Consider the following 108,953-nt stretch of genomic DNA (forward strand, 5'->3'; position numbering starts at 1 on the left):
TCGCGCCGATCGCCATGGAGGAGAAGCTGCGCTTCGCCATCCGTGAGGGCGGCCGCACCGTCGGCGCCGGCGTCGTCGCCAGCGTGATGGACTAATTTTAAGAGGATCAAAGGAGCGGGCCGGTCCGAGGGCCGGTCTTCTCCCTTGCTGAGGTCAACCCATGAACGGTCAGAATATCCGCATTCGCCTTAAGGCGTTCGACCACCGGATCCTCGACGCGTCGACACGTGAGATCGTGTCGACCGCGAAGCGGACCGGCGCACAGGTTCGCGGGCCCATCCCGCTGCCGACGCGCATCGAGCGCTTTACGGTTCTTCGCTCGCCTCACATCGACAAGAAGTCGCGTGAGCAGTTCGAGATGCGCACTCACAAGCGCGTTCTCGATATCGTGGACCCCACCCCCCAGACCGTGGACGCGCTGATGAAGCTCGATCTCGCGGCGGGCGTGGACGTGGAGATCAAGCTCTAAGCCGTTTCGGCTTGGAGCTTACGGTAGACACGTCGAGAGGATACGCACATGCGCTCAGGCGTCATTGCACAGAAATTGGGGATGACCCGCATCTTCACGGATGCCGGGGAGCACGTCCCGGTCACGGTTCTGAAGGTCGACAACTGCCAGGTCGTCGCCCACATGACCAAGGAAAAGAACGGCTACACCGCGCTGCAGGTCGGCGTCGGCAAGGCCAAGGTCAAGAACGTCTCGAAGGCTGAGCGCGGTCGTTTCGCCGTCGCCCAGGTCGAGCCGAAGCGGAAACTCGCCGAGTTCCGCGTCTCCGAGGATGCTGTCATCCCAGTGGGCGCCGAGATCACGGCGGACCACTTCATTGCCGGTCAGTTCGTCGATGTCACTGGCATCACGACCGGTAAGGGCTTCGCCGGCGGCATGAAGCGCTGGAACTTCGGCGGTCTGCGCGCCACGCACGGCGTGTCGATCTCCCACCGCTCGATCGGTTCGACCGGTGGCCGCCAGGATCCGGGCAAGACGTTCAAGAACAAGAAGATGCCGGGTCACCTCGGTGTCGAGCGCGTCACGACGCAGAACCTGCGCGTGGTGTCGACCGACGTCGAGCGCGGTCTGATCCTCGTCGAAGGCGCCGTTCCTGGCGTTGCCGGCGGTTGGATCTTCGTCCGCGACGCGGTGAAGCGGAAGCTGCCGAAGGACGTGCCGATGCCCGGCTCCTTCCGTTCGGCCGCCAACGACGCTGCACCCGCCGCTCCGGCTGCTGAAGCCCAAGAGGAGAATGCGTGATGAAGCTCGATGTCACCACGCTCGAGGGCGCTAAGGCCGGTTCCGTCGATCTGAACGAGGCGATCTTCGGCCTCGATCCGCGCGCCGACCTTCTCGCCCGCTGCGTCCGCTGGCAGCTCGCCAAGCGCCAGGCCGGCACGCATGCCGTGAAGAACCGCTCGGATATCGATCGGACGACCAAGAAGGTCTACAAGCAGAAGGGCACCGGCAGCGCCCGTCACGGCGCCGCGAGCGCTCCCCAGTTCCGGGGCGGCGGTCGTGCCTTCGGCCCGCAGGTCCGCAGCCATGCTCACGACCTGCCCAAGAAGGTCCGCGCTCTTGCTCTGAAGCATGCGCTCTCGTCTAAGGCCAAGGACGCTTCGCTCATCGTTGTCGATGACGTGCAGCTTTCCGAGGCCAAGACGAAGGCACTCGTGGAGCGTTTCGGCAAGCTCGGTCTGGCCAACGCCCTGATCATCGGCGGTGCTGAGATCGAGGCGAACTTCCAGCGCGCTGCTCGCAACATCCCGAACATCGACGTCCTGCCGGTGCAGGGCATCAACGTCTATGACATTCTCCGTCGCGAGAAGCTCGTTCTCACGAAGGCGGCTGTCGATGCGCTGGAGGCGCGCTTCAAATGAGCCTGGACCCGCGCCACTACGATGTGATCGTGAGCCCGGTGATCACCGAGAAGGCCACGGCCCTGTCCGATCAGAACAAGGTCGTCTTCAAGGTGAAGCCGGATGCGACGAAGCCGCAGATCAAGGAAGCGGTTGAGAAGCTGTTCGATGTCAAGGTGAAGAGCGTCAACACGCTCGTCACCAAGGGCAAGGTGAAGATGTTCCGCGGCACCCGCGGCCAGCGGTCGGACGTGAAGAAGGCGGTTGTGACCCTCGAAGAGGGCCAGACCATCGATGTCACGACGGGCCTCTGATCGGACGAGAGAGTGATCCGATGGCTTTGAAGACTTTCAAACCAATCACCCCCGGCCTGCGCCAGCTGGTGATCGTCGACCGCAGCGAGCTCTACAAGGGCAAGCCGGTCAAGGCTCTGACGGAGGGCAAGAGCTCCTCCGGCGGCCGCAACAACCTGGGTCGCGTGACCGTCCGCTTCCGTGGCGGTGGTCACAAGCGCACCCTGCGCAACGTCGACTTCAAGCGCCGCTCGCGTCTTGGCGATGTCGCGACCGTGGAGCGGATCGAGTACGATCCGAACCGCAGCGCCTTCATCGCGCTCATCCGCTATGCGGACGGCGAGCTGTCCTACATCCTGGCCCCGCAGCGTCTTGCGGTGGGCGATCAGGTGTCGGCCGGCGAGCAGGTCGACATCAAGCCCGGCAACGCGATGCCGATCGGCAACATGCCCGTGGGCACGATCATCCACAACGTGGAGCTCAAGATCGGCCGCGGCGGCGCCGTCGCCCGCTCGGCCGGCACCTACGCCCAGATCGTGGGTCGTGACCAGGGCTACGTCACGGTGCGCCTGAACTCCGGCGAGCAGCGTCTGGTCCATGGCCAGTGCTTCGCCACCGTCGGCGCCGTGTCGAACCCCGACCACATGAACACCTCGGTCGGTAAGGCGGGTCGCAACCGCTGGCTCGGCAAGCGTCCGCACAACCGCGGCGTGGCCATGAACCCGATCGACCACCCGCACGGTGGTGGTGAGGGCCGCACCTCCGGTGGTCGCCATCCGGTGACGCCGTGGGGCATTCCGACCAAAGGCAAGAAAACCCGTTCGAACAAGCGGACCGACAAGTTCATCGTGTCGAGCCGCCACGCACGGAAGAAGTAAGGACAGAGGCACGTCATGGCACGTTCGCTTTGGAAGGGTCCGTTCGTCGACGGTTACCTCCTCAAGAAGGCCGAGGCTGCCCGTGGTGCGGGCCGCTCCGAGGTCATCAAGATCTGGAGCCGTCGCTCCACGATCCTCCCGCAGTTCGTGGGCCTCACTTTCGGGGTCTACAACGGTCAGAAGCACATCCCCGTCTACGTGAGCGAGGAGATGGTGGGTCACAAGTTCGGCGAGTTCTCGCCGACCCGGACCTTCCACGGTCACGCAGCGGACAAGAAGGCGAAGAGGAAGTAAGATGGGTAAGGCCGCGACTCCTCGCGCACTGAGCGATCAAGAGGCTCAAGCCGTCGCTCGCATGCTGCGCGTCAGCCCTCAGAAGCTCAATCTTGTTGCGGCCCTCATCCGCGGCAAGAAGGTTTCCACGGCACTTGCCGATCTCGAGTTCTCCCGCAAGCGGATTGCTCGTGACGTCAAGAAGTGCCTCGAGAGCGCCATCGCCAATGCCGAGAACAACCACAACCTCGATGTGGACGATCTCGTCGTCAGCCAGGCTTTTGTCGGCAAGGCGCTCGTCATGAAGCGCTTTCACGCCCGGGCTCGTGGCCGGGGTGCTCGTATCATGAAGCCGTTCTCGAACCTCACGATCGTGGTTCGGGAAGTCGCCGAACAGGCGTAAAGGAGAACCAGATGGGTCAGAAAGTTAACCCGATTGGTCTTCGGCTCGGCATCAACCGGACCTGGGACTCGCGCTGGTTCGCCGGCAAGGGCGAGTACGCCAAGCTGATGCATGAGGACATGGCGATCCGCGATGCTCTCATGAAGCAGCTCAAGCAGGCCGCCGTTTCGAAGATCGTGATCGAGCGTCCGCACAAGAAGTGCCGCGTCACCATCCACTCGGGCCGTCCGGGCGTGGTGATCGGCAAGAAGGGCGCCGACATCGAGAAGCTCCGCAAGCTCGTCAACAAGATGACCAATGCGGATGTTTCGATCAACATCGTCGAAGTCCGCAAGCCGGAAGTCGATGCCACCCTGGTGGCTGATTCGATCGCCCAGCAGCTGGAGCGCCGCGTCGCGTTCCGCCGCGCCATGAAGCGCGCCGTTCAGTCGGCGATGCGTCTGGGCGCCGAGGGCATCCGGATCAACTGCTCGGGACGTCTCGGCGGCGCCGAGATCGCCCGTCAGGAGTGGTACCGCGAGGGCCGGGTTCCGCTGCACACGCTGCGTGCGGATGTGGATTACGGCACGTCGACCGCGTTCACCACCTACGGCACCTGCGGCATCAAGGTCTGGATCTTCAAGGGCGAAATCCTTGAGCACGACCCGATGGCTCAGGACAAGCGGATGAACGAAGAGGGTGGCCGTTCCGGTGGTCGCCGCGAGCAGGCGGCGTAACCGAGAGGGCAGGAGAGGTTTGCCATGTTGCAACCGAAGAAGACAAAGTTCCGTAAGCAGTTCAAGGGCCGGATCTCCGGCACCGCGAAGGGCGGCACGGACCTCAACTTCGGCCAGTTCGGCCTGAAGGCGATGGAACCCGAGCGTGTCAACGCTCGTCAGATCGAAGCGGCCCGCCGTGCGATCACCCGCGCCATGAAGCGCGCGGGTCGCGTCTGGATCCGCATCTTCCCGGACGTGCCGGTGTCGACCAAGCCTACCGAAGTGCGTATGGGTAAGGGCAAGGGCGCTCCCGAGTATTGGGCGGCCAAGGTCAAGCCCGGCCGCATCATGTTCGAGATCGACGGCGTGCCGGAGGATATCGCCCGCGAGGCGCTCCGTCTCGGCGCTGCCAAGCTCCCGATCAGGACGCGCTTCATCCAGCGCATTGCGGAGTAAGGAGGTTATCATGAAGTCCACACAGAGAGCCTCTGACCTGAACGCGATGTCGACCGATCAGCTGTCCGACGAGCTCGTGAACCTGAAGAAGGAGCAGTTCAACCTGCGCTTCCAGCGGGCGACGGGCCAGCTCGAGAACACCGGACGCGTCCGCCAGGTCCGCAGGGACATCGCCCGTGTCAAGACGTTGCAGCGCCAGAAGGCGGCTGCGGCGAAGGCTTAAGAGGAAATCAAGATGCCAAAGCGCGTTTTGCAGGGCGTCGTTGTCAGCGACAAGCAGGACAAGACGGTCGTCGTGAAGGTGGAGCGCCGTTTCACGCATCCGGTCATGAAAAAGACCGTGCGTAAGACGAAGAACTACCACGCTCATGACGAGAACAACACGGCCAAGGTCGGCGACACGGTCTTCATCGAGGAGTCCCGTCCGCTGTCCAAACTCAAGACCTGGGTGCTCGTCAACCAAGGCTAAGGCTTAAAAAACCTTGGGATTTGGGGTTGTCTGAAGAGGGCGGTTCGTGTATACGGCCGCCTTTCTCGACATTATGAAGGGCAGGGGACATCAGATCCCCGTCAGGCGTAGTCCGGGAAGGCAATCCTGCCTTGGCCCGGAAACCTGTCTGAAACAAAGGAAAGGATCAAAGCCATGATCCAGATGCAGACGAATCTTGACGTCGCCGACAATTCCGGCGCCCGTCGCGTGATGTGCATCAAGGTTCTCGGCGGTTCGAAGCGTAAGTACGCTTCTGTCGGCGATATCATCGTCGTCTCCGTAAAAGAGGCTATTCCGCGCGGTCGCGTGAAGAAGGGCGACGTCATGAAGGCGGTCGTCGTGCGCACCGCCAAGGACATCCGTCGCGCTGACGGCTCCGTCATCCGGTTCGACCGGAACGCCGCCGTTCTGATCAACAATCAGAAAGAGCCGGTCGGCACCCGTATCTTCGGCCCCGTTCCGCGTGAGCTGCGTGCCAAGAACCACATGAAGATCATTTCGCTTGCGCCGGAGGTGCTCTAATGGCCGCGAAGATCAAGAAGGGCGACAAGGTCGTCGTCCTGACCGGTCGCGACAAGGGCAAGACCGGTGAAGTCGTGCAGGTGCTCCCGAAGGAAGAGCGCGCGGTCGTCCGCGGCGTGAACCTCGTGAAGCGCCATCAGCGCCAGACGGCAGCGCAGGAGGGCGGCATCATCTCCAAGGAGGCGCCGATCCACCTGTCGAACCTGGCCTATGCGGACCCGAAGGACGGCAAGCCGACCCGGGTTGGTTTCAAAGTTCTGGACGACGGCCGCAAGGTTCGGTTCGCCAAGCGTTCGGGAGACCTGATCGATGGCTAAGGCTCAGTTGGACGGGTACACCCCGCGGCTCAAGAAGCACTACGAGGAAGTGGTGCGTCCGAAGCTGATCGAAGAGTTCGGCTACAAGAACCCCATGGAAGTTCCGGCGATCGACAAGATCGTGCTGAACATGGGCGTCGGCGAGTCCACCGCCGACTCGAAGAAGGCCTCCGTGGCCGCTGCCGATCTCGCTCTCATCGCCGGCCAGAAGCCGGTGATCACTAAGGCCCGCAAGGCGATCTCGCAGTTCAAGGTCCGCGAGGGCATGCCGATCGGTGCCAAGGTCACGCTGCGCAAGGCTCGCATGTACGAGTTTATGGATCGCCTCGTGACCGTCGCGCTCCCGCGCGTCCGTGACTTCCGGGGCCTGAACCCGAAGTCGTTCGACGGCCGCGGCAACTACGCCCTCGGCATCAAGGAGCACCTGGTGTTCCCTGAGATCAACTACGACAAGGCCGAGCAGGTTTGGGGCATGGACGTCATCATCGCCACCACGGCGAAGACGGACGAAGAGGCCCGTGCGCTCCTGCGTCACTTCAACTTCCCGTTCCGGCAGTGAGGATAGCTGTCCTCAGACGCGGACACTGGAGATAAACGAATGGCTAAGAAAAGCTCTATTGAGAAGAACAAGCTTCGTCGCAAGCTCGTGAAGCAGTATGCCGGCCGCCGCGAGCGTCTGCTGGCTGTTGCCAACGACGAGGCGAAGTCCATGGAGGAGCGCTTCGAGGCGCGCCTCAAGCTGGCCGAGCTGCCCCGCAACTCGAGCCCCACCCGCATCCGGAACCGCTGCGAGGTCACCGGCCGTCCGCGTGCGTACTACCGCAAGCTCGGCATGTCCCGCATCGCCCTGCGCGAGCTCGGTTCCAAGGGCCTGATCCCGGGCCTCGTGAAGTCCAGCTGGTAAGGGAGGGCATCTGATGGTCAATGATCCGTTGGGCGATATGCTCACCCGTATCCGCAACGCGCAGATGCGCCGTCGCGGTTCGGTTGTCACCCCCGGCTCGAAGCTTCGCGCCCGTGTGCTCGAGGTTCTCAAGAGCGAGGGCTACATCCGCGATTACTCGCAGACCGAGTTCGGCAACGGCCGGACGGAGTTTTCGATCGAGCTCAAGTACTACGACGGCCAGCCGGTGATCCGCTCCATCGAGCGAGTCTCCAAGCCGGGCCGCCGCGTGTACGCTTCCGTCGACACGATGCCGCGCGTCGCTGACGGCCTCGGAATCACGATCCTCTCCACGCCGCAGGGCGTGATGGCGGATCACGAGGCTCGCGAGAAGAACGTGGGCGGCGAAGTGCTCTGCAAGGTCTTCTAAGACCTCGCAGCATCAGCACAGAACCACGGAGATTCGAGAATGTCCCGCGTAGGCAAAAAGCCCGTTACGGTCCCGTCCGGTGTGACGGCCACCGTCGACGGTCAGATGGTGAAGATGAAGGGTGCGAAGGGCGAGCTGTCGTTCGTCGTTCCCGAGGAAGTGTCGGTTGCGTTCCAGGACGGGGCCGTGTCGGTGAACCCGCGCGACGAGTCCAAGACCGCCCGTGCGAAGTGGGGTATGGCCCGCGCTCAGGTCGCGAACCTGGTCGAGGGTGTGTCCAAGGGCTTCGAGAAGCGCCTCGAGATCAACGGCGTCGGCTACCGCGCCGCCGTTGCCGGCAAGGTGCTCAAGCTCTCGCTCGGCTACAGCCATGACATCGACTACGAGATCCCGGCTGGCGTGACGATCACGACGCCCAAGCCGACCGAAGTCGTTGTTGCCGGCATCGACAAGCAGAAGGTCGGTCAGACCGCCGCCGAGATCCGCGATTATCGCGGTCCGGAGCCCTACAAGGGCAAGGGCGTCAAGTATGCCGACGAGTTCATCTTCCGCAAGGAAGGCAAGAAGAAGTAAGGACGACGTATCATGGCTGAGAAGAAAGGCGCCGAAGATCGCCGCAAGGCTCGTGTGCGCCGTGCGATCAAGAAGGCTGCGAATGGCCGGCCGCGTTTGTCGGTTTTCCGTTCGTCCAAGCAGATCTATGCCCAGGTCATCGATGACGAGCGTGGTCATACCGTCGCTTCGGCATCGACCCTCGAAAAGGACCTGAAGGGCAAGCTCAAGACCGGCGCCACCGTAGAGGCGGCAAAGGAAGTTGGGCGGCTCGTTGCGGAACGCGCGGCTGCGGCCGGCGTGAAGCAGGTCATCTTCGACCGGTCCGGCTATCTCTTCCACGGTCGCGTGAAGGCTCTGGCCGACGCGGCCCGCGAAGGTGGTCTCGATTTCTAACGGCGGGTTTTTCGAAAACCCCTAGCGAGCGGGCCCGCCGCCCGCGCAAGTGAGAGGTCTCATGGCAAGAGAACCAAGAGAACGTGCTGATCGCGAAGAGCGCGACAGCGAATTCGTCGATCGGTTGGTGCACATCAACCGCGTCGCGAAGGTCGTGAAGGGCGGCCGTCGCTTCGGCTTCGCCGCTCTGGTGGTCGTCGGCGACCAGAAGGGTCGCGTCGGCTTCGGTCACGGCAAGGCCCGTGAGGTTCCGGAAGCGATCCGCAAGGCTACGGACGCCGCGAAGCGTTCGATGATCCGCGTGGCGCTCCGCGAGGGCCGCACGCTGCATCACGACGTGAACGGCCGTCATGGCGCCGGCAAGGTGGTGCTCCGCGCCGCCCCGCAGGGCACCGGCATCATCGCCGGCGGTCCGATGCGTGCCGTCTTCGAGACGCTGGGCATGCAGGACGTGGTCGCGAAGTCGCTCGGCTCCTCGAACCCGTACAACCTCGTGCGCGCCACGTTCGACGCGCTCAAGAACGAGGACAGCCCGCGTTCGGTCGCCGCTCGCCGCGGTCTGAAGGTCTCGACGCTCCAGGCTCGCCGCCGCGATGCCGGCGTCGAAGAAGCCGCTGAAGCGTAAGGGAGGCTCCATCCATGGCGAAGAAGCCTGCCGCTGATGCAGCAAAGACCATCACCGTTGAGCAGATCGGCTCCCCGATCCGCCGCGAAGCCAAGCAGCGCCAGACGCTGGTCGGCCTCAAGCTCAACAAGCTCCACCGTACTTCGACCTTGGAAGACACGCCTGCGGTTCGCGGCATGATCGAAAAGGTCAAGCACCTCGTGCGCGTTGTCGACGGGCAGTGAGGAGAGCGTCATGAAACTCAATGAAATTCGTGACAACGAAGGCGCCTCGAAGAACCGGATGCGTGTCGGCCGTGGTATCGGCTCCGGCAAGGGCAAGACCGGTGGCCGCGGCGTCAAGGGTCAGAAGTCCCGTACGGGCGTCTCGATCAAGGGCTTCGAAGGCGGTCAGATGCCTCTGCACCGTCGTCTGCCGAAGCGTGGCTTCAACAAGCCGAACGCGATCGAGCTGAATGAGGTCAACCTCGGCCGTATCCAGCAGGCTGTCGAGGCCGGCAAGCTCGACCAGGCCAACCCGGTCACCAACGAGGCACTCGTGGCCGCCGGCGTGATCTCCAAGCCGCGCGACGGCGTGAAGATCCTCGGCGTCGGCGAGCTCAAGGCCAAGCTGACGTTCCAGGTTGCGGGTGCGTCGAAGTCCGCCGTCGAGGCGATCGAGAAGGCGGGCGGCTCGGTGACCCTTCTGGGCGCCGTTGCACAGGCGTGAGCCAGCGCCCACATTGAATAACCAAGCGGCGGCCCGCGTCTGATCGCGAGGCCGCCGTTTGCGTGATCGGTATCACGTATCCACCTTTTTCGGGGACGGAACATGGCTTCAGCAGCCGAACAACTTGCGGCGAACATCAATTTTGGTTCGATCGCCAAAGCCGAAGAGTTGAAGAAGCGCATTTGGTTCACTCTCGGCGCACTCATCGTCTACCGTCTCGGCACCTACATTCCACTGCCCGGCATCGATCCTGAGGCTCTTCGCCAGAGCTTCCAGAGCGCCAGCGGCGGCGTGCTAGGACTCTTCAACATGTTCTCGGGCGGCGCCGTCGAGCGCATGGCCATCTTCGCCCTGAATATCATGCCGTACATCTCGGCCTCCATCATCATCCAGCTGCTCACGTCGGTCCTGCCGTCGCTCGAGGCGCTGAAGAAGGAAGGCGAGGCGGGTCGCAAGATCCTCAACCAGTACACCCGCTACCTGACGGTGCTGCTCGCCGTGTTCCAGTCCTGGGGCATTGCCGTGGGCCTCCAGAGTTCAGGCACGATCGTCCAGAATCCGGGTCTGTTCTTCCTGATCTCGACCGTGATCACGCTGACCGGCGGCACGATGTTCCTCATGTGGCTGGGTGAGCAGATCACCTCGCGCGGCATCGGCAACGGCACCTCGCTGATCATCTTCGCCGGCATCGTGGCCAACCTGCCGACGGCCATCGCCGGCACCCTCGAGCTCGGCCGCCAGGGCGCGATCTCCACGGGCCTGATCATCGGCGTCATCGTGATGGCCGTCGCTATCATCTACTTCGTGGTGTTCATGGAGCGCGCCCAGCGGCGTCTCCTGATCAACTACCCGAAGCGCCAGGTCGGCAACCGTCTCTACGAAGGCCAGACCTCGTTCCTGCCGCTCAAGCTCAATACGTCAGGCGTGATCCCGCCGATCTTCGCCTCGTCGCTGCTTCTCCTGCCGGCAACGATCGCCAGCTTCCAGACCAGCCAGGGCGGGACCGGCATCATCTCGATGCTGACGACCTACCTCGGACATGGCCGCCCAGCCTATATGTTCCTGTACGCAGCGCTGATCGTGTTCTTTGCCTTCTTCTACACCGCGATCGTCTTCAATCCGCAGGAGACGGCCGACAACCTGAAGAAGCAGGGCGGCTTCATTCCGGGCATTCGTCCGGGTGAGCGCACAGCTGAGTTCATCGATCAGGTGTTGACTCGAATCACGGTCCTCGGTGCAGCTTATCTCGTCATCATCTGCCTGATTCCCGAGCTTCTCGTCTCCTATGCGGCGCTGCCTTTCTACTTCGGCGGCACCTCGCTCCTGATCGTCGTGTCCGTCACCATGGACACGGTGGCCCAGGTCCACGGCCATCTGCTGGCTCACCAGTACGAGGGGCTTGTGAAGAAGGCCAAGCTCAAGGGCAGCCGGCGACGCTAAGATCTTGATCCCCGCCGCAGGGCGGGGATACTCGACGCTAGAGGGGGACGTCGATGAGAATCATTCTGCTGGGGCCGCCTGGGGCCGGAAAAGGAACCCAGGCCGTGCGGTTGGTCGAGCGGCTCGGGATTCCGCAGCTCTCGACCGGCGACATGCTCCGCGCAGCCGTGGCCGCCGGCACTCCGGTGGGCATGAAGGCCAAGGCCGTCATGGATTCCGGAGCGCTGGTGTCGGACGACATCGTCGTCGGCATCATCGCGGACCGGATCGAGGAGACCGACGCGAAGAACGGCTTCATCCTCGACGGCTTCCCGCGCACGGTGGCGCAGGCTGAGGCGTTCGACGCCATGCTGGCCGAGAAGGGCCTCAAGCTCGACGGCGTGATCGAGTTCAAGGTCAACGAGGCCGAGCTCGTCGACCGCATCGTCAAGCGCGCCAAGGAGACCGAGGCCCGCGGCGAGCCGGTCCGAAAGGACGATAATCCGGACGTGTTCAAGACCCGCCTCGAGGCGTACCGGACCCAGACGGCGCCGCTGTCGGCCTATTACCAGAGCAAAGGCACCCTGAAGACCGTCGACGGCATGAGGCCGATCGACGAGGTGACCGAGGCGATCCGGGGCATTCTCGGTCGCTAAGGTCAGGCGGCAGAAAGGCCTACTGCCGTAACGAAAGGGCTTGACCCCCGGCCTTAATTGCGCTAGGGGCAAGCCTCTTGCATAAGAACCTGCTTATCCGGAGGGTTTCGAGAGAAGCCGCTCCGGATTGTTGTGTTCTTCTTAACCCGCGCAGGGGCCGGCCTCCACCGGACGCGCGATAACACCACCGGAAGCCTTAAGGCTTCGCTACATGGAGACGGACGATGGCCCGTATTGCAGGCGTCAATATCCCGACCAACAAGCGCGTTGTGATCGCGCTCCAGTACATCCACGGCATCGGCCCGAAGAAGGCCCAGGAGATCGTCGAGAAGGTCAACATCCCGGCCGAGCGCCGCGTGAACCAGCTGACCGACGCCGAGGTGCTCCAGATCCGTGAGACCATCGACCGCGACTACATCGTGGAAGGCGACCTGCGCCGCGAAGTGTCCATGAACATCAAGCGCCTCATGGACCTCGGCGCCTATCGCGGCCTGCGTCACCGTCGCAGCCTGCCGGTCCGCGGCCAGCGCACGCACACGAACGCCCGCACCCGCAAGGGCAAGTCGAAGCCGATCGCCGGCAAGAAGAAGTAATTTTCCTGCGGCCGTCCCAACGGGCGGCCCTTGTCTCCCGAGCGCCTGGCATGACGGGCGCGTTTGAAGGATCGTTAGTAGAATGGCTAAAGAAGCGACCCGCGTCCGCCGCCGCGAACGCAAGAACATCGTCTCCGGCGTGGCGCATGTGAACGCCTCGTTCAACAACACCATGATCACCATCACCGACGCCCAGGGCAACACGATCTCGTGGTCCTCGGCCGGCGCGATGGGCTTCAAGGGCTCGCGCAAGTCGACCCCTTACGCCGCTCAGGTCGCGGCCGAAGACGCTGCCCGCAAGGCTTCCGAGCACGGCATGCGCACCCTCGAGGTCGAGGTCTCCGGTCCCGGCTCCGGCCGCGAGTCGGCCCTGCGCGCGCTCCAGTCGGCCGGCTTCACGGTCACCTCGATCCGTGACGTGACGCCGATCCCGCACAACGGCTGCCGTCCGCGCAAGCGTCGCCGCGTCTAAGATCATCCAGCGCCCGGACTCGCTCCGGGCGCGTTCCAGTTTTGAGGGTGGGCCGAAAAGCCTGCCCTCATTCCGTACCGCAAGAGGTGTGGTTGTGATCCAAAAGAACTGGCAAGAGCTGATTAAGCCCAACAAGCTCGAAGTCTCTCCCGGCGACGATCCGAAGCGCATCGCGACGGTCGTGGCCGAGCCTCTCGAGCGTGGCTTTGGCACGACGCTGGGCAACTCCCTGCGCCGCGTTCTGCTGTCGTCCCTCCAGGGCGCCGCCGTGACGTCGATCCACATCGACGGCGTGCTGCACGAGTTCTCCTCCATCCCGGGCGTCCGCGAGGATGTGACCGACATCGTCCTGAACGTGAAGACGATCGCCATCAAGATGCAGGGCGAGGGTCCGAAGCGCATGGCGCTCCGCAAGACCGGCCCGGGCACCGTCACGGCGGGCGACATCAACACGGTCGGCGACGTGCAGATCCTGAACCCGGAGCTCGTTCTCTGCACCCTCGACGAGGGCGCCGAGATCCGCATGGAGTTCACGGTCGACACCGGCAAGGGCTACGTCCCGGCCGAGCGCAACCGCGCCGAGGATGCTCCGATCGGCCTGATCCCGGTCGACTCGCTCTATAGCCCGGTCAAGAAGGTGTCGTACCGCATCGAGAACACCCGCGAGGGCCAGATTCTCGACTACGACAAGCTCATCATGACCGTCGAGACCAACGGTGCCGTGACTCCTGAGGATGCCGTCGCCTTCGCGGCCCGCATTCTCCAGGACCAGCTCCAGGTCTTCGTGAACTTCGAGGAGCCCCGCAAGGAGGAGGCCGCCGCCGCCGCGCCGCAGCTGCCCTTCAATCCGGCGCTGCTCAAGAAGGTCGACGAGCTCGAGCTGTCGGTCCGTTCGGCGAATTGCCTCAAGAACGACAACATCGTCTACATCGGCGACCTCATCCAGAAGTCCGAGGCGGAAATGCTCCGCACCCCGAACTTCGGCCGCAAGTCGCTCAACGAGATCAAGGAGGTTCTGGCTTCCATGGGCCTCCATCTCGGCATGGACGTGCCCGGCTGGCCGCCCGAGAACATCGAAGATCTCGCCAAGCGCTTCGAAGAGCACTACTAAGCCTGCCGGGGATGCCGAGCCCATCGGCGTCCCCGTTTTCGTCCCCGCCTGAAGGCGGATCAGAAGAGAGACGGTCGTCCCTTGGCACGGCGGCCGGAAGATCAAGGAGAAAGCCATGCGTCACGGATTCCGAGGTCGTCGGTTCAACCGCACGACCGAGCACCGCAAAGCAATGTTCGCCAACATGGCGGCTGCGCTGATCAAGCACGAGCAGATCGTCACGACCCTGCCGAAGGCCAAGGACCTGCGTCCCGTGGTCGAGAAGCTCATCACCCTCGGCAAGCGCGGCGACCTGCACGCCCGCCGTCTGGCGATGTCGCAGCTGCGCGACGAGGACATGGTGAAGAAGCTCTTCGGCGTTCTCGGCCCGCGCTACCAGGAGCGCCAGGGCGGCTACACCCGCGTCCTCAAGGCCGGCTTCCGCTACGGCGACAACGCCCCCATGGCCGTGATCGAGTTCGTCGACCGTGACGTCGACGCTCGCGGCCAGGATTCGGGCCCGACTCAGAAGGAAGAGGTCGTCGAGGCCGCGTAAGGCTTCAAACCTCGGCATTGTGAAAGGGCGGTCCTCGGGCCGCCCTTTTCGTTTCTTCGGCGCTCTGTCCGAACGTGGTGCTGGAATTTGGTTTTTCGCTCACCACGTCTTATCGAGAGCCACGATCTAATTTGAGGATTCGCGTCTGATGCGCTTCATCCCCCTCCGCATCGCGGCAGTGGCCGCCTCGTTGCTTCTCGGCTTCGTCGGGGCGCAGGCCCAGAGCCAGCGGGTCGTTCCCGAAAGCAAGGCGCAGGTGCAGCTCTCGTTTGCGCCCGTCGTCCGGCAAACGTCGAACGCCGTCGTCAACGTCTATGCCAGCCGATCCGAGCGCCGGCAGAACGCCGCCATGGAGGAGTTCTTCCGCCGCTTCTTCGGGGAGGGCGGGGGCCAGGGCGTCCCGCCGGGCCGCTCGCAGACGTCGCTCGGGTCGGGCGTCATCGTCGATCCGACGGGTCTGGTGATCACCAACAACCACGTCATCGAGAACATGAACGAGGTGAAGGTGGCGCTCGCCGATCGGCGCGAGTTCGAGGCGGACATCGTGCTGCGCGACCCGCGCACGGACCTTGCCGTGCTTCGGCTCAAGAATGCGTCGAACCTTCAGTATATCGACTTCGGGGATCCCGAATCCCTGCAGGTGGGAGACCTCGTGCTCGCGATCGGCAATCCGTTCGGCGTCGGCCAGACGGTAACCCAGGGCATCGTGTCGGCTCTGGCGCGCACCCAGGTCGGGGTCACCGATTACCAGTTCTTCATCCAGACCGACGCGGCCATCAACCCGGGCAATTCCGGTGGCGCGCTCATCGACATGAGCGGGCGGCTGGTGGGCATCAACACGGCGATCTATTCCCGCTCCGGCGGCAATATCGGCATCGGCTTCGCGATCCCGTCAAGCATGGCCCGGGTCGTCTTGGCCTCGGCGAAGGGCGGCTCCAGCCATGTGGTCCGGCCCTGGCTCGGCGCGAGGCTCCAGGCGGTGGACGGCGAGATCGCCACGAGCCTTGGCCTGGAGCGTCCGACAGGCGTCCTCATCACGTCGGTCTACGACAAGGGCCCCGCCGTCGAAGCCGGGCTGAAGCGGGGCGATGCCATCCTCGCGGTCGATGGGCAGCCGGTCGATAATCCCGATGCCTTCGGCTACCGCTTCACTCTGAAAGGAACGCAGGGCCAGGCGCCGCTGACCGTCCTGCGCGGCGGCAAGCAGACCACGATCCCGGTCAAGCTTTCGCCTCCGCCGGAAATTCCGCCGCGCGATCCGGTCCGGGTCCGCTCCCGCTCGCCGCTTGCGGGCGCCACTCTGGTGAACATGTCGCCGGCGGTGGCGGAGGAGATGCAGATCGACATCTCGGACGATGGCGTCGTCGTGGCGGATCTCGACGAGCAGAGCGTCGCATCGAGCGTGGGCTTCCAGAAGGGCGACCAGATCGTTGCCGTGAACGGCGAGCGGCTCGCCACCACGAAGGATGCCGACCGCATGCTCAATCGCACCGGGAGCTACTGGGAGATCACCATCAACCGCGGCGGGCGCGTCTTCACCACCGTTCTCGGTCGCTGAGGGGCAGGACGCCGGCGCGATGTTCGGCTATTGATGTCCGCACGTTCCTCAAGTCCGTAGACATTATGAGCGACCTCTTCTCATCCGCCGGCCTCGACCGGAACGCCCCACGGCCCCTGGCAGACCGGATGCGGCCCACCAAGCTCTCGGAGGTGGTGGGGCAGGACCATCTGGTCGGCGATGACGGCATCCTGACCCGGCTCATCGCGTCGAAATCCCTCGGCTCCCTGATCTTCTGGGGGCCGCCCGGGACCGGCAAGACCACGGTGGCGCGCCTTCTGGCCCATGAGACCGACCTCCACTTCGAGCAGATCTCTGCCATCTTTTCAGGCGTCGCGGACCTGAAGAAGGTCTTCGAGGCGGCCCGGCAGCGCCGGTCGATGGGGAAGGGGACGCTTCTCTTCGTCGATGAGATTCACCGCTTCAATCGCGCCCAGCTCGACGCCTTCCTGCCCGTGATGGAGGACGGCACGATCACCCTCGTCGGCGCGACGACCGAGAACCCGTCCTTCGAGCTCAATGCCGCTCTGCTCTCCCGCGCCAGGGTGCTGATCTTCAAGTCCCTCGACGAGGAGGCGATCCGGCAGATCCTGGAGCGCGCCGAGGAGATCACCGGCAAGAACCTTCCGCTCGACGAGGAAGCGCGGAATTCCCTCGTGCGTATGGCCGATGGCGACGGGCGCGCGGCCCTGACGCTGGCCGAGGAGGTCTGGCGCTCTGCCAAGCCCGGCGAGGTTTTCGATGCGGAACAGCTGCAGGAGATCATCCAGAGGCGCGCCCCCATCTACGACAAGGGACAGGAGGGGCACTACAACCTCATTTCTGCCCTGCACAAGACGATCCGTGGGTCCGACCCGGATGCGGCCCTCTACTACCTCGCCCGGATGCTCGATGCCGGGGAAGACCGCCTGTTCATCGCGCGCCGGCTGGTCCGGGCCGCAATCGAGGATATCGGCCTCGCCGATCCGCAGGCCCTCGTGGTCGCGAATGCCGCAAAGGACGCGTTCGATTTCCTCGGCTCGCCGGAGGGCGAACTCGCGCTGGCCCAAGCCGCGGTCTATCTCGCCACAGCGCCGAAATCGAATGCCCTCTACACCGCCTACAAGGGGGCGACCCGGGTCGCAAAGGAGCATGGCTCCCTCATGCCGCCGAAGACCATCCTCAACGCTCCGACCAAGCTGATGAAGAACATCGGCTATGGTGCCACCTACCGCTACGACCACGATGAACCGGACGCCTTCTCGGGCCAGGATTACTGGCCGGAAAAGCTCGACCGTCAGCATTTCTACGAGCCGGTCGACCGAGGCTTCGAGCGCGAGATCCGCCGGCGTCTCGACTGGTGGGAGAAACTGCGCCGGGAGCGTCGCGGCGAGAGCGAATAGGTTGCTGAAGAATCGGCAGCCAATCCAGGGGGCACCTGTGAAATCCTATCTTCTCGTTTTCCTCGGAGCCGGCATCGGCGGCTCGCTCCGGCATGCGGTCAATCTAGCCTGCGCCCGCACCTTCGGGACCGGATTTCCCTGGGGGACAGTGACGGTGAACATCGCAGGCTCCTTCGCCATGGGGGTTCTCGCGGCTTGGCTCGCGTTCAAGGCCGGGGAGGGGTGGAGCCAGCCTCTGCGCCTGTTCCTGACGACGGGGATTCTCGGCGGCTTCACGACCTTCTCGGCCTTTTCGCTTGAAGCAGCTCTTCTTTGGGAACGCGGGGATGTGCCGACGGCTCTTGCCTATGTGGCGGGCTCGGTCCTGCTGTCCATAGCCGGATTGGCCATGGGGTTGGCCCTCGTGCGGACGCTTGCCAGTTAGACCGCGATTGCCGCCTGCCCGGCGCTCTGATACCCACGTTTCATGAAGAAAAGCGGTTCAGGACAGAAGAACGGTGCCCGCGGCGGGCGTGCAGGATCTCGGCAGGGCTTTCGCTCGCGAGAGGACAAGCCCGCGCGCAAGAGCGCGCCGACAACGCAGCGCGCTCCGAAGGCGGTGACCAAGGCACGCCCGGCTCCCGTGGTGCGGGCGAAGCCTGCTCCGGTTGAAGCGGTCCCGCGGCCGACGAAGGCCCAGGCCCGGGCCGAGGCGCAGGAGACGCTGGCGACCGGCGTGCAGACCCTTGTGGTCGAACCCGACGAGGCCGACATGCGCGTCGACCGTTTCCTGGTCGCACGCTTCCCGCAGCTTGCCTTCACGCATATCCAGCGCATCGTCCGCAAGGGCGAGCTGCGCGTCGACGGCAAGCGCGCGCAACCGAACGACCGCCTGACGGCCGGCCAGAAGGTGCGGATCCCGCCGCTCAAGCTCGACCAGCCCCGGCCCGCCTCCCGCAGCGCCGCGAAGGATCAGAGCGAGCGCGATTTCCTGAAGTCGATCACGCTCTACGAGGACAAGGATGTCCTGATCATCAACAAGCCGATGGGCTTGGCCGTGCAGGGCGGCTCCGGCACCACGCGGCATGTGGACGGACTCCTTGAATCGATGCGCGACGCCGAGGGCCAGAAGCCGCGCCTCGTGCACCGGCTCGACAAGGACACGGCTGGCTGTCTCGTCATCGCGAAGACGCGGTTTGCTGCGTCTACGATGGCGAAATCGTTCCGCTCGCGCACCACCCGGAAGATCTATTGGGCGCTCGTCGCAGGCGTCCCGCGCGTGAAGCAGGGAAGGATCTCGACCTATCTCGCGAAGGAAGGCGAGGAGGGGGATTCCCGCATGAAGGTAGCGCGCCACGGGGACGAAGGCGCCAGCCATGCCTTGACCTACTATGCAGTGGTCGAAACGGCGGGCCAGAAGCTCGCCTGGGTGTCGCTGAAGCCGGTGACCGGCCGCACGCACCAGCTGCGCGCGCACACGGCCCATATCGGCCATCCCATCGTGGGCGACCCGAAATATTTCGACATCGAGAACTGGGAGCTGCCCGGCGGCATCCAGAACAAGCTGCACCTGCTCGCCCGCCGGATCGTCATCGCGCATCCGCGCACGGGCAAGCCGATCGACGTCACGGCGCCGCTGCCGCCGCACATCCAACAGAGCTTCAACCTCCTCGGCTTTGACACCGGCCGCTACGACCCGATCGTCGACGCGCCGGAGGAATAAAGCGGTCACCCGTTTTCCCCTCTCTCCTTGTCGCACTTTTGCCTCTCAATCGGGGTAGCCTCACATGCCTCGATCGGCCAGTCGGCCGCTCGGGCCATTGGCAAGGAGGAGATCGATGGAACATAAGCATCTTGATCAGCTCCGTAGCGTAGCCGACGTTCGTCCGCGGTCTCTGACCCGGCAGGAACGAGTAGAGCGTTGGATCGAACTTCTCGAGCGTAATCCTACGCGTCGCCTGAACTCCCTTGGTGAAATCGAGTACAAGCCGCCAGCAGAGCGGGCCCTGATCAGGGAAGACAACTCGCCCCTCACCGTCGCCTATGAAGATCCCGTCCTTCGGGCGGATGGCCTCGCCAGCGACAGGCTCGGCGACGTCATGAACTATTTCGAACTGTCCGACGGCCAGGCGCACTACGCGCTTTGCTCATGTCTGAGCGGCCGCTCCATGGATGCGGCATCCTTCGCCCAGCGCCTCCGCAACACGACAGGCACCGCCGGCTGGCGGTCGGCTGCCGGCGCATGGGCTCTGGCGGGGCTCGCCGTCACCCTGCCCGGGTTCATCTATCTGTTTAATTGAGCAGAGAAGAGGGCGATCCGGACAATCCGATCTACGGTCAGGAGGCCTGAGGCGCCCCCTGATCGCCGGTGCCTTAGGCCGTTGCGCTGCGCTCTCCGATAGGAGACAACACGGCAGACCGGAGGCACCCAATATGCTCACCATCGCGCCCGTAACCCTCTCGACGGACCGTCTGACCCTGCGCCCCCTCGCGCTCGACGACGCTGCTGCCCTGGCTGATGCTGCGAGCGACGGGGCGCTCTGGGAGAAGAAGACCACCACCGTCCCACGGCCGGACGGCTTTACGGCCTATATCGAAAAGGCGCTCGAGCTGCAGGCTGCCGGCCTCGCGCTTCCCTTCGCGACGGTCGTGAACGACGGCGACCGGGTCGTGGGATCGACCCGTTACATGAACATCGACGCTGCCAACCACCGGGTCGAGATCGGCACGACCTGGATCGCACGGTCGTGGCAGCGGAGCTTCGTCAACACCCACGCAAAATTCCTGATGCTGCGGCATGCTTTCGAGACCCTGGGCTGCAACGCGGTCGAGCTCAGGACGCACCACCTCAACGATCAGTCCCGCGCCGCCATCGAACGGCTGGGGGCCAAACTCGACGGCATCCTTCGCCGGCACATGATCATGCCGGACGGGCATGTGCGCGACACCGTGGTCTACAGCATCATCCGGGAGGAGTGGCCGGGCGTGAAGGCGGCGCTGGAAGCGCGGATGCAGGCCCTCGATACTCTGGACGCGTGAAGCGGATTTGACAGGAATTTGATCTCCCGCAAAGCTTGGCTGCCGCAACAGTGCTTTCTTCGATGAAGTCGAGTGCGCCTTGAGGCGTGCCTGTGCGGCTGACCGAAGGAGGGGCGACGATGCCTGACTTTTCCAATCTGATCGAGGACCTCAAGCGCACGCGGGACGAGATCAAGCTGAAGATCCATCTCGGCTCCAAGGACCTCCAGACCGAGTGGTCCGAGATCGAGAGGCGTTGGGACAGCTTCGAGCGCAAAGCGGAGCTCGACCGGAGCGCGAAGGACGTGGGCGACGCCCTGCAGATCCTCGGCTCGGAGCTCAGGGATGCGTTCCAGCGGGTCCGCAAGGCTCTCTAAGCCATGCCGGGCCGGGAGAACCTCCACCAGGAACTTCGCACCCTGCGCGACGAGCTGGGGCGCAGAGCGCAATCCGAAGCCGTGCCCCCCATGCGGGAGGCGGCGCCCGACCTTCCGAAATCTGCCGCTTCGGGGCAGTGGCAGGAGCTCGAGCAGGCTCTGTCCGAGATCGCGGACAATGCCGAGGAGGCGGTCGCGAAGCATCCGCTTGCGGCTGTGCTCGGCGCATTCGTCTTGGGAGCCGTGATCGGGCGGCTGACGGGGAGGGGTAAGGCGTGATGGAGAATATGGTTCGAAACCTGCGGGTCCTGTGGCGGGCCGAAACCATCATCGCGGACGTCCGTCTGCGGCAGATGATGATCCGTTCAGGGCTGAGGGGCGCGGCCGTCATTCTCGGTCTCTTCGCATTCCTGATGGCGAATCTCGCAGTCTTCTTCGCCCTTCACCAAGTCTGGGGGCCGATCTGGGCAGCCGCTGCGATCAGCGGGGGCAATGTGCTCCTGGCGGGCATTCTCCTCCTTGCGGCCGGGCGGACGGCACCCGGGCGCGAGATGGAACTGGCGCTCGAGGTTCGTAACTCCGCCCTCGGGAACCTCGAAGCCGACGCGCTCGTGGTCCAGGCGCAGCTCGTCGAATTGCGGGAGGAGATCCGCGGCGTGCGCCGCGCCATCACCGGGTTCGCGCACCATCCGCTCGACAACCTGCTGCCCAACCTGCTCGTCCCGCTTGCAGGGGCGATCGTCAAAGGGCTCAAGAAATCGGATGCGTCCAAGGATTGAGCGGGGCGTGTCCCGCCATTCCGGAACAAAGCTGGGCAGCGCGCATTCTGATAGCAAGTAATCGCTCTGTGGAAGTCTGCCGATGTCCGATTCGCGTCTCGATGAAGCCACCCGAATTCTGATGGAGCTCGGGATTCACCTTCCCAACGACGAAGCCTTGGCGAAGGGCCGTCAGAAGCTCGCGGAAGCCCTCGCGGCGGCAGAGAATCGCGGCCGCATGAGCGCTTCGCAGAAGGAACAGAGCGGCTGAGCCTGCTGAGACATTGGATGAACGCCAACGGGGCGAGGGGAAACCTTCGCCCTTTGCTTTTGAAGCAGGGCGGCCAGGCGTCTGCTTCCACAACGATACCGAATTCGTGTCTTCAGTTCCGTAACGTTCTCGGCTAGGTCGCTTAGTCATGCGCCGCGCCATGCATGTGTTGCAGAGGTGGCCATTGGGTTCCGGCAAGATCAAAGCGAGCCTAAGACTCTCTTTACTTGGCTTGGTGCATCGCCTGATGCCGTGACCATGGGGAATGAACGTCCCGAGACAGGAGAAGACAACTATGAAACGCCGCAACTTCCTTGCCGCAGCCGGCGCCGGACTGGCCGCCGGCGCCGTCGCCAAGCCGGCCATTGCCCAGTCGAATCCCGAGATTCGCTGGCGTCTGACTTCGGGGTTCCCGAAGTCCCTCGACACCATCTACGGCGCGGCCGACTTCCTCGCCAAATACGTCTCCGAGGCGACCGAGGGCAAGTTCGTCATCCAGCCCTTCGCGGCCGGTGAGATCGTCGGCACCTTCCAGGCGGCGGACGCCGTCTCGGGCGGCACGGTCGAAATGGCCCACACGGCCTCCTACTATTATGTCGGCAAGGATCCGACCTTTGCGGCCGCCGCGGCGGTTCCGTTCACGCTGAACGCCCGCCAGCTCAATGCCTGGCAGTATCACGGCGGCGGCATCGGCCTCGTGAACGAGTTCATGGCCAAGCACAATCTCTACGCCCTGCCGGGCGGCAACACCGGCACCCAGATGGGCGGTTGGTTCCGCAAGGAGATCAAGACCGTCCAGGACCTCCAGGGCCTGAAGATGCGCATCGCCGGTATCGCCGGTCAGGTCATGGCGAAGCTCGGCGTCATTCCGCAGCAGGTCGCGGGCGGCGACATCTATCCGTCGCTCGAGCGCGGCACCATCGACGCCGCCGAGTGGATCGGCCCCTACGACGACGAGAAGCTCGGCTTCCAGAAGGTCGCTCCGTACTACTACTATCCGGGCTTCTGGGAAGGCGGCCTGACGCTCCACTTCCTCTTCAACAAGGCGAAATGGGAATCGCTGCCGAAGAACTACCAGGCGATCCTGGAGACCGCCTGCATGGCCGCGAACCTCGACATGTTGGCCAAGTACGACACCAAGAACCCGGCCGCCCTGCGCAGCCTCGTGGGCGCCGGCGCGCAGCTTCGTCCGTTCTCCCAGGAGATCCTCGACGCGGCTTACAAGGCGACGAACGAGGTCTATGCGGAAATCTCCGCCCAGAACGCCGACTTCAAGAAGATGATCGATTCGATCCGCGCGTTCCGGAACGAGGAATACCTCTGGTTCCAAGTGGCCGAGTACGCCTTCGACACCTACATGATCCGCGCCCGCACCCGCGGATAAGTGTCAACCACTTTCGACAAAACAGACCTCCGCCTGTTCATGGGCGGAGGTTTGTCATGTTCCGTTCATCCAGACCGTGATATTTCCCCCTCCAAACATATGGGACAGCCGCGATGTTCGTCTGGAGCGCTCTCATTTCCTTCGTACTTTCGATCCTCGCCGTCGGCCCCCTGCGGGACGCGGTGCCGACCTGGCTCGAGTCCGGGGCGGAGGTTCTGGCGGTGGTCAGCCTCTTCGTGCTGGTCTGCCTGCTCGAGTCGGGCGGCAGCAACCCGGACCGCACCAATCCGGCCTCCTGACCGCCGTCGCGGATCAGCTTGATCCGACCCCGCCAGCCGCTATAGGTCGCTGAACGCCGATAATGCGGCGTCCCCGGCCATTCGCCCCTCACGAGGCCGGGCTGCTCCTGAAAAAGGCCAGGCCCTTGAAACTCGTTCTCTTCGACGTCGACGGCACGTTGATCGACAGCCAGAACATCATCGTCGCCGCGCAGCATGCCGCCTTCGCGGCCTTCGGCCTGGAGCCTCCGAGCCGAGAAGCCTCCCTTTCCATCGTCGGTCTGTCCCTGGCCGAGGCTTTCACGGTGCTCGTCGGCCCGAAAGCGCCGATCGACGGGCTGGTCCAGGCCTACAAGGACGCGTTCGGGACCCTGCGCCAGGACCCGGCCCATGCGGAGCCGCTCTTCCCTGGCGCCGAGGATTGCCTGGGATGGCTCAGCCGCCGCGAGGACGCGCTGCTCGGCATCGCGACGGGCAAGTCCCGGCGCGGCGTCGCGCATCTCCTCGACCGCCACGGCTGGCATGCGGTCTTCACCACCATCCAGACCGCCGACGATGCGCCGTCCAAGCCGCATCCGGCTATGATCCTCCAGGCCATGGAGGAGGTGGGGGCGGCGCCGCACGAGACGGTGATGATCGGCGATTCCAGCTACGACATGGAGATGGCCCGAGCGGCCGGCGTGCTGCCCATCGGGGTGTCCTGGGGGTTCCAGCCGGTGGCGGCGCTGAACGAGGCCGGCGCGAGCCGAATTGTCAACTCTTACGACGAGCTCGACCAGGTCCTGCGCAACTTCCTCGACCATCCCTCGCAACCTGCTGCCTGAGCGACTATCTCAAACCCATGACAGATTCCCGAGACTGGTTCCCCTCGGCGGATGAGCCGAACCCGATGCGGGCCGCACAGGCTGGCATGAAGCCCACCTTGCCCAAGCGCTTCTACAAGGAAGCCGGCGTTCAGGAGAGGGAGGGGCTGTTCTTCCTCGTGCTCGACGGGCGCACGGCCAAGACCCCGAACCGGCAGGACCTCGCGGTGCCGTCCCGCGGCCTCGCCGAGGCTCTTGCTGCGGAATGGGGTGCCCAGGGTGAGGAGATCGACCCCTCGACCATGCCGCTGACTCGCATCGTCAATTCCGCCATCGACGGCGTCGCCCCCCGCCAGGCGGAGGTGGTGGACGATCTCGTGCGCTATGCGGGCTCCGACCTGACCTACTACCGTGCGGGCGAGCCGGAGCGTCTGGCCAGGGCGCAGGACGAGGCGTGGAACCCGGTTCTCGACTGGGCGCGCGACACCCACGGGGCACGGTTCTCCCTGGCTGAGGGCGTGATGCATGTGACGCAGCCCGACGAGGCGGTGTCCGCCATTCGCGGGGTGGTCGAGGAATACGACTCGCCTTTCTCGCTGGCGGCGCTTCACGTGATGACGACCCTGACGGGGTCCGTCCTGATCGCCCTGGCGCACGCCTCCCGGGTCCTCGACGCCGATCAGGCCTGGGCGGCCGCCCATGTGGACGAGCATTACCAGGAAAGCCTCTGGGGCGAGGATTACGAGGCAATGGAGCGTCGCCGGAGGCGCGAGGCCGATTTCCGGGCCGCGTCCGAGGTCTTCCGCCTCTCGCGACAATAAAAAAGCCGCCGAAAATGGCGGCTTTTCTCGTGGGATCGGTCAGATCAGGCGCGCTGGAAGCTGATGCCGCACTTCTTCTGGATCGAGGCCTCCTCGATGGCCTGCATGTGGCCCTTGAGGCGGGCGAGTTCCGCCGTCTGGGCGTTGTTGCCGCCGACGAAGAAGGCGGCCGGCCAGAAGATGACGATGGCGGCGGTCGTGGCGACCGTGTCCTTCGTGCGCTGCGAATCCTGAACGCCGGCGGCGCTTGCTGCCGCGCTGGAGACCCGCTGCGCCTCCTGGCTCAGCTCCTTGCAGTTGTAGCTGCTGTAGGTCGCAGCCGACACATAGGACGCGGCGACTTCATCCGAACGGCTGGCGCAGCCCGCGGCCAGCAGGGAAACGGTCGCAGCGACGGCTGCGAGCCGGTGAGTGTTATTCATTGTTGCCCCCAAAATCAGTATAGGAATGTTATTCCCGCTCACTCTCTAGCTTCCGCCAGGGGATGTGTGAAGTGGCCCCCGAGACACACCATAGTGGGATGTCTGATCCGCTACGGCTGTGCTAAGCGGGAGGAAATTGCTCTCCCGGCCTGAGGGTTCACCCATGAAAGACATTCTCGAGCGACTTGAAGACAGGCGGGCCCAGGCCCGGCTCGGCGGCGGCACGAAGCGGATCGAGGCGCAGCATGCCCGCGGCAAGCTTACCGCCCGCGAGCGCATCGAGCTCCTGCTCGACAAGAACTCGTTCGAGGAGTTCGACATGTTCGTCGAGCACCGCTCGACCGATTTCGGCATGGAGAAGGTGAAGATCCCGGGCGACGGCGTCGTCACCGGCTGGGGCACGGTCAACGGCCGCACGGTCTTCGTCTTCGCCAAGGACTTCACGGTCTTCGGCGGCTCGCTCTCCGAGGCCCATGCCCAGAAGATCACCAAGATCCAGGACATGGCGCTCAAGATGCGCGCGCCCATCGTCGGCCTGTTCGATGCCGGCGGGGCCCGCATCCAGGAGGGCGTGGCGGCGCTCGGCGGCTACGGCGAGGTGTTCAAGCGCAACGTGATCGCCTCCGGCGTCATCCCGCAGATCTCGGTGATCATGGGCCCCTGCGCGGGCGGCGACGTCTACTCGCCCGCCATGACCGACTTCATCTTCATGGTGCGCGACCGCTCCTACATGTTCGTCACCGGTCCGGACGTGGTGAAGACCGTCACCAACGAGACCGTGACTTCGGAGGAACTGGGCGGCGCCAAGATCCACACCACCAAATCCTCGGTGGCGGACGGGGCCTACGACAACGACGTTGAGGCGCTGCTCCAGGTGCGCCGCCTCATCGATTTCCTGCCCGCCAACAACATGGACGGCGTGCCGGAGATCCCGAGCTTCGACGACCCGAACCGGGTCGACGAGAGCCTCGACACTCTGATCCCGGACAATCCGAACAAGCCCTACGACATGAAGGAGCTGATCCTGAAGGTCGTGGACGAGGGCGACTTCTTCGAGATCCAGGAAGCCTTCGCGCGGAACATGATCACCGGCTTCGGCCGCATCGAGGGCCGCACGGTCGGGTTCGTGGCGAACCAGCCGATGGTGCTGGCGGGCGTGCTCGACTCGGACGCCTCCCGCAAGGCCGCCCGCTTCGTGCGCTTCTGCGACGCCTTCAACATCCCGATCGTCACCTTCGAGGACGTGCCCGGCTTCCTGCCCGGCACGGCGCAGGAATACGGCGGCCTCATCAAGCACGGCGCCAAGCTGCTCTTCGCCTATTCGGAGGCCACCGTGCCGCTGGTGACCGTCATCACGCGCAAGGCCTTCGGCGGCGCCTATGACGTGATGGCGTCCAAGCACATCGGCGGCGACGTGAACTATGCCTGGCCCACGGCCCAGATCGCCGTGATGGGCGCCAAGGGCGCGGTCGAGATCATCTTCCGCCAGGACTTGGGCGATCAGGACAAGATCGCGGCCCGCACCAAGGAGTACGAGGACCGCTTCATGTCGCCCTTCGTGGCGGCCGAGCGTGGCTATATCGACGAGGTGATCATGCCGCATTCCACGCGGCGCCGCATCGCCCGGGCGCTCGCCATGCTCCGGCACAAGGAGACGGAGCAGCCCTGGAAGAAGCACGATAATATCCCATTGTAAGACAGGGTAGAGGTGCAGGGCGAAACGCCTTCCCAAGAGGCCGTGGATCCATGAGGCGGTTCAAGGTCATCGCATGTGTTGCTTCGATGCTGTCGGTTCTGCCATGGCAGCATCCGGGGTGTGCCGGAGCCGAGACGATCCAGATCGACGGGGAGAGCCATGACTTCGTGAGAATGTCTCACGAGGAAAGCATGGGACGGATCCCTTCCTTCGCGACCGGCATGAAGAGGGCGAACATTTCCGGTCGACTCGCGGTCTGCATCGCCGGCCTCGACCTGCCGGTCAGTACGGAACAAGGAGATCATCGATACGGTGCCTATTGCCTCCTGAGACGCGACGGCGCCTCGACGACCGTTCAGGTCTGCAGCCACGAGACGGCGGGACTTTTCCGCATTGAAGCGGTCGATCTCACGACCGCAAGTATTGCGAACCTCGCGGGCTTCGTTCGCCGTCACTGCTACGGGGACTAAGAGGCGGCTTTGCGCTCGACAGCCGGCCGAAGGCCAAAGTAACCCTTTCCTTCTAAGCCGGTGAGTGGCACGAAGCGCCGCATCGAGGACCGCAACAAGGCAGATCGCCATGACCATTCCCCGCGACCGCACCTGGGTCGCCCACGCGATCCAAATCATCGAGGCCGATTTCAACCGGTCGTCGGACACGCATCTGCTGCAGGTGCCGCTGCCCGGCGCGCCGGGGATCGCGCTCTACCTGAAGGATGAATCGACCCATCCGTCCGGGAGCCTCAAGCACCGGCTGGCGCGCTCGCTGTTTCTCTACGGGCTCTGCAACGGCTGGATCGGACCGGAGACGACGATCATCGAGGCGTCGAGCGGGTCGACGGCGGTGTCGGAGGCCTACTTCGCCCGCATGCTGGGCCTGCGCTTCATCGCCGTGATGCCGCGGTCCACCTCCGCGGAGAAGATCGCGCAGATCGCGTTCTATGGCGGCGAGAGCCATTTCGTTGATTCTCCGGCCGAGATGTACACGGAGAGCGCGCGCCTCGCGGAAGAGCTCGGCGGCCATTACATGGACCAGTTCACCTATGCCGAGCGCGCCACGGACTGGCGCGGCAACAACAACATCGCGGAATCGATCTTCAGCCAGATGGCGCACGAGGAGCATTCCGTCCCGGCTTGGGTCGTGGTCGGCGCCGGCACGGGCGGCACCTCGGCGACGCTGGGGCGCTACATCCGCTACCGCCGCCTGCCGACGAAGCTCTGTCTCGCGGATCCTGAGGCCTCGGTGTTCCACCGGCACCTCGCCGACCGGAGCATCTGCACCATCGCCTGCACGCCGTCCGTCATCGAAGGCATCGGCCGCCCGCGCTGCGAACCCTCCTTCATCCCAGACCTGATCGACACGGCCTATGCGGTGCCGGATGCCGCCAGCCTCGCGGCCGCCCGCGTCCTGTCGCGCCGCATCGGCCGCTCCTGCGGCGGCTCGACCGGCACCAATCTCTGGGCCGCGGCCCAGATCGTGAGCGACATGGTGCGGGCGGGCGAGCAGGGCTCGGTGGTGACGCTGCTGTGCGATTCCGGCGAGCGCTACCGCAGCACCCATCTCGACGATGTCTGGCTTCAGCAGCGCGGAATCGACATCCGCGCCGCCGAGACGGCGATGGAGCGCTTATTCGAGACGGGCGTGCTCGAGGTTTAAGCGGCTCGCGTCTCCTGCTTGAGGGACGCCATGTCGATCACGAAGCGGTACTTCACGTCGCTGCGCACCATCCGGTCCCAGGCCTCGTTGATCCGGTCGATCGGGATCAGCTCGATGTCGGACACGATGCCGTGCTGGCCGCAGAAATCGAGCATCTCCTGCGTCTCCGCGATGCCGCCGATGAGCGAGCCGGCGAGACGGCGGCGCTTCATGATCAGGTTGAACACGTTTGGCGAGGGGTGAGGCTCGCCCGGGGCTCCGACCAGCGTCATGGTTCCGTCGCGGCGCAGCAGGGCCAGGAACGGGTCGAGATTGTGCGGCGCCGCCACCGTGTTCAGGATGAAGTGGAAGGTGCCGTTGTGCTTCGCCATGGCGTCGGCGTCGCGGGACACCACCACCTCGTCGGCGCCGAGGCGCAGCCCGTCCTCGATCTTGTTGGGCGAGGTGGTGAAGAGCACCACATGCGCCCCCATGGCATGGGCGAGCTTCACGGCCATGTGGCCGAGGCCGCCGAGGCCGACCACGCCCACCTTCTGGCCCTTGCCGACGCCCCATTGCCGAAGGGGCGAATAGGTGGTGATGCCGGCGCAGAGCAGCGGCGCGGCTCCGGCCGGGTCGAGATTGTCCGGCATCCGCAGGACGAAATGGTCGTCCACCACGATGGTGTTCGAATAGCCGCCGTAGGTGACGCCGCCCGAGCGCTTGTCGACGCTGTTGTAGGTGCCGGTGAAGTCGTGGTCGCAATACTGCTCCAGCCCGTCGTCGCAGTTGATGCAGTGGCGGCAGGAATCGACCATGCAGCCGACGCCGGCGAGGTCGCCCTGCTTGAACTTGGTCACGTCGGAGCCGACCCGGGTCACGCGGCCGACGATCTCGTGGCCGGGCACCACCGGATAGACCGCGCCGCCCCATTCATCGCGCGCGGTGTGGACGTCCGAATGGCAGACGCCGCAGAAGAGGATATCGATCTCGACATCCCGCGGACCGGGCTCCCGGCGCTCGAACTGGAACGGGCCGAGCGGGCTGGTGGCGGACTTCGCGGCGTATCCGAAGGCTTTCATGGCTTTGAGCCCCTTGTGAGAGTTCGATTCCGGATAGACGGTCTCGCCTCCCATCGGTTCCACGGAACGAAAACAGGCCGGCGAAGTGCGGCAGGTTTCCCGGCTTCGCTGCGTAGGAAGCGGTTCCGCCCCGCGCCAATCCGAGGCTCGTCAGGACGTTTCCGACGTTAACCCGCACTCGTCGAGGTCAGGGCCAAGAGCGGCTTCAAGCCCGGAAATCCTTGTATTTTAAGAGAATGAACACCTTACCGCTTCCTGAAAGCGGGCTTGGGCGCCGCCTCGATGGGCTGATCCGACACAGGAGGCGACCTTGCGCAAATGGAGGCGGCGCAAGGCTTTGTGCGCGCGGGCGCTGACGCAGCAAGAATCTCGCAACCAAAGAGTCTCAACAACGCTTAACCTCAACGGTGATTCAGAATTGCACATTAACGGTTTGGCCCCTGTCCCCGTGCAAAAGTCATACCCGGACAAGAGATCAACCGGCACCCAACAAAAGCCGGAGGGAGTCAAACAGATGATCAAGAATAACCTTCGCGATTTCATCGAAACGGTCATCGACAACAAGTACATCTCGGCCGACGACGTCAAAATGCTTCAGCGCGAGATCCTGGAAGACGGCATCATGACGCGTATCGAGGCCGAGGCCCTGCTAGCGCTCGGCCGCACCCTCGACGCCCATGAGAGCTGGGGCCCGGCACTCGCCGCGCTCGTCGTGGACTTCATGGTCTGGTCCATGCGTCCGACCGGTGTGGTGACCAACGACGACGCCATGTGGCTGACGACGGCCCTGGACGTGGGCGGCCCGACCGAGACGGCCATGAACATCGCCTATGCGATCCTCGACGAGACCCAGCACGTGGACGCGGCTCTCCTCGACTTCATCATGCGCGGTCGCCAGCATGCCCGGATGCAGCGGATGGCCGCCTGATCCGTCAAAAGGCGGTCTTACGCTAAATGCTGACCCCAGCCCCGCTTCCCGAATGCACCGATGTGCAGTAACGGGAGTGGGGCTAACTATTTTTCGGCTTGCAGCGTTCGAGGGCTCATGTTCGACAAGATCCTGATTGCCAACCGGGGCGAGATCGCCTGTCGCGTCATCAAGACCGCCCGGCGGATGGGCATCAAGACGGTGGCCGTCTATTCCGACGCGGACCGCGACGCGCTCCACGTGGAGATGGCGGACGAGGCGGTGCATATCGGCCCGGCGGCCGCGGCCGAGTCCTACCTGGTCATCGACAAGATCGTGGAGGCCTGCAAGCAGACCGGCGCCCAGGCGGTGCATCCGGGCTACGGCTTCCTGTCCGAGCGCGAGGCCTTTCCGAAGGCCCTGGCCGAAGCCGGCATCGTGTTCATCGGCCCCAATCCCGGCGCGATCGCCGCCATGGGGGACAAGATCGAGTCGAAGAAGGCGGCTGCTGCCGCCAAGGTCTCGACAGTGCCGGGCTTCCTCGGGGTGATCGAAGGGCCGGAGCAGGCGGTCACCATCGCCAATGAGATCGGCTATCCAGTGATGATCAAGGCCTCCGCCGGCGGCGGCGGCAAGGGCATGCGCATCGCGTACTCGTCCGACGAGGTCGCGGAGGGCTTCGCCCGCGCCAAGTCGGAAGCGGCGTCCTCCTTCGGCGACGACCGCGTCTTCATCGAGAAGTTCATCACCGATCCTCGCCACATCGAGATCCAGGTGCTGGGCGACAAGCACGGCAACGTCATCTATCTCGGCGAGCGCGAATGCTCGATCCAGCGCCGCAACCAGAAGGTCATCGAGGAGGCGCCGTCGCCGCTCCTCGACGAGGCGACCCGCAGGCTCATGGGCGAGCAGGCCGTGGCGCTGGCCAAGGCGGTGGGCTACGACTCGGCCGGGACCGTGGAGTTCGTGGCCGGCCAGGACAAGTCCTTCTACTTCCTCGAAATGAACACTCGGCTCCAGGTGGAACATCCGGTGACCGAGATGATCACCGGCATCGACCTCGTGGAGGAGATGATCCGGGTCGCCGCAGGCGAGAAGCTTCGTCTGACCCAGGATGACGTGAAGCTCGACGGCTGGTCGGTGGAAAGCCGCATCTATGCGGAGGATCCGGTCCGCAACTTCCTGCCCTCGACGGGACGCCTCGTGACCTACCGGCCGCCGGAGGAGGGTGAGGAGAACGGCGTCACCGTGCGCAACGATACCGGCGTCTACGAGGGCGGCGAGATCTCGATTTACTACGACCCGATGATCGCCAAGCTCGTGACCCACGCGCCGACGCGCATCGAGGCGATCGAGGCCCAGGCGCGGGCGCTCGACTCCTTTGCCATCGAGGGCATCCGCCACAACATCCCGTTCCTGTCGGCGCTGATGCAGCATCCGCGCTGGCAGTCGGGCCACCTCTCCACCGGCTTCATCGCCGAGGAGTTCCCGCAAGGGTTCAAGGCTCCCGCGCCCGAGGGCATCGTGGCCCATCGCATGGCGGCGGTGGGGGCGGCCATCGACCACCTGCTCAACGAGCGCAAGCGCCAGATCTCCGGCCAGATGCGCCACGTCTCGGCCGTGAAGTTCGAGCGCGAGCGCGTGGTCGTGCTGGGCCGCGAGCATCATGACGCCTTGGTCGAGGACATCGACGGCGGCATTGCGGTCGTCATCGGCGGCGAGGCCTGGCCCGTCGTCTCGTCCTGGCGGCCGGGCGAGGCGGTCTGGACCGGAACGGTGGGCGGCGAGCCCCTCGCCGTGCAGGTAAAGCCGATCCTCAACGGGATGGTGCTGTCCCATGCGGGCGCCTCCGCCGAGGTGCGGGTCTATACCCGCCGGGAGGCGGAGCTCGCGGCGCTCATGCCCGAGAAGGCCGAGGCCGATACGGGCAAGCAGCTCCTGTGCCCGATGCCGGGGCTCGTCAAGGCGATCAGCGTCAAGGCCGGCCAGGAGGTGAAGGCGGGCGAGCCGCTCTGCATCGTCGAGGCGATGAAGATGGAGAACGTGCTGCGCGCCGAGCGCGACGGCACCATCTCCAAGATCCACGCCAAGGAAGGCGACAGCCTCGCGGTCGACGCGGTGATCATGGAATTCGCCTGATCACGGCCGTGGACGCACGCTCGTGGCGTCGCATGTCCGGCTTAGGCCGGAGAGCAATGGCTGAAGGTGGTCGCGGGCGTGCCGAAGGGCGCGAACGCGTCCCATCCGCCCTTACCGAGTACGGCAGCTGGTGGAATTGCTGACGCGGTAAGCAAGCCGAGGCTCGAGCCGAATATGGCCGCTATTCGGGCCCAGCTTGGCCGTTCACCTCCGGGCAAGCGGGGCGTTGGACACCGTCGGTGTAACCGGGTAACGGCCGCCGTCCGGCGTTTTCGCATCGACCGAATAAGGGTTCGGGCGCCTCCGATGCGTGACTATTTGGACCCATGCAACACGGCCACCATGAATCCGTCCCATTCCTCCGCCCTGATCCGCAGCCTCCACCGTCAGGAGACGTCATGCACAAGCTGATCATGGTATGGCTCATGGGAGCCGCCGTCCTCGCACTCTCGCCGTTCGACACTGGCCGTGCCCAGTCTGCCGATGAGCAAGCAGCGGGGGCGGAAGCCCGGATCGAGCAGATCCAGGCCATCCTCGATGACGAGGACGAGGGACTTACGGATGACGAGCTTAACGATGATCAGGACGCGCCGGACAGCCAGGGCGACACTGGGGATCCCTGGGACCAGGAGGATCCGGACGACCCGTCCGATGAGGCGGGCTCATCGCGAGAGTGGGGAACGCCAACCTGATCTTTCATCCGCCGCCTTATCTCTGCTCAAGTTCCTCGGATGACCAGGGCAGAGCCCTCGTGAGTGGCAGTTTCGACGCCATGACCATGCGAAATCCTCCGATGGTGGGTCGTGAGATCCGGTCCGATGCCTGATCCTTCTGCAAGCATGTTCAGAGTCTCCAACGGACTGTCGCAATCGTCTGCAACCGGTGGACCAGCCCCCTTGCTCGTCCTGTCAATCCCAGGCGTGCGCAACGACCGCAAGAGCCTCGTGACCTCGATGCTCAGGTGCGCACGTCTGCTCCTTCCGCCACTCGTCATGGCAGTTGGAGTGATGGGGCAGGCTGTCCAGGCGCAGTCCGGAGCCTATCCTAAGCATGAAGCCCCGATACCTGCATCGACGATTGCTCAGATGCGGGAGAAGAGCACCTCTTCGGCAGAGCCGATGCTGATCCGCGTCTATAAGAAGGAAGCGGAGCTGGAGGTCTGGAAGCGCAGCGCGAGCGGGCGCTATATCCGCCTCAAGACCTTTCCGATCTGCCGCTGGTCAGGTCAGCTGGGCCCGAAGCGGAAGGAGGGCGACCGGCAGACGCCGGAAGGTTTCTACACCATCACTCCCTCCCAGATGAACCCCAGGTCGAAGCACTATCTCTCCTTCGACACAGGCTTTCCCAATGCCTACGACCGGGCGCATGGCGCCACCGGTTCCGCCTTGATGGTGCACGGCACATGTTCCTCCGCCGGCTGCTACGCCATGACGGATGCGGGGATCTCGGAGATCTACGCCCTCATGCGCGAAGCGTTCAGGGGTGGTCAGAAGGCAGTCCAGCTGCAGGCCTACCCGTTCCGGATGACGGCGGAAAACCTCGTGCGCCATCGTCTGGATCCGAACATCGCCTTCTGGCGGCAGCTCAAGGAAGGTTCGGATCGCTTCGAGGCCACTGGTGAGGAGATCGCCGCCGGCGTCTCGGCGGGGCGATACTCTTTCCAGCCGGCCAGGAGCCCAGAGCGGGAAGCCGCGGTGCAGGCCTACCGGGCTCTGGAAGAAGACCACCTGGCGGTGCTGCTGGAGGAGGGAAGGCCGGCCATCCGGACCTCCTACGAAGACGGTGGGCAGCATCCATCCTTCACGGCCCTGTGGCGCCGTGGTGTCTCGCTCGGGGACGTCAGCCGTCCCGAGGCTCTGGCCTATGCCGGTCTCGAGCGGGTAATCACACCGGCGCGTCCGATGCAGCCGGTCTGCCTTTGGACGAGCTCTTGCCCGCCTTCGACCAAACAGGCGAGCTCCGTTTCTTCTTCTGCCCCGGACGAACCCACCCTGCAACCGGTCCCGGCTGAGGGTCCAGCTGTGTGGGTCCCGGACTTGCCATCACTGCTCACGGCTGCCCCGATCCGCGACACGACAATGGGCTCGGACCACAACCGGCCGGTGATCCCGGGAGCACATCCGATCGTGCCAGCTTACGTGATGAAGACCGCTTGGGCGAATGCTGGTTCCGGCAGCTCAGATCTGGGTGATCAGACAAGGTCGCTGTCATCGAACCGGCAGCTTCACTGAAGCCGGTCCGACGATCGCGGTGGATTTGTCCGCGGTTGCTCCCGATCAGCCGGGTGGTCGCCGATTTCGCCGGTGCGGCCGCACGACCGTTGCTGAACCCATGACCCTTCAGCGTCTGCGGGCGAAGCAGGTGCCCGACATCCGGCCTTCCTATGTCGAGTGGCTGCGTTCCCGCTCCTTCCGGCGCAATGCAAGCAGGAGATCGAGCTGTTCGTCCGATATGGGACTCATATCAGGCGGAAAGTATGTGCTTCGCATCAGCTCAGCGATGCGATCCTTGGCATCGCGATTGATGCTTGGAACTCTGAACTTTCTTTTCCGATCGCGCATGGCGGCTCACCTTCGATACGCAAGGCTTTTGTCCCTAACTCTCCTCGAAATGTGGTTAATAAACCGTTAACCTTGGCCGTAAGGGTCTGTTGGGAAACGGTAAATGGCCTGAGCACAAGCCCGCGCGCTTCCCGTCGCTAAGGGCCTCCCGGTGCAGCGGTCCTCGTCAAACCGGAGGGTGAAGAGACCGAGGCAGGGGCAATCTGCTCGGACATTCTCCAACCGTCAGCCATATTCGACGCGAGAATCCAACAAGGCGGTTGTCTTCGTGACGGTTGTCGGTGTTTACAGGCGATCCGATCAACCGCCGAGGCCGCACCCAGATCGGTCCTTTCGAGCGCCACATGCTGACCTTGGAGCACACCACCTCGTTCGAGCAGATCATCAAGAAGAGCCGATTTGTCGCAACAGCCGGCCCGATCGGGAGCGAGCAGGCCGGCAAGGACTTCCTCGCCGCGTATTCCGATCGAGGGGCTAATCACAACTGCTGGGCTTGGCGGATAGGCCAGAACTGCCGATCGAGCGACGACGGCGAGCCAAGCGGGACGGCCGGCAAGCCGATCTTGCAGGCCATTGATCGCCTTGCGCTCGACCATGTCGCTGTCGTCGTCACGCGCTGGTTCGGAGGGGTCCTGCTCGGAAGCGGGGGCTTGGTCCGCGCATATGGAGGGACTGCGGCCGCGTGCCTGCGGGCGGCGCAGCAGGTCGAAGTCCTGCCCGTCCAGGAAGCCGTCATCGCCGTGCCGTTTTCCGATCTGGCCTTGGTGAAGGCACGGCTGAGCGGGACGCCTGGCGTCCGGATCCACCAGGAGACCTTCACCGGGACCGGCGCGACGCTCACAGCGGAGTTGCCCGAAGCCGGCGCTCGGCACATCGTCCGGATGATCACCGACCTTACCAGCGGCCGGGCCTCGGTCAGGATGGACCCAAAGATCACCACCTGATCGTCCGACTGGCGACAGCAGTAGGGCGTTTGAGCGAGACATACTCTCCATACCTGCGCAGATGAGGTCGGGACCATGAGAGCACTTCTTGGTGCGGGCGCCATGCTCGTCCTTCTTTCGGCGGAAGCCGCAGCCGATGGCACAAGCCTGGCAGGATCCTTGTGGCGGTGCACTCGCGCATCAGACCACTCGCAGTTCGTGATCGCCTTTTATCCCGGAGGAGGGGTGGGTGGGGGCGAGATGCAGGACGGGGAGGTCAGCCCCTACATCTTCGATGCGTCGCGAGTGAAAGAGGGCCAGTGGCCGGGGCACTGGCAGCAGAAGGGACGGCGCTTCACATGGCGCTTCCCCGACCAGCACATGCGGATCGACGGTCGCATCGCCGTGCCGGGATCGCCCGCAACCACGCTGACGGGCAACGAGACGGCATCAGGCACAACGAGCGCCATCTCCTGTACGGGACTGGCCAAGCTTCCAAAGATCGGGGTGGGACTGGTCATCCCAAAAGATGGACACTTCATGGACCCTGACAGCGAGGAGGGGGACTTGAAGGTGCCGGCCGGGATTTCGCTCCTTGGATCAAGGGGACGATGATCGTCTGGTCCCGCTCTGCTGTCTCTGCGAAGAGCAAGGCCTTCCACGGCGCCTAGCGCTGACGGCGGCTTGGAAGTCCGCTTTCTAAACCTCATCGTCTCGAAAGTAGCCCGCATCGAGGCCGTCGCGATCACAAGCTGTTCCTTTGTGAGGCTGCTGGTGGTACAGCCCCTCGTTCAGAGGCAACCCGCGAGCCGGCGGATCCGAGGGCAAACGTCCTGGGTCTTGGAGTGACTTGCCGTCCGCTCCCTGTCTCGTTCGGAAATTCCCTCCGATCGATCTGTTCCCGGACCCGCCTGTTGGCCACCCAAGCCCGCGCATGGCGTGCCCGGCCCATGTCTTCGGACCACTTTTGACGAGGAAATGACTTACGATGCAGAGGATACCGGCGCGGATCTGGGCTGCGGAGTTCCGTGCCTCCCTCACCTTGGGCTGGCCTCTGATCCTGACGAACCTCTCTCAGGCGGCCTTGAGCGCGACTGACCTCATCATCATCGGCCGCCTCGGCGCCGAGACGCTTGCCGCAGGCTCGCTTGCGACAAGCCTCTATCACGCCTGCATGATCTTCTGCATGGGCATCGCCTCGGCGACGATGCCCATGATCGCAACGTCGCTCGGACGGAATCGGCATGCGGTGCGGGATGTAAGGCGCACGGTCCGGCAAGGTCTCTGGAGCGTTGCTCTGGTCTGTCTGCCCTTCTGGGCGATGCTCTGGAATGTGGAATCCATCTACGTTTGGCTCGGTCAGCGCCCCGATGTCGCGGCACGCTCGGCCGAGTTCATGCATACCCTGCAGTGGGCGCTGCTTCCCTACCTCGGGTACTTGGTTCTTCGATCGTTTCTCGCCGCCATGCAGCGGCCGTTCTGGACCTTGCTCATCGCCGGATCGGCCATTCTGTTCAACGCGATTGCCGGCTACGGGCTCATCCTTGGAAATTTCGGCCTGCCGCAGATGGGCCTGAAGGGCGCCGGCATCGTCACCACATGCTCAAGCCTGTGGATGTTCATCGGCCTCGCGATCGTCGTTTCAACCCATAAGCGCTTCCGGCGCTACCACCTTTTTGGGCGATTCTGGCGACCGGACTGGCCCCGGTTCATGCAGCTGTGGCGGATCGGCCTGCCGATGGCGCTGACCTTCGCCTTCGAGACCACGATCTTCTACGCCGCAGTCGTCATGATGGGGCTTATCGGACCGACGGCTCTCGCGGCGCATGCGATCGCGGCGCAGATCTCGATGTTGAGCTTCATGGTGCCCGTGGGCTTCAGCCAAGTTGCCACGGTGCGCGTGGGGCGTGCCAACGGTGAAATGGATCCAAGAGGAGTCATGAGGGCTGGATGGAGCGCCTATGCCCTCGGGGTCGGGTTCATGGCGATCATGGCCATGATCATGCTGCTTCATCCCCAGGTCCTGGTCGCGGCGTTTCTCGATCTGAATGATCCCAGCAATGCCGAAGTGGCCAGCCTCGCGATGTGGTTCCTCGCCTTTGCCGGCTTGTTCCAGATCGTCGATGGAGCGCAGTCCATCGCCTCAGGCATGCTGCGCGGGCTGCAGGATACGCGGGTTCCAATGCTATTTGCTGCACTCGGATATTGGGGGATCGGCTTCCCCCTCGGGGCTATGCTGGCCTTCGGCACTGATCTCGCTGGCGCCGGGGTGTGGATCGGTCTGGCTTCCGGGCTGGCTGTGGTGGCCGTGCTCATGACTGGACGGTGGCTGCTTCGCGACCGTTTAGGCCTTCTCCGGAAGCATTATCGAGAGGTCCGGGGTCACGTGCCGGAAGCAGCGGACGCACTGGCTTGAACGAATGAAGCGATGATCTGCGACACATGGGTTCGACAGCGGCTCGAGATCTTCCGGCATGGGAGCATAAGGTTCGGCCGAGAGTTCGCGCGGCGGGAGACCTGAAGGCATCCGTCCGTTCCATGAGCCTGAGCTTTTCGTTCAGACGCCCTTTTCGGCCCTGGTTTCGTCGGAGGCCTGAGCCCTACGGACTTCCACTGTGGATGGTCTTAGCGATGGCTGGCCCTACGTTCGCTCGGACCGGTGCGTCATAGGACGGCTCGACCGTCCTGACGTCGGGGCGACCTGTGCCGGGCGGATTACGGGCGGGCTGCCCGGGTGTTTTTCTCCCGCCGCTCTGCTCTTGCCACTCACTTGTATTAGGCTAAGAGACGCCATGCCCCTCTATTTCGCCTACGGGTCCAACATGGACCAGGACGCCATGGCCCTGCGCTGCCCGGCCTCGAAGCCGGTCGGCCTCGCGCGGCTGATGCGCCATCGCTTCATCATCTTCGAAGGGGGCTATGCCTCCGTAGTGCGCGATCCGCAGCGCGCGGTCTGGGGCCTCCTGTGGGACCTCGCCCTGGCGGACGTGCCGGCGCTTGACCGCTACGAGAGCCTGTCGACGGGGCTCTACACCAAGGTCATCCAGCCCGTGGTCACCGCGCAGGGATCCCGCCGGGCGGTGGTGTATGTCGGGCGAAGCGCCAAGCCGGGCGTGCCGAAGCCCGGCTACATGGAAAGCATCGTGGACGCTGCCACAAAGGCCAGGCTGCCGCAGGACTACATCCAGAGCCTCGGGCGCTGGCTGCCGAAGGCGCAAGGAACGGCCGCCGGGCCCGTCCAGCGGCCTCCCGTCCGCCCGCTTTGGAGCGCACCGACCGGGACCCTGCGAAAGGCGCCCGGCGCCTGACCCCGAACCTTTGCGTTGGGGCGGCGTTGAGCCATCATGCGCGGCCACAGCCGGCGCGACTGGAATCCGAGGGGCAATGACTTCGAACCGCACTCTCCACGTCATCATCCGCGGACGCGTCCAGGGCGTCGGCTATCGCGCCTGGACCCATCACCAGGCCCAGCTGCATGGCCTCAACGGGTGGGTGCGCAATCGCCGGGACGGGTCCGTCGAGGCCGTCTTCTCAGGGCCCGGCGATCTCGTCGACGTGATGCTGAAGGCCTGCCGCCAGGGCCCCAGAGGCGCCGTCGTCGAAGCGATCGAGGAGGTGGAGGCTGGCCAGGAGGCCTCGTCTCCGGTCCGCTCGTTCGAGGTGCGCGACACCGTCTGAGGGTGCCCCGCTACTCTCAGAACTCCAAGCAGATCTTGCCGAAATGCGCGCCTGACTCCTCGTACCGGAAGGCATCGGCGATCTCCTCCAGCCCGAAGCTGCGGTCGATCACCGGCTTCAGTCCGATCGCGTCGATCGCCCGCACGAAATCCATCTGGTGGCGACGATTGCCGACGATCAAGCCCTGAAGCCGTGCCTGCTTCGCCATCAGGAGCGCGGTCGGCACCTCGCCGGCCCGTCCCGTCAGGACACCGATCAGCGAAATGTGACCGCCAATGCGTACGGCCGCAATCGACTGGCCCAGGGTGCCGGGCCCGCCGACCTCGATCACGTGGTCGACGCCGCGTTCCCCGGTCCAGTCGCGGGCACGGGCGCCCCAGTCCTCGTGCTGCCGGTAGTTGATCGTATGGTCGGCCCCTAGCGCCCGCGCCCGTTCCAGCTTTTCGTCGGACGAGGAGGTGGCGATTACGGTCGCACCCATCGCCTTCGCGAGCTGCAGGGCGAAGATCGAGACGCCGCCCGTGCCGAGCACCAAAACCACGTCGCCCGCCTTGAGGCCGCCGTTGACCACCAGTGCACGCCAGGCGGTCAGGCCGGCCGTGGTGAGCGTCGCCGCCTCCGCGTGGCTGAAGCCGTTCGGCGCCCGCGTGAACCAGGCCGCGGGGCGCACCACCGCCTCCCGCGCGTAGCCGTCGACCCCATCGCCCGGCACGGTCGAAAAGTCGGCCATCGGGGGAGGGCCCTCGAGCCAGCCGGGAAAGAAGCACGAGACCACGCGGTCGCCCGGCGCGAACTCGGTTACGCCATCGCCCACGGCCTCGACCACGCCCGCGCCGTCCGACATGGGGATCCGCCGGTCCGCCGTCGGCATCCGTCCGCTGACGACGCCGTAATCGTGGTAGTTCAAGGAACTCGCGTGGAGCCTGACCCGAATCTCGCCGGCAGCTGGAGTTCCGGGATCCGGCATGTCGATCTGCTCCAGACGGTCGAGCCCGCCCGGCGCATGCAGGACGATTCCCTTCATGGTGCCTCCTCTTTCCTGATCGATGGGATGTCAGGAGGAACGCGGTCGGAAGGGAAAAGTCCCGGGAAATGCGTTCAGGTCCTGGGCGGCTTCGGAGACAGGTCGACCGGCCCGCCGGCCTCCCTCCAGGCCGTGAAGCCTCCCTCGATATGAGCGACGGGCTTCAGGCCCATGTCCTGGGCTGTTGCGGTCGATAGGGCGGAGCGCCATCCGGCGGCGCAGAAGAACACGAAGGTCTTGTCCTGGGCGAAGACTGGCTTGTGGTAAGGGCTCTCGGGGTCGATCCAGAATTCCAGCATCCCGCGCGGGCAGTGGACGGCGCCGGGGATCCTGCCCTCGCGCTCCAGCTCGCGCGGGTCGCGCAAGTCGACGAAGACCGTGTCTTCACGTTCGAGCAGCGGGATCGCCTCGGCGGCCGGAATCGTCCTGATCTTGGCGTTCGCCTCGTCGAGCAACGTCTTGAAGCCGCGGGTAATGGTTTGACTCATGAAGGCTGCTCCGCTTTGAGGCTTTCCACAAACTGGGCATGATGGCGGCAGAGTCAACCGGAGGCGAATGTGCTGGGCTTCACGATCATCGACTACGCGGCGCTTGCCTTCTTCCTTGCGTCCTGGCTCGGCTACCACGCGGCCGTCGAGATCTCCCCGGCCGGCCAGCGCAGCCTCAACAGAATCATGGACCAGTACCGCCACCGCTGGATGGAGCAGCTCGTGGTGCGCGAGAACCGGATCGTCGACACCACGATTCTGGCATCGCTCATGAACGGCACGGCCTTCTTCGCCTCGACGTCGCTGATCGCCATCGGCGGCGTGCTGGCGCTCATGCGCTCCATCGATACGGTGCTACCGCTCTTCGCGGGGCTTCCCTTCGGCGAGCCGCCGACGCCGCTTGCCTGGGAGCTGAAAGTGATCGGGCTTGCGGTGGTCTTCGTCTACGCCTTCTTCAAGTTCGCCTGGTCCTACCGGCTCTTCAACTACATGGCCATCATGGTCGGTTCGATTCCCGTGCTGAAGGCGCACAACCATGACGAGGCGCTCGCCGTCGCCCGGCAGGCGGGGCTGATGAACGCGGTCGCGGGCAAGCACTTCAACCGCGGACAGCGGGCTTTCTTCTTTTCGCTCGCCTATCTCGGCTGGTTCGTCAGCGCCTATCTTTTCATGGCGGCGACGGCGGGCGTGCTCTATGTCATGTGGCGCCGCCAGTTCATATCGGATGCGCGGATCGCGGCGCTGAGTGGGACCCATGCCAAGAAAACCGACTCCTGAGGAGATCGAGACCGCCATGCTGGCGCTGGTGACGGAGCGTGGGGCTGGCAAGAACCTCGACCCGACGGAGGTGGCCCGCGTGGTCGGCGGCGACAAGCCCGATGAATGGGGCCCCCTGATGGGGCTGGTGCGCCAAGTGGCCGTGCGGCTGATGAAGCAGGGACGCATCGTCATCCTGCGCAAGGGACGTCCGGCCGATCCGGACGATTTCCGCGGGATCTACCGGCTGACGCTGCCGCCTTCGCCCGAGGCCTGAGGGCCGGGAAAGAGTTCGCTGGAACGCCCCGCCAGGTAATAGGCGACGAGGCCTGCCCACTCCTTGGCTCCGACATCGAAGCGACGAAGCCCGTCGGAGACAGTGGCGAAGCCGCGTACGCCGTGGAAGCTGCCGCCGACCCGGAAATCGACCGGGTAGGGGATGACGGGAAAACCGGCCTTCTCGAAGACGCCAATGGCGCGAGGCATGTGCCAGGCGGACGTCACCAGAAGCCAGCGCTCCCCTTCCTTGGGCTTCGCGACCTGCACCGAATAGATGGCGTTCTCGAAGGTCGTCCTGGACCTGTCCTCGATGAGGATCCGGTTCGGGTCGATGCCGATGCTCTTCATGAACGCAGCGGTGACCGGCGCCTCCGCCGTTCCGTCACCGAACACGGTGCCGCCGCCTCCCACGATAAGGAGGCGCGCATCGGGGTAGCGATGGGAGAGCTGGATCACGTCGAGCACCCGCTCGGCCGCCTCGTTGACGACGATGGAGCCCCGGTTGATCGAATCCTCCGCATCGACAGAGCCGCCGAGAAGGATGATCCCGTCGATCGGCCTGCCGTCGTCCTGAAAGACCGGGAAGCGGCCCTCCAGGGGCACGAAGAGGTAGTTGGCGAGGGGCAGCAGGCCGAACGCGACGGTCGCCAGGGCGAAGACCAGAGCGACCCCGATCCCGATCCGCCGCAGGCGCTTCGTGAGGGCGATCAGCAGCCCCAGCACGACGAGGCTGAGCAGCAGGTTCGACGGCGTGGCGAAAAACCAGGCGATTTTCGAAACGTAGTAGAACACGTGCTGCCGGCCCTCCCGTGAGTGTTAGCTGTTGCCGGATTCCGCCTCGTAGCGGGCCTTGGTCTCGGCATTGGGCGGATAGAGGCCGGGCAGGGGCACGCCCTTGTCGACCTCGCGCATGATCCACAGCTCGAGCCGCTCCTGCTCGACGGCGGCCTTCGCGACCTCCTCGACGATGGCGGCCGGGATCACCACCACGCCGTCCTGGTCGGCGACGATCACGTCATCGGGGAACACCGCGACGCCGCCGCAGCCGATCGGCTCCTGCCAGCCCACGAAGGTCAGGCCCGCCACGGACGGAGGGGCCGCCGCGCCCGAGCACCAGACGGGGAGGCCCGTGCCGTCGACGCCGACCGCGTCACGCACCACGCCGTCGGTCACGAGAGCCGTCACGCCGCGCTTCTTCATGCGGGCCGTGAGGATGTCGCCGAAGATGCCGGCATCCTTCACGCCCATGGAATCCACGACCGCGATGCAGCCCTCCGGCATGTCCTCGATGGCGCCGCGGGTGGAGCGGGGGGAGGACCAGGATTCCGGCGTCGCCAGATCCTCGCGGGCCGGCACGAAGCGCAGGGTGAAGGCGCGGCCCACCAGACGCTCCCCGGCGTTGAAGGCCGGCATCGGCCCCTGCATCCAGCAGCGCCGGATCCCCTTCTTCAGGAGAACGGTGGTGATGGTTGCGGTGGAAGCGGCGCGCAGGGCGTCGACGATGGCTTTGTCGAGGGTCATGAGTAAGCGGTTCCTGACGTTGGGACATGCGGTCATAGCCCTTCAGGCAGCGAGCGCCAATGTCCTGTGCTGGCGTCCGATATGCGTTTACGCCGTCTTCTCGAACAGCTCGCGGCCGATCAGCATGCGCCGGATCTCGCTCGTGCCGGCGCCGATCTCGTAGAGCTTGGCGTCGCGCAGGAGGCGGCCGGTCGGGTAGTCGTTGATGTAGCCGTTGCCGCCGAGCAGCTGGATGGCGTCGAGGGCGCATTTGGTGGCCTGCTCGGCCGCGTAGAGGATCGCGCCGGCCGCGTCCTCGCGGGTGGTCTCGCCCCGGTCGCAGGCCTTGGCGACGGCGTAGACGTAGGCCTTCGCGGCGTTCATGTTCACGTACATGTCGGCCACCTTGCCCTGGACGAGCTGGAAGGTGCCGATGGGCTGGCCGAACTGCTTGCGCTCGTGGATGTAGGGCAGCACCACGTCCATGCAGGCCTGCATGATCCCGAGAGGGCCGGCCGCCAGGATGGCGCGCTCGTAGTCGAGGCCGGACATGAGCACGTTCACGCCCCGGCCGACCTGACCGAGCACGTTCTCCTCCGGCACCTCGCATTCCTCGAAGACGAGCTCGCAGGTGTCCGAGCCGCGCATGCCGATCTTGTCGAGCTTCTGCTGCGTGGAGAAGCCCTTGAAGCTCTTCTCGATGATGAAGGCGGTCATGCCGCGCGGGCCGGCATCCGGATCGGTCTTGGCGTAGACCACGAGGACGTCGGCGCCGGGGCCGTTCGTGATCCACATCTTGGTGCCGGTGATGAAATATCGGTCGCCGCGCTTCTCGGCGCGGGTGCGCATGGAGACCACGTCCGAGCCCGATCCAGGCTCCGACATGGCGAGCGCGCCGAGATGCTCGCCGGCGATCAGCTTCGGCAGGTAGCGTTGCTTCTGATCCTCGCTGCCGTTGCGGCGGATCTGGTTGATGCAGAGGTTCGAATGGGCGCCGTACGAGAGGCCGACCGACGCGGATGCGCGGGAGATTTCCTCAACGGCAATCACATGTTCGAGATAGCCGAGGCCGATGCCGCCATATTCCTCCTCGACCGTGATGCCGTGGAGGCCGAGCTCGCCCATCTGGGGCCAGAGATCGCGGGGAAACTCGTTGGTGCGGTCGATCTCCTGGGCGCGGGGCGCGATGTGGTCCTGGGCGAAGTTGCGCACCGTCGCGCGGATGGCGTCGGCCGTTTCGCCGAGATCGAAGTTGAAGATCTTGGAATCGTTGGGAATCACAGCGTTTCTCTCCTGGTCCCACACCGAGCCTCCGCAGAGCAGGGCTCAAGGGCGGGCCTATTGTCCCGCCGCTCGGCAGTGCGGGCAAGCGCCGCCGGGCGGGATGATTGGGGAGAGATATAGCAGCCTTTGCGGCGAAGTCAGGCTATTCCTCGAAGCTCGCCGTCTGCACCGCCGTGTCCACGTCGCGGCACACGCCGATGGGCTTGAGCTTCTGGTGGTCGCGCGGGTCGCACTTGCTTTGGACGAACATGCGCCACTGGTTTTCCGTGCCGTAGAAGGCGTTGCGGTCGATGTCGCCTGTCACGCCGGGCACGCGGCCGGTGGTCGTGAACTGCCAGAACGTCCAGCGGCGGTCGTTGTAGCGGTGGTGAGGCTCGGCCGCGGTGCTGCGGATCCAGAAGGGATAGTCCTTGTATTCGCCTTCCAGGATCTCCTGGTGGAAGGTGATGTCGGTGTAGATGATCGGCCGCTTGCCCGTATGAGCCTCCATCTCGCGCAGCAGGACGTCGATCATGGCCAGGGCCTGCTGGCGCGGGACCTTCTTCGGGCAATTCACGGATTCGCCGTTCCATTCCACGTCGAGCACGGGCGGCAGGGCATCCGGGTCCTGCGGGACGTTCTTCTTGAACCAGGCCGCCTGCTCGTGGGCCGGGCGGCACCAGTAGACGAAGTGGTAGGCGCCGCGGGGGACGCCGGCATTCTTGGCCGCCCACCAGTTCTCGAGGAAGCGGTTGTCCACGTGGTCGCCGCCTTCCGTGGCCTTGATGAAGGCGAACTGGGTGCCGGCTTGCCGCAGCGCGGCCCAGTCGACCTTGCCCTGCCATTTCGAGATGTCGACGCCGTGGATCGGCAGCCTGTGCGCCGTCGCCACGCCCGCATGGGGCTTCACGTCGCTCTTCAGCGGATACCGGCTCGACGACGGGGCGATGGCGCAGGAGGCGAGGCCGAGGGCCAAGGCGGTGACCGCTCCGAACCGCACGCAGCGGACGACGGTCTGCAGGGCAGACTGCTTCGGGGGAGATTTCCTGGAGCGGCGGGAAGGACGGCGGTTCTTCATCGGCTCGACTGTTTTACGCATGACCTGATCAGATCACGAGATGCCCCATGTCCCGTTAACAGGTCATTACGAAAACGGAGCCGAAACAGTCTTAAAGGCTAAACCACAGCGTCGCTATACCCAGGAAGGCGAAGAAGCCCACGATATCCGTGATGCTGGTGACGAAGGGGCCCGAGGAGACGGCGGGATCCACACCGAGGCGGTTCAGGGTCAGCGGCACGAGGATGCCGCCGAGAGCCGCAAAGATCAGGACTGTGATGAGGGCAAGGCCGATCACGATCCCGATCTGGCTGGACTGGAACCACAGGGCGGCCACGGCCCCCAGGATGACCGCGAAGACCAAGCCGTTCAGAATGCCGACGGCGGCTTCGCGACGGATGATGCGCCAAGCATTCGTGCGGCCGAGTTCTCGGGTCGCGAGTGCGCGGACCGCGACCGTCATGGTCTGGGTGCCGGCATTGCCGCCCATCGAGGCCACGATCGGCATGAGGATCGCGAGGGCCACCATCCGCTCGAGAGATCCCTCGAAGAAGCGGATGACCCCGGCCGACAGGAAGGCCGTGCACATGTTGGCAAAGAGCCAGGGAAAGCGACTCCTCTGGATGTAGAGAACCGTGTCGGAGAGCTCCTCGTCCGACTTCACGCCGCCGAGCTGCTTGATGTCCGCGTCCGCCTCTTCCTCGAGCACGTCCACGATGTCGTCGACCATCATCACGCCGACGAGGCGGTTGGCCTCGTCCACGACGGCGGCGGAGACGAGGTTGTAGCGCTCGAACAGGCGCGCGACCTCCTCCTGGTTCTGCGTCGCCTCCACCCGGTCCGGCTCGTCATCCATGATCTCCTGGATCGTCACAGGCCGCTTCGAACGCAGCAGGCGGTCGAGCGCCACGGCGCCGAGCAGGTGGCCGGCCGGATCGATGACGAAGATCTCGTAGAAGGTCTCTGGCAGATCCGCGGTGTCGCGCATGAAATCGATCGTCTGCCCCACGGTCCAGAAGGGCGGGACGGCGATGAGCTCCGTCTGCATGCGCCGGCCGGCGCTCTCCTCCGGATAGTCGAGGGAGCGCTGGAGTGCGATGCGCTCCATGGGCGGGAGCTGGTCGAGGACCTCGGCCTTGTCCTCCTCGCCGAGGCTCTCGAGAATCGTGACCGCGTCGTCCGAATCGAGCTCGCGGACGCCCTCCGCGAGGGTCGAGGGATTCAAACCTTCGAGGATTTCCTCGCGGATAGCCTCGTCGACCTCGGTCAGAGCCGTGAAGTCGAACGCGGAGCCGAGAAGCTCGATGAGGCGGGGGCGGAAGTCTGGGTCGAGCGCCTCCAGCAGGTCGCCGAGGTCGGATTCGTGGAAATCCTCGAGCAGGTGCTGAAGGCGCGCCGTGTCCGATTCCTGGATCGTGTCGGCCACCAGGGCCACGAAATCGGGATTGATGAAGCCTTCCTCGTCGCGGAAAGGCACAGGCTCGGCCACGCCGTCCTCGGGCGTGTGGAGCGCCGTCTTGTCGTCAGCGTCCAGCATGGGCCTGTCCTTCGTGGTGATCAGAAGCCTTTTAGGCATGGGGCAGGGCCCAGACAATGCGCCGAGAAGACCTGATCGCGGAAACGGGTGGCGGTGGTTTCTCGGACCCTGATTCAGGCTCACGAGAAGGAGGTTCACTCTAGGTGACGCGCTGCGGCGGCGCAGGCAACAAAAAAGGCCCCGGAACGGGACCTTTTTTAGTGTGCCCTGAGGGCTTTCTCGAAGGTTTGGTGCGGTCGAGAGGACTCGAACCTCCACGGGTCTCCCCGCTACCACCTCAAGGTAGTGCGTCTACCAATTCCGCCACGACCGCGAAACCTTCGAAGCCAGGGTTGTCTCCCCCGGCGAGGCGGTGAACTAACAGAACGATCGGGCCACCGCAAGCCCGTTCAGCGAGTCTTTTGCCGCATTCGCAAAACTGAGCCGCAATCCCTACCTTGTAACGGCCCTTGGCGCCTCCGGCCGATGTTGACCGGGGCGCCGCGAGGGGGGATTGGGTAAAGCCGTTCACTGCTGCAGGAGACCAAGCCGTGTCGAGCCTTCGTGACAATCTGGCGGATACCTTTCCGGCCGAGGCCGGCGCCGAGCCCGTGGAATGGCTCGTGACCGAGGGGCTCACCGGCTACGAGCGGGCGGTCGCGTTCATGGAGGAGCGTGCCGCCGCCATCGCGGACGGGCGGGCGCGCGAGCTCGTCTGGCTCGTGGAGCATCCGCCGCTCTACACGGCCGGGACCTCGGCCCAGGATGAGGACCTCGTCGACCCGGACCGTCTTCCGGTCCACAGGACGGGGCGGGGAGGGCAGTTCACCTATCACGGGCCCGGGCAGCGGGTGGCCTATGTCATGCTCGACCTCAAGCGCCGCCAGCCCGACCTGCGCCGGTACGTGGCGGCTCTGGAGGCTTGGCTGATCGCCACGCTCGACGGGTTCAACGTCCGGGGCGAGCGGCGGGAGGACCGGGTCGGGGTCTGGGTCAGGCGCCCGACGAAGGGCGACAACACCGAGGACAAGATCGCCGCCATCGGCATCCGTGTCCGCCGGTGGGTGAGCTTCCACGGCATCAGCCTGAACGTGGAGCCGGACCTGTCCCATTTCTCGGGCATCGTGCCATGCGGGGTGACGGAGCACGGGGTCACGAGTCTCGTGGATCTCGGGATCCCGGTGACCATGCCGGAAGTCGATTCTGTCATGCGGTCCGCCTTCGAGGAGATCTTCGGCCCGACGGTCCAGGTCGAGGAGGCGTTGCTCCAGAGCAACTGATCCGGGTTTTCGGACCTTGACCGCTACAAGACTTCTCCCCAACGGCGCTTCATGCTCTAAGCTTGTCCGGAAAAGCTGAACCACCGGCAGGCTTCTCTATGCAACGCGCTCTTCTTGTCTCCCTTGTCGCTCTGGCCGCTTCGGCGTGCTCCTACACGCCCAAGCCGAGGGAGCTCATCCATATCGTCGATTCTCCCGCCGACGTCCGGGTCTGCACCCGCCTCGGCGAGGTGAGCCCCACGGTCCCCACGGTGCCGGGCTTCGGATCGGCCACGGATGCGATGCTGGATTCCACCCTGGCTCTGGGCGGCACGCATCTTTACCTCCAGCGGAACTCCCCGGACTGGAGCCTCGTGCGCGGTATCGCCTATCGCTGCGGCCCCGGCGTCGTCCGGCAGGAGACGGTGATCCGCGCCAAGGGCTGATTCGCCCAAGAGCGGATCAGGAGGCGGTTGCCCCCTCGAACCTGAAATGCCAGCCTGTGACCCTTTGAAGAGGCCTCCCGCTCCGGGGGGCCTCAGTTCAATCCAGGGAGCCTGAAGACGTGCCCGTCATTGCCTCCACGGCCGATCTCTCCTCCGTAACTGCGCAGGCGAACCGCGCGGCCTGGGCCGAACTCGCGCGCGAGCTGCAGGACAAGCGCTCCACTGCAGCTCAGGGTGGGCCGGCCAAAGCGCGCGAACGCCACCTCGCCCGCGGGAAGCTGCTGCCGCGGGAGCGCGTGACCCGCCTGCTCGATCCCGGCGCGCCGTTCCTGGAGCTGGGCTCGCTTGCGGCCCACGGCATGTACGAGGACGCCATCCACGGCGCCGGCATCATCACCGGCATCGGCCGCGTCGAAGGCCGCGAGGTGATGATCGTCTGCAACGATTCCACCATCAAGGGCGGCACCTACTACCCCATGACGGTGAAGAAGCACCTCCGCGCCCAGGAGGTGGCCCGAGAGAACCGTCTTCCGTGCATCTACCTCGTCGATTCCGGCGGCGCGAACCTGCCGCACCAGACCGAAGTCTTTCCGGACCGCGAGCACTTTGGCCGCATCTTCTACAACCAGGCGACCCTGTCCTCGCTGGGGATTCCGCAGATCGCCTGCGTCATGGGCTCCTGCACGGCAGGCGGCGCCTATGTGCCGGCCATGTCCGACGAGACCGTCATCGTGCGGCGTCAGGGCACCATCTTCCTAGGCGGCCCGCCCCTGGTGAAGGCCGCGACGGGCGAGGTGGTCTCGGCCGAGGATCTGGGCGGAGCCGACGTCCACGCCCGCCAGTCCGGCGTCGCCGACCACTACGCGACCGACGACGTGCACGCCTTGGCGATCGTCCGCCGCATCGTCGGCACGCTCAACACCCGCAAGAGCGTCGACATCGACCTCGCCGACCCGGTCGAGCCGAAATACGCCCTCGAGGACCTGGACGCGATCGTGCCCACGGACCTCAAGAAGCAGTACGACATCCGCGAGGTGATCGCCCGGCTCGTCGACGGGTCGGAGTTCGACGAGTTCAAGCGGCTCTATGGCACGACCCTGGTGACGGGTTTCGCGCGACTCTGGGGCATGCCGATCGGCATCATCGCCAACAACGGCATCCTGTTCTCGGAGAGCGCTCTCAAGGGCGCGCATTTCATCGAGCTGTGCTGCCAGCGGCGCATCCCGCTCCTGTTCCTGCAGAACATCTCCGGCTTCATGGTCGGGCGTCAGTACGAGGCCGGCGGCATCGCCAAGGATGGCGCGAAGCTCGTGACGGCGGTCGCCTGCGCGCAGGTGCCGAAGATCACGGTCCTGGTCGGCGGCTCCTTCGGGGCGGGCAATTACGGCATGTGCGGCCGGGCCTATTCGCCGCGCTTCCTGTTCACCTGGCCAAACTCGCGCATCTCCGTCATGGGCGGCGAGCAGGCCGCGAGCGTGCTCGCAACCGTTCGGCGTGACAACATCGAGGCCGAGGGCAAGTCCTGGAGCGCCGAGGATGAAGAGGCCTTCAAGGCGCCGATCCGCGAGCGCTATGAGGAGGAGGGCAGCCCCTATCACGCGACCGCCCGCCTCTGGGACGACGGCGTCATCCTCCCTTCCGAGACCCGGCGCGTGCTGGCGCTGGCCTTCTCGGCGACCCTGAACGCGCCGGTGCCCGACACGAAGTTCGGCGTCTTCCGCATGTAGCCGCAGAGCCGGCCCTTGCCGGCCGGCGCTTCCGCACCAGCGTATTCCGGGAGACGCTTTCCGGAGGCCGCGATGGATTCGCCAGAGGAGCGCCGCCTGCGCTATGCCGCGAAGGTTGCGGAAGAGGCCGGGATCAGCAACTCCCGCGTCGAGCAAGCCTTCGCGTCCGTTCGGCGTGAGGATTTCCTGCCCCCGCCGCCCTGGACCGTGATCAGCCGCGGCACGGCGTTCCAGACCTCCGGCATCGACGACATCTATGCCAACGTCTTGGTCGCGATCGACCGGACGCGCGGCATCAACAACGGCGAGCCGGCGCTCCATGCGGCCTGGCTGGCGGCGGTCGGCCCGCAGCCGGGCGAAACCATCATTCATGTCGGGGCGGGAACCGGCTACTACACGGCGATTCTGGCGCGTCTCGTCGAGCCGGGCGGTCGTATCGAAGCCTATGAGTACGAGGCTGACCTTGCAGTCATCGCGGCCCGAAACCTGTCGGGCTACCTCCAGGTATCCGTTCACGCGGGCTCCGCATACGGAAGGATATTGCCGAGCGCGAACGTCATCTACGTGAACGCCGCCGTGGCGGCGCCGGACCGGGAGTGGCTGCGGGCTCTCCACCAGGGCGGGCGCCTGATCTTTCCGTGGCAGCCGCATGGGGATTGGGGCCCTGCGATGCTTGTGACCCGCGCGCTGAACGGCTACCGCGCCAAGCCCCTCATGAGTGTCGGCTTCATCGGCTGCAGCGGAGCGACCGCCAGAGATCCGGCTGGTTCCGGCCCATCGGAATCGGACGTCGCCGCGACGCGCTCGATCTGGCTGACGGCCGAGCGAGAGCCGGATGCCTCAGCAACCGCAATTTACGACGATGTGTGGTTTTCGTCGGTCAATGTCGATTAAGGGGTAGGAAAATGGTCCGAAAGATGTTGCGGCTGCGCAACACCTTTAAACCTTCCTGATCCTGCCGTTCTTGGCCCAAGCTCCGCCGCGATCCCGCCATAAACCACGAGCACCTGATAAAGCACGATAAAGTGCTTCAAACCCAACGCTTTAAGGCCAAGAGGCCTTGAGCCGAGCTCGGCAGAAAGCTTGCAGGCTTACTCTTTCGGGGTCGTTGCGTCGGCGGCGCGGCACATGGCAAATCACGGTGGTTCCGTAACCAGTCGGAATTAGGGTGATATGCCTAATAGGGAAGAGTGCAGGTCCATGGATGCCCGCGTGATCGACAAGTCGAGACTCCCGAGCCGTCACGTGACGGTGGGGCCGGCTCGCGCGCCGCACCGGTCCTATCTCTACGCCATGGGCCTTACCAGCGAGCAGATCGCGCAGCCGCTCGTCGGCGTCGCCACCTGCTGGAACGAGGCGGCCCCCTGCAACATCTCGCTCATGCGCCAGGCGCAAGCGGTGAAGAAGGGCGTCGCGGCGGCCCACGGCACGCCGCGCGAGTTCTGCACCATCACGGTGACCGACGGCATCGCCATGGGGCACCAGGGCATGAAGTCGTCCCTCCCGTCCCGCGAGGTGATCGCGGACTCGGTCGAGCTGACCATGCGCGGGCACTCCTACGATGCGCTCGTTGGCATGGCCGGCTGCGACAAGTCCCTGCCTGGCATGATGATGGCGATGGTGCGCCTCAACGTGCCGTCGATCTTCATCTATGGCGGCTCGATCCTGCCCGGCTCGTTCCGGGGCAAGCCCGTCACGGTCCAGGACATCTTCGAGGCGGTCGGCAAGCACTCCGTCGGCGAGATGTCCGACGAGGACCTGACCGAGCTCGAACAGGTCGCATGCCCCTCGGCAGGCGCCTGCGGGGCGCAGTTCACCGCCAACACGATGGCGACCGTGTCCGAGGCCATCGGCCTCGCGCTCCCGTATTCGGCCGGCGCTCCGGCTCCTTACGAGATTCGCGACCGGTTCTGTGCGGCGGCCGGCGAGCAGATCATGGACCTGATCGCCCGGAACATCCGGCCGCGCGATATCGTGACCCGCAAAGCGCTCGAGAACGCAGCCACGGTGGTGGCGGCGTCCGGCGGCTCGACCAATGCGGCGCTTCACCTGCCGGCCATCGCCCATGAGGCCGGGATCAAATTCGACCTCTTCGACGTGGCCGAGATCTTCAAGCGCACCCCCTACATCGCCGACCTGAAGCCGGGCGGCCGCTACGTGGCGAAGGACATGTTCGAGGTCGGTGGCATCCCGCTCCTCATGAAGACCTTGCTCGACCACGGCTTCATGCACGGGGACTGCCTGACGGTGACCGGCCGCACCATGGCCGAGAACCTCGCCTCGGTGCAGTGGAACGACCATCAGGACGTCGTCCGCCCCGCGGACAAGCCGATCACGCCGACCGGCGGCGTGGTAGGGCTCAAGGGCAACCTCGCTCCCGAAGGCGCGATCGTGAAGGTCGCCGGCATGCCGGTCGAGAAGCAGACCTTCCGCGGCCCCGCCCGGGTCTTCGACGGCGAGGAGGCTTGCTTCGAGGCCGTGTCCAAGCGCCAGTACAACGAGGGCGACGTGCTCGTCATCCGCTACGAGGGACCGCGCGGCGGCCCCGGCATGCGCGAGATGCTCTCGACCACGGCCGCTCTGTACGGGCAGGGCATGGGCGACAAGGTGGCTCTCATCACCGACGGCCGTTTCTCAGGCGCGACGCGCGGCTTCTGCATCGGCCATGTGGGGCCGGAAGCGGCGGTCGGCGGACCGATCGGCCTGATCCGCGACGGGGACGTCATCGTCCTCGACGCCATCAAAGGAACCATCGACGTGGAGCTCTCGGACGAGGAGCTGGCCAGCCGCCGTGCGGCATGGACTCCGCGCGAGACCACGGCGACCTCGGGATATCTCTGGAAATATGCGCAAACAGTAGGTCCTGCGCGGGATGGAGCCGTCACCCATCCCGGCGGAGCTGCAGAAAAAGAAACCTATGCGGACGTCTAGCCTTATCGCATTCACCCTGGGCGTGACCCTGCTCGGCACGAGCGCATCGCACGCGCTCGATGCCGCTCCGCGTCCGCAGACCATCTCGCCGACGCTTGCCCCCGTCACGCCCGCGCTCGCCCCGGCCATTCGGCCAAGCGTGAAGTACGATTCCGCTCGTGAGGCGCTGCGGAATGGCATGCGCGACTACAATGCCGGCGACAAGATCGGCGCCGCTCAGGCGCTCGAGTATGCGGCAGGGCAGGGGCATACGCTCGCCCTCTGGAAGCTTGGGCGGATGTATGCCGATGGCGACGGCGTCGACCACGACGACCTGAAAGCGTTCGAGTATTTCTCGAAGCTCGCCGACCAGAACGCGGACGAGAGCCCGGATTCCCCGAACGCCGCGGTGGTCTCCAGCGCCTTCGTGGCGCTCGGCGGCTATTTCCTGGAAGGGATCAAGGGCACTTACGTGGCCGCCAATCCCTCTCGTGCGGTCGAGATGTTCAACTATGCGGCGTCGTATTTCAGCGACCCGAACGCGCAGTACAATCTGGCCCGGCTCTATCTCGAAGGCACCGGCGTTTCGAAGGATGCCCGCCGCGCCGCCCGCTGGTTCAACCTCGCGGCCGAGAAGGGGCACCACGCCTCTCAGGCGCTTCTCGGGCATCTGCTGATCACCGGGCAGGGCGTTCCGCGCCAGCGCGCGAAGGGGCTGATGTGGCTGACCCTCGCGCGGGAAGGCAGCGCCGATCCGGTCAAGGACCAGTGGATCGAAGCGCTCTATGACGAAGCCTTCGCGACGGCGAGCGAGGGCGATCGCAAGCTCGCCCTGGCTCTTCTCGAGCAATACATCCAGTCCCGCCGATAGGCCTGTCGGCGGGCCGGCCTCCACCTACTCGATGTCCAGATCCACCATCACGGGGACATGGTCCGACGGCTTGTCCCAGCCGCGCACCTCGCGGCGGATCGAGGACGTCCTGAGACGGTCCTGAGCCTGGGGCGAGAGCAGCAGGTGATCGATGCGGATGCCGTTGTTCCTCTGGAAGGCGCCGGCCTGGTAATCCCAGAAGGAATAGAGGCCCGGCTGGTCGCTGCAGGAGCGCACCGCATCGCCGAAGCCCAGGTTCAGAAGCTCGCGGAACTTCGCCCGGCTTTCGGGCTGAAAGAGCGCATCGTTGCGCCAGGCCGCGGGATCGGCCGCGTCTTCGGGTTCCGGAATGACGTTGTAGTCGCCGCAGAGCACGAGCGGCTCCTCAAGGGCGAGGAGCCCGCGCGCATGAGCCTTGAGGCGGTCCATCCAGGCGAGCTTGTAGTCGAATTTCGGCGTGGCGATGGGGTTGCCGTTCGGCAGGTAGATCGAGGCTACCCGCACGACGCCTTGGGAGGTCGAGACGACCCCCTCCAGATAGCGCGCCTGCTCGTCCGTCTCGTCGCCCGGAAGGCCGCGGCGGACGTCCTCAAGCGGGCTCTTCGAGAGGATCGCCACGCCGTTATAGGCCTTCTGCCCATGAGTCTCGACCTTGTAGCCGAGAGCCTCCACCTCGGCTCGCGGGAACGCCTCGTCGACGCATTTCAGCTCCTGTAGGCAGAGGATGTCGGGATCCGCGCTCTTCACGAAGGTGACGAGGTGATCCAACCTCTGCTTGATGGAGTTCACGTTCCAGGTGGCGATCCGCATCGCTTCGCTTCCGTTCCATATCCGACCTGTTTCATCGGATGTTCGCGAGACTCTGGCAAGCTCCAACGCAGCGTCATCCCCACGGTTGCCCTCGATGCCGACATCCTGGTCCACGCCCATCGACAGCGAGATCTGCGCAGTCGTTCCGGCCGGCACGCATTTCCTGTGGCATCTTCTGAACGCCGTGGTCCTGCTCATCCTGATGCGGGCAACCATTGCGTCGTTCCCGTCGGGTCGGGCAAAAGCGGCATCCTGAACAAGCGCGCCGAAGGGAGGGCTCTGCTGTGGCACGGGTCGAGATACACGGATACGCGATCGTGTCCGACGATGATCGGATCGCCGACGCGATGGGGCGGATGCCGGACGTCCTGCGCAACGATGCCGACTGGGCGTACTTCCAGGCGGGGCTCGACAGGTCGGCCCTGTCGGTGCTCGGGCGGCTGGGGCATGAATCGAACCCTAATCCCAAGCGACGGCTGCGCGTGATCGTGTCCTCGTCCTCCTCCGGTCTGGAGCGGCGCGACGACGGCTGGTGGTGGAACCCGCAGGCTCTGTCCTGGCAGGAGGCGATGGCGCGGGTGCTGCCCGGAGGCGGAGAGGTCGCGGTGCCGGGCGGGCGCCGGGTTTTCGACCTGTTCCTCGGAATCGGCTACGACGCCTTTCATCTGGCCCGTGCCGAAGGCGTTCGGATCCCGGGCGGTGTCGCCCTGTTCTCGGCATGCGACCAGGGTCTGGGCGCCGAGGCTATCCTGGCGGGACGTGGCCTGAAGCCGGGTGAGCGCCGGATCCTCGACCCAGCCGTTCCCGTCAGCCTGACGGTATGGACCCCGAAGGGCGAAACTGACGCCTAGCTCTGGCGTTGTCTCGCGAGAGCGATTTCCGGGGAAGCATCATGCGTTATCGAGCCATGTCCGTCGCCGCAGCGGCCGTCCTGCTGGCGGGAGCCGCGTTCGCCCAGTCCTCCGGGGGCTCCTCGGGAGGTTCCTCCTCTGGTGGTGGAGGGGCCGGCGGGGCAGGCGGCGGAGCGGCTTCCAGCGGAGCGACATCAGGCGGCGCGGCCGGGACCACGTCCTCGGGCGGCACGTCGACCGGAACGTCGACATTGCCGCCGTCGAGCCAGCCGGCTTCGCCCGGATCCGTTCCGCGCCCGTCGACACAGCCGACGGATGCCCCCGGGTCCGAGCGCAGCACCGGCGGTGCCGCGACGACCAGAGGCGCGGCCGGCAATCAGGGGACGGCAGCGCCCCGCGGGGGAGCCGGAGCCGGCGGTACGGCGGCCCCCTCGTCCGTCGGCCGCACGCCTCGCGAGGAGGCGCTGGACCGACGGAGCCGAGAACTCGACCGCCGGATCAAACGCGGGATCTGCGTCGACTGTGCCGATTGATCAGGCAGCCTCGCCGAGGGCCGGATAGTCCGTGTAGCCCTTCGAGTCTCCGCCGTAGAACGTTGCCCGATCCGGCTCGTTCAGGGGTGCATTGAGGCGGAAGCGCTCGACAAGGTCCGGGTTCGCGATGAACAGCCGGCCGAATGCGACGAGATCCGCGCGGCCGCTGGCCACCGCCTCTGCCGCCATGGCACGATCATAGCCATTGTTCGCGATGTAGGCGCCGCGGAAGGCGCCCCGCAGACCGGCATAGTCCACCGGCACCGCGTTCCGGTCGCCCTGGGTGGCGCCCTCGATCATGTGGATGTAGCTGAGACCGAGTCCGTCGAGCTTCTCGATCACATGGCTGAAGAGCGCCTGCGGGTTGGAATCCGCGGCGTCGTTGACCTGTGCCGGCGACAGGCGGATGCCGACCCGGCCCTTGTCCCATACTTTCAGAACTGCCTCGGTGGCCTCGATCGTCAGCCGGGCCCGGTTCTCGATGGAGCCGCCATAGGCGTCGGTGCGCTTGTTGGCGCCGTCCTTCATGAACTGATCGAGCAGATAGCCGTTCGCTGCATGGATCTCCACGCCGTCGAAGCCGGCTTCCTTGGCGTTGCGAGCCGCGTTCTCGTAGTCGCGCAGGATGCCCGGAATCTCGGAGAGCTCCAGCGCCCGCGGCTCCGATACATCGGCGAAGCCATCCGCCAGATAGGTCTTGGTGTTGGCGGTCAACGCCGAGGGACCGACCGGAGCACCGCCGTCCGGCTGCAGCGACGTATGGGAGACGCGGCCCACGTGCCAGAGTTGGATGAAGAGGCGGCCGCCTGCCTTGTGGACGGCATCGGTCACCTTACGCCAGCCGGCGACCTGCTCCGGCGTGTAGATGCCGGGGGTGCGGAGATAGCCCTGGCCTTGGTGGGAGATCTGGGAGCCTTCCGAGATGAGCAGGCCGGCGCTGGCGCGCTGGGCGTAGTACGCCGCTGCGTCGGGACCGGGCCGGTCGCCCGCGGGTGTCGCGCGGTTGCGGGTGAGGGGTGCCATCACGAGCCGGTTCGGCAGGGTCAGGTCGCCCAAGGTGAAGGGTTGGAACAGTGCGGACGAGTCGGCGCTCATATTATCCTCTTCGAGGCTGTGGAATTTTGCATTGCACAAGCCTGCAAGAGATAATGACCGTCTGCCCAACTGCAACGAAGGTCAGCCATCCGATTCCCGCATGGCTGAGCCTTATGGGTCGTGTCAGGCCTCGGCTCCTGCCTTGTCGAGCTTCTCGATGTCCGCCGGATCGAGGCGCAGTCTGGTCGCGGCGACGAGATCGCGAAGCTGCTCCAGGCGTGTCGCACTCGCTATCGGGGCGGTGATGCTTGGGCGGGCGATCAACCACGCCAGGGCAACCTGGGCCGGGGTGGCATTGTGGTGCAACGCCACCTGATCGAGCGCCGCGAGGATCTTCTCGCCGCGTGGGTTGAGATATTTGCCCATGTTGCGCCCGCGGGCGCTCTTCCCGAAATCGGCTTCCGACCGGTACTTGCCGGTGAGGAATCCGCTGGCAAGGCCGTAATACGGAATTACGCCGATCTCGTTGTCGCGGCAGAGCTGCTCGAGCTCTCCCTCGAACTCCGATCGGTCGTAGAGATTGTAGAGGGGCTGCAGGCTCTCGTAGCGGGGCAGGCCCATGCGGGCGCTGGTGTCGAGGGCTTCCTTCATGCGCGCGGCGGTGAAGTTCGAAGCGCCGATGGCCCTGACCTTCCCCTCGTTGATGAGATCGGCATAGACGCCGAGCGTCTCGGCCTGGGGCGTATCGGCGTCATCGCGGTGCGACTGGTACAGGTCGATGTGGTCGGTCTGGAGCCGCCTGAGTGAAGCCTCCACGGCCGAGCGGATATAGGCCTTCGACAGGCCCTTCTGGTTCGGCCCCATTTCCGAGCCGACCTTGGTGGCGATGATGACCTGATCACGGTTGCCTCGCGCCTTCATCCATTTGCCGATGATGGTCTCGGATTCGCCGCCGCTGTGCCCCGGCACCCAGCGGGAATAGACGTCCGCCGTGTCGATGAAGTTGAGCCCGGCCTCGACGAGGGCGTCGAGAAGCTTCAGCGACGTCGCCTCGTCGGCCGTCCAGCCGAAAACGTTGCCGCCCAGGCAGAGCGGCGGGACCATGATGCTCGAGCGACCAAGGCGACGCTTATCCATTTCATTCTCCTGTTCGCTGCCGAACTGTGTCAGGGGTCGTCATTCTCAAGGGCAGAGCTGGGTCTGCCGGGATGCAGGCCTATATTATCTGGATCGCGCGACGGCCCTTCAAGCCAGCCTTCGGATTTCACGCATGATTTCACTTTCCGTCCTCGACCTGTCCTTCGTCACGTCCGGCTCCACGCCCGCCCAGGCCTTGAGGAATACCCTCGATCTCGCGAGCCACACGGACAGGCTCGGATTCACCCGGTTCTGGGTGGCCGAGCATCACAACCTGCCCTCCGTCGCCAGCGGCGCTCCGGACATCATGATCGGGCAGATCGCGGCCGTCACAGAGCGCATCCGAGTCGGCTCCGGCGGCGTCATGCTGCCGAACCACGCGCCGCTCATGGTGGCGGAGCGCTTCAAGCTGCTGGAGGCCCTCTATCCCGATCGCATCGATCTGGGCCTCGGCCGTGCGCCCGGCACGGATCCGGTGACCTCCTACGCGCTGAGGCGGATGCAGGAGGAGCGGGGTCGCGACGATTTCCTGGAACGCCTACAGGAACTGATGCTGCTCGAGACCAAGTCGTTTCCGCCCGAACATCCCTTCCGTCGCATCGAGATCATGCCATCCGGCGTGCCGCTGCCGCCCATCTGGCTTCTGGGCTCCAGTGATTACAGCGCCCATCTCTCCGCCAGGCTCGGCCTCGGCTTCGGCTTCGCTCACCACTTCGCCACGCACGATGCGGCCGATTCCATGCTGAGCTACCGGAATGGGTTCCAGCCGTCCCAGTGGCGCGCGGAGCCGCACGCGATCCTCACCGTCGCCATCATCTGCGCTGAGACGGACGACGAGGCGGAGCGGCTGGCATCGAGCGCGGATCTGAACTTCGTGCGGCGGATGCGCGGCGAGTTCGGGCCGATCCCGAGCCCGGAGGAGGCGCTGGCCTACCCCTACACGCCGTCCGAGCGCGAGATGATCCGGCGCAATCGCGAGCGCCTGTTCGTCGGGTCACCGGACACGGTCCGGCAGAAGCTGCAGCCCTTGATCGACGAGACGAAAGCCGACGAGCTGATGGTGACCTCGGCCATGCACGACCATGCGGCGCGCAAGAGATCGTATGATCTGGTCGCCAGGATCGGCTTCACGGCGCCGAACCGCACCTAAAGATATGGCCGGGACGAGCCCGGCCATGATCGCCGCTGCGCGCGACGGATGCGCGCCTCGCCCGCTGCCGGAGCAGCCGGGCCGGCCGCCTTACTTCTTGCGCGCGCGGCGCTTGGTGTTGAGCGAGTCCTTCAGGGTCTTCGCAGCTTCGAACTTCACGTTCTTCGACGCGGCGATCTTGATGGCCTCGCCGGTCTGCGGGTTGCGACCCTTGCGGGCGCCGCGCTCGACCATCTTGAACTTGCCGAAGCCGAAGATCGCGACTTCCTCGCCCTTCTGGACCGACTCGGCGATCGCCTGGAAGACGTTCTCGACCACGTCGCGGGCAAAGGTCTTGGTGAGCTCGTGCTCTTCGGCAATGAACTCGATCAGATCATTCTTGTTCATGACACCCCTCATGGTTAGGTAGGAAACCGTAGCTCATGAAGGATTTTATAGCGTGGTCAAGTGTCCAGGCGACCGGGCAGGGGGCTGACGCAGGGTAAAAACCCGCGAGAATCGCGGACTTTCCCCAATTAGTTTGCGGCGAAGCAGTAGAGCAACCCTGCGCCGCCGGTGCTCCGGAGGGCATCCTGGCTGCACCCGCCCCGGGACAGATGCGAGGCGTTCCAGGATTTCGCCGGCGGACTCTCGTCGAGACCTGTCCGGTCATGATGGCCCAGCATGGCGGCGCCTTCCGCGCCGCTCCTCGTCCAGTTCCCGCAGGTCCGGTCCTCACCGGCCGGGAAGGCGGTGCCGTCGGGCTGCGAGCCGGTCAGGATGTCGTGCTGATTGGGCGAGTCGCCCCGGCCCTTCACCGTTTCGCCCTTCTCGGTCAGGGCGGTCTGCTTGGTGAGATTGTTGGTGCCGTGCAGCTCCGCCACATCCTTGGCGATGACGACGCCCTTCGCGTTCTGCCACGGCCCCCGCCCGATTCGGTCCTTTGCGTTGACCGCCTGGGCCCCTCCCGCCGCCTGTGTGGACAGGTAAGCCCGCCAAGTCCTGTTCCCGGCACCCGCGGCCTGGGCCAGCGTCTGGCAGTGCCGGTCCGCACCTTCGAGCCCGCCGAGATCCGCGCCTTTGCCCGAGCCGACGCTCGTCACGAAGAAGGTCATGTCGGCCGCGTTGGCGTCCTGCGCCTGGGCGCCCGCCGCAGGCAAAAGAGAGAGCAGTCCGGTCGCTGCGAGCAGAGAGCCCTTGCCGATCCAGTTCATGAGATCCTCCCGTTTCACGCATCCGCGCTCCGGTTTAGGAGCCGGGTATTCGCAACGCAAAAAGCTAGCACGCGCGGGTCACCGACAGAGTGACAACTGCGTGAACAATCCTTTCGGGGTGCCGGCTACTCCTTCACGGCGCCCGTCATCGATGACACGTAGTAGTCGACGAAGAACGAGTAGAGCAGCACCACGGGAAGCGAGCCCAGGAGCGCGCCGGCCATGAGAGCGCCCCACTCGTAGACGTCGCCGCGCACGAGTTCGGTCAGCACGCCGACCGGCACGGTCTTGTTCTCCGAGGATTGGATGAAGGTCAGGGCGTAGATGAACTCGTTCCAGGACAGGGTGAAGGCGAAGATGCCCGCGGAGATCAGCCCCGGCACCGAGAGCGGCAGCATGATCTTCATGAGGATCTGCCAGCGGGAGGCTCCGTCGACCAGGGCGCATTCCTCCAGCTCGAACGGTATCGACCGGAAATAGCCCATCAGCAGCCAGGTGCAGAACGGGATGAGAAAGGTCGGATAGGTGAAGATCAGAGCGAGCTTGGTGTCGTAGATGCCGAAGTTGAAGATCATCACGGCGAGCGGGATGAACAGGATCGACGGCGGCACCAGATAGGCGAGGAAGATCAGCAGGCCGATCCAGCGCGAGCCGTTGAAGCGGATCCGCTCGATCGCGTAGGCGCCGAGGACCGACGCCGCCAGCGACAGGACCGTCGATCCCACCGCCACCACCATCGTGTTGACGAGCCATCCCGGATAGGAGGTCTCGAACAGCAGGTAGCGGATGTGCTGAAGGGTCGGATGTTCCGGCCAGAGCGGGTTGAACTCCCGAAAGTTGGTGAGCTCGTTGTTCGGCTTCAGGGCCGTGATCGTCATCCAGTAGAACGGGAACAGGAGGACGAAGACGAAGATCGCGAGCGGCAGGTAGATCGTGACCAGCCGCCTCGGCAACCGGTCGAGGTAGCTCATGCCGACGCTCTCGTCGGCCATCGTCTGATCGGCGGGGCGTGCCGTGGAGGTCATCAGTCCGTTCCTCCCTGCTGCCAGCGGCGACGCTGCAGACCGAAATAGCTGAACAGGATCGCGGCGAGCAGGAACGGCACCATGGCGACGGCGATCGCCGCGCCCTCGCCGAGCTGGCCGCCGGGAATGGCGCGCTGGAAGCTCAATGTCGCCATGAGGTGGGTGGCGTTGAGCGGTCCGCCGCGGGTCAGCACGTAGATGAGCTGGAAGTCGGTGAAGGTGAACAGCACCGAGAAGGTCATCACCACGGCGATGAGAGGGGACAGCATCGGCAGCGTGATGTAGCGGAAGCGCTGCCAGGAGGTGGCGCCGTCCAGGGTCGCGGCCTCGTGCAGGGAGGGCGAGATCGTCTGAAGGCCGGCCAGCAGGGTGATCGCCACGAACGGGATGCCGCGCCAGACATTGGTGAGGATCACCGTGATACGGGCATTCGTGGTGTCGCCCAGGAAATTGATCGGGGTCTCGATGAGGCCGAGATTGATGAGCGCCCAGGAGATGATCGAAAACTGGGAATCGTAGATCCACCAGAACGCGATGGCGGAAAGAACCGTCGGAACGACCCAGGGCAGGAGCACGACCGCCCGGACGAAGGCTTTGAACGGAATGTGCTCGTTGAGAAGAAGCGCGAGCCAGAGGCCAAGCCCGAACTTCAGGACCGAAGCCACCACCGTGTACAGGATGGTGTTGAACACGGAGAGCCAGAAGAGGCTGTCCTCCCACAGGAGCTGGTAGTTCTCCAGGCCGACGAAGACGCCGGCGCGGCCGATCCTCGTATCCGTGAAGCCGAGCCAGACGCCGAGACCGAGCGGATAGGTCAGGAAGATCAGCAGGAATGCTGCTCCGGGCAGCATGAAGAGCAGGCCGAGAAAACCCTTGCTCTGGAGCAGAGGCTCCCGCGACCGCGCCGCTGGCGCGTCTGCGTGGGTGAGGGCAGCATTGGCCATCGGCAACTCCGCTGTACCAAAATAAGGAAGGGCGGCGGCACGTGCGCCGCCCCATTCGTCGTCAGACGCGGTAGTAGCGGTTCGCCCGCTGTTCGGCGCGCTTGGCGGCTTCCTCCGGCGTGCGTTGCCCGGTGGCGGCTTCCGCCACCATGTCGACCATCACGTAGTCTGCCATCGTGGCGGCGGAGGCGTAGCCGAGCGGTCCGGCATAACCGTTCGTACGCAGGGTCGACGAGGCGCGCTTGTAGGGCTCGTGCACCGGGTCCGATGTCCACACCGGATTGTCGATCATGCCCTTCAGGGGCGGGCAGCAATAGGCGCTCGACGCCGTGATCCAGGCGTCCATCTGCGGCTTGTCGAGCATGTATTGCAGGTAGGCCCGGGCCGCGTTCGGGTACTTGGTGTACTGGAAGATGACCGCCGAGGTCGTCTGGTGCAGTTCAACCGCTTGTCCGACAGGTCCGACCGGCAGGGTGGTCGAGCGGATGTCCTTCGCCATGTCGGCCATCTTGGGGTCGTTCTTGGCCGAGTAGTAGAGGGAGACGCCGTTCGCCGTGACGGAGATGTCGCCCGACAGGAACACCCGGTTGTTGTTGATGTCGAGCCAGCTCTCCGTGCCGGGAATGAAGGTCTGGTAGAGTTCGCGGGCGTATTGCAGCGCCTTGATGGTCTCGGGCGAGTTGATGGCGACCTTGCCGCTCTCGTCCACCATCTTGCCGCCGTGGCTCCAGACGATCCAGTGGGCGAAGTTGTTGCCGTCGCCCACCGCCTTGCCGAGGGCGAAGCCGGCCGGCTTGCTCTTGGCCTTGAGGGCTTTGCACATCTCCAGGAATTCGTCCGTCTTTTCCGGGAACTTCGACCAGCCGGCCTGCTGGAGCATGCTCTCGCGGTAGAGAATGCCGTTGCCGATGGCCGCCAGCGGGAGCGCGATGAACTTGTTGTCCCGCTTCGCATAGCCTTCGAGGCCCGGATAATAGCCGCCGTACTTGCTGGCGAAGTTCGTGGCGATGTCGGTGACGTCCATCAGCTTGTCGGGGTACTGGAAGGGATCGTCGAACCAGACCAGCATGATGTCCGGGCCCGAGCCGACATTGGCGGCCACGGCCGCCTTCGGGCGGATGTCCTCCCAGCTCTCCTTGTCGACGCGCACCTGGACGCCGGTCTCGTCGGAGAATTTCTTTGTATTGGCGAGCCACGAATCCTCGTCGCCCTTCACGAAGGGCGTCCAGCGCAGCACGCGCAGGGAGGCTCCCTGTTCAGGCTTGTAGGCCGGCGCGGCAGCCTGCGCAAAGGCCGGCCCGGATCCCAGCAACTGGGCTCCCGCCGCGCCCGCCGCAAGGCCGGCGGTCCCGAGAAGCAGATCGCGTCTAGACAACGTCATCGTCGATTCCTCCGCAGCCCGGGATGTTTTTTGAACGGCTACGCAACCTTCCCGGCAGGGTCGCGCGCTGAAGTCAGTTGATGCGCCGCCCCGTTTCCTTGTCGAAGAGGTGGACGAGCGCCGGATCGGGCGCGACACGGATCGTCTCGCCGGGCTTGGCGGCGATCCGCTCGCGGAACACGCAGCTGATCTCGCGGCCGCCGGCTCTTGCGACGACAAGCGTCTCCGATCCGGTCGGCTCGGTGACGATCACCTCGACCGGAATGCCGTCGCCCGTCAGACGGAAGTGCTCGGGCCGGATGCCGTAATAGGCTGGACGCCCGATCGCAGCCGCCGGAGCGCTTCCGATCGGAAGCATCAGATCGCCGACGGAGAAGCCGGACGATTCGATGCGTCCTTCGAGAACGTTCATGGCCGGGGAGCCGATGAAGCCGGCCACGAAGAGGTTGGCTGGACGGTCGTAGAGCTCCAGCGGCGCGCCCATCTGCTCGACGATCCCGTCATGCATGACCACGATCTTGTCGGCCATGGTCATGGCCTCGATCTGGTCGTGGGTGACGTAGACCGTGGTAGTCTTCAGCCGCTGATGCAGGGCCTTGATCTCCGTACGCATCTGCACGCGCAGCTTGGCGTCGAGGTTGGAGAGCGGCTCGTCGAAGAGGAAGACCTGCGGGTCGCGCACGATGGCGCGGCCCATGGCGACGCGCTGGCGCTGACCACCCGAAAGCTGGCGCGGGTAGCGGTCGAGAAGCTTGGTCAATCCGAGGATCTCGGCCGCGCGGTCGACCTTGGTGGCGATCTCGGATTTCGGCGCGTTCTTCAGCTTGAGGGAGAACGCCATGTTGTCGGCGACCGTCATATGCGGGTAAAGCGCATAGTTCTGGAACACCATGGCGATGTCGCGTTCCTTGGGCGGAAGGTTGTTCACCACCCGCGGGCCGATCCGGATCTCGCCGCCGGTGATGTTCTCGAGCCCGGCGACCATCCGCAGCAGGGTCGACTTCCCGCAGCCCGAGGGGCCGACCAGGATGACGAACTCCCCGTCCTGGATGTCGACCGAGACACCGTGGATGACTTGCGTGGCCCCGTAGGCCTTTCTGACGTCACGGATTTCAACGGAGGCCATGTGGCCCCCTTTGCGCTTCCATGCCCTGACAGGAATGGCGTCGGACGGGACATGATGTCCGTCCCAGGACGCGGGCAGCAGACAACCGGCGCGTCAATGCCGGCCTACGGCCTTGAAGCATGCACTTCCTCCCAGCCCCCGCTTTTATACGTGCCCGTCTGATGCAGGCTTGCAGCGTTGCTTGCGTGCATTATTCCAGCAGTATTCGGCCGAGATCAAGCACCAGTGTCATGCTTTTTCGAAGAGGCCTCCCAATGGAGCGGAATCAAGATTTCGCGAACGGAAGGTATCCGCTCCAGGAAGAGCAGGTCCGCGTCACAGATCTTGCGCGGCGGCGGCCGAATTCTGATCATGGCATTGCAAAGATTGAAGCCGACCTTCACAGTAAGCGCGACGCAAAGGAAGCTCATTGATGGAAGTTCTCGTTCTCGGGGCGGCCGGCATGGTCGGCCGCAAGCTCGTCGAACGCCTCGCGGCGGAGGGGAATCTCGGCGGGCGGCAGATCACCCGCGCGATCCTGCACGACGTCGTCGAGCCGCCGGTCCCGCAGAATGCTCCCTTCGCAGCAACCCAGGTGACCTCCGACTTCTCCGCTCCCGGCGATGCGGAAAAGCTCGTCGCGAGCCGGCCCGACGTCATCTTTCATCTCGCTGCCATCGTGTCGGGCGAGGCCGAAGCCGATTTCGACAAGGGCATGCGCATCAACCTTGACGGAACGAGGCTGCTCTTCGATGCGGTCCGCGTCATCGACGGCTATTGCCCGCGCCTCGTCTTCACGTCGTCCATCGCGGTCTTCGGCGCGCCCTTTCCGGACGCCATCGGCGATGAGTTCTTCCTGACGCCGCTGACGAGCTACGGCACGCAGAAGGCCATCGGTGAACTGCTCCTGTCCGACTACACGAGGCGCGGCTTCCTCGATGGGGTGGGAATCAGGCTGCCGACCATCTGCGTGCGTCCGGGCAAGCCCAACAAGGCCGCTTCGGGATTCTTTTCCGGCATCATCCGGGAGCCCCTCAACGGGCAGGAGGCGATCCTTCCGGTTCCCGAGGATGTCCGGCACACGCATGCCTCGCCCAAGTCCGCCGTCGGCTTCCTGATCCACGCCGCCACCATCGAAGGGGCGCGTCTCGGGCCGCGGCGCAACCTCACCATGCCGGGTGTCTCCGTGACCGTGGCGGAGCAGATCGACGCCCTGCGGCGCATCGCGGGCGACCGGGTCGTCGCCCGCATCCGCCGCGAGCCTGACGAAACGATCATGCGGATCGTCGAGGGCTGGCCGCAGCGCTTCGATGCGCGCCGGGCAAGGGAACTCGGCTTCCGGGCGGAGGAGAGCTTCGACGAGATCATCCGCATCCATATCGACGACGAGCTCGGCGGCACCTTCGCCTCCTGAGCGCGGATCATCGGGGAGAGCCTACCATGGCCAACGAGAAGCGGTTCGAGGGCAAGCGCGCCATCGTGACCGGTGGCGCCTCCGGCATCGGAATGGGCGTCAGCGCCCGCCTTGCCGGGGAAGGCGCCAGGGTCGCCATCTGGGACATGAACGACGAGGCATTGTCGGCCGCCCGGGAGAAGATCGGCCCGGGAGCCGTGACGATCCGGGTGGATATCACCGATCCGGATGCGGTTCAGGCGGCCTGCGAGGAGACCCGGACGGCGCTCGGCGGCATCGACATCCTGGTCGCAAGCGCCGGCATCACGGGCCCGAACACGACCGTTTGGGAATACCCCGTCGATGCCTGGCGCCAAGTGATCGACGTCAATCTCAACGGCCTGTTCTACTGCAACAGGGCGGTGGTTCCGGTCATGCTGGCAGGCGGCTATGGCCGGATCGTCAACGTGGCCTCGGTCGCCGGCAAGGAAGGCAACCCGAACGCTTCGGCCTACAGCGCCTCCAAGGCGGCGGTCATCGGCCTCACCAAGTCCCTGGGCAAGGAACTCGCCAAAAACAACATCACGGTGAACTGCGTCACGCCCGCCGCGGTCCGCACCCCGATCTTCGACCAGATGAGCCAGACGCACATCGACTTCATGCTGTCGAAGATTCCCATGGGCCGGTTCGGCACCGTGGAGGAGGTGACGGCGCTGATCACCTGGCTCGCGAGCGAGGAATGCTCCTTCACCACGGGAGGAGTCTTCGACGTGTCCGGCGGGCGGGCGACGTACTGAACGAACTGATGGCAAAGAGGGGAAACGAATGGCCGAAAACGCGAAGATCGCCATCGTCACGGGGGCAGGGACCGGGGTCGGCAAGGCGATCACCCGCGGACTTCTGGAGGCCGGGTTTACGGTCCTGATGGCCGGACGGCGCCGGGACGTGCTGGAAGCGGCGGAGCGCGAGGTCAGGGCGCCGGGGACGACAGTTCTCTCGGTGCCGACGGACATCACCGATCCCGCCTCTGTCGCTGCCCTGTTCGCAAAGGCCAAAGAGGACTTCGGAAGGCTCGACCTCCTGGTCAACAACGCCGGGATCGGGGCGCCTGCCATTCCGCTCGAGGATCTCTCGATCGAGCAGTGGCGAAGCGTCGTCGATACCAACCTCACGGGTGCGTTCCTCTGCACCCAGGAGGCCTTCCGCATCATGAAGGACCAGAGCCCGCGCGGCGGCCGGATCATCAACAACGGATCGGTCTCGGCCTATGCGCCGCGCCCGCTGTCCGCACCCTATACCGCCACGAAGCACGCCATTCTCGGCTTGACCAAGTCGACGGCGCTCGATGGGCGTCCCTACGACATCGCCTGCGGGCAGATCGACATCGGGAACGCCGCGACCGACATGACGACCAAGATCGCGACCGGCGTGCTGCAGGCCAACGGATCGGTCGCCGCGGAGCCCACGATCGACCCGAAGCATGTCGCGGATGCGGTGGTCTACATGGCGAACCTGCCGCTCGCGGCCAATGTTCTCACCATGACCGTGATGGCGACCAAGATGCCGTTCGTGGGGCGCGGCTGAGCCGAGGCCGGCACCTCATGTCAGGAGGCGAGGGGGGTCTTCGGCGCGACGGAATCGCGTTTCGCCGGGGCCGCTAGGTCAGGGCTGCCGAGGGTCTCAAGCGCCGGCAGGAGCCGGTTCTCGAGGGAGGCGATCTGACGGGTCAGGGCGTCGATGCTGGCCTTGAGGGCCAGGACGTCGGCCGCGTCGGGAATCGTCGCAGAGGACGGCCGTGACGGCTCCACGACCGGGCCGAGCATCGGCTCCCGTCGCTCATGGATGATCGAATAGGCGGCCGGCTCAGGCCGCTCCTCGGCCTTCCGGAAAAACAGGCCCAGGGCACTCCGGACAAGGCGCCAGACAATCCAGGCACCGAGGGCCGCCGCCAGGACCGTGACGATCGCCGGAGCAAATTCCAGCCCATAGGTCAGAAACGAGTTTCCATCGAGCAAGCGCAATTCTCCTTCTGCATGGCTCCATGCCGGAGCGCACATAAGGTGAGGAGTGTGACTGCTTTAAGTTCTTGTCGTGGCATTCGCCCCATTGCTGATGCGATACATCGTTCCCGCGGCATCGGAACCAGAAGCGTGGCCATTCGGTTGAGCACAGGATCGGCAGCTGCAAGCGCCGAGTGTCGGCAGATCCGGGTGACGCATGCCTTCCGAAATATGGCGATTGCTCAAGGCGGCCTTCGTGGGATGGTGGAACGACCGCGCCATGAGCCTGGGAGCGTCTATCGCGTTCTTTACCGTCTTCTCCCTGGCTCCGATCCTCCTCGCGGCGATTGCGGTGGCGGGCCTCGTCTTCGGCGTCGACGCCGCCCGAGGACGCATCGTTGGAGAATTCGGATACCTCATCGGCGAGCAATCGGCGTCCGCCCTCGAGGCGATGATCGTCAGCGCAAGCAATGTCGGATCGGGTATCGTCGGGATGACGATCGGCGTGGTTACGTTCCTGCTTCTTGCGACCGGCGCCATCGTCGAGCTGCAGGACGACCTCAACATCATCTGGAAGGCGACGCCGCCGTCGTCCTATGGCGTCTGGTTCTTCGTCCGCACGCGGCTGCTCAGTCTCGCGCTGGTGCTCGGGATCGGTTTTCTGCTCCTTGTCTCTCTTATCATCGACGCCGGGCTCTCCGCCCTCGGCGCCTATCTCGAGGCGAAGTTCTCGGGCGCGACCTTCATCCTGCAGTTCCTCAACAGCCTCGTGGCCTTCGGCATCGCGTTCCTGCTGTTTTCCATGATCTTCAAGATGCTGCCGGCCGTCGAACTGAAGTGGCGGGATGTCTGGACCGGCGCGCTGGTCACCAGCCTTCTCTTCACCCTGGGCAAGTTCCTGATCGGCTACTATCTCGGGCGAAGCGGTGTGACCTCGACTTACGGCGCGGCTGCGTCCCTCATCACGATCCTTTTGTGGATCTATTATTCCTCGCTGATCCTTCTCTTCGGGGCGGAGTTTACGAAGGTCTACTCGGAGCATCGCGGCAGTCGCGCCGCCCGAAGGGCCGCCGAAAAAGCAAAAGCTCTGGAGGCCGATAGGTCAGGTGTGGCGCAATAACGAAAAAGGCGGCTCCGGAGAGCCGCCTGATCGAAGGAATGTCGGCCGCAATCACTCGACGATCTCGACGATCTCGCGGGTCCGCGGATCGACCAGCACCGTGCGGTCATTGACGATCGTGTAGTTGTAGGAACTCTGCAGGCCCACGTTGCGGGGCACCGGATAGACGCGGACGCGCGGCGGAAGCGGCTGTCCGACGACCACTTCCTCTGCGACCTGGACGGACGGCCGCCGCTGGGCCGCCACGTAGGTCCTCACGCGGGTGGATTCGTCCGCCGTCAGAATGCCGCCGGCCGCCGCGCCGGCAATGCCGCCGACGGCTGCGCCGACCGGACCGCCAACCACGGCGCCCGCCACGGCGCCGCCTGCAGCACCGGTTGCCGCACCGCTCGACTGGCAGGCTGCAAGAGGGATGGCGAGAAGGGTCAGGAGGGCGGCGGAGTTCAGGACACGAGTGCGCATGGCGGATTCCTTTCCGTGTTGCACGTTGCGAACGCCGATAAGCTTGAGCGGTTCCCTCGCGGGGTCTCGGATCCCGACTTCCCGGATCGTGAAGCTGTTCTGCCCGCTGGTCGGGATCATCCGAAAGGAACGGCTAGGCCATCCCGACATTAACAATGGTTAAGCGGCTGCCTGTCGCATCCAGGCGTCGGAGCGGGGAGATCAGCATTCATGGACGAGAAGCCGAAAATCGAGCCCTTCAAGGGTCCTGCCGGCGGCTGGGGATCGGTGCGTTCGGTCGAGAGCATCCTGACCCGGGAAGGGCGTCTGATCAGCGGCAACGCTCTTCTTCTCAAGCAGAACAAGCCGGACGGCTATGCCTGCGTAAGCTGCGCCTGGGCCAAGCCCGCCGAGCCCCATCCCTTCGAGTATTGCGAGAACGGCGCCAAGGCCACCGCCTGGGAGCTGACGACCAAGCGCGTCACACCGGAGTTCTTCGCTCAGCATAGAATCGCGGAGCTGCGCACCTGGACCGATCATCAGCTCGAGGAGGCGGGCCGGCTGACCCATCCGATGCGCTGGGACAGGGCGTCGGATACCTACGTGCCGGTCTCCTGGGAGGAGGCATTCCGCGAGATCGGGCAGGAGCTGAAAGGCTTCGAGCCGGACGAGGTGGTCTTCTACTGCTCCGGCCGCGCATCCCTCGAAACGTCCTACATGTGGGCCCTGTTCGCCCGTCTTTACGGGACAAACAACCTGCCGGACTCCTCCAACATGTGCCACGAGAGCACCTCCGTGGCCCTGCCGGAGAGCATCGGCGACCCGGTGGGCACCGTGCTCCTCGACGATTTCGACACGACCGACTGCATCTTCTTCTTCGGCCAGAACGTCGGTACGAACAGCCCCCGCATGCTCCATCCACTTCAGGAGGCGGCAAAGCGCGGCGTCCCGATCATCACCTTCAATCCGCTGCGGGAGCGGGGCCTGGAGCGATTCACGAACCCGCAGGCTCCGACCGAGATGCTCACCGGGTCCGAAACGCGGATCTCCTCCCAATATCATCAGGTCAGGGCCGGCGGCGATGTCGCCGCGATCATGGGCATGGCCAAGGCTCTGATCGAGGCGGACGACCGTGCGCGGACCGACGGAAAGGCTCCCGTCCTGGACCATGCCTTCATTGCCGAGCATACAAATGGCTTCGAGGATTTCGCGCAGGCGGCCCGCCGCTATTCCTGGGCCGATCTGGAGCGGGAGGCCGGGCTTCCCCGCGAGGCGCTGGAGGCCGCCGCGGCCGAGTATGCGCGCGCGAACGCCGTCATTGCCGTTTACGGCATGGGTCTCACGCAGCATCGGACCGGCGTCGAGAACGTGCAGATGGTGGCCAATCTGCTGCTCCTGCGGGGCAATATCGGCAAGCCGGGAGCAGGCATCTGCCCCGTGCGCGGCCATTCCAACGTTCAGGGACAGCGCACGGTCGGCATCTCCGAGAAGCCCGAGCTGGTGCCCCTCGACCGGCTGAAGGAGCAATACAACTTCGAACCCCCGCGCAAAAAGGGCCTGAACACCGTCGAAGCCTGCGAGTCCATCATCAAAGGCGACGTTAAGGCATTCCTCGGGCTCGGCGGGAACTTCGTGCGGGCCGTTCCCGAGACGCAGGCGATGGAGCATGCCTGGTCGCGCCTGCGCCTGACGGTCCAGATCGCCACCAAGCTCAACCGTAACCATCTTGTGCACGGGGAGATCTCCTACGTTCTCCCGTGCCTCGGACGCATCGAGATCGACGAGCAGGAAACCGGTCCCCAGGCCCTTTCGATCGAGGATTCGACCACCTGCATCCACGGGTCCAAAGGCTTTGCGAACCCGGCCAGTCCCGACCTGCTCTCCGAGCCCCGGATCGTGGCGGAACTCGCCAAGGCGACGCTGGGTCAGACGGCGGACGTTCCGTGGGACGAATGGGTTGCCCACTACGCGCGGATCCGCGACGCCATCGAGCAGACCTATCCTGAGGATTTCCGCGACTTCAATGCGCGCATGTGGCAACCGGGCGGCTTTGCCCGCCCCATCGGCGCACGCGAACGCAAGTGGAAGACGAAGACCGGCAAGGCGAACTTCATCGTGCCGAAGAGCCTGGAGGAGACGCTCGGCATCGCCGATGCCGAACATGACGTTCTGACGCTGATCACGGTTCGGTCGAACGACCAGTTCAACACGACCGTCTACGGCTATCACGACCGCTTCCGGGGCATCAAAGGCACCCGACGGGTGATCCTGATCAACCGCAACGACATGGTCCGCCTCGGCCTGGAGGAAGGCGAGATGGTCTCGCTCAGGACGGCGGTCGACGACGGGATCCTGCGGGAGGTGACGGAGATGCGCGTCACCCCTTACAACATCCCCGAAGGGTGCTGCGCCTCCTACTATCCCGAATGCAACCCGCTGATCCCGCTCTGGCATCACGCGGAGCGAAGCAAGGTTCCGGCCGCTAAATCGATCCCGATCAGGATCGCCCGGGGAGGCACGCAGATTCCCGAAGCTGCGGAGTGAGCGAGGGAACGAAGCTTCGCCGAGCCCATTGTGCTTAAAGCGAAGCTTCTTCCGGCCCTGCGGCCTGACAACTCGAGGGTGCGCGGCACGGAACCATGGCGCAGCTCTTCACACAGACGGCGAGCAACGCCTTCCGGGTCCTGATCGTCCTTTCGCTGCTCGCTTCCGCAGGAGCGGTGCTGCTCGGATATGTATGGGCGCGCTCGGATGCGGTCTGGAATGTAGGCAAGCCGGCCCCCCAGCCGGTCCCGTTCCGGCACGACCTGCACACGGGATCGCTCGGTATCGATTGCCGCTACTGCCACACGAATGTGGAGCGGGCTGCCGATGCCGGCATGCCGTCCGCCCAGACCTGCATGTCCTGCCACTCCCAGGTCTGGACCGGAGCCAGCATCCTCGAACCGGTCCGCTCGAGTCTTGTCCTCGGCCAGCCGATATCCTGGGCCTCCGTCCATCGGCTTCCGGACTTCGCCTATTTCAATCACGCGGCTCACGTGACCAGGGGCGTCGCCTGCGAAACCTGTCACGGACGCGTGGACCAGATGACCCGGACCGTGAAGACGCAGACGATGTCCATGGGCTGGTGTCTCGAATGCCACCGCGATCCCGCGCCCCATCTCCGTCCGCGCGAAGAGGTCTTCACCATGGGGTACGAGCCGCACCGCGAATCCCTGCCGGATGATGTCCGCGCCTTCTACAGCGAGGCCCGGCAACGCCTCACCAGCTGCAACACGTGCCATCGGTGAGCGGAATGAACGAACGGATTCCGGTCGATCTCGATGCATTGAGGGCAAGACTCGCCGAGGAGCACGGGCCACGCCTTTGGCGCAGCCTTGAGGAACTGGCGAACGTGCCGGAGGTGCTCCGCTACGTGGAGGCTGAATTCCCGGATATCGTCCAGGCGGGGACCATCGACCGACGCACCCTGCTCAGGCTCATGTCCGCATCGCTCGCCTTCGGCGGGCTCGCAGCCTGCGACAGCGGCGGTTCGTCCGCCGGCGCCCCGCTGCTGTCGCAGAGCCGCAACATGCCGGGCTACACGCCCGGCGTTCCGTTGGCCATCGCGACCTCGCTCGATCTCAACGGTTACGGTCGCGGCGTTCTGGTGAAGGCGCAGGAGGGGCGTCCGATCAAGATCGAGGGAAATCCCCTCCACCCGGCGAGCCTCGGCGCCACAGACGTCTTTGCCCAGGCCGAGGTCCTGTCGCTCTATGATCCGGATCGGTCGAGGGCTCCGGTCCAGAACGGCGTGGCCCGAACTTGGGAGGAGCTGACCCGCTTCATCCGCCCTGTGCGCAACGAGCTCGTGGTCAACGAGGGCAGGGGGCTGCACATCCTGATGCCGCCGACGAGTTCCCCGACCATCAACCGGCTTACGGCGCTTGCGGCTCAACTCTTCCCGAACGCGCGCTGGCACCTTTATTCGCCGGTCGACGAGGACAACCGCCGTGCCGCGACCGCTGCCGTGTTCGGACGGCCCCTCGACCTGGTCTACGACCTCGCTCAGGCGGACGTGATCGTCACGCTGGGGGGCGATCTCTTCGCCCAGGAACCCGGCCATGTCCGTTATGCGGCGGATTACCAGACCCGGCGTCGTGCACAGGACCGGCCGCTCCCACGTCTCGTCACGATCGAGACCTGTCCGAGCCTCGTCGGCGCGCGAGCGGACGAGCGGCTGGCCCTGCGCCCGCGGGACATCGAGCCATTCGTGCGTGCTTTGGCATCGGCGCTGGAGATTGGCGGCAGTCCGTCCTCGGACCCTCATCCCGCGGCCTCCCGCCTCGCCGACGATCTGCGCCGCGCTGGCTCTCATGGCCTGGTTGTGGCAGGGCGGGAGCAGCCGCCGCAGGTTCATGCTCTCGCGCTCGCGATCAATGCGCACCTCGGCGCCTTCGGAACGACGATCCGCGCCATCGAGCCTGTCCGTCCCGCCACGGGCGAGATGGAGGATATCGGGGCGCTCGGCGAAGCCATGGCCGCGGGACGGGTGTCCCGCCTGCTCGTGCTCGGCAGCAATCCGGTCTATGCGGCACCGGCCGATCTCGATTTTGCCGCCCTTGTGCGGCGGGTGCCCCTTTCGGTGCATCTGGGGTACCACCGCGACGAGACGGCGATGGCCTGCCACTGGCATGTTCCGGAAAAGCACCCCCTGGAATCCTGGGGAGACCTGCGGGCTTTCGATGGAACCGCCGGCATCCGACAGCCGGCCGTCATGCCGCTCAGTCCGGGCCTCGGCGTCGAGGAATTCCTCGGACTGATGATCGGCCAGACGGTGGAAGGGCAGGATCTCGTCAAGGCGACTTGGCGCGAGACCTGGGGCGGGGCTTTCGAGGAACGATGGCGACGCGTGCTGGAGGACGGCGTCGTCGAAAACTCGACGTTTCAGCCGGTCGACGTTGCCCCGCGGGCCGATTGGGCCGTGGCGATGGCCGCCCCGGCGCCGTCCGCCGGCATCGACATCGTCTTCGCCCCGGATCCGTCCGTCTGGGATGGCCGGTATGCCAACAACGGCTGGCTTCAGGAGCTTCCGAAGCCGTTGACGAAGCAGGTCTGGGGCAATGCCGCTCTCATGGCTCCCGAAACGGCGGAGCTGTTCGGGCTCGCGACTGGGGACGTGATCGATGTCGCCGTTTCAGGGCGTACGTTACGCGTCCCGGTCTGGGTGCTTCCGGGGCACGCGAAGGAGGCCCTGACCCTGACCCTGGGCTACGGTCGCCCGCATGCGGGCAGGATCGGCAGCGATATCGGCTTCAACGCCTATGCCCTGCGCAAGGCGGGCCAGCGGTGGGCCACTCAGGGGATCATCAGGGCGGCAGGAGAGCGTATAGCGCTCATCAGCACCCAGCATCATCATGCCCTCAACGGCGAAGACATCGTGCGCATCTCGTCTCCCGATCAGGCGGAGGTGACGCCAGATCGGGAAACACCCTCCTTCTATCCGGAATGGCCCTATCAGGACCACGCCTGGGGCATGGCCATCGATCTCGATGCCTGCATCGGCTGCAACGCCTGCGTTATCGCCTGTCAGGCGGAGAACAACATCGCGGTGGTGGGTCCCGAGGAGGTGGCGCGCGGGCGCGAGATGCATTGGCTGCGTGTCGACCGCTACTATGCGGGCGATCCGGCCGCGCCGAAGACATATTTCCAGCCCGTGCCCTGCATGCATTGCGAGAAGGCGCCCTGCGAGGTGGTGTGCCCGGTCAATGCGACGGTTCATTCGTCGGAGGGGCTGAACGACATGGTCTACAATCGCTGCATCGGGACGCGGACATGCTCGAACAACTGCCCTTACAAGGTGCGGCGCTTCAATTTCCTGGAGTACCAGGGCACCGATTTCTCAGCCGCGGCCGATGTCTTCAACCCGCAGGTAACCGTGCGCAGCCGCGGCGTCATGGAAAAATGCACCTACTGCGTTCATCGCATCGGTGCGGCCCGAGCCGATGCGCGCATCGATGACCGGCGTCTGCGAGACGGCGAGGTGGCGACGGCCTGCCAGCAGGCCTGCCCCACCCAGGCAATCGTCTTCGGGGACGTGAACGATCCCGGGAGCGCCGTCAGCCGCCTCAAGAGCAGCCCGCGCAACTATGCTCTCCTCGGCCCGCTGAACACGCAGCCGCGAACGACCTATCTGTCCCGTGTTGAGCCCGCCGTAAGCCGCGAGGCGGCGGACGCCAGGGAGAAGGAATAGCTCCATGGCCGGCAGGGCACAGATCCTCACCAGCCCCGTTGCGGATGTTCCGCTCGCCCGAAGTTTCGGCTGGGCCTGGTGGATCGCGCTCCTGACGTCCGGCGCTCTCGTGCTGCTGCTCGGCTACACCCTCGTCACGGTGACGATCCTGGGCGTCGGCGTCTGGGGCGTGAACATCCCCTTCGTGTGGGGCTTCGATCTCATCAACTATGCCTGGTGGATCGGCATCGCCAACGGGGCGAGCCTTTTCGCCGCGAGCCTGGTGCTCCGCCGGCATGACCTGCGCACTGCCGTGAACCGCTTCGCGGAGGGCGTCGCCTTCTTCGCCGTCATCTGCGCGGGCATCTTTCCCATCTTCCATCTCGGGCGCCCCTGGCTCTTCTACTGGGTCTTTCCCTATCCGGCGACCTTTCAGGTCTGGCCCCAGTTCCGCAGCACCCTCACCTGGGACTTCTGGGCCATCAGCACCCACGCGATCGTCACGAGCCTCCTTTGGTATGTAGGCCTCATTCCGGACCTCGCGACCCTGCGCGATCGTGCTCGGAACAGGAATGTGAAGCGCATCTACGGCGTCTTCGCGCTCGGCTGGCGCGGCTCGATCCGGCACTGGGCCTATCATCAGCGGGCCTATCGCCTGGTGGCGATCCTGGTCCTGCCCCTGATCCTGATCATGCAGAGCACGGTGGCGTTCGAATTCGCCGTGACGCTCGTACCGGACTGGCACGAGACACGCCAGCCGCTCCATTTCGTGGCCACAGGCCTCGCGCAGGGCCTCTCGATCGTGCTCCTCGTCGCGGTGCTCCTTCGCTGGGCGCTCAGGCTCGAACGATTCATCGACGAGGGCGATGTCGATCTGCTCGGCCGCCTCGTTCTCGCGAGCGCCCTGGTGTCGGGCTATCTCTATCTCGACGAGATCGCAGCGGCCGTGCTCGCGGACCCGCTGACGCGCCAGGCGACCTTCGCGCGCATGACCGGCGACTATGCCGGATTCTATTGGGCCGCCATCGTGTACAGCGTGCTGATTCCGCAGCTGTTCTGGCTCCGGGTTGCCCGGCAGAGCACCATCGCTGGCATCTTCGTCGGATTGTCGATCGGCATCGGCGTCTGGCTCGATCGGTTTTCCATCATCATCGGAGGCCTTCAGACGGACCATCTGCCGTCGATCTGGCGCAGCTACACGCCGACCCTTCCCGAATGGGGACTGTTCCTCGGCACGATCGGCCTTTTCGCGAGCCTCATCCTGCTCTTCATCCGCTTCCTGCCGGTGGTCTCGATGTTCGAAACGCGGCACGACGAGCACCTGGAGAAGTCCGGATGACGCAGCAGCCTTACGGTCTCATGGCGGAGTTCCGGACACCGGAGGGCCTGATCCAGGCCGTGAAGGCAGCGCGCCTTGCCGGTTACACCCGGATCGATGCGTTCAGCCCCTTTCCCCTGCACGAGGTGGCGCAGCAGCTCGGAACGAAGACGACCTCCATTGCCTGGATCGCCCTGGTGGCTGGGCTAACCGGCGCCGCCGTTCAGTACGGTTCCCAGTACTGGATGAACGTGATCGACTACCCGATCAACGTCGGAGGCAGGCCGCTCCATAGCTGGCCGACCTTCATTCCGGCGACGCTGATCGTCGCCATCCTGTGGGCCGGGCTGGCGACGCTCCTTGGACTTCTGATGATTCTCCGCCTGCCGCGCCTTCATCATCCCGTCTTTGCGGTCCACAGCTTCGAGCGTGCATCCCAGGACAGGTTCTTTCTCTGTATCTTGAGCGACGATCCGCTCTACGACGAGGCGGCCACCCGGCGCTTCCTCGAGACGACGGCGCCGGAGATCGTGCGTGAGGTGCCCGGATGCGGCTAGCTCTCGGCGTTCTGGGTACGTTGCTCATGGCGGCCTGTGACTCGGGCACCGAGGAGCTTGCGCCTGTCTCCTCGACCCGCGTCGTACAGCGGCCGTACCTTCCGGCGCCTCCCGGCACCGTTCCGCGAGGCACTGCCGCCCAATTCGCGGCGCTGGCGCCGCCAGGGCCTCAGCGAACGCCGGAACTCGTCAGCCGCGGCCATGAGCGCTTCATGATCTTCTGCTCGCCCTGTCACGGCGTCAGCGGACGCGGCGACGGGCGGGTCGTGTCGCGCGGGTTCCCGGCACCTCCCACCTATCACCAGGAGCGGATCCGCGCGCTGTCTCCGGCGCAGATCGTCACTGTCATCACCGAGGGCAAAGGGCTTATGGCGTCCTATGCAGACCGGGTTCTCCCGGAGGATCGTTGGGCGATCGCCCACTTCGTCAAGGAGCTTCAGGCGCGTGAGGGAGCCTCCTCCACAGGTCGGGAGTCCGCTGTTCCATGAGCCGGGTAGCCGCGTTCACCTTCTCACGGTCGGCACTCGGGTGGGCTTCGATGGCGCTTGCCCTCGCCGTTGCCGCCGCCTTCGCGAGCCGGACCGGCGTTACGCGCCTCGAGGCGACGTACATGGCTTTCGTCATGCTCGCCGGCTTCTCGATGGGCGGACTCGCTCTTCTGATGATCGGGCACCTGATGAACGAGCATTGGCTGGCGCCCGTGCGCTCCGAAGCGGAAGCGGCGGCGCTGATGATGCCTCTGCTTCTCGTGATCGGGATCCCGCTCGCCTTCGGTCTCGATCAGCTCTTTCCATGGGCGAGGGGAGAGCCGGACCTGCCCCCGGCGCGAGCCGCCTTTCTCGATCCCCGGTTCTATCTTGCCCGCAGCGTCGCCTATATCGGCCTTGGAACGTTCGTCGCCTGCTGGCTCGTATCGACCCGAAATCCGAGGCGCGTGAGCGGGATCGGACTCGCCGTCCTGACGCCGGTAATGACCTTCGCGGCCTTCGATTGGGTCCTATCCCGCAGCCCGCAATGGTGGTCGAGCCTGTTCGGCTTCGCCTTCTCGCTCAGCCAGGTGCTCGCCGCCTTGGCGGCCGCCATCCTGATCACCCTGCTCAAGCCGGAGCATGCAGCGCCGAAGAGAATGCTCAGCCTGGAGCGTGCGCTTCTCACGGCGCTCCTGCTGGCGCTATGGACCTGGTTCGCCCAGTTCCTGATCGTCTGGCTCGCCAATCTGCCGGCGGAGGTATCATGGTATCTCGATCGCTCCGACCCGCTGAGCCTCGGACTGATTGCAGTAGCGGTCGTTGCGACGCTCGTCGCGGTTGCGGTGCTGGTGCCGTCAGGCGTGAGTCGAGCCACGATGATCATTGGCAGCGCCCTGGCGCTCGTCCAGCATGCCGCGCACATGCTGTTCATCTTCCGCCCGGTCTCATGGTCCTGGCTCGATCTTGGCCTCGCGGGTGGCGCGGTGGTCGCATGGGCTTGTCTCTTCACGGTCGTGATGCGAACCCGTCCGACCTATGAGGACGAGATGGCAGAGGATCCCTAGCGGGGAGAGGCCACATTCCCATCCTGGCTCGGCACGATCCGCCTCGTCCGAGGCGTCGTATCGGACGGGCTTGTCACGGTGCGATCGATTTTCTCGAGGGACGGCTCCTCCCGTCGGAGGGAAGGCGGCGGATCCGGTGGATAGGAAGCGGTCCGTCCGCTCCCGAGCGTGTAGAGGTATGACGCGATATGGCGCGCCTCCTCCTCCGTCAGGCCCTGGGCCGGCATGCCGGTCTGCGGCTTCAAGGCTACCGGATCCATGAGCCAGGCGATGAGGTAGCGGGGAGCGTTCGGCAGGAAACCCGCCAGAAGGTGCTGCTGCGAATAGTCCCTGAGTTCCGGCCCGACCCGGCCGCGCGCGCCTCTGATGCCAGCGATCGTGTGGCATGTGCCGCAACCATAGGTCTGGATGAGGTTGCGTCCCGTCTCGGGATTGGCGCCGTCGATCGTGAGGATCGCGGATCGATCCGCCGCCTCGCTGCAGGCGGCGAGGCATGTTGCTGCCAGGAAGATGGAGATGGGGAGGACGCAGCGCGTGATCATGGACCTGGATTTCAGGAGATGCGACGAGGAAACCGCCGGTTCGCTGCTCTGTTCCGACACGGATGCTCCCGTCCATGAGTGTTCTCGGCTACCGGAAGCGGTCTTCGGACGGTTACGATCACACGAACACGTGAACGAGCCTGTTTCCTCGGTAGAGACGGGAGCCACCGGCGTTTCGCGTAGGAACGGGCGGTGCTTCGCCGGAACGTCCGCGGAACCATCGGTCACGGTCAAGCTTTTCTGTTCAAGCTGCATACGGGGAAGCTAGGGCGGCATGGAGCGGGAATCGACACGAGCACGCCCTTCGCGGGGGCGGCACTCCTGGGGCGCAAGCTCCGGGCCGCTTCTGCTCATCCCGTGCATTGCGATGCTTGCCGCCTGCAGCGGCGTGCAATCGGCCCTCAATCCGGCCGGAGGAGATTCGCAACACCTTTATCGTCTCACAGTCGTGATGACGGTCGGCGGAACGTTGATCTTCATCGGTGTCACCGTGCTCCTCCTTTACGCGATCTACGCGCCGCCCGAGAGGCGGGCCTGGCTCGGAACGCGCCGCACGATCATCTATGGCGGTCTGGCCTTTCCGATCACGACCCTGTCGCTCCTTCTGCCTTATGGACTCATCGTCATGCGCGATACGGACGCGCCGTCTCCGGACGCGCTCCAGATCGAGGTCGTAGGCGAGCAATACTGGTGGCGCGTTCGCTATCCGGCGGAAGGCGGTCGACCTGATTTCGCCACCGCCAACGAGGTCGTGCTTCCCGTAGGCCGGCCGGTCAGCTTCACGCTCACGGCCGCGGATGTGATCCATAGCTTCTGGATTCCGAATCTCGGCGGCAAGGTCGACATGATCCCCGGCCGGGCGAACCGTCTCAGCTTCACGGCGGAGAGGACGGGCGTCTATCGCGGCGTCTGCGCCGAGTTCTGCGGCGACCAGCATGCCCGCATGGCGTTCGACGTCATCGTGCTGGATCCCGCGGAGTTCGATGCCTGGCGCGCGGCTCAAGCCTCCGGGGCGCAAGCGCCTGAGACGCCCTTTCTGGAGCGGGGGCGCACGCTGTTCCGGACGGGCGGCTGCGGCAATTGCCATGCCGTGCGCGGAACGGAGGCCGATGGTCAGTTCGGGCCGGACCTCACCCATGTGGGCAGTCGCCGCACGATCGGCGCCGGGCAGTTCCCGAACAACGTCGGCACGCTCGCGGGCTGGATCGCCAACACCCAGCACATCAAGCCGGGGGTTCGCATGCCCTCCTACGGCATGCTGTCCGGCGAGGATCTCCGCGCCGTGGCCGGGTATCTGGAGAGCCTGAAATGAACGTTCCGGAGACGCAGAAATCCTTCGGACGCGACGGCTCGGAGTTTCCGAACCCGCTCCCGCGGCCTAAGGATGAGCTTCAGAAACTGAAGAGGGCATGGGAACCGCCGAGAGGACTCAGCTTCATCACGGCCGTCAACAACACCTATGTGGGCCAGTGGTACGTCGGAACCGCATTCCTGTTCTTCGTTCTGGCGGGAATCCTCTCGCTGATCATGCGCGCCCAACTGGCCGCGCCGGAGAGCGATCTCGTCAGCCACAGCCTCTACAACCAGCTCTTCACCATGCACGGCACGGTGATGATGTTCCTGTTCGCGGTCCCGGCCGTCGAGGCCGCGAGCGTTTATCTGCTTCCCAACATGCAGGCGGCGCGCGATCTCCCGTTCCCGCGGCTCTCGGCCTATGCCTTCTGGGCGTATTTCGTCGGCGGGCTGGTCTTCTTCACCACGATCTTCTTCGGGCTCGCGCCGAATTCCGGCTGGTTCATGTACCCGCCGCTCTCGAGCCTGAAGTACTCGCCGGCCGACAACGCCGATTGGTGGCTTCTCGGGATCGGGTTCATCGAGATTTCGGCCATCGCCGGCGCGATCGAGATCATCGTGGGCGTCATGAAGACGCGCGCCGTCGGCATGAGCCTGGACAAGATGCCGATCTACTCCTGGGCCATGCTGGTCTTCGCCGCGATGATCATCGTGGGCTTTCCGGCCATCATCCTCGGGACGCTGCTGCTCGAACTAGAGCGGGCGTTCGACTGGCCCTTCTTCATCGCGGAGCGGGGAGGGGACCCGCTCCTGTGGCAGCACCTGTTCTGGTTCTTCGGCCACCCGGAAGTGTACATCATCTTCATTCCGGCCACCGGTATGGTGTCGATGATCGTGCCAGCCATGGCGCAGACGCCCCTCGTCGGCTACCGCTTCATCGTCCTCGCCCTCGTGGCCACCGGGTTCCTGTCCTTCGGGCTGTGGGTTCACCACATGTTCGCCACCGGGCTGCCGAAGATGTCCCTGAGCTTCTTCTCGGCCGCCAGCACGGCCGTGGCGGTGCCGAGCGGCATCCAGGTCTTTGCCTGGATTGCCACCATCGCGTCGGGACGCATGAATCTGACGACGCCGTCGCTCTTCATCATCGGCTTCCTGTTCATCTTCACCCTCGGCGGGCTGACCGGCGTGATGGTCGCCATGGCGCCGTTCGACTGGCAGGCACACGACACCTACTTCATCGTCGCCCATCTCCACTATGTGCTCATCGGCGGCATGGTCTTCCCGCTCTTCGCGGCCTTCTACTACTGGGTCCCCGTTGCGAGCACCCGGGCTCTGTCGGAATGTGTGGGCCGCTGGGTCTTCGGCTTGATGTTCGTGGGAGTGAACGTGACGTTCTTTCCCATGCACATCACGGGCCTCATCGGCATGCCCCGCCGCGTCTATACGTATCCGGTCGGCATGGGTTGGGACGAACTCAATCTCATCTCCACCGTCGGGGCGTTCATGATCGCCGCCGGCGTGGCTCTGTTCATCTATGACATGATCCGGAACTTCCGACCGACGCTCGACGACAATGCCGGCAACGTCTGGAACGCCGGCACCCTGGAGTGGCTGCCGAACAGCAATTACGGCACGCGCACCATTCCCGTCGTGAAGAGCCGCGAACCGCTCTGGGACCAGCCGGGCCTCGCCGACGACGTCGACGCAGGGCGCTACTACCTGCCGGGCACGGTGACCGGCGGACGCGAGACGCTCGTCACGAGTCCTTTCGATGCGCGCCCGCAATATATCCTACAGGTTCCCGGACCGGGTTGGCAGCCGTTCCTTGCCGCCGTCTTCACGGCTGCCTTCTTCCTGCTGCTGACCGTGAAGGCCGTCATTCTTTCCGCCATCTGCGGCGTGCTGGCCCTCGGCTTCGTGATCTGGTGGCTCTGGGAGACAGATCTTGGGCCGATCCGTCCCCCTGCCGATATCGGCGGAGGGCTCACGGTGCCGGTCTATGTCACCGGATCCATGAATCATTCCTGGTGGGCCATGATCGCCCTCATGGTGGTGTGCGGGATGATCTTCACCTGCCTGGTGTTCTCTTACCTGTTCCTGTGGCTCGTGAACCCTGCCTCCTGGCCTCCGAGCGGAACGGTCATGCCCGGTTTCCTGCCCGGCAGTACCGCGGGCGGACTTTACGTCGCCTCCGCCATTCTCGTCGCGGTCGCAAGCCGACACCTGCGCGGCGACGACCGGCGAAGCCCCTCATCGGTGCCTCTCCTGCTGGCAGGGGCCGTCGTTCTGCTCGCAACCGGGTCCACGCTGGATCTTTGGACCCACTGGCAAACGGCCTTGAGCCCCAGTGCACATGCCTACGGCGCCGCCGTCTACGGGATCATCGCGTTTCAGATCCTGTTCGTCGGAACGAGCGTCATCATGGGCCTCTACACCATCGCGCGCTGGCTCGCCGGCAAGCTCGACAGCGTGCGGCGCGCCACCTTCGATAACACCATGCTGTTCTGGTACTACACCGTCGGGCAGGGGACCGCTGGGCTCCTGGTGGTGTACGGCTTCCCGAAGCTCGTCGGCGGAGCTTGATGATGACCCGGCGACGCTTCTGGCAGGTCTTCATGATGCTGTGCGGCTTCATCATATGGGCCGTGCAGTTCACGCTCATCTACGGCGCCACCTCCACGACCTGCGCCCTGGAGGTCGCCGAGACGAGGCTGCTCGGGATCGGGATCGTTCCGGCGGTGATCGCCGCCGTGACGCTGGCAGCCTTCCTGTGCACGGCGGGCGTGTTGACTTATGCGCTCCGCGAGCACCGGCGCCTGCAGAGCGGAAATGCCGGGGTAACCGACATATTCCTGTCCCAGGCCGCTATCCTGATCAGCGCGTTCTCCATCGCCGCCATCGTCTGGCAGGGCCTTCCGGCGCTCATCCTGCCGGCCTGCGCCTGAGGACGTAGCGCTACCGGTGGCGGTTTCCTGAACGTCGTTTTTGCGTGGCCATCAGGATCACATCCGTTTATGAGCAGGGCGTTTGCCAGTGGGAGTTGCGAGGCGTGCCGGAGATCTATCGCATCGAGACGATTGCCCCTGAGGAGGATGGCGGTGGCGTCGTCCGACGGACGTTCGTTCGCGTCGACTCCCTCGAAGCGGCCATGGAACGAGCCAAACGTGTCTTCACGCGCGCACGTGTTCCTCAGGCCACAGGGCCCAAAGTGGAAGCCGTGCGGGTGCTGGACGGCGCCGGCTACGAGGTGTTTTCGCTGAGCTCGAGGGATTGATCGAGCGGAGGCAACTCGGGCCGCTCCTGCCTCACATCGGCGGGAGAACCGGTTCGGTTGCCGCCATGATGCGCCCGTAGGCATCATGCATCGCCTGCGCGAATGCAGGACGATCATAAAGGTCGTTGTGCCCAGCATCGGCGATGGTGCGGTCGAAGACGAGCTTCGGCACAGCTTCACGCAATGCCGTGCTGCGCCGTTCCGGAACGACCGTATCCCGGCCGGCGACGATCAGGGCGGTCGGTGTCCCGCTCCCGCGGAGGTACTCGGCCGTTTCGATGTGATGACGCAGGAAAAGGCGGACCGGGGCCCAAGGAAAATGGTCCGCCGCCAGAGACTTCAACGAGTCGAAGGGCGTCACCAGGATCTGCCCTGCGAGAGGCCGGTGCCGTGACAGATGAGCCGCGACTCCGCTGCCGATACTGAAGCCGACAACAATGACGGGTCTAGGATCCTCCCGCTGCAGATGATCGAAAATGGTGACTGCGTCCGCCAGGAGAGCGGCGGCACTCGGGTGCCCCTCGCTCGGCGAATAGCCGCGGTAGTGGAATGCGACGACCTCGGCTTCGGGAAACAGCGATCTCAGGTAAAGCGCCATCACGTCGGCGTTCCAGGCATTGCCCCCGAATCCCAGAAGGAGCGGCCGGACGGCGTTGTCTGGTAGTGAGGAGGCAAGCCGGGTGCCGATGAGCCTCGGGCCTTCGGGCGTCCTTATCTCGATCCGCTCCGCTGCCTGAGGCAGGCCTGCTCGGCTTGCGGCGGCCATATCGACGGGAAAGAGCAGTTTGGTCTGGGCGGCTGCAATCGCAAAGGTCAGGCCCGCATAGAGAAGCCCGATCCCGATTGCGAGGTAAAGCATCCACATTGGAAGGGTCCGGTGCCGCATGGGGAGGTAGTGGTTGCTGGTCGGAGATCCGATTGGAGAAACGGCGGAATGTCACTCCGGCCGAGGCTCCGGCTGTTCCCGGCCATGACGGCCAAGCCTAGACAGAAAAAAGCAGGGCGTCACGCGATGTGAGCCCTGCTAGGGAGTAACCTAGGGAGTGATATGCATGGTCTCAAGCTGAAACTAGGATTCGTTCTGCGTCTTGCTCGGGGTCTCCGTGCTGTTGACTGCTATTTCAATTCAGCATCTCAGTCTATGTTCCGATTTACTTGCGTTTTTACGGAAAAAAATTCGTTAACATATGATAATCTGGGCTGTATTTACAAAAATACTTTGATACTGGAGGTTTCAGCAGCCTTTATTCCTGCAGAAAGGTCTTTCGCTATAGTCCATCGACGGCGCTGCCCTCGGACTATGCCCAACGAGCCTACCAAAGGGCTTGTGGACCCTAGGAGACCGGACTCAGGAGCTCTTCCAGAGTTCGGAGCACAGCCTGCCGGTCGATGGGTTTCTCCAGCCACGGCACGCCGCGGAGCTCGGAAGGCATGTCGGCCGTCGGCGGCAAAGCCGAGTAGAGCGCGAAGGGTATGCCGCGGCGCTTCAGCTCCCGGGCGAGATCGAGGCAATGACCATCCGCGAGCATGATGTCCAGAAGGGCCAGATCGGGAGCTCCCGTCCGGAGCCAGCGCAGGGCCTTCTCCTTGCTCGGAAACGGGCCGGCAACGTCGAACCCGTTCTCCTCGAGATAGGCCTCGAGCGCGAGGCCGATCAGCATCTGATCCTCGACAATCATGCAAGTCGGGTGAGTCATGACCTCGGTTGCCGTTCCATCCATCTGCCGTCTCGGGCGAGCGCCGACGCTCCGGGGAACCTGAGCCGCCCTATCAGGTCGGGCAAGAGGTTCGGGTTCAGGACCAGCTTATGACCCGGGAACCATGAAAGTTCATTAACAAGAGATAACCTGAGCCAATCGAACCGGTGCCGGCCGTGTCGTCGAGCCAGTTCTGGCGGCAGAATAGGGTATTTTGATCCACCTCATGGAGGGCTGGCGAGGAATAGGGCATGGCGGCTGATGGCTGCCCTGGTGGAACATAGGTTTCCGATTGGCGGCCCGAAGGATACGCGGGTCATCGAGGCGAGGGCATGTCGCGCATTGCCATCATCCAAGGCCATCCTGCGCCCGGAGGCGGGCGCTTCTGCCATGCGCTCGCCCAGGCTTATGCAACTGGAGCCGCTGAGGGCGGGCACGACATCCGTCACGTCGACGTGGCTGAGCTCGACTTTCCGATGCTGCGCTCCAAGAGCGACTGGGAGGACGCGGCGCCTCCGGCTGCGATCGCGGGCGCGCAGGCCACGATCGCCTGGGCCGAGCACCTCGTCATCGTTTATCCCCTCTGGCTCGGTGGGATGCCGGCTCTGCTGAAGGGCTTTCTGGAGCAGGTTTTGCGCCCCAACTTCCTGGCCGGCACGTCGGAGCCCGGTGCAAGCTGGAAGACGACCCTGAAGGGCAGGTCGTCCCGCACGATCGTCACCATGGGGATGCCGGCTTTCGTCTATCGCTGGTACTTCGGGGCGCATAGCCTGCGGAGCCTCAAGCGAAGCATTCTCGGACTGGTCGGGGTCGGTCCCAACCGGCACATGTTGATCGGTTCGGTGGAGACGATGAGCGTCGGCAAACGAAAGGCGCACCTCGACGCCGTCCGACGCCTCGGGTCGCGAGCGGTCTAGGCAGGCTCAAGGAGGATCGATGACCACTGCGCGCGAGTTCCAGGCTGTTGTCCTCCCGAACGACGGATCGGCCGGATCTGCGAGGGAGACATCGCTTCGCAGCCTCCACCGGATCGTTCGCCCGATCCTGGTGATCCTGCCGCTCACGGGGCTGGTCACCGGTTTCGGAGCAAGGTTCCTCGGGCTTGGAGAATGGTCGGACGAGATCTGGGCCGTCGCGACGGTTCCGGTGCTCCTGGCGCTGCTGGCCGAGATCGTGTCCAGCCTCAGGCGGGGGGATGTAGGCCTGGACATCGTTGCCGCCCTCTCGATGACCGCCGCCCTGGTCTTCGGCGAGCATCTTGCGGCGGTGGTCGTCGCATTGATGTATGCGGGCGGCCAGTACCTGGAGAGCTTTGCCGAGCGCCAAGCCAACCGCGAGATGACGGCGCTGCTCGCCCGGGTGCCGCGCACCGCGATCCGTCACCGTGACCACAAGCTGGAGGAGGTACCGCTCGAAGCGATTGCGCCGGGAGATCGGCTTCTCGTCAGGCAGGGTGACGTCGTCCCGGTCGATGGGATCGTCGCGCAGAACCTGGCCGTCCTCGACCAGTCGGCCCTGACCGGTGAGCCGCTGCCGGTCCAGGTTCCGGTCGGCGAGGCGGCCATGAGCGGGTCGAGCAACGTCGGCGACGCCTTCGACCTGACGGCCACCCATCGGGCGGCCGAGAGCACCTATGCGGGCATCGTGCGCCTGGTCGAAGCGGCCCAGAGATCGAAAGCCCCGATGGCCCGCCTCGCCGATCGGTTCGCCCTCGGCTTCCTTGGGCTCACCCTTGTGCTCGCCGGGGCCGCATGCCTGATGAGCGGCGATCCGATCCGGGCTCTCTCCGTGCTCGTCGTCGCAACCCCATGCCCTCTCATCCTGGCCGTTCCGGTCGCCATCGTCTCGGGCGTGTCGCGGGCCGCCAAGTTCGGCGTGCTGGTGAAGGGCGGCAAAGCGCTGGAGACCATGGCCCGCGTTAGAGCTCTCGTGATCGACAAGACCGGCACGCTAACCCATGGTCAGGCTCAGGTCGCCGAGATCCGCACGACCGGCGACATCCCGGCGGACAAGGTGCTGCAGCTCGCCGCTTCCCTGGATCAGGCCTCCAAGCATGCCATCGCCAGGGCTCTCGTGCTTGAGGCCCATGCCAAGAGGCTGGAGCTCCTCGTTCCGACGAGCATCATGGAGGTTCCGGGGGAAGGAATCGAAGGCGTCGTGGACGGGCAGGTCGTCACGGTTGGGGGCATCAACTTCGTGTCGGGAAGGATCGACGTCCCGGACGACCTGCCGTCCCGCACCGCTTTCCCGACAGGCTCGGTCGTGGTGGCCGTGGCGCTGGATGGTCGCCTCGCCGGGCTCCTGGTCCTCAGCGACAGCCTGCGTGCCGGCGTAGCCGAGTTCGTCAGGGATCTGCGCAGCATCGGCATCGCGAGGATCGTCCTGGCATCGGGCGACCGGCGCGATGTGGCGGAGGCCGTCACGGCGGGCCTGCCGATCGACACCATTCATGCAGACCTCACCCCGGACCAGAAAATCGCGATCGTGGCGGGCGAGCGGCCCAACGGCCCCGTGATGATGATCGGCGACGGGGTCAATGATGCGCCTGCGCTCGCTGCGGCCGATCTCGGCGTCGCCATGGGGGCAAAGGGGGCGGCCGCCTCGGCGGAGGCGGCCGACGTGGTTCTTCTCGTCGATGAATTGCAGCGGATCCTGCCGGCCATCAGGGTGGCGCGCCGCTCGCGCGGAATCGCCCTTCAAAGCGTTTATGTCGGACTGGGCCTTTCGACCGCCGGCATGGTGGCGGCGATGCTGGGCTACCTCACGCCCGTACAGGGGGCGCTCATGCAGGAGGCCATCGACGTTGCCGTGATCCTGAACGCGCTTCGCGCTCTACGCGGCCCCATCCTGAGTCCTCAGCGGCGTTCCTGAAGCAGCTCGATCTGCAGCTCCTGGATTTCCGCCAGGCGCTCCCATTGCCGCCTGATCAGGTGATCGAGCTTCTCGTGAAGATGGCGGATCTCAAGTTCGGCCTTCAGGTTGACGCGATAGTCGTTGAGGGAACGCAGCCGGTCCTTCGCCTCCTGGCGCTTCTGACTCATCATGATGATCGGCGCCTGGATGGCCGCGACGCAGGACAGGATGAGGTTCAACAGGATGTAGGGATAGGGATCGAATGCGCCCTCGTTCTGCAGGTTGTTGATGAGGATCCAAGTCGCAAGCCCTGCGGCGAACATGATGAGGAACGACCAGCTTCCGCCGAAGGCCGCCAATCCGTCGGAGACCTTCTGCCCGAAGGTGCGGATCTCGTCATAGTTTTCCTCCGGGTTGGTCGACACCGTCACGCCTTCCGCCAAGGAGCGGGCGACGTCTTTGTCGAGCTGGCTCAGTTCGCCGCGCTCCTCCCTTAGGAGTTCCTCGACATACAGCATCCGGTACTGGTCGATAGCCGAGCGGCTGATCCGGGCGTGGTCGGGAAGGGCGGGATGGTCCCGTCGGATCCGCTCCACCAGGGTCGGGCGCAGAAGATCGAGCATGACCAAATCGCGCTCGGGACAGGACTCGCCCGTGATGGGGCAGACGGCGGTTGCCGGAGGATGGGCGCGGGATTTCATCGTTTCCTCTTGGCGTCTTGGCATGGATCAAACGTGGCGGTTGGCCGATAGTGTAGCTGAATGCCATAGTCTCGTCAGAGCGTCACATTCAGGAGAATCCCTCCCTTGACCCTCCGCCTCCACTTCTTCGGCGCCGCACGTACGGTGACCGGCTCGTGTTTCCTGCTCGAAACGGAAACGGCCCGCGTTCTCGTCGATTGCGGCATGTTTCAGGGATCCAAATCGGAGCGCGAGCTGAATTACCGGCCGTTCCCCTTCCGGCCGTCGAGCCTCGGCGCGCTCTGCCTTACCCATGCCCATATCGACCATAGCGGGCTCGTCCCGAAGCTCGTGAAGGCCGGGTTCGACGGCCCGATCTTCGCAACGGGGGGCACGTCGGACCTTGCGTCGATCATGCTGCCCGATTCCGGATATATCCAGGAACTCGAGGTCAGGCAGCTCAACCGGCGCAACAGCCTTCGCGGACGCGCCACCGTGGCTCCGATCTACACGGCGGACGAAGCCGAGGCCTGCCTCGCCCAGTTCCGTCAGGTTCCCTATGGTCATTGGCGGGACGTGGCCCCGGGGTTCAGGGCCCGCTACTGGAATGCCGGACACCTGCTTGGATCGGCCTCCATCGAGATGGAGGTGTCCCATGGCGGCGCCGAGAAGCCGGTCAGGCTCCTCTTCTCGGGCGATGTGGGGCCCGATCACAAGCTCCTGCAGCCCGATCCGGATGGTCCCCGCGACCTCGACTACGTCATCCTCGAATCCACGTATGGCGACACGGACCGGGCCGGCGTCACCATCGAGCGTCGCCGGCGCATGCTGCGCGACGAGGTGCGCATGGCCCGGCGACCGGGCGGGGTGCTCCTCATTCCGTCCTTCGCGGTCGAGCGGACGCAGGAGATTCTGGTCGACCTTCTGGAACTCATGGAAGCGGGGGAGCTGCCCGAAATCCCGGTCTTCATCGACTCGCCGCTCGCCGCCAAGGCGAGCTCGGTCTTCAAGAAGCATGCCTCCGAGTTGCGCAACGGCTCCGATCTGGTCCAGGCCCTCGAGGCGAACTGGGTCCGGTTTACCGAGAGCGTGGAGCAGAGCAAGGCTATCGACCGCATCCACAGTTTCCATATCGTCATTGCGGCGAGCGGCATGTGCGAAGCCGGGCGCATCCGCCATCACCTGAAGGCCTGGCTGTGGCACGAGGAGGCGACGGTGCTCTTCGTCGGCTTCCAGGCGCAGGGGACCCTTGGTCGGATCCTCCAAGAGGGGGCGTCCCGGGTCAGGATTCACGGCGAGGAGGTCAAGGTTCGGGCGCGGATGAGGACTCTCGATCTCTATTCCGGCCATGCCGACGGGCCGGAGCTGAGGGCTTGGCTCACCGACCGGCTGCCCGTCCGTCGGGGCGTCTTCCTCGTGCACGGCGAGGAACCGGCCCTCAAGGCGCTTCAGTCCTCGCTCGGTGCTCCGACCGGCTCGCACGAAGCCATCGCTCCCGATCTCGTCGACATTTACGAGCTTGGGGGCGAGGCGCCTGTCCTGGTCGATGATCACGACCGCCGGACGGCGCCATCGGTCCCAGGGCAACGCGACTGGCATAACGACTTGGCGGCGCTTCAGCTTGACATCAACGAAGCCTTGGACAAGGCCGCGGACCGGAAGGCCAAGGCTGTCATGATCCGGCGGCTGCGGCGTGCGCTCGAGGAGGTGGGGAAGGGCTTCGATCCGTCAGAGAAGCAGGGATGAGGCGGCGCATCGATCTCCCGGATTGATCAGGATCAAGGTTCCCGGGGCCTGCCCACCTAAGTTTGAGCTTGAGGTGACCACGACGGGTCATCCGGAAGGAGGCGGAATTGCTCCATCACATCACGCTCCATCTGGCTCGCAGCAAGGATTTCCCGGAAGGAAGCCCGCGGCACGGCTACGAGATCACCGCACCGCTCGACGAGTCGGGGCACCTCGACCAGGCCGAGTGGCGGGAGAGGCGACTGCAATGCCGCGTCCGGCGCTTTTGGCCCGGGGAGCCGGATCGGCAGGGTCGGTTGGTTCACCGGGCCGGCGGAGCCGACGGTGCTACCTGGATGATCGACTACGATCTTGACCGTGTCACCGATGACGAGGCAGGCTATCGGCTCGGGAAGCATCGGTTCGTGCCGGGCGAGTATGTGACCATCCAAGACGAGGACGAAAAGCTCCATACGTTCCAGGTGGTTGCCGTGAAGGGCGCCGCACGGCCCGAAAAAGAAAAGGCCTGATGATGTGGCGCTCCGTTCTGTTTGCCGGCCTTCTCGCCTTGAGCCTGCAGCCGGCTTCGGCTCAGGAGGGGCGCATCCAACGCGGGCAGACCTTCGCCCAGGTGCATTGCGCCCAGTGCCACGCCATCGGGCGGTTCGGCGACAGTCCCTTGGCGGAGGCGCCGCCCTTCCGGGAGTTGGGGAAAAAGTACCCTGTCGAGACCTTGGCGGAGGCGTTCGCCGAGGGGATCACCACCGGGCATCCGACCATGCCGGAATTCCAGCTCGACGTCGCCCAGATCAACGACCTTCTGGCCTATCTGCAATCGGTTCAGCGCTAAAGCATCGGACCCAAAAGTGGATTTGCACTTTTGGGTCCTTCCGATGCCCTAGCGGAGCAGCCTATCGGTCTCTGCATGATGGACGACGAGGCCGTTCTCGACGAGGGTAGACCAGGTTTCCTCGGCACTGTCCGCAAAACTGACGAGCTTGCGGTCGCTCTCGCTCACCATTCCATGCTCGAGCAAAGCATCGAACTTGATGATGGAGCGCCAGTACTTCTTGTCGAAGAGAACGATCGGCAGGGACGGGACCTTGCCGGTCTGACGTAAGGTTAGAAGCTCGAAGAGCTCGTCCAGGGTCCCGAACCCGCCCGGAAACACCACGAGGGCATTGGCCCGCATCGCCAGATGCATCTTGCGCATGGCGAAGTAATGGAAACGGAACGTCAGGTCCGGCGTGGTGTAAGGATTGGGCTCCTGCTCATGCGGCAGGGTGATGTTGAAGCCGATGGTGGGAGCTCCCACGTCGTGGGCCCCCCGATTGGCGGCCTCCATGAGACCTGGTCCGCCACCGGTCGCTATGACGTTGTCGCGAATGCCGTCCTTGGGGTGGAGCGCACCGCCCCGCTGGGACGCGATGGCGCCGAACGTGCGGGCCTCGCCATACCAGAACGGATGGAGGCCCGGCCCGTTTTCCCGGACCCGGGCGCTGCCGAAGGTCACGATGGTCGAGCGCACACCCCAGGTTCGCAGACTTTCCTCAGCCTTCGCGTATTCCAGCTGAAAGCGCACCCCGCGCATGGAATCGCCAAGGAGGAAGTCCTGGTCGAGAGCGGCGAGGCGATAGGAGCGGGATGCCATCTGGGCCGCGTTGGCATGCGTGACGTCATTCATCGACAAAGGCTCCTCTCGGATTTTCGATGCCGTCCAACCGGGAACGCACCGCCGGGTGGTCGGTTCACGGCGGGTAGAAGGCATGGAGCCTGTCTCGAATGCAAGGGGAGAGCCTTCCCCTCTTGGGAAGGCTCGGGGTCTATTGGCGCAGGTCGGGCGAATATTTCAGGAGAAGATCGCCTCGACCCTCTTCTGCAAATCCGACAGCTCGCGGAGATAGGGAGCACGCCGCTCCTGATGACGTTTCCGGAGCAGATTGATGACCTCGCGCTTCTGCACCTCATCGGCGCCGTTTGCACGGATCGACTCGATGCTTCTCTCAAGGGCGAACTCCATGTCGGCGAGGGTCGCCAGGACCGACTGCAGGCGTGGCCGGATGTCGTCTGGATAGACGGGGTAGCGGTGCCGTCCGGTCTCCGGTGTGCGATGTCCAACGTGGGCAGCCATGCTCTTCCTCCGAATCGTCTTGTTCTTAAGGGTTCGTCTTTTGGTTCCTGGCTTGTCCGATACTCCACTACTTTGATGATTGTTTGACGGTTGCTCCCATGGGAAACGCGGCCATTCCGGAAAGCCGTAAGCCTCCCGGCATGGCCTGCCGTTGCGTCAGTAAGAAAGATAGAGCGGAGCCGGCGCGTTCTTGAGCATCGACTGCGTCACGCCGCCGAACACCGTCTGGCGCAGGCGGGAGTGCACGAAGGCGCCCATCACGATCATGTCGGCCCGCGTCAGAACGGCATGGTTGCGCAGGGTCTCCGCTGCATCGCCGTTTTTCGCCGAAAGTTCTGTAAGGGAAGGTTGGATTCCGTGGCGGACGAGATGCGGAGCGATCTCCGCGCCGGGAACGGCCTTGGAGAGGTCCTTTTCGCCCGTGACGCAGACGAGCTCGACCGTCTTGGCATTCTGGAGGAAGGGCAGGGCATCGTTGAGGGCGCGAGCGGCCTTGGCGCTTCCGTCCCAAGCCACCATGATGCGGTCAGCCTTGAACGTATCCTTGCCATGAGGAACGACGATCACGGGCCGGCCGCTGGAGAACAGGGCCTGCTCGATGAAGCTGCGGTCGACGGTCAGGAGATCGGCATCCGCATCGACGATGGAGAGGTCGTGCACGCGGCAAAGCGTTGCGAAGGTCTCGACCAGCTCGGCGTAGTGGAGCTGCACCGTTTCGACGGTGCAGGGCACCCCTTCGGACAGGGCCCTCTGCCGCGCGGTTTCGGCTGCAGCCTCGGCCAATGCGCGGACGCGCTTGTTTTCGGACGCGACGAGGCCCGCAGCCATTTCGCTGACGATCGCGTGAGCCATCATCAGCTTCACGGATGCCGAGAGGGCGGTCACGTGGGCACCGGCGTCACGCGCCAAGGAGAGGCCATAGCTCAGTGCGGAAGACGGACGTTCCTCTTCCTCGGTGAAGCCGACAAGAATGTTCTTCACGTTGCTCAGGGGCATGATCGGGTCTCCGTCTTCGATAGGCGAGCTTGGTTCAGGCATTGAGGCGGCGCAGGGCGGCCTTGTCGCTGAGAACGATATGGCGCGTCGATGGTAGCTTGATGACGGCGTCGCGCTCCAGCTGGGTCAGCGAGCGGGAGACGGTCTCAATGGTCAGGCCGAGATGGTCTGCGATATCGGCGCGGGACATGGGAAGGTCGACGGCGCCATCGTCACCGGAGGCACGCTCGGCGAGGTCGATGAGGAAAGTGGCGATCTTCTCCAGGGCGGTCTTGCGGCCGAGGAGGAGCATGTGCTCCTGGGCCCGCTCGAGGGAGCGCATCATGCCCCGGACGAACTGCTGCGCGAACTGGGTATCGGTTGCGGCCAGCGTCTCGAGGCTGCAGCGGCGGTAGGCGATGACAACGGCGTCACCGACGGCCTCGGCGCTGAAGCGGTACTCGTCGCCCGTCTCGATGCCGAAGATGTCCCCGGCGAGGTGGAAGGCGTCGATCTGGCGGCGGCCGTCGCTCAGGAGCTTGGAGGTGCGGACGACTCCGGAGACGACCTTGTAAAGGTAAGCGGCGCGGTCGCCCTCCGAAAAGATCTCCTCGTCCTTGGTGTAGGAGCGGACGGAGCCGGCGGTCGGGGCGGCGATGTCCGCGGCCGGGACAGGACGGGCCGTCTGGGGGCCTCGTGCGATGATGGCAGCGGCCGGAGTAGCGGTGTGGGCGGTGGCCATGGTGTGCATCGGAAACCCTCATGTCCCAGGTCAGTGACGTTGGAAAATGAGTACCGCCGCACAGGCCGTTCAGAAATTCAGATAAGCTCCCTAAGGGGTTTCCCTTAGGTCCCGGCAGGGCGCAGTCCGGCGCACGGATCCAAGCCGCCGGACGAGAGCGCCGTGCGGATGCTGTTCATCAGGGTTTCGTCATGAAGGGGCTTTTCGAGCACCTCACTGATCCCGGCCGCGGCCGCGCGCTGACGGACGTCATCGCTGACATGGCCGGAAATCAGGATGGTCGGATAATGCCTGTGGCGGCCATGAAGGATGCCGACGAGCTGGATGCCGTTGATGGCCGGCATGTGGTAGTCGACCACGAGGCAGCCGTGCTCGGGCAGATGGTCGTCGGCCAGGAGCTCGACCCCGCTGCCGTAGAGGCGCACGTCCATTCCCTCGATGCCGAGGGCGAACTTCAGCGAATTGCGGACCGCGGCATCGTCATCGACGATGAGAACGGATCCCGGGTTCGGGAGCATGGCAGACCTTGCAATAGGGCTCGTGGGCAACGTCCAAGGTCTACCGGATATGGTGCCGGAAAGATTTGATCCCTCTCAAAAAGGGCCGGAGCGGCACCTCAGGGAAAATCCTTAAGGCCTTATACATCCCTCACGAGGCCGGACAGGAGAGCCATCCGGACGAGTTCGGACAGACTGGCCGCCTGCATCTTGCCCATGACGTTGGCCCTGTAGATCTCGACCGTGCGCGGGCTGATGCCGAGATCATAGGCGATCACCTTGTTGGCCTTGCCCGCCACGAGGCCGTCGAGCACCTGCCGTTCCCGTTCGGAAAGCGATTCCAGCCTGGCCTGTATCTCGGCCGCATGGCTGTTCTGCTGAGCGTTCTGCTCCTGCCGGTCGAGAGCCGCCCGGACGGCCGCAAGGAAAAGGTCGTCGTCGAAGGGTTTCTCGATGAAGTCGATGGCCCCCTGCTTCATGGCCTCGACCGCGAGAGGGACGTCTGCATGGCCGGTCATGACGATCACGGGCGCCGAAACCCCACGCGATTTCAAACGGCGCAGGAACTCGATCCCATCGATCTCGGGCATCCTGACGTCGGTGACGATGCACCCGGCAATCGGCTCCTGGACGGATTCGAGGAACGCGACCGCCGACTCGTGGAGGCGAACCGGAAGACCCACGGTGGCGAGCAGGAAGGACAGGGACTGGCGAACCGCCAGATCATCGTCCACCACATGAACGGTTCCGTTACTCGGCATCCGCCAACTCCTCCTCCTTCACCATACGCAAGGTGAACCGGAACGTGGTTCCCTCGCCGGGCTTCGACTCGGCCCAGATCCTGCCCCCATGCGCTTCGACGATGGTCCGGCAGATGGAAAGACCGACGCCCATCCCGTTCTTCTTCGTCGTGATGAAGGGCTGGAACAGCTGCTCGGTGATTTCTGCGGCGATGCCGGGGCCCGTGTCGGCGACGCTGATCTCGACCATTCCGTCGCTGTCCTGAGCGGCGGTGGCGACGACAAGCTCACGCCGGGGCGAATCCTGCATGGCCTCGATCGCGTTCCGGATCAGGTTGAGCAGGACCTGCTGAATCTGGATCCGATCCGCGAGCACGAGCTCGGCCTCGGGGGCGAAGCGATAGGAAACCCTGACGCCCTTCTCCTTCGCTCCGACCAGCGCCAGCGCGCTCGCCTCCTGGATGAGCTTGGGAAGGCTTTCGATGTAGCGCCCGCTCTCTCCGCGCGAGACGAACTCGCGCAGATGGCGGATGACGCGGCCGGCACGGAGCGCCTGCTCTGCCGCTTGGCTGACGGCCTCCCGGAGCATTGGCGCGTGCTCGTCCTGGCTCTGCTCCAGCAGGCGCCGGCATCCCTTCAGATAGTTCGCGATGGCCGTCAGGGGCTGGTTGATCTCGTGTGCGAGGGTCGAAGCCATCTCGCCCAGGGCCGTGAACCGGGACATGTGCACCAGTTCGGACTGAAGCTCCTGAAGGCGGGCTTCGGTGCGCTGGCGCTCGGTCAGGTCGCGGATGAAGCCGGTGAAGTAGCGCTGGCCGCCCGATCGCATCTCGCCGACGGCGAGCTCCATGGGAAAGGTGGACCCGTCCTTGCGCTGGCCCACCACGACCCGGCCGATGCCGATGATGCGCCGTTCGCCCGTCGTGAGATAGCGGTGCATGTAGCCGTCGTGCTGACCTCGATAAGGCTCCGGCATCAGGATCTTGATGTTCTCGCCGATGACCTCGCCCGCCTCGCAGCCGAACAGGCGCTCCGCGGCCGCGCTGAAGGACTGGATCCGGGCCTGCTCGTCGATGACGATCATGGCGTCGGGCACCGTTTCGAGGATCGAGCGCAGATGGGCTTCGCGGGACTTGAGCGCCTCTTCGGCCGCCACGCGCTCGGTGATGTCCCGGGTGACGTTGGCATAGCCACGCAGCTCGCCCGCCTCGTTCTTCAGGGGGGTCATGGTGACGTGCGCCATGAAGGTCGTGCCGTCCTTGCGCAGCCGCAGGGCCTGCTCCTCGTATCGGCCGCTCTCCTGGACGGCTCTGAGGGCCGCATCGGGTTTCCCGGCCGCGACATCGTCCGGCGAATAGAAGACGGAGAGGTGTTGCCCGATGACCTCGTCCTCGCTCCAGCCTTGGATGCGTTTCGCCCCTACGTTCCAGCTGGCGACCCGACCTTCGCAGTCGAGCATGTAGATGGCGAAATCCGTGACGGCGTCGACGAGGCGCTCGAAGATGGCGTCCTGGGGATAGGCCGATGTGGGAACCTGTGCCGTCACAAGACTTCTCCCCTGGCGCGAACGGCTCCGTCCGCGCCAGGCCCTAGGTAAGGTCGATATTCCCACGCGTTAGGGAATGTAACAGGAACGCTCGATATCGCAGGCTGCGTTCCCTCGCAACATGCCTCGGCGCGGTTAAAGGTCACGAAGGGGGCAGGGCGGGCCCTTCCGGCCGAGGCTGGGCCGAAGCGGGTGCGGAGCCAGCGAAAGGCGGGGCCGTCCCAGGGGAACCGATCTCGCGGAAATTGCTCCCATGAGGGTGAGGGCAGGGCGGATCCCTGCCGGAGAGGCCGGGGCCTCTCCGGTCCGATAGAAAAGCAAGACCCGACGGGGCTACTTCAGCATCGAGCCGACATTGTCCTTCGTGACCCGATCAATACCCGCATAGACGATATCGTCGACCTTCTCGCCCTTCTTGAGCTTGAGCAGGATGTCCATGGCCCTCTCGCCCATTTCATAGGGACGCTGGCCCACGAGCGCGTTGGCGAAGCCGTCGCGGAGCAGCTCGAGCTGGACCTTGAGGGTGTCGGCCACCACGAGGGTGAACTTGCCCTGGTCCATGGCGGCCTTGTTCTTGTTCACGAAGCTCTTGTAGGCCTCGGGCACGAACATCGGCCACCCTCCGACCGGGACGATGGCGGCGAGATCCGGGTTCGCCGTCTTCAGGTCCTGCATCTGCTGGACGGCCAGGGCCAGATCGTCGTTGCAGTAGGTCGGTGAGCCCGACACCTCCGTCCATTTCGAGCCCTTGAGCGCATCGCGCACGCCCTCGACGCGCTCCTTCAGGTTCGCCGCGGCGGGACCTCCGGACACCATAGCGTATTTCCCTCCATCCGGCCGGAGCTTGAGGAGTTCCTCTCCGAGCGCGCGTCCCATGGCCCGGTTGTCCGTGCCGACATGGGCCTGGCGGGCGGAGTTGGGCGCGTCCGCGTCGAAGGTGATGACCGGAATGCCGGCATCGCGCGCCGCCTTGATCACGCGCACCGCGGCGGCGGCATCCGCCACCGAGATGGCGATCCCGTCGACCTTCTGGCTGATCAGATCCTGGATGATCTGTGCCTGGCTCGCCGGCTCGTGCTCGACCGGGCCTTTGTAGATGCACTCCACGTTGCCGAGTTCCTTGGCGCGCTTCATGCACCCGTCGCGGGAAAGGTCGAAATAAGGGTTGTTCATCGCTTTCGGCACGATCGCGAACCGGTAGGTCTGCTGCGCTGCCGCTGGCGTGGCGAGCGCGAGAGCGGCTGCCGCGGCGAGGATCAGTCTGTTCATCATGCTTTCCTCCTGGTTGATCCATGCCCCGTGGCCGGGGTTCTCGTTGGCGGCCCGTCATGGCCGCTTGTCGTCGTGCGCTCTCTCGGCGGGCATGATGGCCCGCCCCGAGCGGCTCATGGCGTCATGCGCAGGGTCCGCAGGCGATCGACGAGGACCGCGAGGATAATGATCCCGCCGACCAGGACGATCTGCCAATAGGCGTTAATCCCGGCGAGCACGAGCCCGTTGCGGATGACCTCGATGAGCAGCGCGCCGATCACGGCGCCGGCGGGACCGCCTACGCCCCCGGTCAGGTTCGCGCCGCCGATCACCGCCGCCGCGATGATGGTCAGCTCGTATCCCGTTGCCAGATTGGCGGGGGCGGAGCCGAGCCAGCCGACCATCAGGATGCCGGCAAATCCTGCGGAGAGCGACGACAGGACATAGACGGCGATCTTGACCCGATCGACGGAAATGCCTGTGAGCGCTGCGGCCTTCTCGTTGCCGCCGAGGGCGAAGACATGCCGGCCGAAGGCCGTGTGATGGAGGACGAGGCTGAGGATTGCGGCGAGCACCAGCAGGTAGATCACCGCGACGGGCACCCCCGCGAGATTGCCGTCGGTCAACTCGTAGAAGGTGTTCACATCGGGGCCGGTGGGAGCCTGTCCCCGGCCCTCGGTGACCGCATAAGCCAGGCCGCGGACGATGGAGAGCATGCCGAGGGTCGTCACGAAGGGCGAGAGGCCGACCTTGGCAATCAAGAGCCCGTTCGAGAGCCCGATGAGAAGCGCGACGCCCAACCCGCAGAGGATCGACACGATCATGCCCGCGAGCGGCACGGCATCCAGCCCCGTTCCGCTCACCTTCTGCATGACGATCGCGCAGGTGATCGCCGAAAGCGCCATGGTGGAGCCGACCGACAGATCGATGCCGCCGGTGATGATGACCAGCGTCACGCCCAGCGTGACGATGCCGACGAAGGAAAAGTTCTTGGCGACGTTCGCAAGATTGCCCGGGCTCAGGAAGGCGGAGCTGAGCACCGACATGATGACCATGATGACAATCAACGCCACCGCCACATAGGCCGTCTGGCTGGCGAAGAACCCGCGGCGCCACCATTGCGTACGGCCCACATTGGCGAAATCGCCGGTGTCGGCCGCCTGAACACCTGAGACGTGCGAGACATCGTTCATCAGGCAGCCTCCTTCGCACCCGTGATCAGGGCCGTCACTTCCTCGGGACTGGACTGGCCGATCGGCTTGTCGGCCACCTTGCTGCCCCGGCGCATGACGACGACCCGTTCGCAGACTGAGAACACGTCAGGCATGCGATGCGAGATGAGAATGACGGCGATGCCGGCATCCTTCAGTCGCCGGATGAGATCGAGCACCTCCGCGACCTGACGGACGGAGATCGCAGCCGTCGGTTCGTCCATGAGGATCAGCTTTGCCCGGGCCAGGCGGGTCCGGGCGATGGCGACCGCCTGGCGCTGTCCGCCCGACATGGCCCTCACGACATCGTCGGGGCGCGTCTCGGATTTGAGCTCCCGGAAGAGTGCAGCCGTCCGCTGGTTCATGGCGGCGTGGTCGAGGAACGAGAAGGGCCCGATCCGGCGCTTCAGTTCGCGCCCGAGGAACACGTTCGCGGCCGCCGTCAGGTTGTCGGCGAGCGCGAGGTCCTGATACACCACCTCGATCCCGACCTCACGGGCGTCCACGGGCTTCGAAAAGTGAACCTCTCGGCCGTCGAAATGCACCCTGCCGTGCGATGGCTTGAAGTTGCCGGCGATGATCTTCACCAGCGTCGACTTGCCGGCGCCGTTGTCGCCCATCAGGCCGACGACCTCACCGGGCTGGATCGTCAGGCTGACATTCGACAGAGCCCGGATCGCGCCGAACTCCTTTCCGACATCCTCCAATACCAGAAGTGACACCGTGAACTCCTCCCTGGATCCGGCTCTTTGCGAGCCTGTTGAGAGTTAGGACGCTTGCACTGGTATTTTGGGCATTTAAGCATGGCGGCAACTAACATGTCACGTGCCCGGCAGGCTTTATTCGAGCGGGAGAACGCCGGTCTTGAGGATGAGATTGCCGTAGAGGCGCCGCTCCCCGGTCGCGACGATGAAGGATGCCCGGCGTGCGCGCTCATAGAACGCAAAGCGTTCGAGCGGTTCGATCTCAAAGGGCCCGGCCAGATTTTTCACGAGTTCGGCGAAGCTCTCGCAGATCGGCGGCACCGCTTCCGGATCGCCGACGACTTCCATGCGGAATGCGGCCGCCTCCGCGAAGGTATCGAGAGGAAGGTGGGTCAGGATCGCGTCGGCCGCCACGAGGGCGTCGATCCCGTCGAGCCGGATCACACGTGGGCCGAGCGAATGGGACGGAAAGTTCGCATCCGCGATCACGACCTCGTCCCCATGCCCGAGGCTTCGAAGGGCGTGCAGGAGGTCGGGGCCGAGAAGAGGGTGTATGCCGCGAAGCATGGAAAGGCTCCTCTACTTGTTCATGGCGACGGAGTCGAAGTCGGTCCAGGCCCGCTCCGGAACCTCCACCGACAGGTTGGCGAGGTTGCGTTCGAGGCTGCCGGGCTTCGCCGTTCCGATCAGCACGGTGGAAACGTTCGGGTCGCGAAGGGGGAACTGGAGCGCTGCCGCCGCGAGCGGAATGCCTTGTTCGTCGGCGATCTGCCCCATGCGGGTGACACGCCGGATGACGTCCTCGTCAGCCGGACCGTAATCGAAGTGGGCTCCCGGGACGGGGCCGGTGGCAAGGATGCCGGAATTGAACACGCCGCCGACAACTAGAGAGGTCTTGCTGCTGGCGCAGAGGGGAAGAAGCTCGCGGGTCGCATCGCGATCGAGCAACGTATAGCGTCCGGCCAGAAGAATGCAGTCGATCGGGGTCCTGGTCATCACGTCGAGGCAGACTTGAACCTCGTTCACGCCGAGGCCGAAGGCCGAGATGGCGCCACCGCTCTTCAGAAGCTCCAGCGCCCGCATGCCGCTGTCCATCAGGTCGCGGAAGTGCTTGCGGTTTGCCTCTTCGCCATGGGTGTAAACGCCGATGTCGTGGACGAAGAGGATGTCGATCCTGTTCAGGCCAAGTCGCGCGAGGCTGAATTCCACCGACCGCATGATGCCATCGTAGCTGTAATCGTAGTCGACCCGGAAGGGCAGGGGCTCCACATAGCCGTGATCCGGCACTTGGCCCTCGGGGACCGGGCTCAGCAGCCTTCCGACCTTGGTGGACAGGACATAAGAGTCCCGCGGCTTGTCTCTCAGGAAATCCCCCATCCGGCGCTCTGAGAGGCCGAAGCCGTAGAAGGGAGCCGTGTCGAAGTACCGGATTCCAGCATCCCAGGCGACCTCGAACGTCGCTTCCGCAGCCTCGCGGGAGACGGCGCGGTAGAGCCCCCCGATCGCGGCCCCTCCGAAGCTGATCTCGGTGACCTCGAGCGGGGTTTCGCCGATTCTGCGTCGCTTCATCGTGCCGGATCCTCAGCAAGGTGTTGGAACGTTAAGTTGTGGGTCACGACATTTCCAGTCGGTAGAAATCGCGGGCGGTCCCGCCCAGAATGCGTTCCTGCTCGTCGGCCGAAAGGGTCGAGATGTAGCGCCTCACATAGTCGAGCCATGTTCCATAGGGAGCGCCGAGTTCCACGACGGGCCAATCCGAGCCCCACATCAGGCGACGAGGCCCGAAGACGTCCAGGAGATGCACGACGAACGGTAGGAGATCGTGCCATCCGGTTCTGTGTCCAGCCTCGGTGAGCAGTCCGGAGAGCTTGCAGAAGACATGTGGGCGTTCCGCCACGCTGGCGATGCCGCGGGCCCAGTCGGAGAAGCCTTCCCGGCCCTTCGCGATTTCGGGCTTGGCGCCGTGGTCCACCACGACCGGAAGGTTCGGGTAGCGGTCGATGAAGGTCGCAAGCGCAGCGAGATGCGGCGGCTTTACAAGGGCATCGAAGGTGAGCCCGAGCCTTTCGACTGCGGCGAGACAGGGTGCCAGCGAAGGCCTCAGCATCCACTCGGGATCAGGGATCGATTGGATCATCGGCCGGATGCCCCGGAACTTCGGATGTCCGGCGAACCGCTCGAGGTCGGCGAGACCGGTCTCCTGTTCCAGATCGATCCAGCCGACGACCGCGGCGACGAACGATGTGCGCTCCGAAACCTCCAGAAGGTGGGCAGTCTCGGCTGGATCGGGCGCCACCTGCACGAGCACGGTCTGCGACACCCCGGAGGCTTGAAGCAGCGGAGGCAGATCCTCCGGCCCGAAATCTCTGTAGATGGCCGCCAGATCGGACGTCGGCCAGTCGAACCAGGAGGCGTCGAGGGACCAGAAATGCTGGTGGGAATCGACGACCGCTGACACTGTTCGACCTCACTGACCGTGGGCACCGTGGTGCGACTCGGAGAACCGCACAGCGGAGCAATATAGAAGGGCCTCCTGGAAGGGCAAAGGCATCGCCGGGTTCTTTCTCGCGGCAGCGCCGGGCCTATATGGCACTAAGGTCGAGAATCTGCTGAAGATGAGTAGCGCGTTCGTACGAACAGCCGACATGCCAACGGGTGAGCCATGACGCCATATATCGCCTCCGATGATCGCTACAACCGAATGACCTACCGCCGCTGCGGGCGCAGCGGCCTCGATCTTCCGGCCATCTCGCTGGGGCTCTGGCAGAATTTCGGCAGCGTCGACGTGTTCGAGACCGGGCGCGCGGTCCTGCGCCGCGCCTTCGACCGCGGTGTGACCCATTTCGACCTCGCCAACAACTATGGCCCGACGCCGGGTTCGGCGGAGGAGAATTTCGGGCGGGTGCTCGCCACCGATTTCAAGCCATACCGCGACGAGATGATCATCTCGACCAAGGCCGGCTATCGGATGTGGCCGGGTCCCTACGGGGAATGGGGCTCGCGCAAGTATTTGATCTCGAGCCTGGACCAGAGCCTGAGGCGAATGGGTCTCGACTACGTCGACATCTTCTATTCGCACCGTGTCGACCCCCGGACGCCGCTCGAAGAGACGATGGGTGCGCTCGATACGGTCGTGCGCCAGGGCAAGGCTCTCTATGTCGGGATCTCGTCCTATTCGGCCGAGATGACCGCGAAGGCGGTGCAGATCCTGAGGCAGCTCGGGACCCCGTGCCTGATCCACCAACCCTCCTATTCCTTGCTGAACCGCTGGGTCGAAGGCGGGCTGCTCGACACGATCGACGAACTCGGCGTCGGCTGCATCGCGTTCTCTCCGCTGGCGCAAGGCATGCTGACGACGAAGTACCTGAACGGCGTGCCGGAAAATTCCCGCGCCACGAAGGGCGGGTCCCTGTCCGAGCGTCTGTTGACGCCTGAGAACATCGAGCGCGTCCGGGCGCTCAACGACATCGCGCAGCGGCGAAACCAGACCCTGGCTCAGATGGCGATCGCCTGGGTTTTGCGCGACCCGCGGGTCACCTCCGCCCTCATCGGCGCCCGCAACGTGGACCAGCTCGACGATTCCCTGGCGGCGCTCGACAGTCTCGAGTTCACCGCCGAGGAGCTGGCCGAGATCGACCGGTACGCTGCCGAGGGCGGGATCAATCTCTGGGAAGCTTCCGTGAAGGCCGTCACGCCGGATGTGCAATCGGCCTCGAAGAAGGGAATCGGCTTCGTCTAGCGCAACTGCCGGCGGAGCCATCGCGCGATGGCTTCCGCCGAATGGCGCTGCTCGTCCTCGCTAAGCGCGCGGCCCTTGGGGATGCCATGCCACTTGGCCAGACAGCCCCGGCAGCAGGTCGCCGTCGCATGCTGGGCGACGAAGACGGGATGGCCGCGAAAGGGAGTCTGCTTGCCGTCGTTGGCGGGTTCCGGCGGCGCCAGCCGCCGGGCAATGAAATCCCTGGCGTGGGACAGGATGGTGTCCATTCCCTTCGCTTCCAAGTACTCCCTGTCCCGGGCCGCCAGTCGGAAACGCTGCCTGAATGCGGAGCGTCCCAGACGTTCGAAGAGGTCGTCGAGATCGGTCGGCACGGGGCGGCTCAGTTCTCCGGCTCGGCCATGTAGCGGGCAAAGGCTTCCTTGAAGTCCGGGTGCCAGCGGGACAGGGCAGGGCGGTTTTGGACGAGGTCCTCCGCGGCCCAGCGGATGCGCTTGCGATCCATCTCGGGCGTCGTCTCGTTATCCGGGCAGAGGATGTAGAAATCACCCCTGGCCATCCCGGCCAGCAGAGTCGCCGCGACCTGGTCCGGCGACCAGGCTCCCTCCGGCTTTTCGGTCACGCCCCTGGCCTTCGTGAAGCCCGTATAGACGAAGCCAGGAATGAGAAGGTGGGCGGTGACTTGACAGTTCGGCCTATTGCGAAGCTCGTGGGCAAGGGCCTCGGTGACGACCTTCACGCCAGCCTTCGAGACGTTGTAGGCTGTATCGCCCGGCGGCGTCGTGATGCCCTGCTTCGAGCCGGTGTTCACGATGGCCCCGGGTGTGCCCTGCTCGGCCATGACAGGCCCAAAGACCTGCACTCCGTGGATGACGCCCCAGAGATTGGTGTCCAGCGTGGCCTTCCAGCGCTCCGGATCCCCGAAGATCTGGCCCCGGCCCTCGACGCCGGCATTGTTCATGACAAAGCCCACCTCTCCAAAGGTGGTGATGGCGGCGTCCTTGAGCCGCTCCACCTCTTCGCGGCGGCTCACATCCGTCGGGACGCTCAGGACGTTCGTGAGGTCGCCGGCGATTTCCGCTACCTCCGCGGCGCTGCGCTTGAGAACGTCCGCGTCACGGTCGGCGAGGCAGACGCGCATGCCGAGGCGCGCGAGTTGCTTTGCTGTCGCGAGCCCGATGCCGCTGGCGGCTCCGGTGATGACTGCGACACGGTTGGGAGAGATTGCAGGATGAGCCGCCATGGCAGTCTCCTCTGAGAGGGGCGATGGGGCAGGCAGGACGACGATAGCCCGCCCGAGGGATGGGAACTCTTCCGGGTAGGATTGTTACTTAGGGATTTCACGAGGAGACAGACTCGTCTAGGTCCTGTATCACACTTACTGAATACCTCCGACCTTTTTCTGCCCCATGAAGGCCGGAGTCTTGGGCGCCCTTATCGAAGGGCGCCCTTTTTTTGGCGTGTTATAGCCACGTTTAAGCGGCGCGGTTGTCCTTGCTGCCGCGGGTCTCCTGTGGAGCCGACAGGCTGAAGGACGCTTCGTTGGCGACGCGGGACGACAGCGCGACGATCCGGCGGCTGTTTTCGAGCATCTGGGTCAGATTGTTCCGGAGCATCGCGCCTTGCGCTTCCATCAGCTCGGCGAGGCTCCGGCAGCGGGTGAGGGCTGACAGGCTGTCGATGTTCTTCTGAAGGCGCTCCTGAGCGAGGCCGATCCACTCCTCCGAGACGTCCTGCATGCCGCGGGCCAGGACTGTGTTAGATTGCGCAAGGGCCTGCAGGTTTCTGGTGGCTTGGCCCGCGAAGTCCTGACCGGTCCTCATGGGTAGGCTATAGAGTTGCAGAAACTGCGACGTGGCGTTCAGGCCCGTCTGCACCACGTCCTGGACGTTGTGCAACGTTTCCTCCGAGCGCTCGACGCCCGTCCTGACAGCCGCCGCCATGTTCTCCCGGATACGCTCGGGTGCCTCGGCGAGGTCGCGGCTGTACGAGACGACCTCACGCCGCAGGTCGGACTCGGCGCGTCTGGCTTCCTCGACGGCCGCCATCTCGTCTTCCACCTTCTCGACGACGGCCTCGACCTCGTCCTCGCTCAGGACCTTGAGCACGGCCGGGAGAAGCTCCTTCTTGTCGTCGCGGATATGCTGCTGAAAGACCTTCCTCAGCTCGGCGACCTTCTTGAGAAAGTCGCCGCTGCCCTTAGGCATCCGGTCGATCTCCTCCAGAAGGGCGCTGGTCTCCTGATTGTCCGTCGTGGCCGCTTCGACGAGGCCGGCCATGTCGTCGTGCCTGCGCAGGACCGGAAAGAGG

Annotated in this window: 126 protein-coding genes, 1 tRNA gene and 1 pseudogene (1 of these 128 running past the window's edge); 86 read left to right on the top strand and 42 right to left on the bottom strand. The window is 64.9% G+C overall.

Going from position 1 to position 108,953, the window contains the following annotated elements; all coding sequences use genetic code 11:
* The 42 genes from DES45_RS26325 to DES45_RS06955 form a co-directional block, all read left to right on the top strand.
* Nucleotides 1-95: EF-Tu C-terminal domain-related protein (locus DES45_RS26325; RefSeq protein ID WP_425374269.1), on the top strand; the 95-nt coding region annotated here is incomplete at its 5' end.
* Between the two features lie 65 nt (nt 96-160).
* Nucleotides 161-469 (top strand): 30S ribosomal protein S10, encoded by a 309-nt coding sequence (gene rpsJ / locus DES45_RS06760; RefSeq protein WP_009764298.1) that lies wholly within the window; start codon nt 161-163, stop codon nt 467-469.
* A 48-nt stretch (nt 470-517) separates the two neighbouring features.
* The gene (gene rplC, locus DES45_RS06765; RefSeq protein ID WP_114769210.1) at nt 518-1,249 is read left to right on the top strand and encodes a 50S ribosomal protein L3; all 732 of its coding nucleotides are present in this window, start codon (nt 518-520) and stop codon (nt 1,247-1,249) included.
* Nucleotides 1,249-1,869 carry a 50S ribosomal protein L4 gene (gene rplD, locus DES45_RS06770; RefSeq protein WP_114769211.1) on the top strand — a complete coding sequence of 207 codons (621 nt, stop codon included), beginning with the start codon at nt 1,249-1,251 and terminating at the stop codon, nt 1,867-1,869. Before rplC ends, rplD begins: the two co-directional genes overlap by 1 nt.
* Nucleotides 1,866-2,162 (top strand): 50S ribosomal protein L23, encoded by a 297-nt coding sequence (locus tag DES45_RS06775; RefSeq protein ID WP_114769212.1) that lies wholly within the window; start codon nt 1,866-1,868, stop codon nt 2,160-2,162. Before rplD ends, DES45_RS06775 begins: the two co-directional genes overlap by 4 nt.
* 20 nt (nt 2,163-2,182) lie before the next feature.
* Entirely contained in the window at nt 2,183-3,019 is an 837-nt protein-coding gene (gene rplB / locus DES45_RS06780; RefSeq protein WP_114769213.1) for a 50S ribosomal protein L2, read from the top strand.
* 15 nt (nt 3,020-3,034) lie between these two features.
* Entirely contained in the window at nt 3,035-3,313 is a 279-nt protein-coding gene (gene rpsS, locus DES45_RS06785; RefSeq protein ID WP_114187985.1) for a 30S ribosomal protein S19, read from the top strand.
* A 1-nt stretch (nt 3,314) separates the two neighbouring features.
* Nucleotides 3,315-3,695 (top strand): 50S ribosomal protein L22, encoded by a 381-nt coding sequence (gene rplV, locus DES45_RS06790; RefSeq protein ID WP_114187984.1) that lies wholly within the window; start codon nt 3,315-3,317, stop codon nt 3,693-3,695.
* A gap of 11 nt (nt 3,696-3,706) precedes the next feature.
* Entirely contained in the window at nt 3,707-4,411 is a 705-nt protein-coding gene (rpsC, locus tag DES45_RS06795) for a 30S ribosomal protein S3 (RefSeq protein ID WP_114769214.1), read from the top strand.
* A 24-nt stretch (nt 4,412-4,435) separates the two neighbouring features.
* The gene (gene rplP / locus DES45_RS06800; RefSeq protein WP_114769215.1) at nt 4,436-4,849 is read left to right on the top strand and encodes a 50S ribosomal protein L16; all 414 of its coding nucleotides are present in this window, start codon (nt 4,436-4,438) and stop codon (nt 4,847-4,849) included.
* Nucleotides 4,850-4,859: 10 nt separating this feature from the next.
* Nucleotides 4,860-5,072, top strand: coding sequence for a 50S ribosomal protein L29 (gene rpmC, locus DES45_RS06805; protein WP_114769216.1), 213 nt, complete (start codon nt 4,860-4,862; stop codon nt 5,070-5,072).
* Nucleotides 5,073-5,084: 12 nt separating this feature from the next.
* Nucleotides 5,085-5,318: a 30S ribosomal protein S17 gene (gene rpsQ, locus DES45_RS06810; protein WP_114769217.1), complete on the top strand. Its 234-nt coding sequence runs from the start codon at nt 5,085-5,087 to the stop codon at nt 5,316-5,318.
* 174 nt (nt 5,319-5,492) lie between these two features.
* Nucleotides 5,493-5,861 carry a 50S ribosomal protein L14 gene (gene rplN / locus DES45_RS06815; protein ID WP_009764309.1) on the top strand — a complete coding sequence of 123 codons (369 nt, stop codon included), beginning with the start codon at nt 5,493-5,495 and terminating at the stop codon, nt 5,859-5,861.
* Nucleotides 5,861-6,178, top strand: a complete 318-nt coding sequence (gene rplX, locus DES45_RS06820) for a 50S ribosomal protein L24 (protein WP_114769218.1) — start codon at nt 5,861-5,863, stop codon at nt 6,176-6,178. Before rplN ends, rplX begins: the two co-directional genes overlap by 1 nt.
* Nucleotides 6,171-6,737 carry a 50S ribosomal protein L5 gene (gene rplE, locus DES45_RS06825; RefSeq protein WP_114769219.1) on the top strand — a complete coding sequence of 189 codons (567 nt, stop codon included), beginning with the start codon at nt 6,171-6,173 and terminating at the stop codon, nt 6,735-6,737. The genes rplX and rplE overlap by 8 nt, the downstream gene beginning before the upstream one ends.
* A 39-nt stretch (nt 6,738-6,776) precedes the next feature.
* The gene (gene rpsN / locus DES45_RS06830) at nt 6,777-7,082 is read left to right on the top strand and encodes a 30S ribosomal protein S14 (RefSeq protein ID WP_114769220.1); all 306 of its coding nucleotides are present in this window, start codon (nt 6,777-6,779) and stop codon (nt 7,080-7,082) included.
* Nucleotides 7,083-7,095: 13 nt separating this feature from the next.
* Nucleotides 7,096-7,491 (top strand): 30S ribosomal protein S8, encoded by a 396-nt coding sequence (gene rpsH / locus DES45_RS06835; RefSeq protein WP_114769221.1) that lies wholly within the window; start codon nt 7,096-7,098, stop codon nt 7,489-7,491.
* Between the two features lie 39 nt (nt 7,492-7,530).
* A complete protein-coding gene (gene rplF / locus DES45_RS06840; RefSeq protein ID WP_114769222.1) occupies nt 7,531-8,064 on the top strand; it encodes a 50S ribosomal protein L6 in 534 nt (177 codons plus the stop codon).
* 12 nt (nt 8,065-8,076) lie between these two features.
* The gene (rplR, locus tag DES45_RS06845) at nt 8,077-8,439 is read left to right on the top strand and encodes a 50S ribosomal protein L18 (RefSeq protein WP_114769223.1); all 363 of its coding nucleotides are present in this window, start codon (nt 8,077-8,079) and stop codon (nt 8,437-8,439) included.
* Between the two features lie 61 nt (nt 8,440-8,500).
* On the top strand, nt 8,501-9,064 hold the full coding sequence (gene rpsE, locus DES45_RS06850; RefSeq protein ID WP_114769224.1) for a 30S ribosomal protein S5: 564 nt from the start codon (nt 8,501-8,503) through the stop codon (nt 9,062-9,064).
* Nucleotides 9,065-9,078: 14 nt separating this feature from the next.
* Nucleotides 9,079-9,288, top strand: a complete 210-nt coding sequence (gene rpmD / locus DES45_RS06855) for a 50S ribosomal protein L30 (protein ID WP_114769225.1) — start codon at nt 9,079-9,081, stop codon at nt 9,286-9,288.
* 10 nt (nt 9,289-9,298) lie between these two features.
* Nucleotides 9,299-9,772 (top strand): 50S ribosomal protein L15, encoded by a 474-nt coding sequence (gene rplO, locus DES45_RS06860; protein WP_114769226.1) that lies wholly within the window; start codon nt 9,299-9,301, stop codon nt 9,770-9,772.
* Nucleotides 9,773-9,874: 102 nt separating this feature from the next.
* Nucleotides 9,875-11,212 carry a preprotein translocase subunit SecY gene (gene secY / locus DES45_RS06865; protein ID WP_114769227.1) on the top strand — a complete coding sequence of 446 codons (1,338 nt, stop codon included), beginning with the start codon at nt 9,875-9,877 and terminating at the stop codon, nt 11,210-11,212.
* 53 nt (nt 11,213-11,265) lie between these two features.
* Nucleotides 11,266-11,847, top strand: coding sequence for an adenylate kinase (locus DES45_RS06870; protein ID WP_114769228.1), 582 nt, complete (start codon nt 11,266-11,268; stop codon nt 11,845-11,847).
* Between the two features lie 224 nt (nt 11,848-12,071).
* The gene (gene rpsM / locus DES45_RS06875) at nt 12,072-12,440 is read left to right on the top strand and encodes a 30S ribosomal protein S13 (RefSeq protein WP_114769229.1); all 369 of its coding nucleotides are present in this window, start codon (nt 12,072-12,074) and stop codon (nt 12,438-12,440) included.
* A gap of 82 nt (nt 12,441-12,522) precedes the next feature.
* Nucleotides 12,523-12,912, top strand: a complete 390-nt coding sequence (gene rpsK, locus DES45_RS06880; protein WP_047186967.1) for a 30S ribosomal protein S11 — start codon at nt 12,523-12,525, stop codon at nt 12,910-12,912.
* Nucleotides 12,913-13,000: 88 nt separating this feature from the next.
* Complete coding sequence (locus DES45_RS06885; RefSeq protein WP_425374267.1) at nt 13,001-14,023, top strand: DNA-directed RNA polymerase subunit alpha; 1,023 nt, start codon at nt 13,001-13,003, stop codon at nt 14,021-14,023.
* A 115-nt stretch (nt 14,024-14,138) separates the two neighbouring features.
* Nucleotides 14,139-14,558 carry a 50S ribosomal protein L17 gene (gene rplQ / locus DES45_RS06890; RefSeq protein ID WP_114769231.1) on the top strand — a complete coding sequence of 140 codons (420 nt, stop codon included), beginning with the start codon at nt 14,139-14,141 and terminating at the stop codon, nt 14,556-14,558.
* 148 nt (nt 14,559-14,706) lie between these two features.
* Nucleotides 14,707-16,116 carry a Do family serine endopeptidase gene (locus DES45_RS06895; RefSeq protein ID WP_114769232.1) on the top strand — a complete coding sequence of 470 codons (1,410 nt, stop codon included), beginning with the start codon at nt 14,707-14,709 and terminating at the stop codon, nt 16,114-16,116.
* A 65-nt stretch (nt 16,117-16,181) separates the two neighbouring features.
* Nucleotides 16,182-17,498 carry a replication-associated recombination protein A gene (locus DES45_RS06900; protein ID WP_114769233.1) on the top strand — a complete coding sequence of 439 codons (1,317 nt, stop codon included), beginning with the start codon at nt 16,182-16,184 and terminating at the stop codon, nt 17,496-17,498.
* 37 nt (nt 17,499-17,535) lie between these two features.
* Nucleotides 17,536-17,922: a fluoride efflux transporter CrcB gene (crcB, locus tag DES45_RS06905; RefSeq protein ID WP_114769234.1), complete on the top strand. Its 387-nt coding sequence runs from the start codon at nt 17,536-17,538 to the stop codon at nt 17,920-17,922.
* Between the two features lie 42 nt (nt 17,923-17,964).
* Nucleotides 17,965-19,200, top strand: a complete 1,236-nt coding sequence (locus tag DES45_RS06910; protein ID WP_114769235.1) for an RluA family pseudouridine synthase — start codon at nt 17,965-17,967, stop codon at nt 19,198-19,200.
* A 115-nt stretch (nt 19,201-19,315) separates the two neighbouring features.
* Entirely contained in the window at nt 19,316-19,777 is a 462-nt protein-coding gene (locus DES45_RS06915) for a hypothetical protein (RefSeq protein WP_173949331.1), read from the top strand.
* Nucleotides 19,778-19,910: 133 nt separating this feature from the next.
* Nucleotides 19,911-20,516: a GNAT family N-acetyltransferase gene (locus DES45_RS06920; protein WP_114769236.1), complete on the top strand. Its 606-nt coding sequence runs from the start codon at nt 19,911-19,913 to the stop codon at nt 20,514-20,516.
* 119 nt (nt 20,517-20,635) lie between these two features.
* On the top strand, nt 20,636-20,872 hold the full coding sequence (locus tag DES45_RS06925; RefSeq protein ID WP_114769237.1) for a hypothetical protein: 237 nt from the start codon (nt 20,636-20,638) through the stop codon (nt 20,870-20,872).
* Between the two features lie 3 nt (nt 20,873-20,875).
* On the top strand, nt 20,876-21,151 hold the full coding sequence (locus tag DES45_RS06930) for a hypothetical protein (protein WP_114769238.1): 276 nt from the start codon (nt 20,876-20,878) through the stop codon (nt 21,149-21,151).
* Complete coding sequence (locus DES45_RS06935) at nt 21,148-21,651, top strand: phage holin family protein (protein ID WP_147282359.1); 504 nt, start codon at nt 21,148-21,150, stop codon at nt 21,649-21,651. Before DES45_RS06930 ends, DES45_RS06935 begins: the two co-directional genes overlap by 4 nt.
* 82 nt (nt 21,652-21,733) lie before the next feature.
* Nucleotides 21,734-21,901 carry a hypothetical protein gene (locus DES45_RS25050; RefSeq protein ID WP_170151417.1) on the top strand — a complete coding sequence of 56 codons (168 nt, stop codon included), beginning with the start codon at nt 21,734-21,736 and terminating at the stop codon, nt 21,899-21,901.
* A gap of 295 nt (nt 21,902-22,196) precedes the next feature.
* Nucleotides 22,197-23,285, top strand: a complete 1,089-nt coding sequence (locus tag DES45_RS06940; RefSeq protein WP_114769240.1) for a TRAP transporter substrate-binding protein — start codon at nt 22,197-22,199, stop codon at nt 23,283-23,285.
* A gap of 113 nt (nt 23,286-23,398) precedes the next feature.
* The gene (locus DES45_RS06945; protein ID WP_114769241.1) at nt 23,399-23,584 is read left to right on the top strand and encodes a hypothetical protein; all 186 of its coding nucleotides are present in this window, start codon (nt 23,399-23,401) and stop codon (nt 23,582-23,584) included.
* A 125-nt stretch (nt 23,585-23,709) separates the two neighbouring features.
* A complete protein-coding gene (locus DES45_RS06950) occupies nt 23,710-24,387 on the top strand; it encodes an HAD-IA family hydrolase (protein WP_114769242.1) in 678 nt (225 codons plus the stop codon).
* 17 nt (nt 24,388-24,404) lie between these two features.
* Nucleotides 24,405-25,187 (top strand): ATP12 family chaperone protein, encoded by a 783-nt coding sequence (locus DES45_RS06955; RefSeq protein WP_114769243.1) that lies wholly within the window; start codon nt 24,405-24,407, stop codon nt 25,185-25,187.
* A 44-nt stretch (nt 25,188-25,231) separates the two neighbouring features.
* Here DES45_RS06955 and DES45_RS06960 read toward each other — a convergent pair whose 3' ends face one another.
* Complete coding sequence (locus DES45_RS06960) at nt 25,232-25,609, bottom strand: hypothetical protein (protein ID WP_114769244.1); 378 nt, start codon at nt 25,607-25,609, stop codon at nt 25,232-25,234.
* 163 nt (nt 25,610-25,772) lie between these two features.
* On the opposite strand from DES45_RS06960, the gene DES45_RS06965 reads away from it, so the two are divergent.
* From DES45_RS06965 to DES45_RS06975, 3 genes are all read left to right on the top strand, one after another.
* Nucleotides 25,773-27,305: an acyl-CoA carboxylase subunit beta gene (locus DES45_RS06965; RefSeq protein WP_114769245.1), complete on the top strand. Its 1,533-nt coding sequence runs from the start codon at nt 25,773-25,775 to the stop codon at nt 27,303-27,305.
* Nucleotides 27,306-27,355: 50 nt separating this feature from the next.
* Nucleotides 27,356-27,775 (top strand): hypothetical protein, encoded by a 420-nt coding sequence (locus DES45_RS06970; protein ID WP_114769246.1) that lies wholly within the window; start codon nt 27,356-27,358, stop codon nt 27,773-27,775.
* Nucleotides 27,776-27,884: 109 nt separating this feature from the next.
* Complete coding sequence (locus DES45_RS06975; RefSeq protein WP_114769247.1) at nt 27,885-28,961, top strand: PLP-dependent cysteine synthase family protein; 1,077 nt, start codon at nt 27,885-27,887, stop codon at nt 28,959-28,961.
* Here the strand turns inward: DES45_RS06975 and DES45_RS06980 are convergent.
* Nucleotides 28,958-30,022: an NAD(P)-dependent alcohol dehydrogenase gene (locus tag DES45_RS06980; RefSeq protein WP_114769466.1), complete on the bottom strand. Its 1,065-nt coding sequence runs from the start codon at nt 30,020-30,022 to the stop codon at nt 28,958-28,960. The genes DES45_RS06975 and DES45_RS06980 overlap by 4 nt on opposite strands.
* 514 nt (nt 30,023-30,536) lie before the next feature.
* On the opposite strand from DES45_RS06980, the gene DES45_RS06985 reads away from it, so the two are divergent.
* The 9 genes and pseudogenes from DES45_RS06985 to DES45_RS07025 all read left to right on the top strand — a co-directional run bounded on the left by DES45_RS06985 (nt 30,537) and on the right by DES45_RS07025 (nt 40,230).
* Entirely contained in the window at nt 30,537-30,950 is a 414-nt protein-coding gene (locus DES45_RS06985) for a hypothetical protein (protein WP_114769248.1), read from the top strand.
* Between the two features lie 117 nt (nt 30,951-31,067).
* Entirely contained in the window at nt 31,068-33,068 is a 2,001-nt protein-coding gene (locus DES45_RS06990) for an acetyl-CoA carboxylase biotin carboxylase subunit (RefSeq protein WP_114769249.1), read from the top strand.
* 398 nt (nt 33,069-33,466) lie between these two features.
* Entirely contained in the window at nt 33,467-33,760 is a 294-nt protein-coding gene (locus tag DES45_RS06995) for a hypothetical protein (RefSeq protein ID WP_114769250.1), read from the top strand.
* Between the two features lie 300 nt (nt 33,761-34,060).
* On the top strand, nt 34,061-35,299 hold the full coding sequence (locus tag DES45_RS07000) for a L,D-transpeptidase family protein (RefSeq protein ID WP_425374270.1): 1,239 nt from the start codon (nt 34,061-34,063) through the stop codon (nt 35,297-35,299).
* A 674-nt stretch (nt 35,300-35,973) separates the two neighbouring features.
* The gene (locus DES45_RS07005) at nt 35,974-36,573 is read left to right on the top strand and encodes an IMPACT family protein (protein WP_114769468.1); all 600 of its coding nucleotides are present in this window, start codon (nt 35,974-35,976) and stop codon (nt 36,571-36,573) included.
* A 75-nt stretch (nt 36,574-36,648) separates the two neighbouring features.
* Nucleotides 36,649-37,167: a hypothetical protein gene (locus DES45_RS07010; protein ID WP_114769251.1), complete on the top strand. Its 519-nt coding sequence runs from the start codon at nt 36,649-36,651 to the stop codon at nt 37,165-37,167.
* Nucleotides 37,168-37,540: 373 nt separating this feature from the next.
* A complete protein-coding gene (locus DES45_RS07015) occupies nt 37,541-38,968 on the top strand; it encodes an MATE family efflux transporter (protein ID WP_114769252.1) in 1,428 nt (475 codons plus the stop codon).
* A gap of 376 nt (nt 38,969-39,344) precedes the next feature.
* Nucleotides 39,345-39,755: pseudogene (locus tag DES45_RS07020) on the top strand (gamma-glutamylcyclotransferase family protein); the annotation flags it as partial.
* 181 nt (nt 39,756-39,936) lie between these two features.
* Nucleotides 39,937-40,230, top strand: coding sequence for an acylphosphatase (locus tag DES45_RS07025; protein ID WP_114769254.1), 294 nt, complete (start codon nt 39,937-39,939; stop codon nt 40,228-40,230).
* Between the two features lie 16 nt (nt 40,231-40,246).
* Here DES45_RS07025 and DES45_RS07030 read toward each other — a convergent pair whose 3' ends face one another.
* Together DES45_RS07030 and DES45_RS07035 are read right to left on the bottom strand one after the other, a co-directional pair.
* On the bottom strand, nt 40,247-41,254 hold the full coding sequence (locus DES45_RS07030) for a zinc-dependent alcohol dehydrogenase family protein (RefSeq protein ID WP_114769255.1): 1,008 nt from the start codon (nt 41,252-41,254) through the stop codon (nt 40,247-40,249).
* Between the two features lie 74 nt (nt 41,255-41,328).
* Nucleotides 41,329-41,742 (bottom strand): rhodanese-like domain-containing protein, encoded by a 414-nt coding sequence (locus DES45_RS07035; RefSeq protein ID WP_114769256.1) that lies wholly within the window; start codon nt 41,740-41,742, stop codon nt 41,329-41,331.
* Between the two features lie 69 nt (nt 41,743-41,811).
* Between DES45_RS07035 and DES45_RS07040 the strand changes: the two genes are divergently transcribed.
* Entirely contained in the window at nt 41,812-42,519 is a 708-nt protein-coding gene (locus tag DES45_RS07040; RefSeq protein WP_245571567.1) for a DUF599 domain-containing protein, read from the top strand.
* Nucleotides 42,497-42,775 (top strand): DUF3253 domain-containing protein, encoded by a 279-nt coding sequence (locus DES45_RS07045; RefSeq protein WP_114769257.1) that lies wholly within the window; start codon nt 42,497-42,499, stop codon nt 42,773-42,775. Before DES45_RS07040 ends, DES45_RS07045 begins: the two co-directional genes overlap by 23 nt.
* Here the strand turns inward: DES45_RS07045 and DES45_RS07050 are convergent.
* The 6 genes from DES45_RS07050 to DES45_RS07075 form a co-directional block, all read right to left on the bottom strand.
* On the bottom strand, nt 42,739-43,569 hold the full coding sequence (locus DES45_RS07050) for a YdcF family protein (protein ID WP_114769258.1): 831 nt from the start codon (nt 43,567-43,569) through the stop codon (nt 42,739-42,741). The genes DES45_RS07045 and DES45_RS07050 overlap by 37 nt on opposite strands.
* Before the next feature lie 24 nt (nt 43,570-43,593).
* Nucleotides 43,594-44,298, bottom strand: coding sequence for a ribonuclease activity regulator RraA (locus tag DES45_RS07055; RefSeq protein WP_114769259.1), 705 nt, complete (start codon nt 44,296-44,298; stop codon nt 43,594-43,596).
* An 87-nt stretch (nt 44,299-44,385) separates the two neighbouring features.
* Nucleotides 44,386-45,558, bottom strand: a complete 1,173-nt coding sequence (locus tag DES45_RS07060) for an isovaleryl-CoA dehydrogenase (RefSeq protein ID WP_114769260.1) — start codon at nt 45,556-45,558, stop codon at nt 44,386-44,388.
* 145 nt (nt 45,559-45,703) lie between these two features.
* Nucleotides 45,704-46,639, bottom strand: coding sequence for a glycoside hydrolase family 25 protein (locus tag DES45_RS07065; RefSeq protein WP_245571568.1), 936 nt, complete (start codon nt 46,637-46,639; stop codon nt 45,704-45,706).
* A 70-nt stretch (nt 46,640-46,709) separates the two neighbouring features.
* Nucleotides 46,710-48,134: a magnesium transporter gene (gene mgtE, locus DES45_RS07070; protein WP_114769262.1), complete on the bottom strand. Its 1,425-nt coding sequence runs from the start codon at nt 48,132-48,134 to the stop codon at nt 46,710-46,712.
* A gap of 228 nt (nt 48,135-48,362) precedes the next feature.
* Nucleotides 48,363-48,447, bottom strand: a tRNA-Leu gene (locus DES45_RS07075).
* A gap of 217 nt (nt 48,448-48,664) precedes the next feature.
* Here DES45_RS07075 and lipB point away from each other — a divergent pair.
* From lipB to DES45_RS07105, 6 genes are all read left to right on the top strand, one after another.
* Nucleotides 48,665-49,393: a lipoyl(octanoyl) transferase LipB gene (lipB, locus tag DES45_RS07080; protein ID WP_114769263.1), complete on the top strand. Its 729-nt coding sequence runs from the start codon at nt 48,665-48,667 to the stop codon at nt 49,391-49,393.
* 98 nt (nt 49,394-49,491) lie between these two features.
* Nucleotides 49,492-49,818, top strand: coding sequence for a hypothetical protein (locus DES45_RS07085; protein ID WP_114769264.1), 327 nt, complete (start codon nt 49,492-49,494; stop codon nt 49,816-49,818).
* A gap of 119 nt (nt 49,819-49,937) precedes the next feature.
* The gene (locus DES45_RS07090; RefSeq protein WP_114769265.1) at nt 49,938-51,545 is read left to right on the top strand and encodes a carboxyl transferase domain-containing protein; all 1,608 of its coding nucleotides are present in this window, start codon (nt 49,938-49,940) and stop codon (nt 51,543-51,545) included.
* A gap of 72 nt (nt 51,546-51,617) precedes the next feature.
* Entirely contained in the window at nt 51,618-52,439 is an 822-nt protein-coding gene (locus DES45_RS07095; protein WP_114769266.1) for a protein-L-isoaspartate O-methyltransferase family protein, read from the top strand.
* Between the two features lie 306 nt (nt 52,440-52,745).
* Complete coding sequence (ilvD, locus tag DES45_RS07100; RefSeq protein ID WP_114769267.1) at nt 52,746-54,476, top strand: dihydroxy-acid dehydratase; 1,731 nt, start codon at nt 52,746-52,748, stop codon at nt 54,474-54,476.
* On the top strand, nt 54,463-55,326 hold the full coding sequence (locus tag DES45_RS07105; protein ID WP_114769268.1) for a tetratricopeptide repeat protein: 864 nt from the start codon (nt 54,463-54,465) through the stop codon (nt 55,324-55,326). Before ilvD ends, DES45_RS07105 begins: the two co-directional genes overlap by 14 nt.
* 24 nt (nt 55,327-55,350) lie before the next feature.
* On the opposite strand, the gene xth is transcribed toward DES45_RS07105, so the two are convergent.
* On the bottom strand, nt 55,351-56,136 hold the full coding sequence (xth, locus tag DES45_RS07110) for an exodeoxyribonuclease III (protein WP_114769269.1): 786 nt from the start codon (nt 56,134-56,136) through the stop codon (nt 55,351-55,353).
* Between the two features lie 94 nt (nt 56,137-56,230).
* Between xth and DES45_RS25055 the strand changes: the two genes are divergently transcribed.
* Together DES45_RS25055 and DES45_RS07115 are read left to right on the top strand one after the other, a co-directional pair.
* Nucleotides 56,231-56,392, top strand: a complete 162-nt coding sequence (locus DES45_RS25055) for a hypothetical protein (protein ID WP_170151394.1) — start codon at nt 56,231-56,233, stop codon at nt 56,390-56,392.
* Between the two features lie 61 nt (nt 56,393-56,453).
* A complete protein-coding gene (locus tag DES45_RS07115) occupies nt 56,454-56,987 on the top strand; it encodes a dihydrofolate reductase family protein (protein ID WP_245571569.1) in 534 nt (177 codons plus the stop codon).
* A gap of 46 nt (nt 56,988-57,033) precedes the next feature.
* Here DES45_RS07115 and DES45_RS25060 read toward each other — a convergent pair whose 3' ends face one another.
* From DES45_RS25060 to DES45_RS07130, 3 genes are all read right to left on the bottom strand, one after another.
* Nucleotides 57,034-57,363 carry a hypothetical protein gene (locus DES45_RS25060; protein WP_170151418.1) on the bottom strand — a complete coding sequence of 110 codons (330 nt, stop codon included), beginning with the start codon at nt 57,361-57,363 and terminating at the stop codon, nt 57,034-57,036.
* A 157-nt stretch (nt 57,364-57,520) separates the two neighbouring features.
* Nucleotides 57,521-58,615, bottom strand: a complete 1,095-nt coding sequence (locus tag DES45_RS07125; protein ID WP_114769272.1) for an alkene reductase — start codon at nt 58,613-58,615, stop codon at nt 57,521-57,523.
* Nucleotides 58,616-58,738: 123 nt separating this feature from the next.
* Nucleotides 58,739-59,692 (bottom strand): aldo/keto reductase, encoded by a 954-nt coding sequence (locus DES45_RS07130; RefSeq protein WP_114769273.1) that lies wholly within the window; start codon nt 59,690-59,692, stop codon nt 58,739-58,741.
* A 133-nt stretch (nt 59,693-59,825) separates the two neighbouring features.
* On the opposite strand from DES45_RS07130, the gene DES45_RS07135 reads away from it, so the two are divergent.
* Complete coding sequence (locus tag DES45_RS07135; protein ID WP_114769274.1) at nt 59,826-60,842, top strand: LLM class flavin-dependent oxidoreductase; 1,017 nt, start codon at nt 59,826-59,828, stop codon at nt 60,840-60,842.
* 90 nt (nt 60,843-60,932) lie between these two features.
* On the opposite strand, the gene DES45_RS07140 is transcribed toward DES45_RS07135, so the two are convergent.
* From DES45_RS07140 to DES45_RS07165, 6 genes are all read right to left on the bottom strand, one after another.
* Complete coding sequence (locus tag DES45_RS07140; protein ID WP_114769275.1) at nt 60,933-61,229, bottom strand: HU family DNA-binding protein; 297 nt, start codon at nt 61,227-61,229, stop codon at nt 60,933-60,935.
* Nucleotides 61,230-61,357: 128 nt separating this feature from the next.
* A complete protein-coding gene (locus DES45_RS07145) occupies nt 61,358-62,035 on the bottom strand; it encodes a hypothetical protein (protein ID WP_114769276.1) in 678 nt (225 codons plus the stop codon).
* Between the two features lie 125 nt (nt 62,036-62,160).
* Complete coding sequence (locus tag DES45_RS07150; RefSeq protein WP_114769277.1) at nt 62,161-63,060, bottom strand: carbohydrate ABC transporter permease; 900 nt, start codon at nt 63,058-63,060, stop codon at nt 62,161-62,163.
* On the bottom strand, nt 63,060-63,911 hold the full coding sequence (locus DES45_RS07155; protein ID WP_425374271.1) for a carbohydrate ABC transporter permease: 852 nt from the start codon (nt 63,909-63,911) through the stop codon (nt 63,060-63,062). The genes DES45_RS07150 and DES45_RS07155 overlap by 1 nt, the downstream gene beginning before the upstream one ends.
* A gap of 154 nt (nt 63,912-64,065) precedes the next feature.
* Nucleotides 64,066-65,385: an ABC transporter substrate-binding protein gene (locus DES45_RS07160; RefSeq protein ID WP_114769279.1), complete on the bottom strand. Its 1,320-nt coding sequence runs from the start codon at nt 65,383-65,385 to the stop codon at nt 64,066-64,068.
* Between the two features lie 73 nt (nt 65,386-65,458).
* Nucleotides 65,459-66,511: an ABC transporter ATP-binding protein gene (locus tag DES45_RS07165; protein WP_114769280.1), complete on the bottom strand. Its 1,053-nt coding sequence runs from the start codon at nt 66,509-66,511 to the stop codon at nt 65,459-65,461.
* 412 nt (nt 66,512-66,923) lie between these two features.
* On the opposite strand from DES45_RS07165, the gene denD reads away from it, so the two are divergent.
* The 3 genes from denD to DES45_RS07185 are packed head-to-tail and all read left to right on the top strand — an operon-like array spanning nt 66,924 to nt 69,467.
* The gene (gene denD / locus DES45_RS07175; RefSeq protein WP_114769282.1) at nt 66,924-67,904 is read left to right on the top strand and encodes a D-erythronate dehydrogenase; all 981 of its coding nucleotides are present in this window, start codon (nt 66,924-66,926) and stop codon (nt 67,902-67,904) included.
* A 26-nt stretch (nt 67,905-67,930) separates the two neighbouring features.
* Nucleotides 67,931-68,680: an SDR family NAD(P)-dependent oxidoreductase gene (locus DES45_RS07180; RefSeq protein ID WP_114769283.1), complete on the top strand. Its 750-nt coding sequence runs from the start codon at nt 67,931-67,933 to the stop codon at nt 68,678-68,680.
* 28 nt (nt 68,681-68,708) lie between these two features.
* Entirely contained in the window at nt 68,709-69,467 is a 759-nt protein-coding gene (locus DES45_RS07185; RefSeq protein ID WP_114769284.1) for an SDR family oxidoreductase, read from the top strand.
* Nucleotides 69,468-69,487: 20 nt separating this feature from the next.
* On the opposite strand, the gene DES45_RS07190 is transcribed toward DES45_RS07185, so the two are convergent.
* Nucleotides 69,488-69,898 (bottom strand): hypothetical protein, encoded by a 411-nt coding sequence (locus tag DES45_RS07190; RefSeq protein WP_114769285.1) that lies wholly within the window; start codon nt 69,896-69,898, stop codon nt 69,488-69,490.
* 202 nt (nt 69,899-70,100) lie between these two features.
* Here DES45_RS07190 and DES45_RS07195 point away from each other — a divergent pair, with 202 nt between their 5' ends.
* The gene (locus DES45_RS07195) at nt 70,101-71,003 is read left to right on the top strand and encodes a YihY/virulence factor BrkB family protein (RefSeq protein ID WP_114769286.1); all 903 of its coding nucleotides are present in this window, start codon (nt 70,101-70,103) and stop codon (nt 71,001-71,003) included.
* Between the two features lie 51 nt (nt 71,004-71,054).
* Here the strand turns inward: DES45_RS07195 and DES45_RS07200 are convergent, their stop codons facing one another.
* Nucleotides 71,055-71,465 (bottom strand): DUF1236 domain-containing protein, encoded by a 411-nt coding sequence (locus DES45_RS07200; protein WP_114769470.1) that lies wholly within the window; start codon nt 71,463-71,465, stop codon nt 71,055-71,057.
* Nucleotides 71,466-71,675: 210 nt separating this feature from the next.
* On the opposite strand from DES45_RS07200, the gene DES45_RS07205 reads away from it, so the two are divergent.
* The 7 genes from DES45_RS07205 (at nt 71,676) to DES45_RS07235 (ending at nt 81,064) form a co-directional block, all read left to right on the top strand.
* Complete coding sequence (locus tag DES45_RS07205; RefSeq protein WP_114769287.1) at nt 71,676-73,988, top strand: FdhF/YdeP family oxidoreductase; 2,313 nt, start codon at nt 71,676-71,678, stop codon at nt 73,986-73,988.
* A 95-nt stretch (nt 73,989-74,083) separates the two neighbouring features.
* Complete coding sequence (locus tag DES45_RS07210; RefSeq protein WP_114769288.1) at nt 74,084-74,734, top strand: cytochrome c3 family protein; 651 nt, start codon at nt 74,084-74,086, stop codon at nt 74,732-74,734.
* 5 nt (nt 74,735-74,739) lie between these two features.
* A complete protein-coding gene (locus tag DES45_RS07215) occupies nt 74,740-77,676 on the top strand; it encodes a TAT-variant-translocated molybdopterin oxidoreductase (RefSeq protein ID WP_114769289.1) in 2,937 nt (978 codons plus the stop codon).
* Between the two features lie 4 nt (nt 77,677-77,680).
* The gene (gene nrfD / locus DES45_RS07220; protein WP_114769290.1) at nt 77,681-78,994 is read left to right on the top strand and encodes an NrfD/PsrC family molybdoenzyme membrane anchor subunit; all 1,314 of its coding nucleotides are present in this window, start codon (nt 77,681-77,683) and stop codon (nt 78,992-78,994) included.
* Entirely contained in the window at nt 78,991-79,530 is a 540-nt protein-coding gene (locus DES45_RS07225) for a DUF3341 domain-containing protein (RefSeq protein WP_114769291.1), read from the top strand. Before nrfD ends, DES45_RS07225 begins: the two co-directional genes overlap by 4 nt.
* Nucleotides 79,521-80,018, top strand: coding sequence for a c-type cytochrome (locus DES45_RS07230; protein ID WP_245571570.1), 498 nt, complete (start codon nt 79,521-79,523; stop codon nt 80,016-80,018). The genes DES45_RS07225 and DES45_RS07230 overlap by 10 nt, the downstream gene beginning before the upstream one ends.
* A gap of 50 nt (nt 80,019-80,068) precedes the next feature.
* On the top strand, nt 80,069-81,064 hold the full coding sequence (locus tag DES45_RS07235; RefSeq protein WP_147282361.1) for a hypothetical protein: 996 nt from the start codon (nt 80,069-80,071) through the stop codon (nt 81,062-81,064).
* On the opposite strand, the gene DES45_RS07240 is transcribed toward DES45_RS07235, so the two are convergent.
* Nucleotides 81,061-81,606, bottom strand: a complete 546-nt coding sequence (locus DES45_RS07240; RefSeq protein ID WP_210210190.1) for a c-type cytochrome — start codon at nt 81,604-81,606, stop codon at nt 81,061-81,063. The two genes, DES45_RS07235 and DES45_RS07240, sit on opposite strands and share 4 nt — an antisense overlap.
* A gap of 367 nt (nt 81,607-81,973) precedes the next feature.
* Here DES45_RS07240 and coxB point away from each other — a divergent pair, with 367 nt between their 5' ends.
* The 4 genes from coxB to DES45_RS07260 all read left to right on the top strand — a co-directional run bounded on the left by coxB (nt 81,974) and on the right by DES45_RS07260 (nt 86,173).
* Nucleotides 81,974-82,918, top strand: a complete 945-nt coding sequence (gene coxB / locus DES45_RS07245) for a cytochrome c oxidase subunit II (RefSeq protein WP_114769293.1) — start codon at nt 81,974-81,976, stop codon at nt 82,916-82,918.
* Nucleotides 82,915-85,482, top strand: a complete 2,568-nt coding sequence (locus DES45_RS07250; RefSeq protein WP_114769294.1) for a cbb3-type cytochrome c oxidase subunit I — start codon at nt 82,915-82,917, stop codon at nt 85,480-85,482. Before coxB ends, DES45_RS07250 begins: the two co-directional genes overlap by 4 nt.
* The gene (locus DES45_RS07255; RefSeq protein ID WP_114769295.1) at nt 85,482-85,844 is read left to right on the top strand and encodes a hypothetical protein; all 363 of its coding nucleotides are present in this window, start codon (nt 85,482-85,484) and stop codon (nt 85,842-85,844) included. The genes DES45_RS07250 and DES45_RS07255 overlap by 1 nt, the downstream gene beginning before the upstream one ends.
* 104 nt (nt 85,845-85,948) lie before the next feature.
* Nucleotides 85,949-86,173 carry a hypothetical protein gene (locus tag DES45_RS07260; RefSeq protein WP_114769473.1) on the top strand — a complete coding sequence of 75 codons (225 nt, stop codon included), beginning with the start codon at nt 85,949-85,951 and terminating at the stop codon, nt 86,171-86,173.
* A gap of 31 nt (nt 86,174-86,204) precedes the next feature.
* Here the strand turns inward: DES45_RS07260 and DES45_RS07265 are convergent, their stop codons facing one another.
* Nucleotides 86,205-87,038: an alpha/beta hydrolase gene (locus DES45_RS07265; protein WP_170151419.1), complete on the bottom strand. Its 834-nt coding sequence runs from the start codon at nt 87,036-87,038 to the stop codon at nt 86,205-86,207.
* Between the two features lie 469 nt (nt 87,039-87,507).
* The gene (locus DES45_RS07270; protein WP_245571571.1) at nt 87,508-87,894 is read right to left on the bottom strand and encodes a response regulator; all 387 of its coding nucleotides are present in this window, start codon (nt 87,892-87,894) and stop codon (nt 87,508-87,510) included.
* Nucleotides 87,895-88,202: 308 nt separating this feature from the next.
* Between DES45_RS07270 and DES45_RS07275 the strand changes: the two genes are divergently transcribed.
* Nucleotides 88,203-88,787, top strand: a complete 585-nt coding sequence (locus DES45_RS07275; RefSeq protein WP_114769297.1) for an NAD(P)H-dependent oxidoreductase — start codon at nt 88,203-88,205, stop codon at nt 88,785-88,787.
* A 19-nt stretch (nt 88,788-88,806) separates the two neighbouring features.
* Nucleotides 88,807-90,741, top strand: coding sequence for a heavy metal translocating P-type ATPase (locus tag DES45_RS07280; protein WP_114769298.1), 1,935 nt, complete (start codon nt 88,807-88,809; stop codon nt 90,739-90,741).
* On the opposite strand, the gene DES45_RS07285 is transcribed toward DES45_RS07280, so the two are convergent.
* Nucleotides 90,726-91,424, bottom strand: a complete 699-nt coding sequence (locus DES45_RS07285) for a DUF1003 domain-containing protein (RefSeq protein ID WP_342633508.1) — start codon at nt 91,422-91,424, stop codon at nt 90,726-90,728. The two genes, DES45_RS07280 and DES45_RS07285, sit on opposite strands and share 16 nt — an antisense overlap.
* Before the next feature lie 105 nt (nt 91,425-91,529).
* Between DES45_RS07285 and DES45_RS07290 the strand changes: the two genes are divergently transcribed.
* From DES45_RS07290 to DES45_RS07300, 3 genes are all read left to right on the top strand, one after another.
* Complete coding sequence (locus DES45_RS07290) at nt 91,530-93,149, top strand: MBL fold metallo-hydrolase RNA specificity domain-containing protein (protein WP_114769300.1); 1,620 nt, start codon at nt 91,530-91,532, stop codon at nt 93,147-93,149.
* Nucleotides 93,150-93,256: 107 nt separating this feature from the next.
* Complete coding sequence (locus DES45_RS07295) at nt 93,257-93,658, top strand: hypothetical protein (protein WP_114769301.1); 402 nt, start codon at nt 93,257-93,259, stop codon at nt 93,656-93,658.
* The gene (locus DES45_RS07300) at nt 93,658-93,978 is read left to right on the top strand and encodes a c-type cytochrome (RefSeq protein WP_114769302.1); all 321 of its coding nucleotides are present in this window, start codon (nt 93,658-93,660) and stop codon (nt 93,976-93,978) included. Before DES45_RS07295 ends, DES45_RS07300 begins: the two co-directional genes overlap by 1 nt.
* A gap of 48 nt (nt 93,979-94,026) precedes the next feature.
* Here the strand turns inward: DES45_RS07300 and DES45_RS07305 are convergent, their stop codons facing one another.
* The 13 genes from DES45_RS07305 to DES45_RS07365 form a co-directional block, all read right to left on the bottom strand.
* The gene (locus DES45_RS07305) at nt 94,027-94,812 is read right to left on the bottom strand and encodes an LOG family protein (protein ID WP_114769303.1); all 786 of its coding nucleotides are present in this window, start codon (nt 94,810-94,812) and stop codon (nt 94,027-94,029) included.
* Nucleotides 94,813-94,977: 165 nt separating this feature from the next.
* Nucleotides 94,978-95,259, bottom strand: coding sequence for a hypothetical protein (locus DES45_RS07310; RefSeq protein WP_114769304.1), 282 nt, complete (start codon nt 95,257-95,259; stop codon nt 94,978-94,980).
* Nucleotides 95,260-95,415: 156 nt separating this feature from the next.
* Entirely contained in the window at nt 95,416-96,255 is an 840-nt protein-coding gene (locus DES45_RS07315; protein WP_114769305.1) for a universal stress protein, read from the bottom strand.
* A 34-nt stretch (nt 96,256-96,289) separates the two neighbouring features.
* Nucleotides 96,290-96,985, bottom strand: a complete 696-nt coding sequence (locus tag DES45_RS07320; RefSeq protein WP_245571572.1) for a helix-turn-helix domain-containing protein — start codon at nt 96,983-96,985, stop codon at nt 96,290-96,292.
* A 95-nt stretch (nt 96,986-97,080) separates the two neighbouring features.
* The gene (locus tag DES45_RS07325) at nt 97,081-97,494 is read right to left on the bottom strand and encodes a response regulator transcription factor (RefSeq protein WP_114769306.1); all 414 of its coding nucleotides are present in this window, start codon (nt 97,492-97,494) and stop codon (nt 97,081-97,083) included.
* Between the two features lie 119 nt (nt 97,495-97,613).
* On the bottom strand, nt 97,614-98,234 hold the full coding sequence (gene fixJ, locus DES45_RS07330) for a response regulator FixJ (protein WP_114769307.1): 621 nt from the start codon (nt 98,232-98,234) through the stop codon (nt 97,614-97,616).
* On the bottom strand, nt 98,224-99,759 hold the full coding sequence (locus DES45_RS07335; RefSeq protein ID WP_281024068.1) for a PAS domain-containing sensor histidine kinase: 1,536 nt from the start codon (nt 99,757-99,759) through the stop codon (nt 98,224-98,226). Before DES45_RS07335 ends, fixJ begins: the two co-directional genes overlap by 11 nt.
* 333 nt (nt 99,760-100,092) lie before the next feature.
* On the bottom strand, nt 100,093-101,028 hold the full coding sequence (locus DES45_RS07340) for a sugar-binding protein (protein ID WP_170151428.1): 936 nt from the start codon (nt 101,026-101,028) through the stop codon (nt 100,093-100,095).
* A 116-nt stretch (nt 101,029-101,144) separates the two neighbouring features.
* Nucleotides 101,145-102,203 carry an ABC transporter permease gene (locus DES45_RS07345; RefSeq protein WP_114769309.1) on the bottom strand — a complete coding sequence of 353 codons (1,059 nt, stop codon included), beginning with the start codon at nt 102,201-102,203 and terminating at the stop codon, nt 101,145-101,147.
* On the bottom strand, nt 102,203-102,943 hold the full coding sequence (locus tag DES45_RS07350; protein WP_114769310.1) for an ATP-binding cassette domain-containing protein: 741 nt from the start codon (nt 102,941-102,943) through the stop codon (nt 102,203-102,205). The genes DES45_RS07345 and DES45_RS07350 overlap by 1 nt, the downstream gene beginning before the upstream one ends.
* A gap of 117 nt (nt 102,944-103,060) precedes the next feature.
* The gene (locus DES45_RS07355) at nt 103,061-103,492 is read right to left on the bottom strand and encodes an RbsD/FucU family protein (RefSeq protein ID WP_114769311.1); all 432 of its coding nucleotides are present in this window, start codon (nt 103,490-103,492) and stop codon (nt 103,061-103,063) included.
* Nucleotides 103,493-103,504: 12 nt separating this feature from the next.
* Nucleotides 103,505-104,494, bottom strand: coding sequence for an aldo/keto reductase (locus tag DES45_RS07360; RefSeq protein ID WP_114769312.1), 990 nt, complete (start codon nt 104,492-104,494; stop codon nt 103,505-103,507).
* A 43-nt stretch (nt 104,495-104,537) separates the two neighbouring features.
* Nucleotides 104,538-105,383, bottom strand: a complete 846-nt coding sequence (locus tag DES45_RS07365; RefSeq protein ID WP_114769313.1) for an amidohydrolase family protein — start codon at nt 105,381-105,383, stop codon at nt 104,538-104,540.
* 204 nt (nt 105,384-105,587) lie between these two features.
* On the opposite strand from DES45_RS07365, the gene mgrA reads away from it, so the two are divergent.
* Nucleotides 105,588-106,664, top strand: a complete 1,077-nt coding sequence (mgrA, locus tag DES45_RS07370; protein WP_114769314.1) for an L-glyceraldehyde 3-phosphate reductase — start codon at nt 105,588-105,590, stop codon at nt 106,662-106,664.
* On the opposite strand, the gene DES45_RS07375 is transcribed toward mgrA, so the two are convergent.
* The 3 genes from DES45_RS07375 to DES45_RS07385 form a co-directional block, all read right to left on the bottom strand.
* The gene (locus tag DES45_RS07375; RefSeq protein WP_210210192.1) at nt 106,661-107,017 is read right to left on the bottom strand and encodes a DUF4186 domain-containing protein; all 357 of its coding nucleotides are present in this window, start codon (nt 107,015-107,017) and stop codon (nt 106,661-106,663) included. The two genes, mgrA and DES45_RS07375, sit on opposite strands and share 4 nt — an antisense overlap.
* 8 nt (nt 107,018-107,025) lie before the next feature.
* Nucleotides 107,026-107,886 (bottom strand): SDR family NAD(P)-dependent oxidoreductase, encoded by an 861-nt coding sequence (locus tag DES45_RS07380; protein ID WP_114769316.1) that lies wholly within the window; start codon nt 107,884-107,886, stop codon nt 107,026-107,028.
* Nucleotides 107,887-108,118: 232 nt separating this feature from the next.
* Nucleotides 108,119-108,953 carry the 3' portion of a phasin family protein gene (locus DES45_RS07385; protein WP_114769317.1) on the bottom strand. It continues 161 nt past the right edge of the window, so only the last 835 of its 996 coding nucleotides appear in the window; its start codon lies beyond the right edge, outside the window — the gene reads right to left on this strand; it ends in the stop codon at nt 108,119-108,121.

Source organism: Microvirga subterranea, from assembly GCF_003350535.1.
Classification (GTDB): Bacteria; Pseudomonadota; Alphaproteobacteria; order Rhizobiales; family Beijerinckiaceae; genus Microvirga; species Microvirga subterranea.

Excerpts from the sequence above, each read along its gene's own strand:
- rpsJ (WP_009764298.1), top strand. The coding sequence starts at position 161 with ATGAACGGTCAGAATATCCGCATTCGCCTTAAGGCGTTCGACCACCGG.
- rplC (WP_114769210.1), top strand. The coding sequence starts at position 518 with ATGCGCTCAGGCGTCATTGCACAGAAATTGGGGATGACCCGCATCTTC.
- rplD (WP_114769211.1), top strand. The coding sequence starts at position 1,249 with ATGAAGCTCGATGTCACCACGCTCGAGGGCGCTAAGGCCGGTTCCGTC.
- DES45_RS06775 (WP_114769212.1), top strand. The coding sequence starts at position 1,866 with ATGAGCCTGGACCCGCGCCACTACGATGTGATCGTGAGCCCGGTGATC.
- rplB (WP_114769213.1), top strand. The coding sequence starts at position 2,183 with ATGGCTTTGAAGACTTTCAAACCAATCACCCCCGGCCTGCGCCAGCTG.
- rpsS (WP_114187985.1), top strand. The coding sequence starts at position 3,035 with ATGGCACGTTCGCTTTGGAAGGGTCCGTTCGTCGACGGTTACCTCCTC.
- rplV (WP_114187984.1), top strand. The coding sequence starts at position 3,315 with ATGGGTAAGGCCGCGACTCCTCGCGCACTGAGCGATCAAGAGGCTCAA.
- rpsC (WP_114769214.1), top strand. The coding sequence starts at position 3,707 with ATGGGTCAGAAAGTTAACCCGATTGGTCTTCGGCTCGGCATCAACCGG.
- rplP (WP_114769215.1), top strand. The coding sequence starts at position 4,436 with ATGTTGCAACCGAAGAAGACAAAGTTCCGTAAGCAGTTCAAGGGCCGG.
- rpmC (WP_114769216.1), top strand. The coding sequence starts at position 4,860 with ATGAAGTCCACACAGAGAGCCTCTGACCTGAACGCGATGTCGACCGAT.
- rpsQ (WP_114769217.1), top strand. The coding sequence starts at position 5,085 with ATGCCAAAGCGCGTTTTGCAGGGCGTCGTTGTCAGCGACAAGCAGGAC.
- rplN (WP_009764309.1), top strand. The coding sequence starts at position 5,493 with ATGATCCAGATGCAGACGAATCTTGACGTCGCCGACAATTCCGGCGCC.
- rplX (WP_114769218.1), top strand. The coding sequence starts at position 5,861 with ATGGCCGCGAAGATCAAGAAGGGCGACAAGGTCGTCGTCCTGACCGGT.
- rplE (WP_114769219.1), top strand. The coding sequence starts at position 6,171 with ATGGCTAAGGCTCAGTTGGACGGGTACACCCCGCGGCTCAAGAAGCAC.
- rpsN (WP_114769220.1), top strand. The coding sequence starts at position 6,777 with ATGGCTAAGAAAAGCTCTATTGAGAAGAACAAGCTTCGTCGCAAGCTC.
- rpsH (WP_114769221.1), top strand. The coding sequence starts at position 7,096 with ATGGTCAATGATCCGTTGGGCGATATGCTCACCCGTATCCGCAACGCG.
- rplF (WP_114769222.1), top strand. The coding sequence starts at position 7,531 with ATGTCCCGCGTAGGCAAAAAGCCCGTTACGGTCCCGTCCGGTGTGACG.
- rplR (WP_114769223.1), top strand. The coding sequence starts at position 8,077 with ATGGCTGAGAAGAAAGGCGCCGAAGATCGCCGCAAGGCTCGTGTGCGC.
- rpsE (WP_114769224.1), top strand. The coding sequence starts at position 8,501 with ATGGCAAGAGAACCAAGAGAACGTGCTGATCGCGAAGAGCGCGACAGC.
- rpmD (WP_114769225.1), top strand. The coding sequence starts at position 9,079 with ATGGCGAAGAAGCCTGCCGCTGATGCAGCAAAGACCATCACCGTTGAG.
- rplO (WP_114769226.1), top strand. The coding sequence starts at position 9,299 with ATGAAACTCAATGAAATTCGTGACAACGAAGGCGCCTCGAAGAACCGG.
- secY (WP_114769227.1), top strand. The coding sequence starts at position 9,875 with ATGGCTTCAGCAGCCGAACAACTTGCGGCGAACATCAATTTTGGTTCG.
- DES45_RS06870 (WP_114769228.1), top strand. The coding sequence starts at position 11,266 with ATGAGAATCATTCTGCTGGGGCCGCCTGGGGCCGGAAAAGGAACCCAG.
- rpsM (WP_114769229.1), top strand. The coding sequence starts at position 12,072 with ATGGCCCGTATTGCAGGCGTCAATATCCCGACCAACAAGCGCGTTGTG.
- rpsK (WP_047186967.1), top strand. The coding sequence starts at position 12,523 with ATGGCTAAAGAAGCGACCCGCGTCCGCCGCCGCGAACGCAAGAACATC.
- rplQ (WP_114769231.1), top strand. The coding sequence starts at position 14,139 with ATGCGTCACGGATTCCGAGGTCGTCGGTTCAACCGCACGACCGAGCAC.
- DES45_RS06895 (WP_114769232.1), top strand. The coding sequence starts at position 14,707 with ATGCGCTTCATCCCCCTCCGCATCGCGGCAGTGGCCGCCTCGTTGCTT.
- DES45_RS06900 (WP_114769233.1), top strand. The coding sequence starts at position 16,182 with ATGAGCGACCTCTTCTCATCCGCCGGCCTCGACCGGAACGCCCCACGG.
- DES45_RS06910 (WP_114769235.1), top strand. The coding sequence starts at position 17,965 with ATGAAGAAAAGCGGTTCAGGACAGAAGAACGGTGCCCGCGGCGGGCGT.
- DES45_RS06915 (WP_173949331.1), top strand. The coding sequence starts at position 19,316 with ATGGAACATAAGCATCTTGATCAGCTCCGTAGCGTAGCCGACGTTCGT.
- DES45_RS06920 (WP_114769236.1), top strand. The coding sequence starts at position 19,911 with ATGCTCACCATCGCGCCCGTAACCCTCTCGACGGACCGTCTGACCCTG.
- DES45_RS06925 (WP_114769237.1), top strand. The coding sequence starts at position 20,636 with ATGCCTGACTTTTCCAATCTGATCGAGGACCTCAAGCGCACGCGGGAC.
- DES45_RS06930 (WP_114769238.1), top strand. The coding sequence starts at position 20,876 with ATGCCGGGCCGGGAGAACCTCCACCAGGAACTTCGCACCCTGCGCGAC.
- DES45_RS25050 (WP_170151417.1), top strand. The coding sequence starts at position 21,734 with ATGTCCGATTCGCGTCTCGATGAAGCCACCCGAATTCTGATGGAGCTC.
- DES45_RS06940 (WP_114769240.1), top strand. The coding sequence starts at position 22,197 with ATGAAACGCCGCAACTTCCTTGCCGCAGCCGGCGCCGGACTGGCCGCC.
- DES45_RS06945 (WP_114769241.1), top strand. The coding sequence starts at position 23,399 with ATGTTCGTCTGGAGCGCTCTCATTTCCTTCGTACTTTCGATCCTCGCC.
- DES45_RS06955 (WP_114769243.1), top strand. The coding sequence starts at position 24,405 with ATGACAGATTCCCGAGACTGGTTCCCCTCGGCGGATGAGCCGAACCCG.
- DES45_RS06960 (WP_114769244.1), bottom strand. The coding sequence starts at position 25,609 with ATGAATAACACTCACCGGCTCGCAGCCGTCGCTGCGACCGTTTCCCTG.
- DES45_RS06965 (WP_114769245.1), top strand. The coding sequence starts at position 25,773 with ATGAAAGACATTCTCGAGCGACTTGAAGACAGGCGGGCCCAGGCCCGG.
- DES45_RS06970 (WP_114769246.1), top strand. The coding sequence starts at position 27,356 with ATGAGGCGGTTCAAGGTCATCGCATGTGTTGCTTCGATGCTGTCGGTT.
- DES45_RS06975 (WP_114769247.1), top strand. The coding sequence starts at position 27,885 with ATGACCATTCCCCGCGACCGCACCTGGGTCGCCCACGCGATCCAAATC.
- DES45_RS06980 (WP_114769466.1), bottom strand. The coding sequence starts at position 30,022 with ATGAAAGCCTTCGGATACGCCGCGAAGTCCGCCACCAGCCCGCTCGGC.
- DES45_RS06985 (WP_114769248.1), top strand. The coding sequence starts at position 30,537 with ATGATCAAGAATAACCTTCGCGATTTCATCGAAACGGTCATCGACAAC.
- DES45_RS06990 (WP_114769249.1), top strand. The coding sequence starts at position 31,068 with ATGTTCGACAAGATCCTGATTGCCAACCGGGGCGAGATCGCCTGTCGC.
- DES45_RS06995 (WP_114769250.1), top strand. The coding sequence starts at position 33,467 with ATGCACAAGCTGATCATGGTATGGCTCATGGGAGCCGCCGTCCTCGCA.
- DES45_RS07000 (WP_425374270.1), top strand. The coding sequence starts at position 34,061 with ATGGCAGTTGGAGTGATGGGGCAGGCTGTCCAGGCGCAGTCCGGAGCC.
- DES45_RS07005 (WP_114769468.1), top strand. The coding sequence starts at position 35,974 with ATGCTGACCTTGGAGCACACCACCTCGTTCGAGCAGATCATCAAGAAG.
- DES45_RS07010 (WP_114769251.1), top strand. The coding sequence starts at position 36,649 with ATGAGAGCACTTCTTGGTGCGGGCGCCATGCTCGTCCTTCTTTCGGCG.
- DES45_RS07015 (WP_114769252.1), top strand. The coding sequence starts at position 37,541 with ATGCAGAGGATACCGGCGCGGATCTGGGCTGCGGAGTTCCGTGCCTCC.
- DES45_RS07025 (WP_114769254.1), top strand. The coding sequence starts at position 39,937 with ATGACTTCGAACCGCACTCTCCACGTCATCATCCGCGGACGCGTCCAG.
- DES45_RS07030 (WP_114769255.1), bottom strand. The coding sequence starts at position 41,254 with ATGAAGGGAATCGTCCTGCATGCGCCGGGCGGGCTCGACCGTCTGGAG.
- DES45_RS07035 (WP_114769256.1), bottom strand. The coding sequence starts at position 41,742 with ATGAGTCAAACCATTACCCGCGGCTTCAAGACGTTGCTCGACGAGGCG.
- DES45_RS07045 (WP_114769257.1), top strand. The coding sequence starts at position 42,497 with ATGCCAAGAAAACCGACTCCTGAGGAGATCGAGACCGCCATGCTGGCG.
- DES45_RS07055 (WP_114769259.1), bottom strand. The coding sequence starts at position 44,298 with ATGACCCTCGACAAAGCCATCGTCGACGCCCTGCGCGCCGCTTCCACC.
- DES45_RS07065 (WP_245571568.1), bottom strand. The coding sequence starts at position 46,639 with ATGCGTAAAACAGTCGAGCCGATGAAGAACCGCCGTCCTTCCCGCCGC.
- mgtE (WP_114769262.1), bottom strand. The coding sequence starts at position 48,134 with ATGCTGGACGCTGACGACAAGACGGCGCTCCACACGCCCGAGGACGGC.
- DES45_RS07085 (WP_114769264.1), top strand. The coding sequence starts at position 49,492 with ATGCAACGCGCTCTTCTTGTCTCCCTTGTCGCTCTGGCCGCTTCGGCG.
- DES45_RS07095 (WP_114769266.1), top strand. The coding sequence starts at position 51,618 with ATGGATTCGCCAGAGGAGCGCCGCCTGCGCTATGCCGCGAAGGTTGCG.
- ilvD (WP_114769267.1), top strand. The coding sequence starts at position 52,746 with ATGGATGCCCGCGTGATCGACAAGTCGAGACTCCCGAGCCGTCACGTG.
- DES45_RS07105 (WP_114769268.1), top strand. The coding sequence starts at position 54,463 with ATGCGGACGTCTAGCCTTATCGCATTCACCCTGGGCGTGACCCTGCTC.
- xth (WP_114769269.1), bottom strand. The coding sequence starts at position 56,136 with ATGCGGATCGCCACCTGGAACGTGAACTCCATCAAGCAGAGGTTGGAT.
- DES45_RS25055 (WP_170151394.1), top strand. The coding sequence starts at position 56,231 with ATGCCGACATCCTGGTCCACGCCCATCGACAGCGAGATCTGCGCAGTC.
- DES45_RS07125 (WP_114769272.1), bottom strand. The coding sequence starts at position 58,615 with ATGAGCGCCGACTCGTCCGCACTGTTCCAACCCTTCACCTTGGGCGAC.
- DES45_RS07130 (WP_114769273.1), bottom strand. The coding sequence starts at position 59,692 with ATGGATAAGCGTCGCCTTGGTCGCTCGAGCATCATGGTCCCGCCGCTC.
- DES45_RS07135 (WP_114769274.1), top strand. The coding sequence starts at position 59,826 with ATGATTTCACTTTCCGTCCTCGACCTGTCCTTCGTCACGTCCGGCTCC.
- DES45_RS07140 (WP_114769275.1), bottom strand. The coding sequence starts at position 61,229 with ATGAACAAGAATGATCTGATCGAGTTCATTGCCGAAGAGCACGAGCTC.
- DES45_RS07145 (WP_114769276.1), bottom strand. The coding sequence starts at position 62,035 with ATGAACTGGATCGGCAAGGGCTCTCTGCTCGCAGCGACCGGACTGCTC.
- DES45_RS07150 (WP_114769277.1), bottom strand. The coding sequence starts at position 63,060 with ATGACCTCCACGGCACGCCCCGCCGATCAGACGATGGCCGACGAGAGC.
- DES45_RS07155 (WP_425374271.1), bottom strand. The coding sequence starts at position 63,911 with ATGCTGCCCGGAGCAGCATTCCTGCTGATCTTCCTGACCTATCCGCTC.
- DES45_RS07160 (WP_114769279.1), bottom strand. The coding sequence starts at position 65,385 with ATGACGTTGTCTAGACGCGATCTGCTTCTCGGGACCGCCGGCCTTGCG.
- DES45_RS07165 (WP_114769280.1), bottom strand. The coding sequence starts at position 66,511 with ATGGCCTCCGTTGAAATCCGTGACGTCAGAAAGGCCTACGGGGCCACG.
- denD (WP_114769282.1), top strand. The coding sequence starts at position 66,924 with ATGGAAGTTCTCGTTCTCGGGGCGGCCGGCATGGTCGGCCGCAAGCTC.
- DES45_RS07180 (WP_114769283.1), top strand. The coding sequence starts at position 67,931 with ATGGCCAACGAGAAGCGGTTCGAGGGCAAGCGCGCCATCGTGACCGGT.
- DES45_RS07185 (WP_114769284.1), top strand. The coding sequence starts at position 68,709 with ATGGCCGAAAACGCGAAGATCGCCATCGTCACGGGGGCAGGGACCGGG.
- DES45_RS07195 (WP_114769286.1), top strand. The coding sequence starts at position 70,101 with ATGCCTTCCGAAATATGGCGATTGCTCAAGGCGGCCTTCGTGGGATGG.
- DES45_RS07200 (WP_114769470.1), bottom strand. The coding sequence starts at position 71,465 with ATGCGCACTCGTGTCCTGAACTCCGCCGCCCTCCTGACCCTTCTCGCC.
- DES45_RS07205 (WP_114769287.1), top strand. The coding sequence starts at position 71,676 with ATGGACGAGAAGCCGAAAATCGAGCCCTTCAAGGGTCCTGCCGGCGGC.
- DES45_RS07210 (WP_114769288.1), top strand. The coding sequence starts at position 74,084 with ATGGCGCAGCTCTTCACACAGACGGCGAGCAACGCCTTCCGGGTCCTG.
- DES45_RS07215 (WP_114769289.1), top strand. The coding sequence starts at position 74,740 with ATGAACGAACGGATTCCGGTCGATCTCGATGCATTGAGGGCAAGACTC.
- nrfD (WP_114769290.1), top strand. The coding sequence starts at position 77,681 with ATGGCCGGCAGGGCACAGATCCTCACCAGCCCCGTTGCGGATGTTCCG.
- DES45_RS07225 (WP_114769291.1), top strand. The coding sequence starts at position 78,991 with ATGACGCAGCAGCCTTACGGTCTCATGGCGGAGTTCCGGACACCGGAG.
- DES45_RS07230 (WP_245571570.1), top strand. The coding sequence starts at position 79,521 with ATGCGGCTAGCTCTCGGCGTTCTGGGTACGTTGCTCATGGCGGCCTGT.
- DES45_RS07235 (WP_147282361.1), top strand. The coding sequence starts at position 80,069 with ATGGCGCTTGCCCTCGCCGTTGCCGCCGCCTTCGCGAGCCGGACCGGC.
- DES45_RS07240 (WP_210210190.1), bottom strand. The coding sequence starts at position 81,606 with ATGATCACGCGCTGCGTCCTCCCCATCTCCATCTTCCTGGCAGCAACA.
- coxB (WP_114769293.1), top strand. The coding sequence starts at position 81,974 with ATGCTTGCCGCCTGCAGCGGCGTGCAATCGGCCCTCAATCCGGCCGGA.
- DES45_RS07250 (WP_114769294.1), top strand. The coding sequence starts at position 82,915 with ATGAACGTTCCGGAGACGCAGAAATCCTTCGGACGCGACGGCTCGGAG.
- DES45_RS07255 (WP_114769295.1), top strand. The coding sequence starts at position 85,482 with ATGATGACCCGGCGACGCTTCTGGCAGGTCTTCATGATGCTGTGCGGC.
- DES45_RS07265 (WP_170151419.1), bottom strand. The coding sequence starts at position 87,038 with ATGTGGATGCTTTACCTCGCAATCGGGATCGGGCTTCTCTATGCGGGC.
- DES45_RS07270 (WP_245571571.1), bottom strand. The coding sequence starts at position 87,894 with ATGGATGGAACGGCAACCGAGGTCATGACTCACCCGACTTGCATGATT.
- DES45_RS07275 (WP_114769297.1), top strand. The coding sequence starts at position 88,203 with ATGTCGCGCATTGCCATCATCCAAGGCCATCCTGCGCCCGGAGGCGGG.
- DES45_RS07280 (WP_114769298.1), top strand. The coding sequence starts at position 88,807 with ATGACCACTGCGCGCGAGTTCCAGGCTGTTGTCCTCCCGAACGACGGA.
- DES45_RS07285 (WP_342633508.1), bottom strand. The coding sequence starts at position 91,424 with ATGAAATCCCGCGCCCATCCTCCGGCAACCGCCGTCTGCCCCATCACG.
- DES45_RS07300 (WP_114769302.1), top strand. The coding sequence starts at position 93,658 with ATGATGTGGCGCTCCGTTCTGTTTGCCGGCCTTCTCGCCTTGAGCCTG.
- DES45_RS07305 (WP_114769303.1), bottom strand. The coding sequence starts at position 94,812 with ATGAATGACGTCACGCATGCCAACGCGGCCCAGATGGCATCCCGCTCC.
- DES45_RS07310 (WP_114769304.1), bottom strand. The coding sequence starts at position 95,259 with ATGGCTGCCCACGTTGGACATCGCACACCGGAGACCGGACGGCACCGC.
- DES45_RS07315 (WP_114769305.1), bottom strand. The coding sequence starts at position 96,255 with ATGCCCCTGAGCAACGTGAAGAACATTCTTGTCGGCTTCACCGAGGAA.
- DES45_RS07320 (WP_245571572.1), bottom strand. The coding sequence starts at position 96,985 with ATGCACACCATGGCCACCGCCCACACCGCTACTCCGGCCGCTGCCATC.
- DES45_RS07325 (WP_114769306.1), bottom strand. The coding sequence starts at position 97,494 with ATGCTCCCGAACCCGGGATCCGTTCTCATCGTCGATGACGATGCCGCG.
- fixJ (WP_114769307.1), bottom strand. The coding sequence starts at position 98,234 with ATGCCGAGTAACGGAACCGTTCATGTGGTGGACGATGATCTGGCGGTT.
- DES45_RS07340 (WP_170151428.1), bottom strand. The coding sequence starts at position 101,028 with ATGAACAGACTGATCCTCGCCGCGGCAGCCGCTCTCGCGCTCGCCACG.
- DES45_RS07345 (WP_114769309.1), bottom strand. The coding sequence starts at position 102,203 with ATGAACGATGTCTCGCACGTCTCAGGTGTTCAGGCGGCCGACACCGGC.
- DES45_RS07355 (WP_114769311.1), bottom strand. The coding sequence starts at position 103,492 with ATGCTTCGCGGCATACACCCTCTTCTCGGCCCCGACCTCCTGCACGCC.
- DES45_RS07360 (WP_114769312.1), bottom strand. The coding sequence starts at position 104,494 with ATGAAGCGACGCAGAATCGGCGAAACCCCGCTCGAGGTCACCGAGATC.
- mgrA (WP_114769314.1), top strand. The coding sequence starts at position 105,588 with ATGACGCCATATATCGCCTCCGATGATCGCTACAACCGAATGACCTAC.
- DES45_RS07380 (WP_114769316.1), bottom strand. The coding sequence starts at position 107,886 with ATGGCGGCTCATCCTGCAATCTCTCCCAACCGTGTCGCAGTCATCACC.